This is a genomic window from Steroidobacteraceae bacterium, assembly GCA_041395505.1.
In the GTDB taxonomy this organism is placed as follows: domain Bacteria; phylum Pseudomonadota; class Gammaproteobacteria; order Steroidobacterales; family Steroidobacteraceae; genus JAWLAG01.
On record JAWLAG010000001.1, the window covers coordinates 634388 to 749437 of the forward strand.

The window sequence follows — 115050 nt, forward strand, 5'->3', positions numbered from 1 at the left end:
TCGCTGATGCGCGCAAGGCCGACCAGGTCGGCTGCGGTAAAGGCGCGGCCCGCGGCGCCGGCGGCTGACACGCCCGCGGCCGCGCTCAGCACCATCAGGACATGGCTCGGCTGGATACGCATGGTCAATCTCCCGGATTCGTATTGCCGATAGTTTACGCTAGCGTATGCGCGGCGAGTTACGGGCCATCTGTTTCGATCTCGACAACACCTTCTGGGACGCCTGGCCGGTGCTCGAGCGGGCCGAGCAATGCCTGCAGGACTGGCTGCTCGCGAATATGCCGCGCCTGGCCGCGCGTTATCCACTCGCCGCGCAGCGCGATCAGCGTCTGCAGCTCGCGCGGGCAAATCCGCGACATGCGCATGATGTGACCTGGTTGCGCAGCGAATCCTTGCGCCGGCTGGCTGTCGAATGCGGCTATGGCGCCGATCTCGCCGCGGCCGCTTTCGCCGTCTTCCTCGCCGAACGCCAACGTGTGGAGATCTACACCGATGTCCACCTCGCCCTGCCGCGACTGCATGGCCGGATGCGCCTTGCGACATTGACCAACGGTAATGCCGACCTCGAAGCGATCGGACTCGCCGGGTACTTCGAGCAGGTCCTGACGGCGCGCGATGTGGGCGCCGCGAAGCCCGATGCCGAAGCATTTCTCGCGGCAGCGAACCGGCTTGGCATTGAACCCGCGCGTATCGCCTATGTTGGCGATGAGCCGATGGTCGATGTGGTAGGCGCCCGCGCGGCCGGCATGCGCGCGGTATGGATCAATCGACTGGACAAGCGCTGGCCGGAGGAGCTGGTTCCGCCCGATCTGCAGGTCCGCGACCTCGATGAACTCGCGGACCTGCTGTTGTGACAACGAGCGTCAGTCACGAATCGCGCTGAAGAGATAGTTCGTCTTGCTTTGTGCGGCATGGCAGCCAAAGCAGGCTTGTGCGGCATTGTCCGCGACGACGCGTCGATCACGCGCACCCTGCGCAAAACCCTCGAAACCCCAACCGCCGGTTGCGGCGTAGCGCGCGCGATTCCGGTGCATAACCCCCAGCACCTTACGGTCGCCCTCGACGATTGCGCCGCCTTGCTCGTGCGCGTCCAAAAGATCGAAAACGATAACCGCGCCATCGGCGAAGTGTCCGCTGCGATAGCCGGCCACGGCTTTTGTATTTGCGTACAGATGGTGAATACCGCCGAAACTCGAATAGAGCGGATGGCCTTCTTCGATAACCATGCTCTTGATATGGCGCCAACTGCGATAGTCGGCCGGGTAGGGCACCTCGGTGCCGCTGCCGGCGAGGCTGGCCGTCGCAACGAGCAATGCCGCTGTCCACAGGTATTTGTTCATGGGCTTGTACCTCGATGATGCTAGGATGGAACGGCAAGCGTAGTCGCGCCCCTGCAACCGCAATAGTCCGCGCGCAACGGTGCGGTACGTACTTTCCGGTGCAACTTGATGTCGTCCCAGAAAAAAATTAAGGCAACCGATCCTTCCCCTGTGGCTCGCATGGTGGAAGATGTGGTCGGTTGCAAGTGGTCGTTATGCGTGCTCGACCTGGTCAGCCGCGGTATCAATCGTCCTGGCGCAATGCAGCGCAGTGTTGTTGGCCTCAGCACGAAGGTCCTGAACGAAAGACTCCGCAAATTGGTGCGCTTCGGTGTTCTCGAGCGTCAGGCATTCGCCGAAGTACCGCCGCGCGTCGAGTACCACCTGACAGATCTGGGCGTCCGCTTTCGCGGACTCCTGGATGCGATCGAGGAACTCGAGCGTGACTTTCCGCGCCGCGCATTGGCGGCGAAACCGCTGCGCAGGCGCGGCTGAAATCAACGGCTATCAGTCCGGCAAGGCCCGGCCGCGCGTTTCGATCACGATGAAGGGCGAGAGCAGGAGCATTGCGAGCGGAATCAGCGCGACCCATTGCAGGGTGTCGAGCAGCACAGCGCTCGCGCCACCGGCACGCGCTGCCACTGCGCCAACGACCAACGGACCTGCGGCCGCAACAACCCGCCCGACGTTATAGACAAAGCCACTGCCGATGCCGCGCAACCGCGTAGGAAACAACTCCGGCAGGTAGAACACATAGGTGCTGAATATTCCGTAGACTCCGGCGCCGACACCGAAGAGCAGCTTCATCCGCACCGGCGCTGAAATATCAAGGCCGAAGGCAGCGAGCAGAGCAAGCGCCGAGAAACCGAAATAAAGCATGTACATCGGCCGCCGGCCGAAGAGCTTGGCGAGCGGAATGGCGGCGAACGTGCCGATCAGGCCGCCGAAATTGAACGCATTGGATGCGCTCGCCTTCCAGCTCTCGGCGAGCAGGCGGGCCGCGGTCGCATCCAGTTGATGGGCCGCCGCGTATTCGCCGGCGAGCGTCGCGCCGAGCAGCGGCAGGAACGCATTGCAGGCCCACCAGGTCAGCAGGCCGGAAATCGACAGCGCGAATCCACACAGTGTCGCCCGGCGCATGCCCGGGGCGAACAGCTGGGCGAAGGAGGCTCGCGGCGCGCTCCGTTGACGCCGCCAGTGCTCGCTTTCGCGCACGAAGCTGCGGATCAGCAGCACCAGGAGCACGGGCGCGAGTCCGCAGAGGAAAACGTAGCGCCATGATTGCTGCGGTTGGTCGGCAAACCACACGCCCGCGACCTGGTAGTTGACGACGCTCGCGAGCACGATGCCAAGTGGCGATGCGGTCTGCAGCAGTGTGCCGGCCTCGACCCTGCGCGACTCCGGTACGGTCTCCGCGACCAGGATGGCGCCGACAGCCCACTCGCCACCGATGCCGAGGCTCGCCAGCGCGCGGAAGACCACCAGCTGTGTGATATCGGTCGCGGCGGCGCACAAGGTGGTCCCCAGGGCATAAAGAGCGATGGTGATCAGCAGCGCGCGCTGCCGGCCATGACGATCGGCAACCCAGCCGAACAGTACGCCACCGCCCGCCCATCCGACCAACAGCAGTGCCGAGAGCAAACCAGTCCAGAAAACCGTTGCTTCACGGGCCGCTGGCGATCCGGCGGGCAGTTGCAGCAGCGCCGGTATGCAGTTCGGTGCCACGAAGTTGAAAAGCAGCGCGTCGAAAACGTCGAAGCCCCAGCCGGCCCAGGCAGCAATCAGCACCAGCCACTGGTAGGAAGTGAGATCGAGCCAGCGTCGTGTGGGAGCGTCACTCATGCGCCATCGCCCGGCACTCGCATGCCGGCACTGCCAATCGTTTTTGTTGAACCAGGCCGCAATCTTCACACATGGCGCCGCTTTCATGGCCGGAAATTGCTGCCCGGGTCACAGACCGGGTGCAGACGACGCGCTCAACTGCCGATGACTTCATTGCAGGAGGCGTCGACCCTATGACCGTCAAGAGGGTTCCAAATCTGCAGGAATACTTTCGCGATGCCGTGCATTCGGCACTGCAGAATCAGCATGTCGATGTGCAGGACCACACCGAGTACTACCTGGTCAATCTGCTGACGCTGTTCGCACGTAGCGAAGCACTGTTTGTCGAAGGATCGGACGGACCACGAATTCCGCCGCTGGTGGTGATGTTGACCCAGGCGCTCGAGGCGCAGACGCGACAGGAAAAATTTCGCGGCCTACAGCGCCTCGGCGATGTGTCACTGTTCATGGCCGGCTTCTTCGCGCACGGCTTTGCCCGCAAGCTCGTCGATATCGACTATCACATTTCCATGGGCGGTCATGCGTATGCCACGCTCGCGCAGAATATCGATGGCCCAAGCGCCGCCGCGCTGCGCGATGTGTTCGCCGAACTGGCTGCCAAATTCCAGCGGCTCGTCGACGCTCTGAACGAAATCAGCGATAGCGCGCGCCAGTTTTCGGATCAGGACGTGTTGCGCCTCTACGAAGTGTGGCTCAAGACAGGCAGCACGCGAGCGCAAAGCCTGCTCGGCCGGCTCGGCGTCGTGCCGGCAGAGTCAGCTCGCAGCCGATTCGCCCACTGAGGTTGTGCCGTGGTCCTGCGCCAGATGCAGCAACTCCTGGCCGCGATCTACGATCTGCCGGCCGGCCGCAATATCTATGACTTCCTGATCACCGATCCGGCGCTGCTGCCCGAGGGAGCGCGAGTCGGGCCGGTCGATGAGCAGTTGATCCTGGACGATGACGGCGCACAGCTCGGCGTCGGCTTGTTTCTCGATGCAGCAGTGCTCGAGCGCCTTGGTCGTGACAATCCTATCGACATGCTCTGCTCGCGCAACGTGCAGGATTGTCTGACCGCGCTCGAAGGCGTCAGCCACTTTGCCTATATAGAATGGAGTGCGCGTCACGATCGGCCAGTGACTTTGCTCGAACTCGAACTGCAGGCAGAAGTCGACAAATACGTTGCCAGCCTGTGGCTGATGCGTGCCCAGCAGCCCGAGCGCTTCCCGCACGAATTGCACCGGCTACTCTTCCAGCAGGCGCGGGTCGATGAAGACATGGCGCTCGAGAGGACCGACCTCTACCGCCAGGCGAGCCGCTGGGCGGCGCGCTTCTGCCAGCACGTGGCGCGTCAGGCCGAGCGCCCGACCCGCTCTACCGCGGCTGCGCTCATCGCGCAGTTGCGCAGGTTCTACCGCCTGACCAACCAGCGCAAGCGGGAATTCATCCGGCGCGAGGTCGCTGTTGCCGCGGGTTAGAATCGACGGGACAGTGGGCCAGGTTCTACTCTTCGTCGGGTTGATTGGCGCGTTCCGCCATCTGCCGCTGCAACTTGATCCACTCGCCGAGCTTCTTGAGATCCCGCCGGCCTGGCCGGACCGTTTGGCCGGCATCGACGCGGCCAGCGGTGCCGACGCGCGCATAGGGATCGAAACCACTCTGGCTGGTGCTCGACAGGGACGGCGCCCAGCCACGATCGCCCTTGTCCGAGGCGATTTCGAGTTCGGCGTTGTCGAGGGCGGACCCGGGTTTTTTACTCATTCTTGGTCAGACCTGCGTTGCACGCAGTTGCGGGCTATAGACAGTCTAGCCGAGCGGAACGCGGCAAAGCGTGACGGCGCTCACGTAAGCAGATAACGCAGCCAGGCAACGCAGGTTTTGCTGTCGTTGATCTCGCCTCTGACAATCATCGCCTGCAGGCGCGAGCGAGCGAGCCAATGTACCTCGAAGACTTCATTCGGCTCGGGTGCGATGTCGGCGGGCGCCAGGTCGCAGGCGTGATAGAGATGGACAACCTCGGTGAAAACGCCGGGTGAACTCAATACCGTGCCGAGTTCGCGCCAGCTGCGTGCCTTGACTCCGCCTTCCTCGATCAACTCACGCCTGGCGGTCTCCTGCGGCGGTTCGTCGATTTCGAGTTTGCCGGCCGGCAATTCCCAGATCCAACCGCCCGCTGCATGGCGGAATTGACGCAGCATGCAAAACCGCTGGTGTTCATCTTCGGCCAGAACGGCTGCACCGCCCGGGTGATGCACGATCTCGAGGTCGCACTGGCTGCCATTCGGCAGGCGCACGGTCTCGACATTGACCGAAATTACAGAACCCCTGAAACGGTTGTGCGACTCTATTAGCATGGTTGCCTGCCCGCTGTACCAGCGTGCAACAATGCCGCAACAGGGGAGGCGCTGTCATGCAATATCGACTGCTCGGAAGAACGGGCATCAAGGTATCGGAACTCTCGCTGGGTACGATGACCTTCGGAACGGAGTTCGGGTTTGGCGCAGAAGAGGCGGCCAGCCGCTCGATGTTCGACTACTACCTCGAGCAGGGCGGAAACTTCATCGATACCGCCAACCTCCACAACGCGGGCAGCAGCGAGACCTACCTTGGCCGGTTCATCGGGGCGTCGCGGTCGCGCATCGTCCTCGCCACCAAGTTCACCATGAGCGGCGATGCCGGCAACATCAACGCCGGCGGCAGCTCGCGCAAGAGCCTGCACCTGTCGCTGCACAACAGCCTGCGGCGGTTGCAGACGGATTACATCGACCTGCTGTGGGTGCACATGTGGGATTCACTGACCGGAATCGAGGAATTGCTGCGCGCGCTCGACGATGTCGTGCGCCAGGGCAAGGTGCTCAGCATCGGGTTTTCGAACTACCCCGCCTGGGTGGTGGCTCGAGCGAGCGAGCAGGCCTTGCTGCGCAATCTGAGCGTCCCGGTCGCACTGCAGGTCCAGTACAGCCTCGTCGAACGCAATGTCGAGCACGAGCTGCTGCCCTGTGCGGCCCAATATGGCATGACGATCACGGCCTGGAGTCCGCTCGCCGGCGGCTTCCTGTCCGGCAAGTACAGCGCCGATCCGGCCGTGCGTGCCAAGCAGTCCGGGCGGCTGCAGACCGCGAGCTGGGGCAGTCTCTACAGCGATCGCAATTTCGCGATAGCCGCAGCCGTTGCCCAGGTCGCGCGCGAGTGCGGTCGCAGCAGTGCGCAGGTTGCATTGCGCTGGCTCATGCAGCGGCCCGGCAATGTCTTGCCGATCATCGGGGCGCGCACGCTCGAGCAGCTGCGCGACATCATGCAGTCCGCCGAGTTCACCTTGAGCAGTGAGCAGCTTGCTGCGCTCGATGGCTCCAGCGCGCCAGCACCGCACTATCCGCAATCACTGCTGGCTTCGCCACGCCTGCGCGGCATGATGCACGGCAGCGAAATCGACCGACTCAGGTGACCCTGGCTGCGCCCCGCTGGCGCGAGCGTCCGTGGTACTCGGGGTTCGGCATCATTTCGGTCGCTGTCGCCAGGCGGTTGGTCATGTTGAAAAACGACGCCACGGCGGCAATGTCCCAGATGTCGCGCTTGCGAAATCCCGCTCGCAGTAATTTGCGGCGCTCGCTGGCATCGCATTCGGCAGGCTGGCGAGTCAGCCGGTCGGCGAAGTCGAGCATCGTCCGCTGGCGCGGCGTCAGGTTGGCGGCGCGGTAGTTCATCACCAGCAGCTCGCCGAGCTCGGGGTCGCCCGAGAGCTCGCGCACTGCCTGGCCGTGCGCCACCAGGCAGTAGTAGCAATGGTTTGCCGACGACACCACCACCGCGATCATCTCCCTTTCGAGCTCGCTCAGGCCTGATTTCGCGAACATCAAGTCGTTGTACATGTCGATGAAGGCGCGCAATTTCACGGTGTCGAAACTGTATGCGGCCAGCACATTCGGCAGGAAGCCAATCTTCTCCTCGCAGATACGGAAATACTTGGCCAGATCCGCAGGCAGTGCGCGCCTTGATTTCGGCCGCAACCCGAGCGCTGTAAGTCGACGCGGTTGATAGCGGCGTCCGGTGGTCATGATCGCCTCGCAACATGGACAGGCCGGTGATCATTGCGCAATCGCCGGGCAGCGGCAACCGGCGCGACTCGATCGCCAGATCTCGGTATCATCGCCGCTCATGTCGGTCTCCGCCCATCTGACACAACTGAATGGCCCGCAACGCCAGGCGGTCACACACGGCGAAGCCGTAAGCGACAGGGAGTTCAGTGCCGGCCCGCTGCTGATCATCGCCGGCGCCGGTACCGGCAAGACCAACACGCTGGCCTTCCGCGTGGCACACCTGGTGCTGCACGGCGTGGATCCGGCGCGAATCCTGATGTTGACCTTCACCCGCCGCGCCGCGCTCGAGATGCGCCGACGTGCGCATGACATCGTCAAGACCGCGTTGAACGATACCCTGGGGGACAAGGCGAAGGCCATTGCGCAGCGCCTGGGCTGGGCCGGGACATTTCATTCAGTCGGCAACCGCCTGTTGCGTCATTACGCGCAGCATATCGGCCTCGATCCGCAATTCAGCGTGGCCGATCGCGGCGATGCGGCCGACCTGCTCGATGACGTGCGCCAACAGCTGGGCCTTGCCACCAAAGAGCAACGATTTCCGCGCAAGGACAGCTGCCTTGCCATTTATTCGTATCGGGTGAATACCCAGCGACCGCTGCAGGAGGTTCTGGAGCGGCAGTTTCCCTGGTGCCTGCAATGGCAGGACGACCTCACGCGCCTGTTTCGCGCCTATGTCGAGCGCAAGCAGAAGTACGCGCTTCTCGATTACGACGACCTGCTGTTGTACTGGCACGTGCTCATGAGCGAACCGCGCCTGGCGCAGCATGTCGGCTCGCATTTCGATCACATACTCGTCGACGAATACCAGGATACCAATCGCCTGCAGGCGGACATCCTGCGCGCGCTGCGCCCAAACGGTCAGGGCGTGACGGTGGTTGGCGATGACGCGCAGTCGATCTACTCATTCCGCGCTGCCGAGGTCGAGAACATACTCGGCTTCCCGGATCAGTACGAGCCGAAAGCCACGATCGTTACGCTGGCGCAGAACTATCGCTCGACGCAGCAGGTGCTCGACGCGGCCAATGCGCTGATGTCCGATGCACCGCGACAATTTCGCAAGCACCTGCTGTCGATACGCGGCGATGGGGCGAAGCCGCGCTATGTCACGGTCGATGACCTGGCCGCCCAGGCCGAATACGTCTGCACGCAGATTCTCAAGCAGCGCGAAGCGAATGTGGCGCTGCGCCGCCAGGCCGTGTTGTTTCGAAGCGCGAGCCATAGCGATCTGCTCGAGGTTGAGCTGACCAAACGAAAGATCCCCTTCGTGAAGTACGGCGGACTCAAGTTTCTCGAAGCGAGCCACGTCAAGGATTTCCTGGCGGTCCTGCGCTGGGCCGACAATCTGCGAAATTCGCTGGCGGCCTTGCGTACCATGCAGCTGTTGCCGGGCGTCGGTCCGGTCAATGCGCGCAAGGCGGTCGACCTGCTCGAAGCGGCGAATGGCAGCCTGCACTCGCTCAAGGCCTACGAGGCGCCGCCCGAGGCGCGCATGCTCTGGCCGAAGCTCCTCGCGCTGATGGAAATGCTCGCGACCCCCAAGAGCCCCTGGCCGGCGCAGCTACGTGCCGTGCGGGAGTGGTACCAGCCACACCTCGAGCGACTGTACGAGCAATACCACACGCGCATTGGCGATCTCGATCAGCTCGAAGTCCTGGCCGGGCAATACCCCTCGCGCGAGCGCTTCGTAACCGAACTCACGCTCGATCCGCCGAACGCCACCAGCGATCTGTCCGGCAAGCCGCACCTCGACGACGACTACCTGGTGCTCTCGACGATCCACTCCGCCAAGGGCATGGAGTGGGAGAGCGTGTTCGTGCTGAACGTCGTCGACGGCAGTTTCCCGTCGGAGTTCGCGACCGGCTCGCCCGATCAGATCGAGGAGGAGCGGCGCTTGCTGTATGTCGGCATGACCAGGGCGCGCCGTGACCTGCACCTGATCGCGCCGCTGCGTTTTCCGCTCACCAATCAGCCGCGCAACGCCGATGGCCACGTCTATGGCGGACGCAGTCGATTCGTCAACGAAAAATTCCTGAAAACGTTCGACGAAGTGGCCTTCCACGGCTCGCACCTGTCGGAGGTCGGCCTGCAAGGCGCGGCGGCGGCGGTGCAGGTCGATGCGGCCAGACGCATCAAGGACATGTGGTGAGCTGCGGGTCTATTTCTCCGGCTTGACGAATCGCAGTGTGAAGCGATCGCTCTCGCCGATCTTCAACATGCGTTCGCGATCGGCCTGGCCCATGCGCAGCGTCGGCGGCAGTGCCCAGACGCCGGCTTCATAGTCCTTGGTATCGGCTCCGTTGGCGTTGATGGCCGATTTCGCGACCAGGCGGAAGCCGCCGGCTTCGATCCGTTCGACGGCGAATGTTTCATTGACATAGCCGCTGCGGGCCTTCGGGTCCTGTGGCTGGCCGTCGTTGCCGCGGTGTTCGACCACGCCGAAGATTCCACCGGGCTTCAGCGCCCGGAATGCGGCGGCGACCACGGCGTCGAGCTCACCGCGTCCCATCCAACTGTGCAGGTTGCGAAACGTGAGCACCATGTCGGCGCTCCCGGCCGGCGCAATCTCGTTGACCGAATCACCGAGGGTCGTGATGATGACGCGGTCATAGCTCCCGGGGTCGCTTGCGAGCTTGTCGCGAAATCGCGCAAGCCCGGTCGTGATGTAGCTGCTGTCAGGGGAGGGCGGCCACTGCGCCGCATAGAATCGGCCGTGTTCGCGCAACAGCGGTGCAAGGATCTCGGTGTACCAGCCGTCGGCACCTGGCCACAGCTCGACCACGGTCATCTCGGGTCGCAAGCCAAAGAAAAGCAGGGTTTCCTTCGGATGGCGGTAACGATCGCGTGCGCGGTGCTCTTCGCTGCGCTGCGCGCCGGCAAGCACCTGCGAGATGGCAAGTGCGGCATCCTGCCGGTCGGCAACGGGCGCACTTGCGCAGGCGCAAAGAAGCCCAGTCAGCAGCGCGGCTGCCAGCCTCGTGCAACCAGGGAGCGGGCTCGAGTTCAACGGTCGCGAGTTCAATGGTCGCGAGGCGGGCCGCCGCCACCGCCGCGTGGGCGGGGCGGGCGTTGCTGGGCCTCATTGACCCGCAAGGCCCGGCCATTGAGCTCATGCCCGTTGAGCGCATCGATGGCTGCCTGGGCATCGGCTTGCGGCATATCCACGAATCCGAAGCCGCGCGGCCGGCCGGTTTCGCGGTCGTTGATGAGTTTCACCGATTCGACCTTGCCATAGCGTTCGAACAGAACCTTGACGTCGGCATCGGTGGCCGAGAACGGCAGATTGCCTACATAAATCGTCGTCATTCGATCGTCTCTCTCGCAGCTGGCCGCCGAACCCGCGGTGGCTGCGGTCCGGCACGACCCGTCAACACGAAAACCCTCGTGCCAACGATGCTACTCCCGAGCAGGGACCCAGGCAAACCCGCCGCTGGCGGCGCCGTCAATGGCGCGCTGGTGGCGCCTCCGGCGCGACCTGCTTGCGGAAATATGTCCAGCTGGTTTCGTTGGGCCGCTTGTCATCGAGCGGCGGCGGCGACTTCCAGAGCGGATAGTCACGCTCAATCAAACTGCGAAACGCCTCGGGCAGTTCGTCCCAGCTGCCGAGCTTGCGCCCGGCGCTGTGAAAATAGAGCAGGCCGCTGCGATCACCCATTTCCATCCACGGCAGCCATCCGGATATCCTCACCCAGCCAACCTGCACCGGTGCCGATGTGACGCTTTGGTCCGTCAGGGCGGCGATCGGCCCGAAGAAATTGAACATCTCGGTGGCGTGATAGGTGCCGCCAATGTATTTCTGATAGTCGCCGCCGAGCGGGTTGCGATAGAAAAGCGGCACGGTGAGGGTCTGCCACCACTGGTCGCCGCTGACCGTGCCGCGCCAACTGACCGGCTTGCCATCGCGGCCGAGCGGGAAGAGCGGCGGCTGATTCACAGGGTCGTTCGCGGTCTGCACGACCTTGACCGCGGCGCCGGTCCAGGGATTGTTCCATTCCGTCAATGGTTCGCCAGTGGCCGGGTCGACATAGATGAGCAGTTCGCGGCTCACCAGGCGCCAGCCCTTGCCGCGCTGCGGGTCGTTGATGGTCGCGCAGGCGCGGATATTCATGCCGATCACGTCGAACAGCTTGCGGTCCGCTTCGCCTGGTACCCGGCTGTAGGTCTCGCCATGCCAGTAGTAGGTAACTGCTTCACCATCGACCATCGAGCATTGGACCTTACGCATCGCAGCAAGTGCGCCATCGGCGGTGTAGATGTCGAGTGGTTCGGCCTGCGTCGCGACAGCGACCAAAGCGGTGAATGCGATCAGTGCCGATGCTGGGAGCTTGTTGGCCATGTTGGCGGATCCTTACTTGCCGGTCTTGTTGTCAGTGAGCCAGTTGCGAACCCGCGGGTCAACCGGCGCGACCGGCGTGCGATCGCGCGCGAGTTCCGACAGGACACGGGAGGTGAACTCGCCGAGCGATCGATTGCGCTCAAGCGCTTCGTCGACGTCTGGCTGGTAGCGCTCGAGCGCAGTGCGGCTCACTGTGCCCTGGCCGGCAAGCACAGCTTCGAGCGTCTGCAAACGCTCGCGCAGGATGTGCACTTCCGCGGTCAGGGCGACGATCGCGCCTACCGCGTTGTCCATGGGCACATCGTGCAGGAGGAGCGGTTCATGATCGGTGACCGGGCCGGACAGCGCTGCCTTGGGTACGGTTTTCTTCGCGCTCATCGCGTGAACTCGTAGTAGTACCAGAAACTGCTCGAGGCGCGGCGGCGCTCGGGGCGGATGACCGAGTCGATGAGTGCCTCGAAGGGCTCGATGCGCACTCCTGAAAATCCGGCGGCGCGCGCCAGTTCCGCAATCGGCACATCGTACCAGGGCACGGCATAGGTCTCGTTGTTGAGCCAGCCATGGGCATGCTGCAACGCATTCTGGAACGCATCGCCCGGCCGCAGATGAAACTCGTGACCCGCGAACAGGCCGCCGGGCTTCAGTACGCGGCGTGCCTCGGCGAGCAAGGCCGGCAGGCTGCGCGGTGGCAGCTCATGCAGCATGAAATTGAAGAAGACGAGATCGAAGTGCTCGTCCGGATAATCGAGGTGCTCGAGGTCCTGCTGCGAAAACCTGAGCGACATGCCGTTCTCGAGTGCGCGCCGGTGCGCAAGCTTCAGGCAGGGCGCTGACAGGTCAACGCCATGACACTCGGATTGCGGATGCAGTCGTTGCCAGTCGATCAGGGCCGCGCCATGACCCGTGCCCCAGTCGAGCACGCGTGCGTATTCGCGCTGCGGAAACATGCGAAACAGCAGGCGGTAGATGTTGTTTGCATCCGCGTGCTGGGCCACGGTAGTGCGCCGACCCAGCTCGTAAGCGAGGCCATCGAGCGCGTCGTGCGTGACGCCGCCCGTGTGCTGATGAAACGGCACGAAACGGAAATAGTCGGGTATGGCAAGGTCCGGGTCGAGCCGCAACCGCTCGCCTGCCAGGCCCACGGCTGCCTCGAGCCCTGATTGCAGTCGTTGCCTCTGGCTGTCGAGCGCCGCGAAGATGCCGAGGGACGCCCGGTGATATTTGAAGCGCTGCAGGTGGCGGAAGTACCAGCTGTAGAGCTGGAACTGCGGCAGGTCATCGAGCAGCCGGGTCGCTGCCGCAGCGTCGGTCGGTGGCTTCGGCGCGTTCGCGGCGGCCTGCTGGTACTTCGCGTGCATGGCAACGACCAGCTCGCCGTCCATGTACTGGCGCGCCGCGCGCAGAAACTCATGGTAGGCGCGGAATTCCCGCGACTCTTCGAGTTGCAGCCGCGGCAGGTCGGCAGGCTCGGCCGTTGCTGTGCGGGCGGGCAATGCACTCATGGCATTCAGCCTGCCACATTTGCCGGTGCGCCTCCAGAGTCGCGCGATCCTGCGCTACGCTACGGTCATGAGGAATCCCTTGCGCTATCACCTGGTCAACGTCTTCTGCGTTGCGGGGCAGTCCATCAGCGGCAATGCGCTGGCTGTCTTCGAGCCTTCCGAGCCGTTGGGCACGGACCTGCAGCAGGCGCTCGCGCTGCAGATGAATCTGTCGGAAACGACATTCATCAGCGGCGTCACGGCAGGTCGTGCCCATGTGCGCATTTTCACGCCGAGCTACGAAATGCCGTTCGCCGGGCATCCGTCCCTGGGAACGGCCGAGGTATTGCGTCGTCTCGGACATTGTGCGAGCGACATCGTGCTGCAGGTACCGGCGGGCGCCGTGCCGCTGCGGCGCGACCAGGATATCTGGACGCTGCAACGGCCGTTTGGCAGCGTACGGCCTGCCGGGCTCGACGCAGCGGTACTCGCCGCGGCGCTCGGCCTCGGGGCACCCGACCTCGCGGGCGAGGCTGTCTGGGTCGATACCGGCGCCTGCCAGTTGCTGCTGCCGCTCGCCACGGCGGGCGCCCTTGATCGCCTCGCGCCGCAATACGCGCAGTTGCTTGGCTTGATGCCACCCGGCCAGGCGCTGCAGATCTATTTGTTTCACGATGACGGGCAGAAGGTGAGCGCGCGCTTCCTGTTCGACGACGGCTTTGCGCTTCGGGAAGATCCCGCGACCGGCTCGGCCTGTGCCAACCTCGGCGCCTGGCTCCATGCACAAGCGCCTCGCGGCGCGCAACGGCGAATCTCGCAGGGCGCGCAGGTGCGACGACCGAGCGAGCTGCATCTTGGCATCGTGCCGGGCAGAGGAATCGAAGTCGGCGGCCGGGTGACCTATCTCGGCAGCGGCGAAATTGCGCTGCCCTGACCCGCTCCTATCCGCTGATCCGGTGCGGGGGCATGAAACAGGCTTTACTCGAGGTAGGCGTAGCCCGCCAGTTCGCTCTCGTAGAAGCGCTTCAGGGCCTGGCTTTCCTCGACACTCATCCGGCCATCGCGTATCGCACGCTCGCAGTCGCGGCTGAGTGCGGGCGAGAGTTCGGCGACGTCATATTCCATGTATTCCAGTACCTGGCTTGCCGTGTCACCCTTGACCACTTCCTCGATCCACCAACCGCCTTCATCGTGCAACCGGATGTGCACGACGTGGGTATCGCCGAAAAGATTGTGCAGGTCTCCCAGCGTTTCCTGGTAGGCGCCCACCAGGAATGCGGCAAGGTAGTACTCCTCGCCCTGTTCGACCGGATGCAGTTCGAGTGTTCGTTTGACATCGCGGCGTGACACGAAGCGATCGATCTTGCCGTCGGAATCGCAGGTGATGTCCGCAAGGATTCCCCGTCGCGATGGCCGTTCATCGAGCCGGTGGATCGGCATGATGGGAAACAGCTGATCGATCGCCCAGCTGTCCGGGAGCGACTGGAAGACAGAGAAGTTGCAGAAGTAGATATCCGAGAGCATCGACTCGAGGCCGTCGAGTTCCTCGGGTCGGCGGTCGAGGCGGGCCGCGACATCGCGTACGCGCGCACAGATCGCCCAGAAGATGCGCTCGGCGAAACCGCGGTCCTTGAGGCTCAACAGGCCGAGGTTGAACATCTGCAGCGCCTGTTCCCGGCCAGTGAGCGCGTCGTGATAACACTCGATCAGCCGACGTTCACTGATATCGGCGTAGGCCTCGATCAGGTCCTGGATGGGTTGTGGCAGGTCCTCCGGCTGCGGCAGGTCGCGGATTTCGTCCACCCGGTAATGATCGAAGGTCGATGACCCGAGGGTGTTGAACACCAGCACGCTGTGATGCGCGGCGATCGCGCGACCCGACTCGCTGACGATCATCGGGTGCGGGATGCCGCGGGCGTTGCAGACACTGGCGATGCGGTAGACGACGTCGTTCGCATACTCGTGCAGAGTGTAGTTGATGGACGAACTGAAATTCGTGCCGCTGCCGTCGTAATCGACACCCAGTCCGCCGCCCACGTCGATGTAGCGCAGCCCGGCGCCAAGCTGTTGCAATTCCGCGTACACGTGGGCCAATTCGTTGATGGCTTCCTTCACGCGCCGGATGTCCTGCAACTGGCTGCCGGGGTGACAGTGCACGAGTTCGAAACACTCGAGCATGCCTTCCGCACGCAATGTCTCGACCGCCTCGAGGATTTCCGAGACGAACAGGCCGAACTTGGATTTGTCGCCTGCCGAGTCGCGCCAGCGGCCGGAGCCTTCGCTGGCCAGTTTGACGCGTATGCCAATGTGCGGGCGCACGTCGTACTTGCGCGCGTATTTGAGGATCAGGCCGAGCTCGGCATAGTTCTCGACCACCGGGATGATGCGCCGCCCGAGTTTGGTCGCGAGGATGCAGGCCTCGATATAGCTGTCATCCTTGAAGCCGTTGCAGACGATCATGCGCTCGCCGCAGTTCTCGCTCATCGCGAGCACGGCGAGCAGCTCGGGTTTTGAGCCTGCTTCGAGGCCGAAACCGAATTGCTCGCCGTAGCGATAGACTTCCTGGACGACCAGCCGTTGCTGGTTGACCTTGATGGGAAATACCGCTGCATAGGAGCCGCGGTACTCGTTCTCGGCAATCGCCTGCGCAAATGCATTGTGCAGGTGGCGCAGCCGGTGATTGAGCACGTCGGAGAACCGCAGCACGACCGGTGTCGTCAGGTCGCGCTGCTTGAGACCTTCGACGACTTCGTAAAGATCGATCTCGGCATCATCGTTGCCGCGCGGCCGCACGACCACGTGCCCGGCGGCATTGATCGCAAAGTAGCCCTTGCCCCAGGCACCGATCTCGTAGACGTCGGCCGAGTCCTCGACGCTCCAGCCGTTCGCCGCGCGGCGTCGCGCGCTGGCGGCGCTGTCTGTAGCCGTGGTTTTATCGTTGCTCATGTCTCGCTGCGACTGTCGCTGTTCATGGGCCCGTCGCGATGGCGCGGCGGGAGTCGGTGATCCATTCGCTCCAGGAGCCGGCGTAGAGCCTGCCGCCGCCGAGGCCGGCGTGCTCCAGTGCCAGCAGATTATGGCAGGCGGTTACGCCTGAGCCACACATACTGATGATCTCGCGGCCCGTGGCGCCGAGGCGCGTATCGAATCCCTCGCGAAGGTGCTGCGGCGAGTGGAACTTGCCGCTCGCCGTGAGATTGGTTGCGAACGGCAGGTTGATCGCGCCCGGTATGTGACCGGCCACCGGATCGATGGTTTCATTCTCGCCGCGAAAGCGATCGGCGGCCCGTGCATCGATCAGCATGGCGCGGCCGGTCACCAGCGCCGCCTCGACGTCGCGCGTGCTCACGGCCTGCACGAGCGCGGCAGCAGCCGAGAATTCGGCGGCAATGGATCGGGGCGGATGGTTGTCAATTGGCCGGCCGCCCGCGCACCAGGCCGCAAACCCGCCGTCGAGCACCGCAACCGCGCGATGCCCGAGCCACCGCGCAAGCCACCACAGCCGCGCCGCGAACATGCCATTGCCCTGATCGTAGGCAACGATCTGCGTATCGGACGTGATGCCCCAACGACCGAACTGCGCGGCGAGGCGCGTTCGGTCTGGCAGGGGATGGCGGCCGCTCGTGCGCTGGCGCGGCGCGGACAGGTCGCGGTCGAGGTGGGCGTACAGCGCGCCGGGAATATGCGCCTCGCGCCATCTGGCCTCGCCCCAATCCGGGTTCAGCAGATCGAAGCGGCAGTCGATGATCGTCACGGCGCCGCCATGGCGGCGTGTCTCGAGCTCGCTGTCGCCGATCAGTGTAGTGTAGAGCATGCAGGGGAAGATTTCGGTGCGGGCGGCTAATCGCTACAATCCGCGCCAATTCTAACTGGATACCGACATGGCGATCGACGTCTATTGGGGCAGCGGCAGCCCGTATGGGTGGCGGGTGCTCCTCGCACTCGAGCACAAGAAGCTGCCCTACAACTCCCATCTGCTGCAATTCTCGCGGCAGGAGCACAAATCGCCGCACATGCTGCGCATGAATCCGCGCGGCAAGGTGCCGGTTCTGAAGGATGGGGACTACGTCGTATTCGAATCGCTCGCCATCCTCTATTACCTCGATCTGAAATATCCCGAACCTGCAATGTTCGGCCGCTCACCGGAGGAGGCTGCGGTGGTCATGCGGGTCATCTGCGAATACCAGGCATATATCGAAGAGCACGTCATGAAGATCACGCGCGCGATCTTCGATTCGGATTCGCATATCAGTCACCAGGAGCTCACCGCGAGCATGCATGCGGTGGCGAGCGAGGCGCGTACGATCGAGGATCGCATGTCGCGCTCGGACTGGATCGTTGGCGATTGCGTGTCGGCAGCCGATTTCGTGATCTATCCGGGCATCATGTTGTTGCGTCGTGCCCTCGAGCGCCCGGCTGCGCGCGAGCTGGCAACGCGTTTCCTGCCGGTTTCGGTCAACTACCCGGCGCTTGGCGGCTGGCTCAAGCGCATCGAAAAATTGCCGGGGTATGAGCGCACCTATCCGCCGCATTGGCGCATTTGAACGATACCGCAGGCATTGCTACCCTCGCTGTTACGCGTATCGCTGAGTTTCTGGTTGGGATCATGAGCAAACACAAGATTCATTTCGATTTCCCCGGGCGCATCATCATGGTGGGCTGCGGCAGTATTGGCCAGGGCGTGCTGCCACTGATCCTGCGGCACGTAGGCACAAGTGCCGACCGCATCAGCATCGTCACCAAGGACGATCGCGGCTCGGAAGCGGCGCGCGCGCTCGGCGTGAAGTTCGAAAAGCACTCTCTCACCCCGGAGAACTACCGACGCATACTCACGCCGATGCTTGGCCGGGGCGATTTTCTCGTCAACGTCTCGGTCGATGTCTCCTCGCTTGCGCTGATCCGGCTGTGCTGGGAGCGTGGCGCGATGTACCTCGATACCTGCATCGAGCCCTGGGCAGGTGGCTACACCGATCCCGCGACGCCGATCGCGAAGCGCACGAACTATGCACTGCGCGAGGAAGCGCTGGCGCTCAAGGCGGGCAATGAGCGTGCACCTACGGCCGTGATCACGCATGGTGCGAATCCCGGTCTCGTGTCGCATTTCGTCAAGCAGGCCATGTTGAACATCGCCAAGGACTGCGGTGTCGATGTCGCGGTGCCGGCGAATCGAGCCGACTGGGCGGCACTTGCGCGCAAGCTTGCGGTCAGTGTAGTGCACATCGCCGAGCGCGATACCCAGTTGTCGACCGTACGCAAGCAGCCGGGCGAGTTTGTCAATACGTGGTCGATCGACGGGTTCGTCAGCGAGGGGTCGCAACCCGCCGAGCTCGGCTGGGGTACGCACGAACGCCACTTCCCGCGCGATGCACGCCGACATGATTTCGGTCGTGGCTCGGCAATCTATCTGATGCAGCCGGGGGCCGCGACGCGCGTGCGCACCTGGACGCCGAAAGCGGGACACATCCACGGCTGGCTCATCACCCATGGCGAATCGATCTCGATTTCCGACTATTTCACGGTGCGTGATGGCGCGCAGGTCGTGTATCGGCCAACGGTCCACTACGCCTACCATCCCTGTGACGACGCGGTGCTCAGTCTGCACGAGTTCGCGGGCAACAACTGGCAGCTGCAGGCAAAGCAGCGTCTGCTGATGAGCGAAATTCCGCCGGGCGGCATCGATGAGCTCGGTGTGCTGCTTGCAGGCCATGCGCGCAATGCCTATTGGTACGGATCGCAATTGTCGATCGACGAAGCGCGGACGCTCGTACCCTACAACAATGCCACCAGCCTGCAGGTCACGGTTGCCGTGCTGTCGGGCATGATCTGTGCCATGGAAAGCCCCAACAGCGGCCTGCTCGAGCCGGACGAGCTCGATTACAAGCGCAATCTGGAGATCTGCAATCCTTACCTCGGCCCGGTCGTCGGCGCCTACACCGACTGGACGCCACTGACCGAGCGCGAACGACTGTTCCCCGAAGACATCGATACCTCCGACCCGTGGCAGTTCAAGAACGTAAGGGTTATCTAGAGCGCGTGAGCGGCACCCTGTCGGCCGCCTCATTGCGCAAATCACGCACATTGGGCTGGCGCTTTCCAGGAACGCCGTAAACCCATCCATGGGGCTTCGGGCGCGCCATCCCTGGCGCGCACGATCCTGGAAACAGACGTGACAACCTGCGCAACCCGCCTGCTGGCTGCACGCGAACGGCTCTTGGCTAAAGCGACGGCCGATCCTCGTAACCAATCGCGACTATCACGTAACTGCGCTCGCCTTCGGGCACTGCCACGGTAACTTCCTCGTCCACCTGCTTGCCCATGAGCGCGCGTGGCAAGGGGGCGTCCATGCTGACGTACTCGCCATCGTGCGCGAGTTCGTCCGGGCCGACGATACGCAGGCGGCGCCTGTCGCCGGCGTCGTTTTCGAGTATGACCCAAGCTCCGAAATAGATCCGCGACCTGTCCGTTGGCGGATCCGACACGATGACCATGCCCTCGAGGCGTTTGCGCAGGAAGCGTACGCGGGCATCGATTTCGCGCAGACGGCGCTTGCCATAGGTGTAGTCGGCATTTTCCGATCGATCGCCCTGGGCGGCGGCGGCGCTGACTGCGGCCGTGACCTGTGGCCGCTCGTGGCGCCAGAGCTGGTCGAGCTCGGCGCGCAGGCAACGTTCGCCCGCGGCCGTGATGAATCGCGAGCCCGGTTTGGTGGGAGGGCGATACCGGGACATTGTTAAATTCCAGTGTGCGAACGGTTTGAGTTTTTCCTCATGCCCGCGCCGGCCGATGACGATCTGTGCGACGCCTCACAGCCCCGGCCCGACGCCGCAAATAGGCTAGCTCCATGTCGGCGAAGTACTACACGCACTTTGTGACCGATGCCGGTGAGGTGCCTCAGTCTAACGAATGGAGTGGAGTCGTTGAACTGACGCGTCCGCTCAAGGAAGGCAAGAAGTCCACGCATGAACTGCGCAGTCTTCTCGCCGAGAGTTTCGACATCGATTCGGACGACATACGTATTTTGCATTGGGCGCGTCTGCACTGACCCGCCGCGAATCCCCTAGCGGACTTCCTTCCCTTCATTGAAAGTCCGCCCTTCCCGCCCCGGGCCAAAAGCCCGGGGTTTTTTTATCCCCGTGGCCTCGGCGGCTATACTGCCGCCATTGCGGTTTTGCTCGCCAGCTGCGAGCGGAGAATCAACATGAGAATCCATAGTTTGCTGCTTGCCGGCATCGCCGCCGCAGCCGGTTGCGCAACGGTCAGCGAGCCACCAGCGGGCCAGGCAGCCTCGGCGCCGCCCCTCAAGTCCGGCCTCGACCTCGCGGGTTTCGACCGCAGTGTCCGACCACAGGATGACCTTTACCGGTTCACCAATGGCCAGTGGCTGGCGGACACCAATATTCCAGCCGACAAGTCAAATTACGGCATCTTCGGCATCCTTGATGACGATGCGCAGCAAAAGGTGTTCGCGCTCGTCAAGGAAGCGGCTGGCAATGAGGCGGCCACGCCCGGCTCATCGCAGCGCAAGATCGGCGATTTTTTCGCGAGCTTCATGGATACATCGACTGTCGAAGCCGCAGGCCTCAGACCGCTCGCCCCGGAGCTCGCCGCAATCTCCGCGCTGGAGCATCCGGACGATGTATTCGCCTATTTCGGTCGCGCCCAGAGGCTGGGCGGTGCGGCACCGATCGTTTTCTTCGTCTCGCCGGACGGCGGCGATGCGACACGCTACGTGGGCTCCCTGTATCAGGCGGGCCTGACGATGCCCGATCGTGACTATTACCTGGTGGATGATGACAAGAACCGCGGTTATCGGCAGGCGTTCGTCCACTACGCAAGCGCCATGCTCGCTGCCGCCGACGTGCCGGATGCCGACGGGGCGGCGGCGCGAATACTCGCCCTCGAGACCGATATTGCCCGCGCGCAGTGGAGCCGCGTGCAAAATCGCGATCCGGTCGCAACCTACAACAAGCTGTCGCGTTCCGAAGCCGCGGCCGCTGCGCCGCAATTTGGCTGGCAGCCATTTCTGGCTGCCATCGGCACCGATACCGGGGCGATTGACGTCAATCAGCCGACCTATGTGGCGTCCCTGGGCGTCCTCGTCCGCGAGCGCCCGATTGCCACCTGGCGGGAATACCTCGCGTTTCAGCTGATCGACAGCTATGCACCCTACCTCGCGTCGAAGTTCGACGAGCTGCATTTCGACTTCCATAGCCGCAGTCTTCGCGGCGTGCAGGAGCAGCAGGAGCGCTGGAAGCGCGGTGTCGACATGCTGGGCAACAACGTCGGGGAAATGGTCGGGCAGATGTATGTCGAGCGCCATTTCAGCCCCGCATCCAAAGCGCGCATGCAGGCCCTGGTTGGCAATCTCTTGCAGGCGTTCGCGCAGTCCATCGACGGCCTGCAATGGATGGGGAGCGATACCCGCACGGCTGCGCACGAGAAACTCGGCAAGTTCACGGTCAAGATCGGTTACCCCGACAAATGGCGGGATTACTCGTCGCTTACGATTTCGCGCGATGACCTGGTTGGCAACATAGAGCGCGCGACGGCATTTGAATTCGACCGCCAGCTGAAGAGGGTCGGCGGTCCGGTCGATCGCAGCGAGTGGCTGATGACACCCTACACGGTCAATGCCTATTACTATCCGCCGGCGAACGAAATCGTGTTCCCCGCCGCCATACTGCAGCCGCCATTTTTCGATCCGCAGGCCGACGATGCGGTCAACTACGGGGCGATCGGCGCGGTCATCGGCCATGAGATCAGCCACGGTTTCGATGATTCCGGTCGACAGTTCGATGGCGACGGCAACCTGCGTGACTGGTGGACCGCCGCCGATGCCGATGCCTTCAAGCAGCGCGCCGCTCGATTGGTCACGCAATATGGCGATTTCACCGTGCTCGATGACGAGAAAGTCAACGGCGAGCTGACGCTCGGTGAGAATATCGGCGACCTGTCGGGGCTTGCTGTCGCCTACAAGGCCTATTTGCTCTCCCTGGCCGGGACGGATCCGCCGGTCATCGACGGGTTCACCGGTCCGCAGCGCTTTTTCCTGGGTTGGTCCCAGGCCTGGCGGCGAAAATACCGGGACGACGAGCTGCGCCGGCGCCTGAAGATCGACCCGCACAGCCCGAGCGAATACCGCGCCAACGGTACGGTGAGCAATATCCAGGCCTTCTATGACGCCTTTGGTCTGCGCAGTGGCGACCGCCTGTTCCGACCGGAATCGGAGCGTGTCACAATCTGGTAGTACCTTGCCGAGGAGCCTAACCGGGAGCCCAAATGCGCATTGCAAAGATCGCCATGCTTCTACTGTCAGCCTTGCCGCTGGCAGGTTGCGGTTACAACACCATCCAGGATCAGGACGAAACCGTGAAGGGCGCATGGGGCGAGGTCGTGAACCAGTACCAGCGTCGCGCGGACCTCATCCCGAACCTGGTTGCAACCGTGAAGGGATTTGCCGCACAGGAACAGGCCGTGCTGATCGGCGTAACCGAGGCGCGCGCCCGCGCGACCGGCTTGCAGGTCTCGCCCGACGTCCTGAACGATCCTGCGGCCGTGGCGAAGTTCCAGGCGGTGCAGGGCGAATTGACGCAGGCGCTCAGCCGCTTGATGGTCGTGGTCGAGCGCTATCCTGAATTGAAGTCAAACGAAAACTTTCGCGATCTGCAAGCACAGCTCGAGGGGACGGAGAATCGCATCGCCGTCGCACGCAATCGCTATATCGACGCGGTCCGCGCCTACAACGTCACGGTGCGAAGATTTCCGAGCAACCTGACTGCGATGATTTTCGGCTACAAGGTCAAGCCGAGTTTCACGGTCGAGAACGAGGCTGCCATTTCGCGGCCGCCGAGTGTCGATTTCGGCGCGCCGCAGGCGCCCGCCGCCGCGGCGCCGGCCACTGCACCCGCACCTGAAACGCCTTAGCGCCGCGGGAATTGCAGTGTCGCAACTGCATGTCGCGGCCAGACTCGGGTGGCTGCTGTGTGCTGCGGCGCTTGCCAATGCGGCCGAAGTTGCCGTCCCTGCGCTCGAGGCGCGGGTTACCGACCTTACCGGCACGCTGACCGCGGCCGAACAGGCATCGCTCGAGAGCAAGCTGGCCGATTTCGAAGCGCGCAAGGGCGCGCAGATCGCGGTACTCGTCGTACCGACGACGGAGCCCGAAGCCATCGAACAATACTCGATACGGGTCGTCGACCAATGGCAGCTGGGGCGAAAGGCGAGCGATGACGGCCTGCTGCTGCTGATCGCCAAGGACGACAAGCGCATGCGCATCGAAGTCGGGCAGGGACTCGAGGGCGCCGTAACCGACCTGTATTCGCGTCGAATCATCGCCGACACCATCGCGCCGCTATTCAAGCAAGGCGATTTCTATGGCGGCATCAACGCCGGCCTCGATCAGCTCATTCGCCTCATCGATGGTGAAGCGTTGCCTGCACCCGACAATGAATGGCACCCGCAGTCATCGATTCTGGATCACCTGCCGTTCCTGCTGGTCGCGGTATTCGTCGGCTCGATGATCCTGCGCACGATATTTGGCCGCGCGTTCGGCTCGCTCCTGACGGGCGGTGCAACCGGCGGGCTGGTCTTTTTCGTGAGCCAGCTGCTTGGACTCAGCGTTGGCGCGGGCATTGCCGCATTCCTGTTCTCGCTGCTGCTCGGCTTCTCCGGCGCAGGCCGATGGTCGAGCCTGCCGCGTCATGGCGGCTGGGGCGGCGGTGGCTGGGGTGGGGGCGGCTGGGGCGGCGGTGGCTCGGCCGGCGGCGGATTCAGTGGCGGCGGCGGCGGCTTCAGCGGCGGCGGTGCGTCGGGGAGCTGGTGAGACTGATGCGGTTCCTCAAGCACGCTTTTGCGCTGCACTGGCTGACACGGCGGCGCTTCTCGCGACGCGTGCTCGATGCCATCGAGCAGGCCATCAGGCAGGTCGAATCGCGCCACGATGGCGAATTGCGTTTCGCCGTGGAAACCGCGCTCGAGTTGCCCGATCTGTGGCATACACGCAGTGCCAAGGAGCGCGCGCTACAGGTGTTCGGGCAGCTCGGCGTGTGGGACACCGCGGGCAACAACGGCGTACTTATATACGTGCTGATGGCCGACCACGCGGTCGAGATCGTCGCCGATCGCGCGATTGCGGCGCGGGTCGATACGCAGGAGTGGCGTCGCATTTGTGCGACGATGCGCGACAGCTTCCGCGAAGGAGCATACGAGAAAGGCTCGGTCGCGGGCGTTCTCGCTGTCGGGGAGCTCCTGGCGCGGCATTTTCCGGGCGGCCGGAGCAAGCCCGGGAGCGATGAATTGCCCAATCAGCCGGTCTTGCTCTAGCGCACCTGTCCGCAAACCGGTTCAGGTTGGCCGTGTCGCATCGCCTTGCGTTATCCTTGGGTGGACCATGAACATCGCGAAGCGCCTCAAGATCGTCCTCCCGCTCCTGGCCACGATGCTGGCAGTGGCCAGCTGCTCGTTGCTCGAGCAGCCGTTGTTCGGCAAGCGCCGCGTTGCGAAACCGGAGCCCGCGCCCGTTGTCCAGGCGCTGCCCGATCCGGTCACGACACATCACTTCGAGCTGAGTGATGCCGACACCGATGTCGTTGGCTACGTGCAGGTCATCAAGGCGAGCAAGGAAGATACGCTGACCGACATCGCCCGTCGCTTCAATGTCGGATTCGAGGACCTGGCACGCGCTAACCCCAAGGTCGATCCTTGGCTACCCGGCGAAGGTCGCGAAATCGTGATTCCGAGCCAGTACGTGCTGCCCGATGCGCCGCGCGAGGGCATCATCATCAATGCGGCGGCCATGCGCCTTTACTATTTCCCGAAGGCGCAAAGCGGCAAACCTCAGGAGGTCTATACCTATCCCATCGGTATCGGCCGCGTCGGCTGGAAGACTCCGGAAGGGGTGACCCGCATCGTGCGTCGCAAGAAAGACCCGACCTGGACCGTACCGAGCTCGGTACGCAAGGAGCATGCCGAGAATGGTGATCCGTTGCCGGCGGTCGTCGGGGCGGGCCCGGACAACCCCCTCGGTCGCCATGCCCTCTATCTTGGCTGGCCGAGTTACCTCGTGCACGGCACCAACAAACCGGCCGGCGTCGGACTGCGCTCAAGCCACGGCTGTGTCCGCCTGTATCCGGAAGACATCGCACAACTGTTCGACATGGCACCCGACGGCACCAAGGTGCGCGTGGTCAACCAGCCGTTCCTGTTCGGCTGGCACGACAACCAGCTGTACTTGCAGGCCTACGATATCCTCGAGGACGACCCTCGCGACTGGAGCAATGCCGAGCGCAAGCTCCTGTCGAAATCTCTCGCCAAACGCATCCAGAAACAATTGAAGGCGCGCAACGAGGAAGTCGACTGGGACGAAGTGTCGGCGCTGGCGCACGAGCCGCGCGGCATCCCCGTGGCGATTTCGCAGACCGGAAGCGATGTCGACAAAGTCATTGCCGGGGCCATACGTGTCGCCAATCGACTGCCCAAAGGTGCGAACTGGGATGGCCAATCCGACGCGCCCATGGATGAAAAAGCCTTCAAGGAAATGTTCGCCGATACCGAGGAAGCGAGCGATCAGACTGCCGCACCAGCGGCCGGTGGCGCAACCCACTGACCCGGTCGAGCGGGATCATGGGGTTGGTTCGAGTCGCCTGATCCCGGTTCCGAAAGCCCCTCGCGTGAGCACCGGCGGCGCATGGTAATTCCACTGCACGATGACAACCCCGCGCGCATACGACCATTCGTCACCTATGCGCTGCTCGCGCTATGCGTGCTGGCTTTCTTGCTGCAACTTTTCTCCGGCGGCAACGGCGAACGGATCGTCTACGCGCTCGGTGTGATTCCCGCTGTATTGCTCGGCCATATGCAGCTGCCGACGGAGCTCAGCTGGGTCGCGCCGCAATTGACTATCGTGACTTCGATGTTCCTGCACGGCAGTCTGCTGCACCTCGCGGGCAACATGCTCTACCTGTGGATCTTCGGCAACAATGTCGAGGATGCGATGGGGCATGCGCGCTTCGTATTTTTCTATCTGATCTGCGGTTGCGCCGCCGTGTTTGCCCAAGCGCTGCCGGATCCCGCGTCCCGGGTGCCAATGATAGGCGCGAGCGGCGCCATATCAGGCGTGCTCGGCGCCTATATGCTGCTCTATCCGCGCGCGCGCATATTGCTCGGCTTGCCGCTGGGCTTCGTGATCATCCGACTCGGTCGTGCGCCCGCACTCGTCGTACTTGCAGTTTGGTTCATGATGCAACTCGCCATGCAGCTTATGTCAGGTGAGGCGGAGGGCGGCGTTGCATTTCGCGCGCACATCGGTGGCTTCATCGCCGGCGTCCTGCTCGTGCCCGTCTTCAAGGATCGCGACGTTCCGCTCTGGCGAGCGCACTGAGTCGCTGCGCGTCGTTCATCGCGCAGCCGACTGAGCGATGTGCTACATTGCGCCGCGTTGATCGCAGGGTGGGCTGTGGCAGAACGCGTCAGCGCGGGAATACAAGTCGTCGAACAAAATGGCCCGGAGCACGCCATCGCGCGTGTGCAGACCGGTGTCACAGCGTTCATCGGCCGCACTCTGAAAGGACCGGTTAACACACCGGTCGATATCGACGACTTCGCCGAGTTCCAGCATGTCTTTGGCGGCCTTTGGCAGCCCTCCACACTCGGCTATGCCGTCGAGCAATATTTCGAAAACGGCGGCCGCAAGGCAATCGTCGTCCGGGTGTGCAATGGCGGACGGCCGCCGACCATTGCACTGCCGGCAGGCAGTGCCCGTCTCAAACTGCGTGGTCTGTCGCCGGGTACGCGCGAGTATCTTCGTGCGTCGGTGGACTACGACGGACTCGCCCGAGAGGACAGCGCACGGTTCAATCTGGTCGTGCAGCGTGTGCGCAGCCCCGGTTCCGAGGCGATAGAAGACCAGGAAATATTTCGCAACCTCTCCGTGCAGGCGGACGATGAACGCTTCGTCGTCGCCGTGCTCGCGGAATCGCGCCTTGTGCGCGTTGATGGCGACGTGCCAGCCCAGCGACCCGATCGTTCGCCGGCCGCGCCGTCCGGCGCGGTCGTGGGTTACGTCCTCAGTGGCAATGACGGTGACGATGGCGGTCCCATCAGCGATTACGACATCATCGGCTCGGCGCAGCAGCACACCGGGCTGTTTGCGCTCGCGGCCGCAACGCACTTCGACCTGTTGTGCATACCGCCGCTGACCCGGGACCGTGATGTCGGCCTGTCGACCTGGCTGGTGGCGGCGAGATTCTGCCGCGACCAGCATGCGATGCTTCTGATCGATCCTCCCATCGCCTGGAACAGCGCGCGGGCCGCGCTCGATGGGCTGCGCGGCTGGCCGTTTCGCGCCGACAATGCCGCACTGTATTTCCCGCGCGTACTGGCGTTCGATCGGCTACGCGGCCGTTGGGAGCAATTCGGGTCGGCCGCAGCCGCGGCCGGCATGCTGGCCCGCACGGATGTGCACTGTCCGGTATGGTCGGCAGTCGACACCGACGAGCCGCCGCTGCGTCCAAGCCTGAAGCCCGCTGTCGCGATCAACGATGCCGAACGCGTTCGCATGGAACATCTGGGAATCAACACCCTGCTCGGGGTTCGCGCATCGGGTGTTCACGCTGGCAACGCGCGCACCCTGGCGGATGGCAACGCCGGCGCTACCGACTGGCGTTACCTCGCCGCGCGGCGACTGTCGTTGTTCATCACCGCGAGCGTCGAGAACGGCACACGCTGGACCATATTCGAGCGCAATGGTCCGGCCACCTGGATGCGCGCACGTGCTCAGGTGTCGGCATTCCTGGAAGCGCTGGCGCAGGAGGGTGCGCTCGTCGGCGCAACGCCCGAGGACAGCTATTTCGTCATCTGCGATGCGCGGCTCAACAGTGCGCAGGTGCGCGCCCAGGGGAAGCTCTGCATCCTGTTCGGATTCGCGCCGTCCCGACCAGGGGTGTTCCAGGCGTTTCTGGTGACTCACCGTGCCAACGGTAGCCAGGTGCGGCAGGTGTGGGTCAATCGCATGGCAACTTCCGGACGCCACGTGACCGAGGAAATCGAAACCCAGCTCCTGCGTGGCCTGGTCCTGCAGGACTAGCCGGCACTGCCGGCGCGCGCCGCAACGTACATGGTGATCACCGCGCGCACGACCTCCCGCTGGTAGTTGTCGGTGACGGTGACCGGCACGCCGACATTCTCGGCATCAGACCACTCGCCGCGATCGATTTTCGCGGTGGCACGCAGGCCAGTCGTCGCCTTGTTCAGGTACTCGATGGTCATGCCCCGGGGAATCCACCTCAGCCGCGGCGGCAAGCTGACTTCGATCGCGAGCCCCGCGGCGAGTTCGCATAGATTGCCTGCGGCGAGGGCGTGTACGGTGCCGATATGATTCTCTACCGCACGCCGCTTCGGCATGGTCACGACGCACAGGCCCGGCTGCAGCGTCAGGATGCGCGGTGAAATCGTCGCAAAGTAGGGTGCCTTGAAACACACTGCGCGGGTAAATAGCCAGCGACCCATGGCGTTCCCCGACAACAGGTTCCAGCGTGCGAGCGTGCGTGGGATGTCGCTAGCCGTCATGACCCGGAATTCTATGCCTATTTGCGCCGCGCGCCCGCCTCGTCCTGCCGGCCAAAACCGCCACCGCCGGGGGTCTCGATTTCCAGCGCATCACCTGCCCGCACCGCAAATTGCGCGGCACCCGGCAGGATCTCGCAGCCGCCATCCCTGCGCCACAGCCGGTTGCGCCCGATTGCACCGGGTTCGCCGCCTTCGAGTCCGAACGGTGCGACCCGCCGATGATTCGACAGGATCGCGCCCTGCAGTTCGCTGCAGAACTCCAGGCGCCTTGTCAGGCCATCGCCGCCGTGCCACCGTCCCGCGCCGCCGCTGCCGCGGCGCAATGCGAAACGCCGCACCAGCACCGGGAATTGCCCTTCGAGGATTTCCGGATCGGTGAGACGTGAGTTGGTCATGTGCGTTTGTACACCACTCGCGCCATCGAAACCGGGTCCGGCACCCGCGCCGCCGGCGATCGTCTCGTAGTACTGCAGCCGGGCATTGCCGAAAGTGAGATTGTTCATGGTGCCCTGCGAGGCCGCCAGGCAGCCGAGTGCGCCGAAAATTGCGTCGACGATGCACTGCGAGGTCTCGACGTTGCCGCCTACGACCGCCGCACCCGGGGGCGGATCCAGCATCGAGCCGGATGGAATGACGATGTCCACCGGTCGCAGGCAGCCATCGTTGAGCGGGATGCTGTGTGTCATCATCGTCCGCAATACATACAGTACGGCGGCGATGGTTACGGCCCGGGGCGCGTTGAGATTATGCGCACCGGCGCTGGAAGTGCCGGTGAAATCGATGACTGCGCGCGCGGCCTCGTGGTCGATCCTGACGGCCACGGCGATCAGCTGGCCATCGTCCATGCAGTATTGGAATCGACCGTCGCGCAGTTGCAGCAGGGTCTGGGCCACCGCTTCGGCGGCGTTCTCCTGCACAGCTTCCATCTGGGTCAAGAGCTGTGTCGCTCCGTAACGAGCCGCAGCGCGCTCGAGTTCCCTGATTCCGCAGGCATTGGCGGCAAGCTGCGCGCGCAGGTCGGCGAGATTCTGCGCTGGGTTGCGCGCCGCGTGCGGCGCGGACGCGAGGCGCCCCAGCACCTCCTCCTCGCGTAGCTCTGCTTTTGCGACCAGTCGCATGCCGGTGAACAACACGCCTTCTTCCTCGATGCGACAGCTGAAGGCAGGCATCGAGCCGGGCGTCACGCCGCCAACGTCCGCGTGATGTGCGCGTGATGCGACGAATGCCTCCGGCCGCGGATTGCCGGTGAGGAATACCGGCGTCACGACGGTGATGTCCGGAAGGTGGGTGCCGCCGCCGGCAGGGTCGTTGAGAAGGTAAGCGTCCCCGACGCTCATGTCGGCAGCGAATTGCCGGATGATCGCCCGTACCGAAAGGCCCATCGAGCCCAGGTGCACCGGCATGTGGGGCGCATTGGCAATCAGCGCGCCCGAGGCGTCGAATACGGCGCAGGAAAAGTCGAGTCGCTCCTTGATATTGACCGAATGCGCCGTCTTGGCGAGCACGGCGCCCATCTGCTGCGCGACGTGCATGAACAGGTTGTGAAATATTTCCAGTTGCGCCGCCGCCGAGCGCGCTGGCCGCGCATCCACGGCAGGCAGCTGCTCGAGCCTCGCCAGGGCGATGGCGCCGTCGCGCCGCTCGACGCGCCAGGTGGGCTCAACGATCAGCGTCGTGTGCGCATCGACCAGCATCGCTGGACCCACGATGCCATCCGGTGCATCTGCAAGACCATACACCGGCACATCCTGCCAGCCGTCGAGCCACAAGCGCGCCCGGCTGCCCGCGCGTGGGGGCTCGCCCGTCGTGACCGCGGCCATGCGTGGCAGTGCGCGGCGCACGCGAACTTCGACCGAAGCGGCATCGACCTGGATGCCCTGGCCAGCGGGTGCGAATCCGTAGCGCTCGCGGTGCAGGCGCATGAAGTCATCGCGCATGCGTTCGGGCGTGTCGTAGTCGACGGCAATGGCCGTATCGCTTGCTCCCGAGCGCAATTCGAGGGATCGCCTGCACTCGATGCTGCCCGAACCGACCGATGGGTCATCGAGCGCCGCGCGCGCATCCTGCTCGAGTTCGGCGAGGCGTCGGGCGAGCCCAGCCTGTCCCTGTAGAGTCAATGGCTGGCCAATGCTTGCCCGCCGCAATGCGACTTCGTCTGCAATGCCTATGCCGAGCGCGGACATTACGCTCGCGAGAGGATGCACCAGCACGCGCTCCATGCCACAGGCGGCTGCCACGCGACATACGTGTTGGCCCGCGGCGCCGCCGAAGGCGAACAGCGTGAAGTGTGCCGGGTCCCGCCCGAGTCGGGCGGCGACCGTGCGAATTGCGTTGGCCATCGCTGCCACCGCAACTTCGAAACAATCGGCCGCGAATCGCTCCAGCGCATCTTTGCCGCGCGCGGCGACCGGCAACTGCTGAAGGATTTGCGAGAGAGCCGTGTGCGCCGCCTCGATGTCGACGGGCGCATCGGCCGCGGCTCCGAAAACTGACGGCAGATATGCGCTCTGCAGTCGACCGAGCACGAGCTGCACGTCGGTCAGCGTGGCTGGACCGCCGCGACCGTAGCAGGCAGGCCCGGGGTCGGCGCCGGCGGATTCAGGGCCGACGCTGATTCGCCCGTCGCGCAATGCGATACATGATCCGCCGCCCGCAGCAATGGTATGAATGTCGAGCGCAGTGCTCGCCATCTCGACGCCATTGACCACGGTCGTATGTCGGCGCAACAGCTCGCCGTCCCACAGCGATACATCGGTGGAAGTGCCGCCCATGTCGAAGCCGATCAGCGCGCCGTAGCCCAGCGCTTCGCCGAGACGTGCCATTGCCGTGACACCGCCTGCGGGTCCCGACAACAGGCTATCGCCTGCGCGCAGCTGCGCCGCTGCCGCCAGGCCGCCATTCGATTGCATGAAGTACAGGCGACATGCCGGATCGATTTCCTGCGCCGCCGCCGCAATCTGCCCGATGAATTGTCGAAGCACGGGAGCCGCGCCGGCATCGAGCACCGTCGCCATGGCCCGCGGCACGTAGCGCACCAGCGGTGCGACTTCATGCGACACGGAAACCTGCTCGAAGCCGGCATCGCGCGCCGCCGATGCTACAGCCGCTTCGTGCCGGCTGTGCCGCCAGCCATGCAACAGGACGATGGCGATGGCCGTGGCGCCGCGTTCGCGCGCGACCGTCAGCGCCGCGGATACGCTGGCCGCCGACAGCGGCTGCAGCACCTCACCGCGGGCGTTGACGCGTTCGTCGATTTCGCCGCAGCAAAGGTAAAGCGGATCGGGGCGGACGATGTGGCGCGCAAATATGTCCGGGCGGTGCTGCTGTCCGATCAGCAGCGCATCGCCGAGGCCCGCAGTGGTCAGGAGCGCCACCGGCGCCAATTTGCCCTCCAGCATCGCATTGGTCGTGATCGTCGTGCCGATACGCAGCGAGGCGATGCCCGCCGTCGCTTTTGCCTCGCGCATGATCTGCCGGACCCCGGTGAGCAACGCGCGCGCTGAATCGGTCGACGGTTGTTTTCCCACATGCACCCCGCCATCCGGCGCCAGACCGATGATGTCGGTGAATGTGCCGCCCCGATCGATCCAGAATTGCCATTGGCCTGTCATCGGCCAATCATAATGGCTGCCCGCGTAGGCGGCTGCTGATAGCGTGGCGGGCCATGCGGCTGTAATCTTGCTGCAGGTCCGCGCCGACCATGCGCGGGAATCGTGGAGCTGTTGCAAATGAAAAGAACTCTTTGGCTGGCAGGACTGCTGCTGGCGCTGGCTGCCTGTGGCACGAACCCGGTGACCGGCAAGCGCGAATTGCAGATCGTCTCGCAATCCCAGGAAATCCAGGTTGGCGCAGAGAACTTCGCGCCATCGCGGCAGATGCAGGGCGGTGACCTCACGATCGACCCGGAACTGACCGCCTATGTCAGCGAGGTCGGGCAGCGCGTGGCGAGCGCAGCCGGAGCGTTGCTGCCCGAAACACGACAACTGCCGTATGAGTTCAAGGTGCTCAACAATTCTGTGCCGAACGCCTGGGCCCTGCCCGGCGGAAAGATTGCGGTGAATCGGGGACTGCTGACGCAATTGCACGACGAGGCGGAACTTGCGGCCGTGCTGGGCCACGAGATCACCCATGCCGCGGCGCGACATGGCGCGAAGTCGATGGAGCGTGGCATGTTGCTGCAGGCTGCGATGGTGGGACTGCAGGTCGGTGTGCGCGACAACCAGTATGCCAACCTGATCGTTGGCGGTGCGATGCTAGGCGCGAATCTCATCACCCAGAAGTATGGCCGCGATGCCGAGAACGAGTCCGATCTCTACGGCATGCGCTACATGAAGGCGGCCGGCTATGATCCGGCGGCGGCGATCGACCTGCAGAAGACTTTCGTCAAGCTCTCCGCGGGGAGGCAAACGAGTTGGCTCGACGGCCTGTTCGCATCACACCCGCCGTCCGAGGAACGTGTCGCGCACAACACCGAAACCGCGGCGCAACTTGGCGCCGGCGGCGAGCGCGGCGCTGAGCGCTACACGCAGAAGCTTGCGTTGCAGGCCAGGCTTGCCCCGGCCTACGCAAAATACGACGCCGGCGTCGAAGCACTCGCCAAGGGCGATCTCGCCGGTGCCGAACAAAATGCCAAAGCGGCACTCGGCCTGGAGTCGCGCGAAGGGAAATTCCATGAGCTGCTGGGGGACGTCGAGCTCAAACGCAAGAATTACGCTGCCGCGAAATCGCGCTACGAGCGCGCGCTCGCGCTCAACCCCGAGTACTTCAAGCCGCTGCTTGCGAGCGGCATAGCCAGTTTCGAGCTTGGCCAGAGGCAACAGGCGCAGGATTTGTTCACTCGCAGCATGCAGTTGCTGCCAACCGCAACGGGCTCGTTCTACCTCGGTAAACTCGCCAAACAGGCCGGGAACGTCGATGAGGCCGTCAAGTATTTCAGCCAGGCGGCTGGCTCGCAATCCGATGTCGGTGCGGAATCGGCGCGCGAAGCGGCCCTGCTCGATCTGCCGCGCAATCCTTCCCGCTACGTGCGTATCGAGCCGCGGCTCGACAACAGCGGAGTCGTATGGCTGCTGGTTGAGAATCGCGCGCCGGTCGCGGTGCGCAATGTCGAAATGCTGGCGGGCGTGGCGGCGGCCGATGGCCGCATCGCGCAAGGGCCAGTGCGCGTCAGTACCGGCAACGCAGTGCTCAAGCCCGGGCAGGTCGCGCAGCTGAAGACCTCCCTCGGCCCGCTCGCCAGTGCGGATCTCCTGCGCGCCGTGCGTTTCGAAGTGCAGGGCGCCGCGATAGCCGAATGAATCGATGGCTCGACCGCAGCTAGAATTCGTTCACGCCCAGCAGCTGCCATGGCAGGATCAGCTGCTTGGGCGCGATGTGCTGGTATCGCATCGCGGCAAGCGCCTGAGCGAAGACGCCGCAAGCGGTGCCATGTCGGCGCTCCTGCAGTTCCCGGACGCGACGCAGCTCGCCTCGCAGTTTGCGCTTGGCTGCGATTTCGAGGCGCTCGTGCTCGAAGGTGGCCTGCAGGTCGCAGGCCATAGCCTCGGCCTCGATGACTACACTTACCTCCCGGCAGGGTGTGCCTGGCAGGGCGCGCAGCTCCTGGCGGGCACCGTGCTGCTTGTTTTCAGCAGTGCCAGCGCGCGACAGGCGCAAGCCCTGGCGAATCTGCGCCCGGCCATCTGCCATACCCATGAAATGCCCTGGACCTCGGCGGAAATCGACCCGGACGTGCAGTTCCTGCAACTGTCGCACAAGATCCTGCGCGACGATCCCGAGCGCGGCGAGAAGACCCTGCTGCTGGCGACAGGCGCGCAGACCCATCCAAAGGGCTGGAGCGAGGCACAGCTTCGGCACGACTGTGTCGAGGAAATGTACCTGCTCGGCGGCGACATCATCGGTGAGCGCGGTATCATGCGCGAAGGCGCTTATTTCTGGCGTCCCGCAGGCCTTTGGCATGGTCCTTTTGGTTCGCGGCGCGGCAGTCTGTCCTTGATTCGCATGCTCGGGGGACGTCATCGCAATGAATGGTCGGCGACCAAACGGCGATTTTGGCTCTCGCCCGCGTATGATCCAGTGCTACCGCCAGAGCTTGCGCATTTGGCGGGCGCGCCTTGGACACCGCATCCTTATTGAACCGACCTAGGCAATCTCAGCTTCATGTTTGAAGACCTGGACAACGCCGACGAACTTCCGGAGCCGATTGCCGACCGCTACGTCGTGTTCTCGCATGGTTCCGAGGGCGAACCCTGGGGCAAGAAGATCACCGCACTCGCGCACATTGCGCGCGCCGAGGGCTTCGAGGTGAAATCAGTCGACTACCGCGGTGTCAGCGACCCGCGCAAACGCGTGACCATGCTCACCGATTTCTGCGCCAACCTGCAGGGCGATCTGGTACTGGTTGGCTCGAGTCTCGGCGCTTATGTCGCGGCGGCGGCCGCGCCCCTGCTGCACTGCTATGGCCTGTTCCTGATTGCGCCGGCGTTTTATGTGCCCGGTATTCCCGAGTTGCGCAAGGGATCGATCGATTGCCCGATATCCGTCGTGCATGGCTGGCGGGATGAAGTCGTGCCGCTGCAGAATGCGTTGCGCTTTGCAAGCGAGTACCGGGCACGGCTGCACATCGTCGACGGGGACCATCAATTGCACGAACAAATGCGTTTCATTCGCAGCTTCTTCGAGTACTTCCTTCTCGAGCTTGATTTGCCGCGGCTGACCGAGCGGTGACCATTCCGCGATGAACGTCATCCTGCGGCGCATCCTCGCCCTGTGGGTGCGCGCCGAGTTGCGCCCGGCCGATGCCGCTGCCGCGATCAACGACTGCGATGCGCCGGTGTGCTACCTGCTCGAGCGACGCAGCGCAGCGGATCTCGCGGTACTGCAGAACCTGGCAGCACGCAACGGCTTGCCGCGGCCCGGCAAACGCCTGCTCCGCCCCGGCGAACATGCCGAGGTGCGTTCGGTCATCACGCTGCTGCGGCCGCGCGGCTTCTTTGGCCGGCGTTACGACAGGCGGCCGCCCCCGGAGCTGCTGATCCTGATCGACGCATTGCGCTCGCACGAGGGTTCGGATGTTGCCCTGGTGCCGGTCGCCGTTTACTGGGGCCGGGCGCCGCACAAGGAAGGGTCGTTGTGGCGCCTGCTGTTTGCCGAGAACTGGGCATTGACGGGGCGCCTGCGCAAGCTCCTCACCGTCGTGTTCAACGGGCGCGCGACGCTCGTCGAGGTCGGCAAGGCAATCTCCCTGCGTAGCCTGATCAACGGCGAACGATCAACGGCCGCGCTCGCCCGCGGCGCCACCAGGAGCCTGCGCAACCAGTTTCGCGCGCAGCGTGCCGCAAGGATCGGGCCGGATCTTTCGCATCGGCGCAACATACGAGGCGAGATCCTGCGCACGGCGGCGGTGCGCAACGCGGTGCGCCAGGAGATGCGCGAGCGCAAGGTTGATCGGCGCAGCGCATTGCGCACTGCGCAACAATATGTGGACGAGATTGCGGCGAACTACTCGCACAACTTCGTGCGCATCATGGAGCGGGTGTTGCGGCGTCTGTGGAATCGCCTGTACGACGGTGTCGATTTTGCGCATGCATCGACATTGACGTCGGTCGCCACCGGTAGCGAGATCGTCTACGTTCCCTGCCATCGCAGCCATATGGACTACCTGCTGCTCTCCTACGCCATCTACCGCGAGGGTTTTGCGATCCCGCATATCGCGGCGGGCATCAACCTCAATCTACCCGTTATCGGGCGGTTTCTGCGCAAAGGCGGCGGTTTCTTCCTGCGGCGCAGCTTCGCCGGCAACACGCTTTATACGGTTGTGTTCATGAAATACCTCGCGGCCATCATGGCGCGGGGTCATTCCATCGAGTATTTCATCGAGGGCGGGCGCTCGCGAACCGGCCGGCTGCTACAACCGAAGACCGGATTGCTGGCCATGACGCTGCGCAGCTTCCTGCGCGAGCGCAAGCGACCAGTGGTTTTTCTGCCTGTCTATTTCGGCTACGAGCGCATCGTCGAGGTTGGTACCTATGTCGGCGAGCTGTCCGGCAAGCAGAAGCAGAAGGAAACGACACTGGGTTTCCTGCGCTCGCTGCGCATCCTGCGCGAACACTTCGGTCGCGTGCATGTCAATGTCGGCGAACCGATAGCGCTCGAGACCGTGCTCGACCAACACGAGCCGAAGTGGCGCGATCACGACTACGACGATGGCAATCGCCCGGCCTGGGTAGGTCCGGCGACCGACGCGCTGGGGCAGCAGATCATGCGCAACATCAACGCGGCCGCGGCCATGACGCCGGTCAACCTGCTGGCACTGGTCATGCTCGCGACGCCCCGGCAGGTCATGCTCGAGACCGACCTTGCCAATCAGATCGACGGCTATCTTGGTCTCATGCGCCAATGCCCTTACAGCGAGCGGGTTACGGTGACCTCGCTCGTAGGGCGGGAGGTCATCGACTACTGCTACCGACTCGGCATGATCGAACGTCAACAGCAGAAATTCGGTGTGCTGGTCAGCATGACGGATGCCAATGCGACGCTGGCTGCCTATTACCGCAACAATTGCCAGCACCTGCTCGCCCTGCCGTCACTGCTCGCCTGCGCGTTCGCGGGCAACCCCGTGATGCGCACCGAGGACCTGCAGCGCCTTGCCTGGCGCATCTACCCCTATGTGCAGGCCGAGCTTTTCCTGCGCTGGGACGAGAACGAATTGCCCGAGGTCGTCGACAGGACGCTCGCCAGCATGGCAATGCTCGGCCTGATCGAGGCACAAAGCGATGGCACCGGATGGCGGCGACCGCCGCCCACCACCGGTGCCGCGATGCAGCTCTCACTCCTCGCCCAGGGGATGTTGCAGACGATCGAACGCTACTATCTGGCCATTGCCCAGCTGCTGCGCGCCGGCAGAGGACAGCTCACCGCCCGTGAACTGGTCGAGCTCTGTCACCTCACCGCCCAGCGAATTTCCATGACCTATGGCCTGAACTCGCCGGAATTCTTCGACCGCAGCCTGTTCGTCAATTTCATCGACCTGCTGAAGGCGAGAGCCGTCGTCACGCTCGATGACCAGGGCAAGCTGCAATTCGACGAAGTCCTGATACGCGTCGCCGCGGACGCCCAGGTGGTACTGTCCGACGAGATACGCCACAGCATTTTGCAGGTCACCCACAGTTGATTGTTGCATTGCAGCAACAGTTTGTTGAGGTTACCAGCCTCGCGCGCGGGTCGATGGATCGCACTGATATACTGCAACAATAAACAGGGACGGACGCTGAACCTGCAGCCCGAAATTGCAAACCTCGGAGCCGCAGTCAATGCAGGGCAATCCATTGTCCGCCCGCGACTGGGGATGAAACCAATGAAAAAACTATTCCGTCGATGGGTCACCGCCGGGCTGAGGCTTGCGCTTGCCACGGCACTTGCCGTGCTGGCCGCACCGCTCGCGCAGGCGGTCGATATCAGCAACCAGGCCGGCACCTTGACCGGCAGCTGGGACACTACGGTCTCCTATGGCCAGGCGTGGCGGGTCGAGTCGCGTGACTGCAATCTGATTGCAACCGCCGATGGCGGCTGCGGCCGATCGCCGAATATCGATGATGGCAACATCAACTACGACAAAGGCGCTTTCAGCAGTGCGTTCAAACTGTCGACCGAACTGTCGCTGAAGTTCAAGGAGATCGGCGCATTCGTGCGTGCCTCGGGCCTTTATGACATCGACGTCGAAGACGGCAATACCGACCGCACGCCGCTTGGCAAGCGGGCCAAGGAGCTGGTCGGCAGCTATACGCGCCTGCTGGATGCCTTCGGCTACTGGCGCTTCGGCGGTTCGATGCCGGGCGAGCTGCGACTGGGCCGCCAGGTTGTGAGCTGGGGCGAGAGCACCTTCATACAAAACGGCATAAGTGTCATCAATCATTTCGACGTATCGGCACTGCGCGTTCCCGGCTCGGAATTGAAGGAAGGCTTCCTGCCGCAGGAGATGGTCAATCTCTCGTTGCAGTTCTCGGAAAACGTCAGCGGCCAATTCATCTATATCACGGACTGGAACGCCACCATTCCGGAGCCCGTCGGCAGCTATTTCAGCACCAACGACTTCGCGACGCCGGCCGGCGAGAAGGTCATACTCGGATTCGGCGCGTTTTCCGACCAGGGTGTCGATTTCCGCCCCCTGGGCGGCAGCCTGATAGAAGATTTTCAGGCGGTGGGCCGCCGGCCGGACCGTACGCCGAGCAACAGCGGTCAGTATGGTTTCAACGTCAAGTTCTACTTGCCGAATTTCAACAACGGCACGGAGCTCGGACTTTACTTCCTCAATTACCACAGCCGCTTGCCGGTCATCTCGGGCGTGACCGGGTCTCAGGCCGGCCTTGGCAATGCCTGGGGCGCTTTGAATGCCGTAGGCGGGGCCGCGCAGGCGCTGGCCGCGGGGTTGCCCATCGACTCGGCGATTGCCACTGCGGCGGCTCTTGGTGCGCAACGCTCAGCGCAGCAGGGTGGCAATCTCACGCTGGCCCAGGCGCTGGAGTACGCCACAATTGGTGCCAATACGGCCATCGCCCGCGGCGATGTGACGGCGCAGGCGACCAACATCGCGACCCACGAGTATGCGAAGACGGCCGGCTATTTCAACGAATACCCGGAGGACATCAAACTCATCGGTCTGTCGTTCAACACGCAGATCCAGACGGGTGGCATCGCGCTGCAAGGCGACCTGACCTACCGCCAGGACGTACCCCTGCAGTATGACGATGTCGAGTTGCTCTTTGCCGCGCTCACGCCATTCGAAGGCGGACTCGCGGCGCTGCGGGGAACGCCGCTGCCACCTACCTGCCTCGCTGCGGCGCCGACGATTTCGCGTTGCAACCAGTTGGGCGCATTCGGGCTCGACCAGGAAATTCGCGGCTGGGGACTACACGACACCTGGCAATTCCAGACCACTGCGACGAAGACGTTCGCGAACGTGCTGAAAGCCTCTCAGGCGGTACTGGTGTTTGAAGCGGCTGTCACCCATATCCCTGATCTCGAAGACAAGCTCACGGGTGGTCCGGTCGGGCGCGGTCTGCGCTACAACGGGCCTGGAACGTCGGTCAGTGGCAATGCGGAACTCGCCAGCCGGCATTTCAATGAAGTCGAGCCGCAGAATCGCTTTGCGGACGCCACCTCCTGGGGTTATCGGCTCGCGGGCCGGCTCGAATATCCGAACCTGGTGGGTGCCTGGAACGTGCTGCCGCGCTTTTCGTGGCAGCACGACGTTTCCGGCACGACGCCGGGGCCGGGCGGCAATTTCGTGGAAGGCCGACATGCGCTGACGCTGGGCGTGTCCGCGAACCTGCAGGCCACCTGGGACGTCGACGTTTCCTACACGACCTTCGGCGGTGCGGGCCGCTGGAACGACTTGAACGACCGCGACTTCATTGCCGCGGCGATCAAGTACTCATTCTGAGCACCAACGCGGAGGGAAGCTCTCATGAACAAGACTCAAATCGCAATTGCGGGTGTGGCAATGGCGTTTACGATCGCGGCGCATGCGGCGATCAGCGCCCAGGAAGCGGCGAAACTCGGCGCCGAGCTCACGCCGCTCGGCGCGCAGCAGGCGGGCAATGGTGGCGCGATACCGGCCTGGGATGGTGGCTTGACCTCGGCCGCAAAAGCGGGCTTTCCGAATTTCAAGGCCGGCGGGCATCACCCTGATCCCTACGAAAAGGACAAGCCGGCGCTGACCATTACGCAGGCGAACTACAAGCAGTACGCGGACAAGCTCACCGAAGGCCACAAGAAGCTGTTCGCGACCTATGCCGATTACAAGATGCTCATTTACCCGACCCGCCGCAGTGCCGCGGTGCCGCAGCGCATCTACGATGCGACCAAGCGCATCGCCACCACGGCAGCGCTCGCACCGGGCGGCAATGGCGTACTGAACGCTGGCGAAGGCATCCCGTTTCCGATCCCGAAGGAGGGCGTCGAAGTTTTCTGGAACCATGTGTTGCGCTACCGGGCTGACGCTGCGCAACGGACCATCGGCCAGGCACCGGTCACTGCGAGCGGCAGCTATACGATGGTCAAATTCCGCGACGAGTTCCTGTTCCCGTACTCGGAAGCGGGCGCGCGCTCGGAGAATCTCAACAACATCATTGCCTACTTCATCCAGGAGACGATTGCGCCAGCGCGGCTCGCCGGCGAGATCCTTTTGGTGCACGAGACGCTCGATCAGTCCAAGGAAAACCGCAAGGCCTGGGTCTACAACCCGGGCCAGCGGCGCGTGCGGCGCGCGCCCAATGTCGCTTTCGACAATCCCGGCACGAATTCCGACAACCTGCGCACGTCGGACCAGTTCGACATGTACAACGGCAGCCCGGAACGCTACGACTGGAAGTTGGTCGGCAAGCGCGAAATGTACGTGCCCTACAACTCCTACAAGCTGCACAGCAATACCGTCAAGGATCGGGACATCCTTGCCAAGAACCACATCAACCAGGATCTCGCCCGCTACGAATTGCATCGCGTGTGGGTCGTCGACTCGACCCTGAAGGCGGGCGTGAGCCATCTGTACAAGCGACGCACGCTTTACGTCGATGAGGATTCCTGGCAGATCCTCGCGGTCGATTGCTACGACCGACGCGATCAGCTGTACCGCGTGCAGGAAGGCCACGTCATCAATTACTACGACCGTCCCACGCTCTGGACCACGTTGGAGCTTGTCATGGACCTGTCGAACGGCCGCTACCTGGCGCTCGGTCTGGATAACGAAGAGCCGCGAACCTACGACTTCACGATCAAGCGCACGCCGGCCGATTATCAGCCGAGCGCACTGGCAAGACGCGGAATTCGTTAACCCGCCGACGCGCTGCGAATATAACCGGCGCGGTCGCAGCCTGCGGGCGACGACCGCGCCCGACAACAAGACCACAAAGGGGGCCGCAGTGAGTTTGCGCGAACTGCTGACGCTGCTAGCTGCTTGCAGTATCTGCGCCGTACCATCCGCGCTATTCGCCGAGGTCAAACCGACGCCCGCCGAGAGCGCGCGGCTTGCGGCCGAGACCCTGTTGCAGGATGTCGCCCGCGCCGGCGAGCGGCTGGTCGCCGTGGGCGATCATGGGATCATTGTCCTGTCGGATGACGAGGGTCGCAGCTGGCGCCAGGTCGCGTCGCCCGTCGACATCATGCTCACGGCGGTCGCATTCGCTGACGCCAGTCATGGCGCGGCGGTCGGCCACGACGAAACCATCCTGGCCACCCAGGATGGTGGCGAGACCTGGCAACTGCGCCAGTTCCGGCCGGAGGCAGAGCAGCCCCTGCTCGACCTGTGGCTGTCGAGCGATGGCAGTGGCATCGCCATCGGTGCCTATAGCTCGGTCTATGTCACGAGCGATGGCGGAGCGAACTGGACCGCGCGGCCGCTCGATATGCACGCCTCGGCGACCGCCGACGGGGCGAAACTTGCGGTCGCGGCCGAAGAAGAGGACCTTCCGCCCGATTATCACTACAATGCGATCGCTGCGAATTCCGCGTACCTCTACATTGCGGCGGAGGCGGGGCAGGTCTATCGCTCCGACGATCGCGGCCTGACCTGGCATTCATTGCCAAGTCCCTACAACGGGTCGTTCTTCGGTGTCCTGCCACTCGCCGGCGATTCGGTCCTGGTGTTCGGACTGCGTGGCAATCTGTTTCGTTCGGATGACGCGGGCGCGAGCTGGCGGGCAATCGAAACCGGCACCGTGGCCATGATCACCGATGGCGTCGCAATTGGCGATGACGTCGTGCTGACGGGATTGTCGGGGGTGCTCCTGCACAGCGCCGATGGCGGGCGTACCTTTGCTCGAGTGCAGAGGGATGACCGCCAGGGTATCGCCGCCATCGTCACCATCGGGGATCGCGTGGTGACGGTTGGCGAGGCAGGCGCACGGAGCGATCCGCGTGAGCGTGTCCCGACAGCACAGGTGCCGCGATGAGTGAGAGCAGCTTTACGGGTCGCCTGGAGCGCTTGATCTTCGGGCATCGTCTGGCGGTGCTGCTGGTATTTGCCCTGCTGACGGCGTTCATGGCGTTCATCACGCTGCGCGGCCTGCGTATCGATGCATCCTTCCAGAAGCAGTTGCCGCTGCAGCACGAGTACATGCAGACCTATCTCGCGCACCAGGCCGAATTCGGCGGCGCCAATCGGGTGCTGATCGCGCTGGTCGCACGCAATGGCGACATGTTCACCCCCGAATTTTTTGCTGCGCTCAAGATGGCGACCGACGAAGTGATCGTCATGGACGGTATCGACCGTGGTCGCGTGCAATCGTTGTTCACGCCCAATGTGCGCTATCTCGAGGTTGTCGAAGACGGCATCGAGGCGGGCAATGTCGTTCCCGCCAACTTTACGCCGACGCCTGAGGCACTGGCGGAGGTTCGCGAGAACATTCTCAAGGCCGGCATCGTCGGTCGGCTGGTGGCGAACGACTTCTCGGGCGCACTGGTCAGCGCCATCGTGCTCGAGCAGGATGCTACCGGCAAGGCCGTGGATCCGATAACGATCGCGCGCGAACTGGAAACGAGGGTCCGCGATCAGATACAGGGCGAGCACGTGGCGGTTGCGGCCGCCGGATCGGGCAACGGCGTCGAAGTACACATGATCGGCTTCGCGAAAGTCATGAGCGCCATCGCCGACGGCGCGACTTCGGTTGCGATTTTTGCCATCGTCACCATTTTTCTCACCTTGCTTGCCGTGTGGATCTACTGCCAGTCGTTCCGGGTCGCGCTGGTGCCGGTCATTTGCTCGGTCATTGCCGTGATCTGGCAGCTCGGCATGCTGGTATTGCTGGGTTTCGGCGTCGACCCGCTCGGCATCCTGGTGCCTTTCCTCATTTTCGCCATCGGCGTGAGTCACGGCGTGCAGAAGATCAGCGCCGTGGCGGATGCCGCGCGCGAGGGACTCGGCAGCATGGACGCAGCGCGCCGGACCTTTCGCCAGTTGTTCTGGCCGGCTGTCATTGCGCTGCTTGCCGATCTCGTCGGATTCGTGACCATACTCATGATCCCCGTGCAGGTCATCCGCGAAATGGCCATCACCGCCAGCATCGGCGTGGCGATCGTGATCCTGACGGACCTGGTGCTGCTGCCGGTGCTGGTGTCCTTCGTGTCCTTCGGTGATGCGTTCCGGCGCCGGGTGGAGCGCAGGCAGGAGCAGCTCGCACGCTTCTGGCACCGGCTGGCGCGCATTACCCGGCCGGTACCGTCGCTGGTCATCATCGGTATCGCGGGCCTGCTGGCGATGGCGGGATTCTGGAAGGGCCGGGAGACGCCCATTGGTGACACCCAGGCCGGCGTGCCCGAATTGCGGCCGGATTCGCAGTACAACCTCGACACCGACGTCATCACGCGCAAGTTCTCGATCGGCGTCGATGTGCTTACGACCATCGTCGAGACGGACCAGCCCGCCTGCGTCAGCTACGAGCTCATGACCGGAATCGACCGCTACGCCTGGCACATGCGCAATGTCCCCGGCGTGCAGCAGGTCGTGGCCTTGCCCGGCGTCGCCAAGATCGCGATTGCCGGCTGGAACGAAGGCGCATTGAAATGGCGCGCCATTCCGCGCAATGAATCGCAGCTGGCGCAAAGTACCCGCTACATCGAGACCAGTACCGGACTGCTCAATGCCGACTGCGATGTCGTACCCGTCATGCTGTTCCTTGACGACCACAAGGCCGGAACGATCGAGACCGTGGTCAAGGCAGCCAAGGCCTGGCGCGCCGAGCATGCGCCCGAAGGTGCACGCTTCCGGCTCGCGACCGGCAATGTCGGCGTGATGGCCGCGACCAATGAAGAGGTCAAGGCCAAGGAGTTCTGGATCCTGGGTGGCGTTTTTGCGGCGGTATTCGTCATGTGCCTGGTGACTTTCCGCTCCTTGACCGGGGCGCTGCTCGTCGTCGTGCCGCTCGCGCTGGTGTCGGTGCTTGTCTATGCGGTCATGGCACTCGTGGGCATCGGCCTCAAGGTCTCGACGCTGCCCATGGTTGCGCTTGGTGCCGGCATCGGCGTGGACTACGGCATCTATCTCTTCAGTCGCATGCAGGAGTACCTGCACGCCGGCGATGACGTTCCGACGGCCTACGAGAAAACCCTGCGCGTGACGGGTGCCGCCATCATCTTCACCGGTATCACACTCGCGATCGGCGTGGTGACCTGGGTATTCTCGCCGCTGAAGTTCCAGGCCGATATCGGCATCATGCTCACCTTCATGTTCCTCGTGAACATGCTGGCCGCCATGATCCTGTTGCCGGCGCTCGCACGCTGGTTCATCCGGCCCGCGCGGGTTCGCACCGCGACGACATGACGCCGGAGGAGTTTCGCCGCTTCGGTCATCAGTTGATCGATCTGATTGGCGATTATCGCGAAAGCTGCGCAGCAGGTGATCGGCCCGTCCTCGCCGCACAGCAGCCAGGCGCATTGTTGCAGGCACTGCCCGATGAGCCGCCCGAGTCCGCCGAACCCTTCGCTGCGGTGCTTGCAGACCTCGAGCGGTTGATACTGCCCGGTTGCACGGGTTGGCAGGACCCGCGCTTCTTTGCTTTCTTCCCAAGCAACAGCCTGCCTGCCGCGGTGCTCGGTGATCTCGCCAGTACGGGCCTCGCGCAGCTCGGTCTCAACTGGGAGGCAAGCCCCGCACTGACCGAACTCGAGCAACGCATGTGCGAGTGGATGCGCCAGGCGCTCGCACTGCCGGCCAGTTTCGGCGGTACCATCACCGATGCGGCCTCGAGCGCTACCCTTGTCGCTGCCATTTGCGCACGCGAGCATGCGCTCGGGTTCCCGGCGAGCGGCAGTGGTTCGCAGCAACTCGCCCATCCGCTCATCGTCTATGCGAGCGCGCAAAGCCATAGCTCGGTTCAAAAAGCGGTGCTGCTCGCGGGCTACGGCCAGGAAAACCTGCGCATCATTGCCGTGGACGGGAAATTCGCAATGCAACCCGATGCGCTCGCGCAGCAGGTCCGCGCTGATCTCGCGGCGGGCCTCAAGCCCTGCGCCGTGATCGCCAGCTGCGGCACCACGGCCACCACGGCGCTCGATCCCATCGATTCGATCGCCGCCGTGTGCGCCGAGCACGGACTGTGGTTGCATGTCGATGCGGCAATGGCGGGCTCGGCGATGATCGTGCCCGAGTATCGCTGGATGTGGCGTGGTATCGAACGGGCCGATTCACTGGTGATCAATCCGCACAAATGGCTGGGCGCGAGTTTCGACTGTTCGCTCTACTTTGTCCGCGACCCCCGGTTACTGATGCGGGTCATGTCGTCGAATCCGAGCTACCTGCAATCACCGCAGGATACGGCCACACGCAACTACCGCGATTGGGGCATACCACTCGGCCGGCGCTTTCGCGCGCTCAAGCTGTGGTTTCTCCTGCGCGAGCAGGGACTCGCAGGGCTGCGCGCGCGTATGCGCCGCGATGTCGCCAATGCGGCCTGGCTTGCCGGGCAGGTTGGCGCGAGCGAGCACTGGCGTGTACTGGCGCCGGTCCCTCTGCAAACGGTCTGTGTCCGGCACGAGCCGCCGCAATTGTCCGGCAGTGCGCTCGATGAACACACGCATGGCTGGGTGCGCGAGATCAACGCATCAGGAGAGGCCTATCTTACTCCCGCGAAACTCGGTGATCGCTGGATGGTCCGGGTTTCAATCGGTTCGGCTTCGACGGAGAGACGGCATGTCGAAGCTCTTTGGCAGAATATGCAACGCGTCGCGAATCGGAGGTTGACAAAATGACGATCAGGAAGAAATCCACCGCACTGCTGCTCGGCAGCAGCCTGGTTCTCGCAGCGCTCGCAATAGCGCAACAGACACCGGCTGATCTCAAGACCGAGAAGATCACCGATGGCGTCTACATGCTGGTCGGCTCCGGTGGCAACATCGGCGTGTCGGTTGGCGCAGATGGGGTATTGATCATCGACGATCAATTCGCCGAGAGCGCGCCGGCGATCAGGAAATCGCTCGCGGCGCTGAGCGGGAAACCGGTTCACTTTCTCGTCAATACGCATTGGCACGGCGATCACACTGGCAGTAATGCCGCATTTGGCTCGGACGGCGCGGTCATCGTGGCACACGACAATGTGCGGCGGCGACTCGGCATGCAGCAGATCAGCGGTTTCGACGGCAAACCCATACCGCCCGCGCCGGATGTTGCGCAGCCGACGGTCACCTATGCCAGTGGGGCGGCACTGCACTACAACGGCGAGGATTTCGAGCTCGAGCACGTTGCCAGCGCGCATACGGACGGGGATACGATCGTCCGCTTCATCAACGCGAACGTCGTGCACATGGGCGACACCTTCTTCAATACCATGTACCCGTTCATCGATACATCGAGCGGCGGTTCCATAGACGGCATGATCGCGGCCGCTGACCATGTCCTCGCCGCGATCAATGACGATACCCGCATCATGCCCGGCCATGGGCCACTGGCGGCCAAGGGCGACCTCGTCGCCTATCGGCAGATGTTGCAAGCGGTCCGCGACAATATCGCGGCCCTGATCCGGGCCGGCAAGTCGCAGGACGAGGTCATCGCAGCAAAGCCAACCGCCGATTACGATGCGGCCTGGGGGCAGGGCTTCATTAAGCCCGACGTTTTTGCCGCGCGGGTCTATGTCGATCTGCGCCGCAGCCTGCACGAGGGCTGAGGCGGGAGGAAAAAAACGGGCGTGCTGGAAGGCACGCCCGTCCCCATTTTACCGCTTCCGGCTCCAGGGTAGGTTTTCAATCATCTGCGCGGTAGCCGGCGCGGCCACGATTCTTCCAGCCGCGCACTTCCAGGATCACGCCGTGACCGGTGACATTGTGTTGCACGCTGAAGAAGTACCGGGTGCCATCGGCATTGAACACGCCACCGGTGCTCTCGGCGCTGAGGTCGTTCAACGTGGCGATCTTTGCGCAGGCATCGGCCTGCTGATCGGCGTCGGCGCCATCGTCGGTGCAGGCCCAGATGTCATTGTTGCGTCCAAATCCCGGACCTTCGCCGTCCTCGTGCAATAGCCAGTTGCCGGTGCCGGGTTGGTAGGCGATGTTGTCGGGCATGGCAAAGTCTTCGAAGTGCGCCACCAATGGCTGGTATTGCGGAGTCGAAGTGCCGGGTCCGTTGTTGATCGTGTACGAGATGCCACCGCTGACCTGAGTCGTGGTGGCGATGGCCGCGGCTTCATCGAGCAAACCGTCGCTGATGCAGAAAGTCTCGCCGTAGTTCAGTGTCTGCCCATCCTCGCCGGTATTGGTGCCGCAGATGCGCACCACCGATCCGGCCAGCGCACCCTTGTCGATGTCATTGTCCTCCGGGCGGTAGTAGGTCGTCAGTTTCAGCAGCGGCGCAGCGGCACGCAGATTGCTGCGACTGACAGTCGATGAGCCGATGACCTGGCCGTCGACGACCTCGACCCACACACCGTTGCCCGACTGGTTGCCCTGCCCGAAGTCCGTATTGCCGCTGCGTGCCCCGATGCGCAGACCGAATACACGGCCGCTGGCGAGCGGCGATTGATTGAGATTTGCGATGGGCGCACCACCCGCGTAGGCCAGATCCGGGATGAACTTGAAATAGGCTCCGCCTCCGTTGCCATTGCCCGGACGATTCTCGTCGCCATAGTAGGTGACGCCATTGGGGAAGACCGAGATGCCCTCGAAAGACAGACGGCCGATCGCACTGCGATGGACGATATTCTGCGGATTGCTGCCGCCGGAGACGCTGCCATCGGCGGCGACCACGACATCGGTCGTGTTGAGCGGATCGATGAGCTCGAATACGCGCCCGGATGAGCCGGCTTCCTCCCCGAAAACGATCGTGCCCCAGGCGGTTGCTTCGACCGGATCGCAGGAACTCAGCCCGCTCTTGACGATATTTTCGACTTGGCCGTCGCGCAGGCGTACCCGCTGCAGGCCCACTTGCGCAGTGCCTTGCTCGTTGCAGGCGATGAGGTGGGTGGGGTTGGCATCATTGGGCCACAACGCCATCATGTCGATATTGGCGCCAAGCGCCGCATCGGCGCTGACAACGCGCGCGCGCAGGCCGCGGGCCAGGGTCACAAGCGCTGTCGGATCGGCATCCGCTGCTGCGGCGCTGATGCTCGCCGTCGATGAGGCTTCCAGTACGCCCGAGGTACCGAAAAGCTTTTCCGATTTGTCGGCAATCAGGCGCTCGACCGATTGCCCGAAGTCCGGACCTGCGGCAAGCGCGCTTGCACTCGCCAGTGATCCGGCCAACAAGACTGCAAACTTCTTCATGTGTAACGACTCCCAATGCTCGTAAGGTTCGGGAACAAGTACCCGGATTCCAAGCTAAGTCGCTGTCATGACAATCCGGCGAACCGGACATGAAAGTTTCGTGTCGGTCAGGGTCGATCGGCGTAAGATGATTTCGCCAACGACAAGGATGTTGGCGCGACCGGCAAGGGGGTTGCAGTCAATTCCCCAGTGCAGGAGGCGTGATGACGGCCATGAAGCAAAACAGTTCGGGCCCGGCGGGCCAGTGGCATGCGGTGAGCGTCGTGCCGCATCAGGGAAGTTGCGCGGCTGCGGTGCTCCTGCGTCATGAGCGATTTCTCAGCCGCGAGGCGCCGCCCTTGCCGCTGGCCAAGTGCAGCTGCCCGGGAACCTGTCCTTGCACCTACCGCCATTTCAGCGACCGTCGCCAGGGTCCGCGGCGCGGCGCGCTGATCACCGGCGCAAGGGACAGGCGCAGCGATACAGCCGAGCGGCGCAATTCGCGCGGCCGGCGCAAGGGCGATCAGCGCTGATTCACCTCAGGCTGCGTGGCCCGATTCAAGCGCATCGAGCTGTGCTTCCGTGCGTTTTTTCTTCTCGAGGAGGCGTTCGAGTTGGCTGCGCAGCTCCGTCGGGTTGGCCTGCGCTCCGTCTACGTCCGCGGCGCTCAGCTGCTGGCGCAGCCAGCTGATCTTCTCCCGCAGCGCCGCGTAGCGCAGCTCGAGTTCGCTCAATCGACGCTCGATGACGCTTTCACTGATATCCGCCATGGCATTCTCCCAATCGCAGGATCGGTCGACTGCCACCATGCGCTCAGGTGCCGGCTGGCACAAAGTGCCCGTTCCTGTATTTGCGGAACAATTCGCGGCCCGGCGGGTCCGCAATCCCAAAACGCGCGCCCGCGCACGCGGGCGATTTGACGTAACGCGTGTCGCGGTCAGGCCTTGGGCTTGACCCGTGGCGTACCCAGGTAGTCGCGCTTGCCGAGGTTCACACCTTGCCAACGCAGGATGTCGTAGGCGGTGGTCACGTGAAAGTAGAAATTGGGCTGGGAGAACGACAGCAGGAAATTCTCCGCCGTGAATTCCAGCCGGTAGTCGCCGATTTCGAATCGCATGTCCCGGCCCATGAAGCCATCGAGTTCGGCGGGCTTGATCTGTGCGAGCGCCTCGCTCGCCGCGCTGACCTTGGCACGCAGGCCATCGAAATCCACCGGTGGTGTGGTGCGGTCCGGGGAAAAGACGCCCTTGCGCAGTCCTTCGATGGCGCCGATGGAATGCACCGCCGTGGATTTGATCTGATAGGCAAAGGGCAACATGTCGGGCGCAAGTTTCGCCTGGATGAGCGCGGCGGGATCCTGTCCCTTTTCCTTACAATGTGCCTCGGCTTTGTCGAGGAGGCCACGGACTGCACCCAGCATCTGCTGGTAGCCGGGCACGGTGGCCAGATACAACGAAAACGACATGGGTTACCTCAGCTTGAAAGTGATTCGATCGCGACCGCCAGGCTGTTGATGCCATCACGGTCCGCGGCGCCTCAAACGGCGTAAATTATGCCCGATCGAAGTAGCATACACGCGAGGCGCGGGTGAATCGCGAAGAATTTACGGCCCTGGTCGAGCGGATGGAGGTGTTCGCCTCCGCCAATCCTGCGGCCTATCGGTGGCGGGTGCTCGCCTGGGCAGGCCTGGGCTATGGTTACCTGTTGCTGCTGATTGCCGGCTTGCTTGCGATCTGCGCGCTGCTGGTGCTCAGCCTGACCAAGCTGCGCTATCTCGGCATCAAGCTGCTGTATGTCCTGCTGCCCACGCTGTACATCGTAGCGCGATCACTTTGGGTGAGATTCGAGCCGCCCCAGGGTCCGCGCCTGCAACGTGAGGACGCGCCCGAACTATTCCAGGTCCTCGATGAGTTCCGCACCCGCCTGCGTACACCCAAGGTGCACGAGGTCGTAATCACACCGGAGCTCAATGCCGCCGTCGTGCAGATCCCGCGCCTCGGACCGATCGGCTGGTACCGCAACTACCTGCTGCTAGGGCTGCCATTGCTGAAAGGTCTCACCGTGCAGCAATTCCAGGCGGTGCTGGCGCACGAGCTCGGCCACCTCTCCGGCGGCCATGGGCGGGTTGGCAACTGGATCTATCGCCTGCGACGCATCTGGGAGCAGCTGGATGACCAATTGCAGGCGCATGCCGCCGCCGGCGCCGGCCTCATCCGACGGTTCTTCCATTGGTATTCGCCAAGGTTCAACGCCATTTCGTTCCCGCTCGCGCGCGCCAACGAATACGAAGCGGATGCAGCCTCGGTCCAGCTTACGTCGGCCAAGGCCGCCGCGCAGGCCTTGACCGGTGTCAATGTGTTGGCAAGCTACCTCGATCAGAAATACTGGCCGACGATACATGCTGCGGCCAAGGACCAGGCGGAGCCGAGTTTCTCTCCGTACACGCAATTCCTTGCCAGCGACCTGCGCACGGTGCCGCAGGGGGAGTGCGAACAGTGGCAGGCGCGCGCGTTGGCGCGCGCGACGACCCATGCCGATACCCATCCGTCGCTATCCGACCGACTTCGCGCGATCGGTGCGCCCGCGGAATTTGCGCCGCCGGGACCAGGTGCAGGTGCGGATCGGTTGCTGTCGGCCGCCATGCCGCGGCTCGAGGCGCAGTTCGATCAGGAGTGGCGCGAGCGCATCGCCGAGTCCTGGCAGCGCTTCCATGACGATACGCGCAAGGCGCGCGAACGTCTCGCGGAGCTTCGGCCACAGGCCGGGCAGGATCTTCCGATAGATCAAATGCTCGAACTGGCCGACCTGGAAGAGCGTGTGGGCGATGGCGAGTCGCGGGCCCTGGCGTTGCGCCAGGCGGCGGTGGAACGTCATCCGGACTCGATCGATGCGCGTTTCGTTCTGGCACGGCAGCAGCTGCAGGCGCAGGATGCGGCGGGCATTACGCCGCTCGAACAGATCTGCGCCGGCCACCTTGCCTATGGTGCGGCTGCCGCGGAAGTGCTGCGCGACTATTACTGGCAACGTGGCGAGAGCAACAAGGCGCATGCATGGCACGATCGCCATGTCGAGCTTGCTGCAAGCCTGAACGCCGCGCGTCGCGAGCGGGATGTCCTGTTGACCAGCGACAGCTATCTGCCGCATGGCCTCGATGAAGCAACGGTTGCCAGGCTGGTGGCGCAGCTTGCCGGACTCGCACATCTGCGCCGCGTCTACCTGGTGCGCAAGCAGACACGCTATTTTGTCGAGCACCCGTTTTATGTACTTGGTTTCTCCTGTTCTCGTTGGCCGGGATTCGTCGATGAGGGCAAGGTGGCCGAGACGCAGCACAACATCCGGGAGCAGCTCGAGTTTCCCGGCGAGACGATGATCGTCAGCACCGACCGCCCCAATCGTGAGTGGGCACGGCTTCTGCGCCGTGTCAGCGGCGCACGCATACTCTAAACAGCGCGGGATTGGCCCAAGATGCCGGCACCGCTCGTATTGAGCATCGATTAATTGTCTGCGATGATCAGCCGATGGGGCGTCGTAACCAGCACTCGCGTGCAGAACTCAAGGACATGGCGTTGCGCGCGGCGGCGGAGATCGTGGAGGCACAGGGTAGTGCTGCGCTTGGCATGCGCGAAGTCGCGCGCCGCATCGGCTACACCGTCGGCAGCATGTACATGATATTCACCAATCTCGATGACCTGATCGTGCACCTCAACGAACAGACCGTTACCGAACTGCAGCGATCGCTCGAGCAGGTTGCGAACAAGTCGCACGATCCCGCGCACCGGCTGCGATTGATGTCGGCGGCCTACCTGGGATTTGCGCTGCTGCATACGCACCGCTGGCGGCTCGTCTTCGAACACCGGCTGCCAGTCGGCCAGAAGGCACCGGCGAGTTATCGCGGCCACACCGAAGCCATTTTTGCGCTGGTACGCGACGCGCTGGAGCAACTGCAGGCATCGAACCCGCCCGGTGCGACCGAGACGCTGGCGACGGCGTTATGGAGCGGCGTACATGGTATTTGCATGCTGGCTGTCACCGGGAAGCTCCAGGTGGGTGGTCGTGCATCGGTGCAGGCGCTGATCGACGTGCTGTTGGATCGCTTGTTGCACGCGGATGGCGCAACGCCATCGCGGCAATGAATTACGTCCCGGCAATCGTCGCGAGCAGTGAATAGGAACGCAACCGCGCATCCGTGTCGTAGATATTGCTGACGATGAGCAGCTCGTCGGCCTGCGTTGCCGCGACGAGGGCTTCGATGCCCTTGCGCACCGTGGCCGGCGACCCGACCACGGCGCTGCGCAGCATGCGGTTTGCCATGGCCTTCTCGGCCGGACTCCAGAATTGTTCGATGTCATCGATGGGCGGGCGCTGCCGGCCCCGCTGGCCGCGATGCAGAAGCGCGAAACCCTGCTGCACGGTGGTGAACAACCGCGCGGCCTCGTTGTCCGTGTCCGCGACCACGATGTTGACCCCGAGCATCACATGCGGTCGCTGCAATTTGCCCTGCGCTACGAACTGCTCACGGTAAAGCTGCAGTGCCTCATGGAGCGCATCGGGCGCGAAATGTGCAGCGAATGCGTAGGGCAGCCCCAGTGCGGCGGCAACCTGCGCGCCATAGAGGCTCGAGCCCAGGATCCACAACGGCACCTGGGTGCCGCCACCGGGCACGGCCTGGATCAACTGACCGGGCTCGACAGGTCCGAGCAAGGATTGCAGTTCCTTGACGTCGTAAACGAAGTGTTCCGCGCTGCGCGGATCGCGGCGCATTGCCCGCAGCGTCGTCTGATCGGTGCCAGGCGCGCGCCCGAGACCCAGGTCGATGCGCCCGGGGTAGAGCGACTCCAGGGTGCCGAATTGCTCGGCGATGAGCAGCGGCGCGTGGTTCGGCAGCATGATGCCGCCCGCGCCGATGCGAATGCGCTCGGTGCCGCCGGCAAGGTAGCCCATGACGACGCTGGTGGCGGCGCTCGCTATTCCCGGCATGTTGTGATGTTCCGCCACCCAGAAGCGCTGGTAACCGAGTTTCTCGGTATGTCGCGCAAGTGCGAGGCTGCGCGGCAGGGCATCCCGCGGTGTCTCGCCTTCACGCACGGGCACCAGATCGAGGACACCTAGAGGAAGCATGCGGTGGACCCATGAAAACGGTTATCTGCTACTTTATCGTCATTACCAATGGTGATGCCCATGTACGTCGAGCGAATCTGTATTGCGCGCGCGCCGGGTGGCGACCTCGTCGAGCTCGAATCGGTCGAGCTGGTCGCGGGTCAGGGAATCGTGGGCGATCGCTATTTCGGCAGGCGCGTGGAGCCGGGCCAGAATCTGACCCTGGTGGCCGCGGAGCAGATCCTGGCCATCAATGCCGAGTACGGCACGACCTACGACCTGCTCGCGACACGGCGCAATCTGGTCACGCGCGGGGTGGACCTTAACACATTGATAGGAAAAGAATTTTCTGTTGGCGCGGCGCGCCTCATCGGTGTCGAGCTCTGCGAGCCCTGCGCCACGCTTGGCAAACGCCTCGCGGGCTCCGGGCGCCCGCCTGCACGCGTCGTGAAACAATTCCTGCACCGGGCAGGGCTGCGCGCGGACATTGTGGCCGGCGGCGCCATTCGCCGCGGCGATCCATTGTCCATCCCGGTCAGTCCGAGCTGACGTCGCGGCGCATCGACTTGACGCGGCTGCGCCGCGTCTTCTGTTGCAGCCGCCGTTCCACCGATGCACGTGTAGGTCGCGTTGCGCGGCGAAGCTTCGGTTCGACGAGCGCCGTTGCCACCAGGCGCGCGAGCCTGGTGATGGCAGCCCTGCGGTTGGCATCCTGGCTGCGATGGCTGTGCGAGTCGATGACAATCCATCCCGAAGTGTTGAGTCGCCGTCCCGCAAGCCGGCCGAGGCGCGCTTTGACTGGCGCGGTGAGCACGGTGCTGCCTGCGAGGTCGAACCGCAGCTGCACGGCCGTGGCGACCTTGTTGACGTTCTGGCCGCCAGGCCCGCTCGCACGTACGAAACTCAATTGGTATTCGTTGTCGGGAATGACGACAGATCCGGCAACGATGGGCATGGGCGGCTCAGGTGGGGCTTGCGGTGGACTCTAGCCGAGTGGCGACTTCGACTCGCCGTGTGGCGGCAGGATTCGCAATTCGCGCTGCGCGACCGGGATGCGTATGCCATTGTCGCGGAACAGTCGCCAGATGCTGCGATTGACGTCCGAGCGAACGTTGTTGACGCCATTCATCGGATCGCGGATCCAGAACCTGACCTCGACGCGCATGCCATAGTCTTCGAACGCCATCAGGCGCGAAACCGGTGCGGGTTCGAGCAGTATGCGCGGATGATTGCGCGCCGCCTCGAGCAGCACCTTGAGTGCAAGCTCCGGGTCGTCGTCGTAGCTGATCATCACCGGCAGTCGCAGGCGCACGCGCTGATCGGAGTAGCTCCAGTTGATGACCGAATTGGTGATGAGGTTCTGATTCGGCACCAGCGTCTCGACACCATCGCGGTCACGCACGACGACGTAGCGGCCGCGCAGCTCCTCGACCCAGCCGAAATTCTCGGTGCTGGTGCCGGTGGTCCCGGTGAAACTGATGACATCGCCTGGTTTGATCGACTTGTCCATCAGCAATACGAAGCCGCTGACAAAATTGCTGGCAATTGCCTGCAGGCCGAAACCGAGGCCAAGTCCGACAGCGCCCGTGAGCACCGTGAGTGTCGAGAGGTTGACGCCGGCGGCGTTTATGCCGAGCAGGATGCCCAGGCTGACGAGCGAAAAGAACAGGAACTTCGAGATGCCGATGCGGGTCGATATCGCGATGCCATCGAGCCGCATGATGCGTTGCTCGGCGAATCTCGCGATCAGGCTCGTGACGACGCCGAAGGCCGTTACGACCACCATGCCCTTCAGCAATGCCCAGACAGTGAACTTCGCGCCCGGCAGCAGGTTGATGCCATTGAGAAAGCGCTCGATGCCATCGAACCAGCCGAGCAGCTCGAAGCCGAGCAGCAGCCACAGCACTACGGTGACGGCTGTCTCCCAGCCAATCAGCCAGGATTTGGGCCCAAGTCCCATGCGCAGAAGGAAGACCCCGACCCGCACCAGCGCGAGGGCGCCGATCAGCTGCAAGCTGGCATCGATGATCGTTGCCGGCATGCCAGCCCGGCCCGCGACCGACTTCAGGATGGCAACGATTGCGAGCGCAATCACCAGCGGCGCAAGTATCGCCACGAGCTCCGCGATACGTGTCTGCCAGCGCGGCTGGTGCTTGATCGCGCGCAGGCGCGCATACCAGATGCGCGCGAAATGCGCGCTCACGAAAGCGACCGCGAGCGCGACCGCGATGGCGATGACCTGCGCGATGAATTCCGGCTGTGTCAGGCCGCGAACGAGGTTTTGCAGGCTGCTGAGGGATTTTTCCATTGCAGTGGCTGGGCGGGCTCCGGAACGTTAGGCGTTGAGGTCAGGTATGAGCTCGCTCTCCAGGCGGGCAATCTGGTCCTTCAGCACCAGTTTGCGCTTCTTGAGGCGCGAGAGCTGCAATTCGTCGATCCGCGAATCGAGTGCAAGACGCGAAATCACGTCGTCCAGATCGCGATGTTCGATGCGCAGCTGGCGCAGCTTCTCGAAGTTGCGAAACAACTCTCGATCGACATTGTCCTTTGGGTCTTTGGTTTCGGTCATGCTGGAGTGGTTCAGCAGCGCGCGATCTGGCGCGCCAGGGAGCGCGTTCCGGGCGCTAGCTTATCGAAGCGGCCGAGACGGTTCCATTTGATTTGTGGATCGTGGAAATCCGACCCCAGGCTGAGCGCGAGCCCGGCGTCCCCTGCCAGCCGAGCGCAGCGCTCGGCATCGCTGTTGTCGCTCTCGATGGCCGCGCCTCCTGCCTTGGCGAACTCTCCGAGCAATGAACGCAATGCGCCGGCGCTCAGCCGGTAACGCGATGGATGCGCGATGACAGCGTTGCCTCCCGCGTCGCGCAGCAGCGCCATCGTCGTCTCGATGGCGGGCCAGTCATCGGCGATGTGACCGGCGCTGCCGGGCCCGAGCAGTCGTGCGAAGGCATCGCTGATCGAGCGCGCATGCCCCTGCGCGACGAGCGCGCGCGCGAGATGAGCGCGGGTCGGCAGCGGATTCTCCTCCAGCACCGTGCGCGCGAGCTCACGCCCGGGCAGCCGCGCGCGCCGCGTCAGGCGCTCGCCGATCGCCTCGGTCCGCGCAATTCGCTGTGCGCACAGGGCCTGGCAATGTGCGCGCAATGCGCTCGCGCCGGGATCGATGCCGATACCGAGGATGTGAATGGTACGGCCGCGCCACAGGGTCGAAAGCTCGATGCCGGCGAGCAGCTCCAGGGGCGTGTCGCGTGCAGCGGCGGCCGCGCTCTCGCAACCGGCCATGGTGTCGTGGTCGGTGAGTGCCATCAGTTCGACGCCGGCGGCGAGTGCCTGCGCCACCAGCTCCGCGGGCGTCAACACGCCGTCCGAGGCCGTGCTATGTGTGTGAAGGTCGACGATCAATGTCGCCTATCATAGCGCCATGATTCGCTGGTCCGACATCGATCTGGTATTCCTCGACCTCGACGGTACGCTCCTCGATCTGGCATATGACAACTACATCTGGCTCGCGCGTGTCCCCGAGATCTATGCCGAGCGGGAAGGACTGTCGATCGCCGAGGCTGGCGCGCGCCTCGCGCCGCGTTTTCGCGCGCACATGGGCACGCTCAATTGGTATTCGCTCGAGTTCTGGAGCGACGAACTCGGCATCGACTTGGTGGCGTTGCATCGCGCTGAAAGCCATCGGATTGCCTGGTTACCCGGTGCGCGCCGATTTCTCGAACAAATGAGGGAGCGCGGCAAGGCGCTGGTGCTGCTTACCAATTCGCATCCGATCACCCTCGAGATCAAGGATGCGGCGGCGGGCATCGCCGGGTTCTTCGACGCCATGTACAGCTCGGCACGACTGGGCGCACCGAAGGAAAGCGACCTCTTCTGGCCGAACTTGCAACAGCAATGGCCGTACAGGCCCGAGCGCTGCTTCTTCGCCGATGACAGCCTGCCGGTGCTGGAGGCTGCGCGGCGCGCGGGCATTGCTCAGACGGTGCAGATCTCCCGCCCCGATTCCTCGCGAGCGAGCAATCCCGCGGCGCATTTCAAGGCTTCCGAACGGCTCGTCGATCTGCTCGATTGAATCAGCGCCGATTGCCGGCGGAACGCGACTGGCCGCGACGGCCACGCTGGCCGCGGCCAGCGCGCGTATCGTTGCCCCGACCCTGGCCTGGCCGGCCAGCGCGCGGCGGGCGTCGTTGCGCAGAATGCGCAGGTACGGTGATATCGGCGAGGAGCTCCGGGCTGATGCTGCTGACCGGAATCTTGTGGCCGATGTAGTCCTCGATGTCGGGCAAGGCAACGGCAAACTCTTCGCAGCCGAAACTGATGGCATCGCCCACCGCGCCAGCGCGTGCCGTCCGGCCGATGCGGTGCACATAGTCGGCGCTGTCCTGCGGCAGGTCGAAATTGACGACGTGACTGACATCCGGGATATGCAGCCCCCGCGATGCGACGTCCGTTGCGATCAGCACGGCGAGCTCGCCGCTGTGGAAATTCTGCAGCAGTCGCAGCCTCTTGCGTTGCGGCACATCGCCGGACAGCGCCATCGCCGACAGTCCATTGGCCTGCAACACGGATTCCAGGCGCTCGGCCATGCGTCGGGTATTGACGAACACCATGGTGCGCGTGGCGCCGGTCTGGCGCAGGAGCCCCACCAGCAGCGGGATCTTCTCTTCCATTGACGGAAAGTAGATGCACTGGCGCACCCGATCGACGGTGACCCGATCGGGTTCGATACGCACCAGCTCGGGATTGTTCATGTGCTCGTATGCGAGTTCCATGACGCGATGCGAGAGCGTCGCCGAGAACAGCATCGATTGGCGTCGATCGGGGCGCGGCAGCCGCCGCAGGATGTAACGGATGTCGGCAATGAAGCCGAGATCGAACATGCGATCCGCTTCATCGAGGGTCATGATCTCGACCTGGCGCAGGTCGAACACGTGTTGTTTGAAATAGTCGATGAGCCGGCCCGGCGTGCCGATGAGGATGTCGCGGCCGGAACCCAGTTCGGCACGCTGCTTCTCGTAGTCGGTGCCGCCGAAGACCACTGCCGTACTGAGCCCGGTGTGTTTGCCGAGCACCAGTGCGTCATTGTGAATCTGGACGGCGAGCTCGCGAGTTGGCGCGATGACGAGCGCGCGTATGCTGGAGGAGCCTGGCGAGCGCGTACGGCCCGAGCGCAGGAGGTTCTGGTAGATGGCAAGCAGGAACGCCGCCGTCTTGCCGGTGCCGGTCTGGGCCTGGCCCGCGACATCACGGCCGGCAAGCGCGATCGGCAGCGTCTGCGCCTGGATCGGCGTGCAGTAGCGAAAGCCCGCGTCGGCGACGCCTTGCTCCAATCGCGAGTCGAGACCCAGGCTTGCAAATGCAAGTTCGGACAAATGCTCGGATGACATGGGTTAACCAATAGCTGGCTGTGCGGGCCGGGGCAAACCACCCGGAGCAAGCCGTGAAGGGGGCACTTGCAAAACGGCCCGAGACCCGTTAAAAATGACTACATTACCTGGCCGCTCTGGCCGTGCCTGTGGGTCAACCCAGGCATTCTGTAAATCAAACACGGTACAAATTCCGCAATTCGTCGAGTCGCAAGTTCAGGCCGTTTCAATTTTCGCAAACCGCGAGTCTAACCGTTAAGTCGTGCCACGTGGCACTGTCGAACCCCAAATCAACCATCTTTTTTCTCTTTTCTTCCTCTCCTGGGAGGTAAATTTACGTGACTAGTCAGCACATTGTGCACACCACCGATGCCACCTTCGCCACGGACGTGCTGCAGGCGAACAAGCCTGTCCTGCTCGATTTCTGGGCCGAGTGGTGCGGACCCTGCAAGATGATTGCCGGAATCCTCGATGAGATCGCGACGGAATACAAAGACCGCGTGACCATCGCCAAACTCAATATCGACGAGAATCCGGCGACACCTCCGAAGTTCGGCATCCGCGGTATTCCAACGCTGATCCTGTTCAAGAACGGCAGCGTCGAGGCACAAAAGGTCGGCGCGCTGTCGAAGTCGCAGCTGGCCGCATTCCTGGACAGCAACCTGTGAGAGGCTATTTGGGTAACCAGGGCCGCAGCGGCGGCGGGGGCGGCGGCCAGAAGAGTCGCCGGCATCGTGGTGATCGCGACCCGAATCGCGGCAACCGGCACAACGGCAATGTCGGCGGTTTTCGCGACGAGCCGATGGAGCCGATGGAAGTCGACGAGTCGGAAATTATCAGCCCCGCAGAGTTGGCGCAGTCGCGCAACTCGATGAACCTGACGGATCTCAAGTCGCGGCCGATCAGTGATCTGGTGTCGATGGCCGAGTCCATGGGCCTCGAGAACATGGCCCGGTCGCGCAAACAGGACATCATTTTCTCCATCCTCAAGGCCCATGCGCGCAAGGGCGAGGACATCTACGGCGACGGCGTGCTCGAGATCCTGCAGGATGGCTTCGGCTTCCTGCGCTCTGCCGACAGTTCCTATCTGGCAGGCCCCGACGACATCTATGTATCGCCGTCTCAGATCCGAAGATTCAATCTGCGCACCGGCGATACCATTTCCGGCCTGATCCGGCCGCCGAAGGACGGGGAGCGGTATTTTGCGCTGCTCAAGGTCGGCGAAATCAATTTCGACTCACCGGACAGCTCGCGCAACAAGGTCCTGTTCGAGAACCTGACGCCACTGCATCCGACCAAGCGGCTGAAGCTCGAGCGCGGCAACGGTTCGACCGAGGACCTCACCGCCCGCACCATCGACCTGGTCGCGCCCATCGGCAAGGGTCAGCGCGGACTGATCGTCTCGCCGCCCAAGGCCGGCAAGACGATGCTGTTGCAGAACATCGCAACCTCCATCACCGCCAACCAGCCCGAGGTCTATTTGATCGTACTGCTGATCGACGAGCGGCCCGAAGAGGTCACGGAGATGCAGCGCACGGTCAAGGGCGAGGTCGTGTCCTCCACGTTCGACGAACCCGCGGCCCGGCACGTGCAGGTCGCCGAGATGGTCATCGAAAAGGCGAAACGCCTGGTCGAGCACAAGAAGGACGTGGTGATTCTGCTCGATTCGATCACGCGCCTCGCCCGTGCCTACAACACGGTCGTGCCATCGTCCGGCAAGGTGCTGACGGGCGGCGTCGATGCGAATGCCCTGCAGCGGCCGAAGCGATTCTTCGGCGCCGCACGCAATATCGAAGAGGGCGGCAGCCTCACGATCCTTGCGACCGCGCTGATCGATACCGGCTCGAAGATGGACGACGTCATCTACGAGGAGTTCAAGGGCACGGGCAACAGCGAAATCCACCTCGACCGGCGTATCGCCGAGAAGCGCGTGTTCCCGGCAGTCAACATCAATCGTTCCGGCACCCGCAAGGAAGAGTTGATCACCGACGCCGGCGAGCTCGCCAAGATCTGGATCCTGCGCAAACTCCTGCATCCGATGGACGAGCTCGCGGCAATCGAGTTCCTGCTCGACAAGATGAAAGACACCAAGACCAACGCCGAGTTCTTCGATGCCATGAAGCGCTGAGCGCCGCCAACTGCATCACAGTATTGGCGGTTCGCGCGACCGACTTGGCGTCGCAGCACAGCGACTGCTGGCATCCTTGCCAGGCTTGGTGGATCATGGCCGGGCGCTCGCGCTTTGTTGACTGAGGAGATTTCGATGCGTGCCATGGCCGCAGCCGCTTCGTTGTGGCTGGCATTGTTGTCTTTGCCTGGCATGGCACAGCAGCGGCCTGCACCGCCGCCAGTGCCGAGTCCGATTACGGACCATTTCTACATGCGCGGCGGCTATTACGGCCCTTCGCTGTCGACCGAGCTGCGGCTCGATCCCCAGGGCGGCCTGCAAGGCACAGAGCTATCAGCGGAAAACGATCTGGCGCTCGATAACAAAGCGGACCAGGGTCGCATCGAGATGATGTTCCGCATGCGCGAGCGCAACAAGCTGCGGGTCGATTATTTCAAACTTGACCGTTTTGGCGACACGACACTCGATCGCAGCATCGTCTTCGGTGACCAGACCTTCAATGTAACCGACCGGGTACAGACCGATTTCAACTGGCGCATGCTGGGCTTCACCTACAGTTACTCCCTGCTCAAGCGCGAACGCATGGAAATGGGACTTGGCCTCGGGCTGCATCTCCTCGAAGCGCAGACCCGGGGCGAGGTCAGGGCACGTAACATCGAAGAAGAAGCCTCCGGTGTCGGAGCCTTTCCGACGGTCGCCGTCGATGCGGCGTATCGCATCACCCGACGCTTCGCACTCACGGCGCGCGGCCAGTACTTCAGCGCCAGCATCAACGATTTCGACGGCTCGCTCGGCGACTATCACGCCGATGTGCAATTTCGCTGGCGGCCAAACCTCGCCTTTGGCCTTGGCTACACGGCCATACGCGCCAAACTGGTCGTGACCGGCCAGAACAATCCTGGCCGGTTCGTGCTCGACAGCAAGGGCCCGGAAGCCTTCTTCCGTGTCAGTTTCTAGCGCCTGATTCCAGCTTCACCCGCCACGGCTCTCGAGCGCCCGTCCTTCACGGTGCCTGGCGGTGAGTGGTTGGCGATTGACCGTCGCAACCGCGGCGTCGGTTGCCTCGTCGACACAACGCTGCAAAGCGGCGCGCTCATCCAGACGTCGTGCATCACCCTTGTCGCAGACGAGTTTCGCGGCGGCGCGGATCCGTTGGTAGAGCGTTTCGATGCCCGCGCTATGCTCGAGGTTGAGGTCGGCATAGTGCACGATGCGGGTCGGCTCCGGCTGGCTCGCCTGCAATAGCGGCGCTGCGAGGAGCGCGGCTGCGAACAAGCCTGTCGCAAGAGCGCGATGGTGGGCGGCGGACAGATTACGTGAATTCATGACAGTCGTTCTCCTCGTGTGAAGGGCGAGATGGAGGGGAGACGCCTGGGGACACGCGTTCCTTGCATTTGATTAGATGCAACCGCGAGCGAATCGGTTGCGGCGCCGGGCACGGCTGGCCGGGCGTTGGTCCCGCCGTCATCCCGTGTATGGGCGGTTGGTCAACGCTCGTTGCGAGCGATCAGGAACTCTGGGACAACCTCGTCCGCCAGGTCATCGTCATTGGCGACGGCCGGATCGACGACCAGGCGCATCACGCGCTCGTCGTCGACATCATCGAGCGGCGCTGGCGTCGCGGTGGCGAATCCCTGCTGGAAATCGACGCCGAGTGCCGCGAGCAGGGTTTCCTCTGCGGCATCGTCGATACGTTTGGCGACACTGTGTACGCCCGATACCCGCGCCATCTGCGCGATGCCGGCGATCCGCGCCTGCGCCGCCTTCACCTCGGCGAGGGCCAGCGTCAATGTGCGATCCACCTTGACGAGGCGCAGGCCAGGAAGCGACAGCAGGTCGGCACTGCGCTCGTGCAGCGAGAAATTGTCGATCACGAGGCCCGCCCCAGCGCGCTCCACAGCCGCAGCGAAATGTTCGGTGCGCTGCATGTGTTCAAGCGCATGCGCCTGATCGATTTCGAAGGCGATCAGGCCGTGCGGCAGCCCCGACTTCTCGATACAAAGCGCTGCAAACTTCAGGAAATGTTGATCGCGCAGGGACGTGTTGGAAAGATTCATCGAGAACTGTGCGGGCTCCTGGTTCCAGATTTCGCTCCGGGTTCGCAACCACAACACGAGCTCGCGAAGGACGCGCCGATCGAGCACAGAGCCAAGGCCCCGCGCGTCGGCATCGCGAAGGAGCGCCGCAGGCGCGCTGGCATCGGCTTCGGCGTCGGCTGCCCGCAGCAGGACTTCGTAGCGACGGATGCGAATGCCGCTTTGCATGGGCGTGAGGCGCTGGGCGAACAGCGCCAGCGGGAATTCGCGCAGTTGTGCGAAATACCGGTCGATGTCGGCATCGGCGACGGTCGGGCCGCTGTCGAGAAGTTGATCGGCGCCTTGTTCATCGATGGCAACGGGCTCGGCGCCGAAGGCCGCGCATAGTTGAACCTTTTCGCCCCACTCGCGCACGGCGCGCGTCACCGGGACAGGCAGGTCGGCCGCGGCGCGCCCCTTGCCGCGCAGCCGGCGGTTATCCACCATCAGCATGGCGAATCCGGTGAAGTCGAAATTCTCGTTGGTCGCGCGCAGCAGCACGGCGGTGCGCTCTCCCTGCACCGAATGATCGATGCGGGCAGGCGCACCCTGACCGGTGAAACCTTCGAGTGCCGTGCGTATTCCTTCGCGCTCGCTCGGTCCCAGCACTTCGCCATTGTGCCAATGCACATGACCGCGGGCGTCGTGCAGGGAAATGCCGCGCGCAAACATCATCGGCAGGGACGCGACGATGCGCTGCCCGTAGGTAGCGGCAAGGACTTCCGCCTCGGATCGAGTGGCGACCGGGCCCGCGGTGACCGATGACATAAGCGGGCACCTTACCGCGCCCCTGTGACGGTCGTATGTGACCCTGGTCTAGGCTTGGCGATTTGGTGCTGCGGCGGGGCCGGGGCGTGGTCCCGATCGTGGGCTCACAGGCGGGCGAGGGCCCTGTGCCCGATGTCGCGCCGAAACTGCATGCCCGGCCAGTGGATTTCCTCGACAAGGCGGTAGGCTGCCTGTTGCGCCGCGCGGATGTCGACGCCCGATCCGACGGCGCATAACACCCGCCCACCGTCGGTGACGACCTCGTCGCCGACAAGGCGCGTCGCGGCGTGAAAGACCTTGCCCGGCAACCGCGCGGCTGCGGCGAGGCCTTCGACGACATCACCCTTGCGCACCGTGGCCGGATAGCCTGCGGCGGCCAGTACCACGCCGAGCGTCGCCTCGGGTCGCCATTCGGCTTTCATTCCGGCGAGCCGGGAGTCGAGCGCTGCATCGCACAGCTCGGTCAGATCCGACTGCATGCGATACATGATCGGCTGCGTTTCCGGATCTCCGAACCGGCAGTTGAACTCGAGCACGTTGGGCGTGCCGTCGGCGGCGATCATGATGCCGGCATAAAGGAACCCGAGATAGGGCGTGCCGTCGCTCGCAAGAGCGCGGATCGTCGGTTCGATGACCTCGCGCATGATGCGCTCGTGCATGCCCTGGTCGACGACCGGCGCCGGCGAATAGGCGCCCATGCCGCCGGTGTTCGGGCCCTGATCGCCGTCGTCGCGTCGCTTGTGATCCTGTGACGTTGCCAGTGGCACGATGGACTCGCCATCGGTCATGACGATGAAGCTCGCTTCCTCGCCCTCCAGAAACTCCTCGATGACGATTTCATTGCCGGCCTCGCCGAAACCACCGCTGAACATGTCATCGACGGCCGCGACGGCCTCGACCGCCGTTTGGGCGATAATGACGCCCTTGCCAGCAGCCAGCCCGCTCGCCTTGACGACGATGGGCAGGCGCTGCCGCAGCAGCCACTGTCGATCGAAATCGTTCCGCGTGAACCGTCGATAGGCGGCCGTCGGTATGCCGTGGCGCTGCAGGAAGGATTTGGTGTAGGCCTTCGATCCTTCGAGCTGGGCCGCAGCGGCGTCGGGGCCAAAGCAGCGCAGGCCCGCTGCCTTGAAGGTATCGACCACGCCCGCAACGAGCGGTGCTTCGGGCCCGACGATGGTCAGCGCGATCTGCTCCCGCTTTGCAAGCGCCACCAGTCCGGGCAGATCCTCGGCCGAGACAGCGACATTGCGCATGCGCGGCTCGCCTGCCGTGCCGGCGTTGCCCGGCGCGACCAATACCTCGCTGACGCGACTCGATTGGGCGCATTTCCAGGCGAGGGCATGTTCGCGGCCGCCACCACCAATGACCAGCACTTTCATCTTGGACATGGGCGGTTCATTGGGGCTATGAGACAGGTGCTAGTGCCTGAAATGGCGCACGCCGGTGAATAGCATCGCCATGCCATGCTCGTTCGCCGCGGCGATGACTTCGTCATCCCGCTTCGAGCCACCTGGCTGTATGACTGCGCGGATACCAAACCCGGCCGCCGTGTCGATGCCATCGCGGAATGGGAAGAAGGCATCGGAAGCCATGACCGCGCCGGCCACGGCAATGTTCTCATCGGTCGCCTTGATGGCGGCAATTCGCGTCGAGTACACACGGCTCATCTGTCCGGCGCCGACGCCGACCGTGGCGCGATCCCTTGCAAAGACGATGGCATTGGATTTGACGAACTGGCAAACCTGCCAGGCGAATTCGAGATCGCCGAGTTCCTCCTTACCGGGCACCCGTTGCGAGACGATTTTGAAATCCCCTGGGCGCAGCGTCAGTTCGTCACTCGTCTGCGCCAATAGACCGCCGTTGACGCTGCGATATTCGAGGCGCGCAATGCCGGGCCCGAGCTCGCCGGTCGCAAGGACGCGCAGATTCGGCTTGCCAGCGAGCAGCGTCAGTGCCGCGGTCGAGAATGACGGCGCTGCCAGCACCTCGATGAACTGGCGTTCGATCATCAGGCGCGCCGTCACCTCGTCGATCTCGCGGTTGCAGGCAATGATGCCGCCGAAAGCGGAGGTCGGATCCGTCCGGTACGCCGCCTCGTAGGCAGCGGCGAGATCGTTGCGGACGGCGACGCCGCAGGGATTCGCATGCTTGACGATCACGCAGGCGGGCGCCGCAAAGCGTCGTGCACACTCGATCGCGGTGTCGGCATCGGCGATGTTGTTGTACGAAAGCTCCTTGCCCTGCAGGAGCCTCGCGCTACCCACGCCATTTCCAGCCGGGTCGCGATAGAACGCCGCCTGCTGGTGCGGGTTTTCGCCGTAGCGCAACGGCAGCAACCGTTTGAATGCCAGGGTGAGGGTTTCGGGCAGCTCGACGGCAGGGGCAGCGCCGCCTTGCGTATTCAGATAGGCGGCGACCATGGTGTCGTAGGCTGCGGTATGCGCATAGGCCTTGGCGGCAAGGCGCCGCCGCAGGCTGGCATCAGTTTCGCCGCTGGCGCGCAGGGCGGCGAGTACCGCCGCGTAATCCGTCGGATCGACCAGGACGGTCACCGCGTCGTGATTTTTCGCGGCCGCTCGCACCATGGCAGGGCCGCCGATATCGATGTTCTCGATGGCTTCGGCCACGCTGCAGTCGGCGCGTGCGACCGTCTGCGCGAACGGGTAGAGGTTCACGGCCAGCAGATCGATCGCCGCAATCCCGTGGTCGGCCATCACCTGCTCGTCGATACCGCGCCGGCCGAGCAGGCCGCCGTGGATCAGCGGGTGCAGTGTCTTGACGCGCCCGCCCATGATTTCCGGAAAACCCGTGTGGCTTGCCACGTCCTTGACTGCGATGCCTGCTGCGGTGAGCGCAGCGGCAGTGCCGCCGGTGGAGATGATTTCGATGCCGAGCGCTGCAAGGCCCTGCGCGAACTCGACGATGCCGCTTTTGTCGGAAACCGACAGTAATGCCCGTCGCACCTGCATCACCGCCGCCGGCTCAGTGCGTGAGGCCGAACTGGCGCATTTTCTTGCGCAATGTGCCGCGATTGATGCCAAGGATGTCCGCGGCACGGCTCTGGTTGCCGTCGACGTGGCGCAGTACGGCGCGAAAGAGCGGTTCCTCGACTTCGCGGATGACGAGGTTGTACAGGTCCGCAGGACGATGACCGTTCAACGTTTCGAAGTAGCTCGACAAGGCCTTTTCCGTATGCCGGCGCAGCGGCACCGAGACATGACCATTGGCCGTCGTCTTCTTGGCAATCATTCGCGCATCGTCCCCAACCGTTATCGCCCGACATTCTTCTTATGCGGCTTCGCTGTCCTGCCCGGAGCGGGTGTCCAGCAGCCGTTGCGCACATTTGAATTGTTCTGCAGTCGTCGCGCAAGCGAGTAATGCACTTCGCAAGAGCGATGCCGCCTGCAACGACTGACAATACCAATTCAGGTGTTTGCGCGCGATCCGGAGTCCGCCTGCTTCGCCATGAAATGCGTAGATGGATTCCAGGTGCCGCAAAATAATATCATGCTTGTACTTGCGCGAAAGCGAATGCGCCGTTGAATTGGTCGCGAGATGACTATTGACATCGCGGAAAATCCACGGCTGGCCGTGCGCCGCGCGCCCGATCATGACAGCGTTTGCGCCACTGCGCGCAATTACATCTTGCGCGACCGCGCCATTGGTGATATCGCCGTTGGCAATCACCGGAATATCGAGGGATGCACGCAGTCGCGCCGCCGTGTCGTGCTCGGCGTTGCCCTGGTAGAAATCACAACGCGTCCGGCCGTGAACGGCAATCATCGCGATGCCCGCCTGCGCCGCGCGGGTGGCGACCTCGACGGCATTGCGCGATGCCACATCCCAACCGGTGCGCATTTTGAGCGTTACCGGGACGTCGACCGCCCCCACGACCGCTGCGATGATCCGCAGCGCGAGCTCCGGCTCGCGCAGCAAAGCGGACCCGCAGGCGCGATTGCAGACCTTCTTGGCCGGACAACCCATGTTGATGTCGATGACTTCCGCCCCGAGATCCACATTGGCACGGGCGGCGAGCGCCATTTGGGTGGGGTCGGCGCCAGCCAACTGCACGATGCGCGGCGAGGGTTCGCCGGCATGATCCATCCGCAGTTGCGACTTGCGCGATCGCCACAGGCGCTGGTCCGAGCTCAGCATTTCGGCCACCGCGGCGGCGGCACCGAGCGAGCGGCACAGGATCCGAAATGGCCGGTCGGTCACTCCCGCCATGGGCGCGAGCCAGACATGACCATCGATGCGATGCTTGCCGAGGCGCAGCTCGCCGCTGGCGCCCTGGCGCGTGTTGAGCCGCGTCATTGCGCTGCTTGCAGGCCGTTGGCGCAGCGCAAGCCGTCGCGTAACGTGAGGCAGGCATCGACCTCGAAGCCGACGGCGTCGGTTCCCGGATCGGCCAGGACGATTTCAGCATCGATGCGCTCGCCGGGCGTCAACAGGCTCGCTGCCGCCGCCGGGCGCTGCAGATACTCCTTCGGCTCGAGATTGCGTGCCGCGATCGATTTGCCGAAGCGATCCTGAACCGTCAGGCGCAGCACCGGATAGGGCTGAGCCTGTGCGGCCGCATTGGCGACGCTCGCCCTGACCACCAACGCCTTTCGCACCGGGTCGGTATCCGCGCCGAGCTGCCGCACGTCGTACTTTGCGACATCGAAGGTCGAGCGCAGGGGGTGGCCGACGGCGCTGTAGAATGCGCGCACGCCGTTGCCGAAGGCGGCCGTGCCCGCGAGTGCATCGCGGCTGGCATGAAACAACTGCGCCGTGAGCAGCACGCCGAGCAAGGCGGCGCCGCTGCGCTGCAGCAACCGTCGCCGCCTTGCGGTCGTTTCCTCGATCTGCTCTGCGGCGAAGTCCTCGCCATCCCCGGGTTCGGCGGGCACGGCATGAGTAGCGCTCGCCTTGACGTACTCGTCGTTGGCGGCTGGCAGATCATCGACGTCGATTTCGGACGCGGAGTCGTTGGCCCCGCCGGATTCGAGCACCCAGACGTCTTCGGCCTCGACGGCCGGCGCGTCAGCAACATCGAACTCGTCCTCGATCAGGTAGAAACCCGAACTCGAAGTGCCTTCGCCCTGCTGCGATTCGCCGTCCGGCTCGTCGACTTCCGCCTCGTTGGCTTCCGCTTCGAGCACGATGTTCTCGAATGTTCCGGTCGCGTGATCATCGGCCTGCGCTTCTGGCTCGATGAACACCTGTCGCACATCGCTCATCTCGGGATGGAATTCGAGATCTTCATCGTCGGGCTCTGCGACGGCCAGCGGTCCTGCCGGCTCCGGGGCAGTCTCCTGCACCGGTTGCGCAGCGGCCAGCTGCGCCGGCACCGTGGGCGACAGCGGCGTCGGTGCCGAGCCGACCTCGTCGTGCAATGAGGGCAGGGCGTTGAACACGCTGACGCAGCGGCCGCAGCGCACATAGCCTCGACCGGCCCGCAGATCGGCAGCGGTCAGCGCCAGGGTGAGGGCGCACTTGGGACAAATCGTATACATGCGACCGATCAGCGACGGATTCCGGCGAGACAGATCCACTCGTTCTGCCTGTCCGAAAGACGCATATCAAACCACGGGCGGTAGGCCTCTGTCACGGCGGCCTGCTGCTCGGCCAGTATCCCGGCAAGCACGATCCGCCCGCCCGATCGCAGGCGCGTGGACAGGTATGCGGCGAGTTCCACCAGCGTGTTTGCGAGTATGTTGGCCAGCAGGAGATCGCAATCGTCTGGCAAGCCGCGTGCAGCATCGTGTATCCGAAGTCGCTCGAGACAGTCGTTCGCGATGGCATTGCAGCGCGTGGCCGCGAGCGCCTGCGGATCGATGTCGTAGGCGTCGGCACGGGCTGCGCCAAGGCGCAGGGCTGCGATCGCGAGTATCCCGGAGCCGCAGCCGTAGTCGAGCACGCGATCGCCCGGGTGGAGCTGCCCGTCCAGCCATTCGAGGCACATGCGCGTGCTCTCGTGCGTGCCGGTGCCGAATGCGAGTCCCGGGTCGAGATTGACCACGCAGGCGCCGGGCTCGCGCACGGGATCGTGGGTCGGCGCGATCCAGAGTCGCCGCCCGAAGCGCATGGCGCGAAAATCGCGCAACCACTCCCGCTCCCAGGCGCGATTGGCGACGCTGCGTGCGAGCAGCTCCGAGACCTCACAACCGCAATCCCGCGCCAGACGCGGCAGCAGCGTCACATCGACGGCCTCCGCCGCGAACAGGGCTTCGATGCGCGCGTCGGACCATAACGGCTGCGTACCCGGGGCAGGTTCGAGTATTGGTTCATCGGCGGCATCGAAGTAGCTGACGGCGAGCGCGCCGGCCGCGAAGAAGTGCTGTTCGCATATGCTGGCATCGCGCCCGCGCAGGCGCAGCCCTATCGACAGAAAGGCATCGTTCACTTCAGGCCGAGGCGACGTGCTTCAGGTCTGGTATGGATCTCTGGCCGCCGTTCTGGAATGCCGCATGACTGAAGATTTCTGGTGCAGGGCGATATTCGTCTTGATACCCTCGACGACCATTTCCCGCGAGCGCATTGCATCGCACGATCGCGGTCGCGCGCGAATCTCCGTACGCGATGATCTTCGCAACCAGCGAGATCAATAGTAGGACGCTTGCTGTGATCCATATGGCTATCGACCCGCTGCGGGACCTTGGCAGGTGCCACCTCTTCTGGTCGAGGCGCAGTTCTTGGCGTCGCCTCAGCGTGGTCAGCATTCGGTCGCCAGCGCCGCAGCTGGATCGGACTGGCTGGAACATGGTTAAGCGCCACCACGATCCCCAGTTACGGCTACAAGGTCAGTCCGGTGCGGCTTCATCCACCGGGATACTCGACTGGATGCAGATATTATTCGATCAGCGAACCATTATCCTGGTAGAGGAATTCAGGCGTACCCAACGCCACCGATAGCCGACCTGTGCCCAGAACCACGACGACCTCATCACCATCAGCGCGGTCTCGGCGCCGACACCGGCTGGTGCTACCTCGACACGCTGGTGGCGGCGCATCGAGCAGTCCATCCACCCGATGCGGCACGTACCGCAATTGTCGGCGATGACGCAGACTCGATGTACTCGGCCGCTCGAGAACTTTCCATGCCAGACCTATTCGTGCCGAAGAGCGCTTGAGCGCTTGCTACGTCAGGGTGATCATTCTGGCATCGCGTCGCTAGCACGGCACGCTACCCGCAGCCACCGCCACCGCCAGTACCAGTAATCGGACTTCGCCGATCATTGCGATAAAATGTTTTTATATCATCTTTCGTGATCCACCGAGCTGGCACAAGTACCATGCTCAGTCATGATCCTGATAGCAAGACCCATCGCCGGATGCGTGGTGTTGAAGACGAAACCGCTGTTCTCGACACGCTCGGCAAAATCCGCGTTCTCCGACGAACCCGTAGCCCGGATGGATCGCGACGGCGTCGGTGACTTCCGCTGGCGCTGATGATGGCGGGCATGTTGGGGGTAGCTCTGCGTCGATTAGGGCGGACCAATGCAGACCGATTCGTCCGCCAACTTTATGCTTCAGGTTGTAATCGGCCGTCAGGTCACGGCCACGGTCTTGATGCCGAGTTCCCGGCAGGCACGCGGATCCCAGCGCAATTTCGCCGCGGTTGGCGATGACGATCTTATCGAGCGGCTCGGCCGCTCGATCACGAACAGCGGCGACGATACCGGGTCGCCATTGTTGGCGAGGATCGACGTGGGCGGCCGGCACTTCTCTCCGCCTCGATCTGGTTCATCATCTTCATTGCTTCGATGATGCAAAGCACCTGGCCGACCTTCACTTCATCGCCAATCGAGACGAAGGACTTGGCGCCGGGTGTGGGAGCCGCATAGAAGGTCCCGACCATCGGTGCGGTCACGACGAGGTCATTGTCGTTGCCGCCGGCGGGCGCCGCGCTTGCAGCACCGGCCGCCGGCTCTGCGGCGGCGCCTGGCGGATGCGCCGCGGGCACGGCGATATTGGGCAGCGCATATTGCGTGGTCACGGCACCGGTCGGCATGCGGCTGATGCGCACCGCCTCCTCGCCCTCCTTGATTTCTATCTCGGCGATCCCGGATTCCTCCAAAAGCTCGATGAGCTTCTTGACCTTGCGGATATCCATTTTGACTGATCCCCTTTTTTTCTAATGCTGGTTGCCGGGCGCTTGAGCGAGCCGCAACGCTATGGCACGCAGGGCGAGCTCATAGCCTTGCGGGCCGAGGCCGCAAATGACGCCGATCGCGACGTCCGAGAAATACGACTTGTGACGAAAGGACTCGCGCGCGTGGATATTCGACAGATGCACTTCGATGAACGGAACGCCCGTGGCGAGCAGCGCATCGCGCAGCGACACGCTGCTATGTGTGAGGCCGCCCGGATTGATCACGATGCAGGCCACGCCATCGCGCTTTGCCTGGTGGATCGCGTCGATCAACTCGTGCTCGGCATTGCTCTGCAGGGCGTCGAGCTCGAGTCCAAGCTCGCGCGCGAGCGACCGGCAGCGCCGGGTGATGTCCTCGAGCGTCGCCCGGCCATAAATGTCGACTTCGCGCTGGCCCAGAAGATTGAGGTTCGGGCCATTCACCAGCAGCACCCGGGGGCTCATGGCGCGCGGCAGCCCGAGGGCGCCCTGTCGTTATGAGGCAACATATTCAAGATCGTGGAATCTACACGATCGGTGCAAATTTGCACGTTTTCGCCGCAAGATAGGTGCAGTAAGCGCTATTTGGCTGAATTTTCCGCCGTGTTCCGGCTGCGTTCCAGAGCCAACCGGGTCAGTTCGAGACTGATGGCTGTGCGGGCTTGCATCAGGTCGAGGCGCCCGTCGTCAACCTTATCTATCTGATTGATAATAAATTTTGCCTCATCGGCATGCAATTCCCCGATCTTGGTTGCAACGATTCGTGAGCTGCGATCGGCGAATACCGTGAATGGAAAGACCGGCTGGACGCCAAAGGCATCGACAGCCGCCAGGCCGTCGTCCTCGCCGACCAGCACCGGGTAGCGGATCCCGACTTCATCGGCGAACCGGCGTACCTCGTCCATGAAGTCGACGGCAATCCCAACCACCCGCAGGTCGGAGCGCTCGTTTGCGAGCGTCATCAACAGGGGGATTTCGCGGCGGCAGGGCGCGCACCAGGTCGCCCAGAAATTGACCAGGAGGGGGCCGTTTCCCGCAAACTCGGCGAGACTGTGCTTCTGTCCATCGAGGCCGGCGAGCGCGATGGCCGGAAGTGTCTCCGGAACGCCGCGGCCGCTGCTGGCAGGCGCCGAATCGTCCGTCTGTTGCATCGAAGCTGGCTCATTCGCTGTGATTTGTATCTTGGGTGAAACAAAAGTGCGGGCGAACCAGAATCCCAAGGCGGCCATGCAGACGACCAGCAGCACGGCGGGCAGGTGCCTGGCCCCTGGACGAGGCGGCATGGGCGGCTTGGAAGGAGAGTCGGACTCGCGCAAGCGCCCAGTATAACCAAGGGCGGGCGTCGCGCCGCCGGCTGCGCCAATTCGGGAGCGGCGGTTCAGTCGCTGGTCGCGCGCCTTGCGAGCGGTGCGAACTCGGCGGCGGGCATGAAGCCGACCACACGGAAATTCTTGCGCTCGACCCCGTCCCGGCCATAGAACGCGATCGTCGGCGGCCCGAAGATCCCGAAGTGCTTGAGGAGTGCCTGGTCTTCGGGGTCATTCTTTGTAACGTCAGCCTGCAAAAGGCGAACTCGCCCAAGCCCTTGCTGCACCGCAGCGTCGGTGAACGTGTACTTTTCCATTTCCTTGCAGGACACACACCAGTCCGCATAGAAATCCAGCATGACACCCTGGCCCGCGGCACTCGCCCCCCGCACGGCTGCATCGAGATCCGCGACGGTCTTGATGCGCTCGAACGCGAGGCCCTGTGCATGCGTCCTGGCGACCCAGGGCGCGAGCGGATCCGTCGCGCCGCGTACGGCACCGCCGACGAGCAGCAGCCCATAGGCAGCCGCAGCGAGCGCGACCGTTCGCGCCACAAGTCGCGTCGACGACTTGCGGGTCGTCGCGCGCAGCAGGATCACGGCCAGGGCAAAGGCGGGCACCGCCCACAGCAATAACTGCCAGCGCTCGGGAAGGATGCGCGCGAACATCCAGGCAGCGACGGCGAGCATCAGCACGCCGAAGAGCTGCTTGACGGTCTCCATCCAGGCGCCAGCGCGCGGCAACAGATGGCCGGCCGATGCGCCGACCACCAACAATGGCGCGCCCATGCCGATACTCATGGCAAACAGGGCGCTGCCGCCGCGCACGACATCGCCGCCCTGGCCGATGACTGCGAGCGTGGCAACGAGCGGCGGCGCGACACAGGCCGTGACGATCAGCGCCGACAACGCGCCCATGATGGCTGTGCCAATGAATGTGCCGCCGGCCTGGGCATTGCTGGCTGCCGTGAGCCGCGACTGGATCGCCGCCGGCATCTGCAAGGTGTAGCCGCCGAACATGGCGACAGCGAGCGCAACGAACAGGAGCCCGAAGAGCACGATGATCCAGGTCTGCTGGAAAATAGCCTGCACCTGTTGGCCGGCGGCGGCTGCGGCGATGCCGGCGAGGGTATTGGTGAAGGCCATGCCGAGAACGTAGGTGAGCGAGAGCGCGAACGAGCGACCTGCCGTGACCCGCTCGCCCTGGCCGGCGATGATGCCGGAGAGGATAGGAATCATCGGTAGCACGCAAGGCGTGAAGGCGAGCAAGAGCCCCAGGCCCAGAAACGTGGCCAGCATCAGGGCGAAATTGCCGTTTTGCACGAGCGCCGCGAGTCGATCCTGTTCGGAGACGAACGCATCGCTACCCCCATTGCCGCCGGATGCACCGACCGCCTGGTCCGTCGCTGGAAGCTCGACGGTGAAATCGCGGGTCGTCGGCGGATAGCACAGGCCCGCTTCGGCGCATCCCTGAAACCCGACGCTGAGCACCACCTTCACGGCGGGCCCGGCGCGGCGGGAGACCGGCAGCTTGATGCTGAGGTGGTCGTGGTAGACCTCCTGGACGCCGAAGTATTCGTCTTCCTTGGTTTCGCCTTTGGGTAGCACCATCGCACCCAGGTGAATCGCCGGCGAATCGCTCTTCACGCTGAGCCTTTCGCGATAGAGGTAATACCCGGGCGCAATCAGGACTTCGATGGCCACGCGGTCGGCGCTGTCGGCGCTCGCCAGAATCCGGAAGGCATCGTCGACGGGGAGGAATTCGTCCGCGCCACCGCCGCCGCTCATGATGCGCGACAGGCCGTCGCTTGCTGCCACTGCACCGGCAGCCGGCGCCTGTGTGAGCGCGACCGTGGTGCGCCAGGTCTGCGGCGGATAGCACAGTCCGGCATCGGCACAACCCTGCAGTTTCAGCAGCAGTGGCAAGGAAGCCGGTGCATCGCCGTCATGCAGCACTCTCGCGGTCACGGTGAATTGGCCGCGGAAGATGGTCTGCTTGCCGAAATATTCATCCTCGTGAATTTCCCCTGCGGGGAATTCGGCCGTATCGAGGCGCACGGCGGGATCTTCGCTCGCGACGGACATGCGATCCCGGTAGAGGTAGTACCCGGGCGCGACCTGCCACTTGACCGCAACATTCCCGCCATCACTCGACACGCTGTAGCGGAACGCATCCTCTACCGGAATGAAGTCATCCTCCGCGGCAGTGCCCACCGCGGCCACCAGGAGCAAAAGAACAGCGAGGAGCGAAGAATTCCGCTTGAACATAATCACCTGACCCGTTTCGAGTGGGCGAAATTGCGCTTCGAGGCCGCCCAAGCAATGACCGATCCACTCATGATGGCAGCTATAGACCGCTGCGGCCGCGCCTTGTTGCGCAATTCATCATGCGGGGGGCTTGAAATCCAACGCGCTGCCCCTATCATTAGCAGCCAACGTCCAGGAGTGCTAACAACTCCGGACTTGTGAAAAATCGTTAATTATCAACAGCTTCTGAAGGAGCAACTAACATGAAGATTCGTCCTCTTCATGATCGCGTCATTGTGAAGCGCCTGGAGGAGGAGCGTACTTCCCCGGGTGGCATCGTGATCCCGGATACGGCCGCTGAAAAGCCGATCCAGGGCAAGGTGGTCGCGGTCGGCAAAGGCAAGATCCTGGAAGACGGCAATGTCCGTCCGCTGGATGTGAAAGTCGGCGACAAGATCCTTTTCGGCAAGTACAGCGGAACGGAAGTCAAAGTCGACGGTGATGAACTACTGGTCATGCGTGAAGAAGACGTCATGGCCATTATCGAGGGCAAATAACATGGCAGCTAAAGACGTACGTTTCAGCGACGATGCGCGCCAGCGCATGTTCCGCGGCGTCAACATCCTGGCCAATGCGGTCAAGGCGACGCTCGGCCCGAAGGGCCGCAATGCGGTGCTCGAGAAGAGCTTCGGCGCCCCCACCGTCACCAAGGACGGCGTGTCGGTCGCCAAGGAAATCGAGCTCAAGGACAAGTTCGAGAACATGGGCGCGCAGATGGTCAAGGAAGTCGCGTCCAATACTTCTGACGAAGCAGGCGATGGCACCACCACCGCCACTGTGCTCGCCCAAGCGATCATTCGCGAGGGTCTGAAGGCGGTCGCCTCGGGTCGCAACCCGATGGACGTCAAGCGCGGCATCGACAAGGGCGTCGGCGTCATCGTCGATGAACTGAAGAAGCTGTCGAAGCCCTGCAAGGACTCCAAGGCGATTGCCCAGGTCGGCACGATCTCCGCCAACTCCGACGAGTCGATCGGCAAGACCATAGCCGAGGCCATGGAGAAGGTCGGCAAGGAAGGCGTGATCACGGTCGAAGAGGGCTCGGGACTCGAGAACGAACTCGAAGTCGTCGAGGGCATGCAGTTCGACCGCGGCTACCTCTCGCCGTATTTCATCAACAACCAGCAGAACCAGACGACGGAGCTCGACAAGCCCTACATCCTGCTCTGCGACAAGAAGGTGTCTAACATCCGCGAAATGCTGCCGCTGCTCGAGGGCGTGGCCAAGGCGGGCCGGCCGTTGCTGGTCATCGCCGAGGACGTCGAGGGCGAGGCGCTTGCGACGCTGGTGGTCAACAACATCCGTGGCATCCTCAAGGTCGCCGCCGTCAAGGCGCCGGGCTTTGGCGATCGTCGCAAGGCCATGCTGCAGGACATCGCCATCCTCACGGGTGGCACGGTGATCTCCGACGAAGTGGGCCTGTCGCTCGAGAAGGCGACGCTCAATGACCTCGGCGAAGCGAAGAAGATCCTGGTGGAGAAAGAGAACACCACGATCATCGACGGCGCCGGCAAGGCGAGCGAGATCAAGGGCCGGATCGAGTCGATCCGCCAGCAGGTCGAGGAAGCCACTTCCGACTACGACAAGGAAAAACTGCAGGAGCGCGTCGCCAAGCTCTCCGGCGGTGTTGCCCTGATCAAGGTCGGTGCGGCCACCGAGATCGAAATGAAAGAAAAGAAGGCCCGCGTCGAAGACGCCCTGCACGCAACCCGTGCGGCCGTCGAGGAAGGCGTGGTCCCGGGTGGTGGCACGGCGCTGCTGCGCACGCAGAAGGCGCTCGACAAGCTCGAAGGCAAGAACGAAGACCAGACGGTTGGAATTCGCATCCTGTCCCGTTCGATCGAAGAGCCGCTGCGCCAGATCGTGGAAAACGCCGGCGAAGATGCCGCAGTCGTCCTCAACCAGGTCAAGTCTGGCAAAGGCGCCTACGGCTACAACGCTGCGACGGGTGAGTTCGGCGACCTCCTGGACGAGGGCATCCTCGACCCGACCAAGGTCACTCGGCTCGCGTTGCAGAACGCCGCGTCGGTGGCGGGCCTGCTGCTCACCACCGAGGTGATGATTGCCGAGGCTCCGAAGGATGAGGAGCACAGCCACGCCCCGATGCCTGGCGGCATGGGCGGCATGGGCGACATGGGCATGTAACGCCCGGCGTTACTTCACCTATTGGTCGATAGACAAAGGGCCGGCAGTGATGTCGGCCCTTTTGTTTTAAGATCGATGACTGTTGTCCCACGGCAAATTGCCTGAGTCAGGACCATGGCCATCATCCCGTTCGAAACCAAGATCGATTTTGCGCGACCGCGCTGGAACCGCGATGCCTGGGCGCGCATCCAGGCCGACATGGATAGCGACAAGGAACGGGTCTGTTATTGCACGGGCACCATCCTGGCAGTGCGCCCGGGGGAGGCTGTAAAGCCCATCCTCGGTTTTCAGACCTTTCTCGTAACGCGGCTCGTACCGCTGCCGGATGGCAACATCCGCCGTCTCAACAAGGAGGTCATCTTCTACACCGGCCTGACGCGAGGCGGCCAGCCGGGCGAGATCATCGACCGCTGGCAAAACCCGTTCACGCAGGAGGAAGTCAAGGTCGTCCAGGTCATCAACGATCCATTCAACTACACGATCAGCGAGACGCTGATACTCGCGCCCGAGGATTTCCGTGGTGATCGCGCCTCGTTACCGAAGCTCCCCCTGCTCTTTCCCTGGCAGGAGCTCGACACCGAGACGCTGGTGCTCTCGACGGACATGCATTTGAATTACTCGAACCCACTGCAGCCGGACAAGTGGCCGCGCGAATCAGCCGGGCCGCGCGCACAGGTCACGGAGATGATGCGCTTCTTCGTCAAACGCCGTGATCTCGAGAACCCGGCGCTGTCGGCCGTGCCCTACCACGGGACCTGGCACAGAATTTCGCCTTGGTTGCCCTGGATGCTGATGGGGCAGGCGCCGGGCCACGTGATGTACGCGTCCACGATGATCGGCTTCGACAGCATTTCGAAGTTGCCGCAACAGGTGCGCGAGTACGCCGAGAAGAATTGTCCGCACATGCTGCATGCGCCAACCGAGGATTATGGCCCGAGCCATGCGAGCCTCGAGCTCTACTCCAGGCAACAGACACCCGCGCCGACACGAAGCTAGGGAGGCGGACCGTGCGGAACCCTTCGTCACGAACCGCGGCGGGTTCAGCTCACGAGCTTGTAGCGTCAGGCGCAGGTTTCAGCCTTGCCTTGCTCTTTCTCGTGTCCTTCTTCAATTACATGGACCGCTACATGCTGGCCGTGCTGCTGCCATCGATCAAGAAGGATCTCGCGCTTTCGGATACCGGGATCGGCATCATCACCGGTTTTGCGTTCACGATTTTCTATGTAACGCTTGGCATACCGATCGCCCGGCTCGCTGATCGCTATAGTCGCAAGGCGATCATCAGCGTATCGCTCGCGATCTGGAGCCTGATGACGGGGCTTTGCGGTCTCGCGCAGAACTTCGTGCAACTCGCGCTGGCGCGGGTCATGGTGGGCATAGGCGAGGCAGGCGCGAGTCCGCCGGCGCACTCGTTGATCAGCGATTATTTCCCGCCGGCGCAGCGCACGCGGGCGATGGCGGTATTCACGATCGGATCGCCGGTGGGCATTACGGTCGGTTTCCTGTTGGGCGGCTGGCTGGCCGAAGCCTATTCCTGGCGGCATGCGCTCTGGGCGGTTGCCGTGCCTGGCCTGCTGCTTGCGATCACCGCGGCGCGCAAACTCCATGAGCCGCCGCGCCAGTGCGAGCGCGGCGATCTCACGGCGGTGCCATTCCTGGCCGTGGTGAGACGGTTGATCACCTCGCCGGCCTTCCGCCACATCTGTCTCGGCAACGGCTTCTACGCTGCCGTCTGGCTCGGCGTCGTGCAGTGGTTGCCGTCGTTCTATTCCCGCTCGTTCGAGCTCGGTGTCGCGCGGGTCGGCTTCCTGTTGGCCATGGTGCTCGGATTTTCGCAGCTGCTCGGCATGCTGGCGAGCGGGCTCGTGACCGACGTCGCGACGCGGCGCAATGCGCGCTGGTATGCGCTCGTGTCGGCCTATGGCGTGCTGATCTCGACTCCGGCCTTCCTGCTGGTGTTTCTCGCAAGTGCGCAGTGGGTATCGCTCGCCGCGGCCTTTTTCGCTTTCATGCTTGGGGTCATGCAGGGGCCCGCCTGTTTTGCAGCCGTACAGGCACTGGCGCCGCCGGCCATGCGAGCAACCGCTGCGGCCATACTGTTGTTGATGACCAATCTCATTGGCGGCATTGCCGGCACGCCAGCCGCCGGCATCGTGAGCGACCTGCTGCGCCCGGTCTATGGCGTCGATTCGCTGCGCTACGCGCTGCTCTCGGTTGCGCTCCTGTTCGGTGCCTGGGCGGCCTTACATTATTTTCTGGCTTCGCGCACGCTCGGGCAGGAACTTGCCGAGGCGAGAGTCGAGGCCTGAATCATCACGCCGGCTGCTGGGTTCTACCCCGATGGGTCGAGCTAAGCACCAAATAGGTGCGCGTTTTTGGGTAATTCTATGCAATAAATGGCCGTCGCCGCTGCCAAAGCGAGCGGCTAATGCCGGCGCGTAGCGATTATTTTGATTTCGGCGGCCGGCCAGACCAGGGGGAGTCGATGAATACAACGCACAGGTCCCGCATCGTTGCCATAGACCTGCTTCGCGGCTTGGTCATGTTGCTGATGCTCGTCGATCACGTTCGCGAGACCATCTATCTTCACCTGCAGGTGAGCGATCCGATGGCCGTGGACAGCACGGCGCCCGAACTGTTCTTCACCCGCATGTGCGCGCACCTGTGTGCACCCACTTTCGTCTTCCTCACAGGACTGTCCGCCTGGCTCTATGCGCACCCGCCTGGTCGCCCCGAGCGCTCGGCCAGTGGGTTTCTCTTCAAGCGCGGTTTGCTGCTCGTCGTGCTCGAGTGGACGCTGGTGAGTTTTGCCTGGACCGGCACGTTGTCACCGACGCGGATTTATCTGCAGGTGATCTGGGTGATTGGACTGTCGATGATGGTGCTGGCGTTGTTCGTCCGCTTGCCACGCATCGCGATCGCGGTCACCGGCTTCGTGATTGTCTTCGGGCATAACCTTCTCACGGGCATTCACTTCCAGCCTGGTGACCCGGGCTACATGCCGTGGACGATACTTTACGAGAAAGGCTATCTGATCGCCCCGGGTGGCCCGTTCATGATCAAGGTGAGCTATCCGCTGCTGCCCTGGATCGGCGTGATCCTCCTCGGATACTTCGCCGGACCGCTATACGGCACGGCGGTGAGTTCAGCGCAACGTGTCCGATGGCTGATTCAACTCGGAATCGCAAGTCTTGCCGTGCTGCTCGTGCTGCGCGGCTTCAATATCTATGGCGAGACATTGCCATGGGTTGCCGGGCAGGATCCGGTTCATACCCTGATGTCATTCGTCAACTATACGAAGTATCCGCCGTCGCTCGACTTTCTGCTGTTGACCCTGGGTCTCGCATTCCTGTTATTGGCCGCCTTCGAGCACGCGAACAACGCACTCGCCCGGGTCGTAACACTGTACGGTGGCGCGCCGATGTTCTTCTATTTGCTGCATCTGTATACGCTCCTGATCCTGCAGAATCTCGCCGTTGCAATATTTGGTGCCAATCATGGCGAGCGATTTGGCGTCGAACGCGTCCTTTGGATCTGGGTTGTCGCGGCTGTGCTCGCGATCGTGTTGTATTTCCCGGTGAGCGCCTTCGCCCGTTACAAGCAGCGCTCGACCCAGGCCTGGGTGCGGTACTTCTGAATGAGCGAATTACGCATTCGCCCCATGCAGGCGGGCGATCTGCCCGCGGGTCTCGCGCTGACCCAGGCGGTCGGGTGGTCGCACCGCCTGGCCGACTGGCAGCTTGCATTCTCGCTCGGCAAAGGTTGGGTCGCCGGCGATTCCAGCGGCCGGGTCGTCGGTACGATCATTGTCTGGAACTGGAGCGAGCGTGCGGCAACACTGGGTTTCGTGATCGTCGATCCGGCACTGCAGGGCAAGGGACTCGGACGGCGATTGATGGACAAGGCACTGCAATACACGGGCGGGCGGGCAGTGCAGCTGGCGGCGACCGACGCGGGACTCAAGCTCTATCGTGACTGCGGCTTTGCCGCGCGCGGATCGATCGAGCAGTGGCAGGCAGCGGATCTGTCTGTCAAGACGCCACCGCCGCTGCCGAATCTACAGCTGCGCACCGGGCAGGCCGAGGATTTGGGACTGCTGGTGGAACTCGACGCCGATGCATTCGGCGCGAAGCGTCCTGCGCTCATCGAGTCGGTGCTGGCGAGCGGCAATGCAGTGATCGCAGTGCAGGATGGCCGGCCCAGAGGCTTCGCCATGCGCCGTCCCTCGGGGCGGGGTCTGGTAATCGGGCCGCTCGTCGCAGTGGACCAGGACATGGCGATCGTGCTCGCCGCCGAGCAGATGCGAGGCGTCAACGGCCTGGTCCGCATCGATGTGCCGGGCGACGCCGACCAACTGCGGCGCTGGTTGGCCACTGCCGGCCTTGGCTGTGTCGATCGCGTGACCATCATGGTTCGCGGCGCGTGGCCGCCGATGGCCCAGCGCGGCATGCGGCGCCTGGCACTGGCAGCGCAGGCCTTGGGTTAGCACATCATTGAGCGTGCTCTACAAAGCCGATGTCGCGCGCGGTAGCGCCTGGGCCAGGTATTTTTCCGAAAACGCTCCCGACCTCGACTTTCATGTCTGGCCTGATTGCGGAGCGCTCGAGCAGGTCGAGTATCTCATCGCCTGGGCTCCGGGCCGCGAGCTGCTGGCGCAAATGCCGCGACTTCGCGTGATCTTCTCTACCGGTGCCGGGGTCGACCAGATCGATTTTTCGGCCGTGCCTGCCGCTGTTCCCATCGTGCGCATGGTCGAACCGGGCATCATCAACGGCATGGTCGAGTATGTAACCTGGGCCGTTCTGTCGATTCATCGCCGTATCCGCGCCTACGCAGACTTGCAGGCACAGCAGCGCTGGCAGGAACTGGCTGGGCCGACTGCGGACAAGGTCTGCGTCGGCGTAATGGGCCTGGGATCGTTGGGCAGCGCCGTACTCAACCGCCTTGCGACTTTCGGCTACCAGCTGGCTGGCTGGAGCCGCAGCCGCAAGTCGATCGCGGGCGTTCGCTGTTTCGCGGGCAAGGACGAGCTCCCGGGCTTCCTCGCGCGCTGTCATGTTCTGGTTTGCCTGCTGCCGTTGACGGGCGAGACGCTCGGCATTTTGAATGCGCGACTGTTCGCGGCGCTGCCGCAAGGCGCGGCACTCGTCAATGTCGGCCGCGGCGCGCAGCTCGAGGAGCAGGCGTTGCTCACGGCGCTTGGCAGCGGCCAGCTTTCCGAGGCCATCCTGGACGTTGCGAGCCCCGAGCCATTGCCGGCCGGTCATCCCTTCTGGCGCCACCCGCAAATCACCGTGACGCCGCATATATCCAGCATCACCCAACCGCTGACGGCCGCAGCCGTGGTACTCGAGAACCTGCGGCGTCATCAGCGCGGCGAACCATTGCGCGACGTGGTCGACCGCGAGCGCGGCTATTAGGTAGAGTGCACGGCGGGAGGCCGCATGGCAAAAAGACCAATCAAACTCGACCGCACCGATATCAACATCCTCGCGCAGCTGCAGCAAAATGGCCGCATCACCAACATCGATCTGGCCCATGCCGTGGCGTTGTCGCCGAGCCCATGCCTGCTGCGCGTCAAGAGGCTGGAAGAAGCCGGTTATATCACCAGTTACAACGCGCGTATCGACCTCGCCAAGCTCGGCGAGACGGTAACGGTATTCACCGAAGTGACGTTGAGCGACCATCATCGTGAGGATTTCATGAAGTTCGAGGGCGCCATTCGTCTTATCGACGAAGTCATCGAGTGCCATCTGGTCAGCGGCGGCTACGACTATCTGCTCAAGTTCCTGACGCGCGGCGTGTCCCACTACCAACAGGTGATCGAGGGCATACTGGGGCTCAACATCGGTGTCGCGAAGTATTTCAGCTACATCGTGATCAAATCGCCCATTCAGAAGCTCCACTACCCGCTAGCCAAGCTTTTCAACGTCGGGCAATGAACATCGGGCAATGAAAAAGGGCGTGGCCTCGCGGCCACGCCCTTCCTGGTCCAATCGACGCTGGGCCTAGAACTTGAATTCGACGGCCGCGGTGTAGGACACCGGGGCGCCGGGCGCGACCCAGAAGCGCGAGTAGGAACTCGGGTAATACACCTTGTCGAGGGCGTTATTGAGGTGCAGTGAAAACTTGAGATTCTCACTCGGCGCATAGGCAGCCATGAGGTTCAGCAGCACGTAGCCGGGCAGCCGAAACTCGGGTTGGAAGCCTGTTTCGCCCAGCCTGTCACCGACATAGCCGACATCGCCGCCAAGGCTCAGCACGCCACCATTGGCGAGGTGTGCATCATGCCTCACGAGTAGGTGGGCGCTGTGCTCCGGAATGTTGATCAGATCGGAGCCGGCCGGGATCGAGAAACCGAAGTTCACATCGAGGATGGCCTTGGTCGTGCGCGCATCGAGATAGGCGTAGGAGAAGATCGCGGTGGTGTTCTCCGCAAGCTTCGCCGTCAGATCGAGTTCAATGCCGTCGCTCTTGGCGTCGCCACCGGCGATGGAGAAACCAGCATTTACGGGGTCTGAGGTGAGGAAGTTCGATTTCTTGCCCTGGAAGATGGCAATCGTCGAACTCAGCCTGCCATCCGCGGTCTGCAGTTTTGCGCCCACTTCCGTAGACTCGCTGACTTCGGCCGGGAAGGGCGTGCCGCCGAAACCGGTGCCGCTATTCGGGCGATAGCCGCGCGAAAAACTCGCATAGAGCGTTGCCCGATCATTGACTTCGAACACGAGTCCGACCCGCGGGCTGGTCTTGGAGCCGGTCTGTTTGGTCTTTGTGCCGCCGGCCAGCACATTGGTGAATTCCTGCGTGAAACTGTCGTAGCGCACGCCGAGCAGCACTTTGAACTGCTCGGTGAGATCCATCTGGTCCTGCACATAGGCACCCCAGGCGGTCTGTTTCTCACGCTGGTCGGTCAGTGGGTTGAGCGTGCCGGGCGTTGCGCCGTAGACGGGGTTGAAGATGTTGATCGCATATTGCGGTGCCGTCGCCAGGGTGGGGCGATAGCGCGTCTGCATGGTGTCGAGCTTGTACTCGTAGGTGTCTGCGCCGAACAGCATGTGATGGTCGAGGGCGCCGGTACTCGCTTTACCGCTCAGCTCGAAGCGCGCGGAACTGTCCTTGGCATCGTAGTCGCGGAAGCGGCGCTGCCGGGTGAGATCTCCCGCCGCCGGATTCACGAACAACAACTGCCGGCCGTTGACCAGCTCGGGGTCGCTGCTGAATCCCGTGAACGATGATTCGCGGTAGTTGAGCCCCGCCAGCATGGCCCAGTTGCTGTTGAAACGATGATCCACGGTCAGTTGATGTCCGGTGCCATCGATCTTCGTCGGGCCGTCGGCCGGCTCGCCGAGGAAGCGCGAATTCGGAATCAATCCGAGCTGGTTATTGACCGCCACGACGCCACGATCGAAGGGTGCCTTCTGGTTTACCAACTCGAGTTCGTAGTTGATACCGGTCGCATCGCCAAGGCGGAAAAAAACCGAGGGTGTAATACTGTACTTGCGCGACTCCACGGTATCGCGAAACGACTGCGCGTCCTCGAACGAGCCGTTGACTCGATAGGCCGCGTTGTCGCTGATCGGGCCGGTACTGTCGATGGCAACGCGATAAGCGCTGAAGCGGCTGATCGACAATTCGACGGCATTCGATCGATCGAATTCGGGTTTCTTGGTGACGATGTTGATCGTGCCGCCAGGTTCACCGCGCCCGTACAGCGCCGATCCCGGGCCCTTGAGGACTTCGATGCTGGCGATGTTGGAGGTGTCGCGCCGGCCGCTGAAGCCGCGCCCGCCGCTGAATCCATTGACCAGGTAGCCGGACGGTGTGTTCTCATCACCCGCGAAACCGCGGATGGCGAAGCTGTCCCAAAGGCCGCCGAAGGTATTCTGCCGGGCTACCCCGCTTGCGAGGTCGAGCACCGTGTCGAGCTGCGTCGCATTGACGTCCTTGAGGATCTCCTCTGGAATGACCGAAATGTTCTGCGGCAAATCCTTCATTGCGACATCGCCGCGGTAGGCCTGGCGCACGCTGGTGATGACCACGGTTTCGAGGCCGTCCGCAGAGTCACTGTCCTGGGCCGACGCCTGCCAGCCGCTGGTTGCGGTCAGTACGCCGACAATGAGCGCGGTGGCGCGAGGCATAGTTATGCGAGTATTCACGTCTGGCTTCTCCCCTGGGATGCTCAAATTTGTCTGCCGTCTCTACTGCGATCGGGCGTAAGCGTCACCCTTGGCCGCATGGCATTGAATGTATCCGGCTGCCACGGCAAATGCTGCCGATTCGGGCCAACGAAAACATAGTTTGTTTCATTTCGTAGCGCAAAACCGCCAGTCATGATGTCGCAGGGATACAACACGATGATCCGCTGGCTGGTCCGGCTGCACCGCTGGCTCGGCATCGCGTTATGCCTGCTGGTGGCCACCTGGTTCGCGACGGGTTCGGTGTTGAGTTTCGTGCCATTCCCGAGTTTGCCGGCCGCCGAGCGCATTGCCGCAGGCGCTCCAATCGACGCCAGCCAACTGCGTGTGGACCCGGTGAGCGCGGCACTGGCGGCGGGTGGTGATGCCGTGCTGCGCCTGCGGTTGGTCAGCCCGGACGGCTCTGCGCGTTATGTCGCGGATCTTGCCGACGGCACACCGGTGGCAATCGATGCAGTAACCGGCCGCAGGCTCGCCATGCAGGACGCGGCGGTTGCCCGGCGTGTTGCGACGACATTCACCGGCTCGTCCGTGCAATACATCGACGGACCGTTGTTGCTCGACCAGTGGACTGTTCACGACGGCTACCGCGCCGCAAGTCCTTACTATCGCATTGCGCTCGACGATGCGGCGGGCACCGAAGTCTACGTATCGGCGCGTACTGCCGAAGTGGCGCAACGCACCGTGCGTCGCGAACGCGCGTGGAACTACGCCGGCGCCGTCGTGCACTGGATCAATCTGGTGGCCCTGCGCCAGAACCACGAACTGTGGCGCCGCGTCGTCTGGGTCCTGGCGGCGGGCGGCATCGTGCTCGCCCTGGCCGGCCTTGCGCTCGGCTGGCAGCGATTTGCGACTTGGCGGCGCATGGGTCGTGGCGGAATGTCGCCATTCCGTGGCTGGCAACGCAGGCATCATTTGCTCGGTCTGTTCGCCGGCCTGCTGATGCTGAGCTGGGTTGGCAGTGGCTGGTTGTCGCTCGACGACGGCCGCTTCTTTTCATCGGACCGGCCCGATGCCGCGACGCTCGCGACCTACCACGGACTCGGCGTCGTTGAGGCGGCGCGGGCTTTTCCGCTCGCGAAGTTGCAGTCACTCACGAATTTTCGCGAACTGGAGATCACGGCGGTTGGCGGCCGCGCCGTCCTGATCCTGCGCGGCGCCTCGCCAGCCGAAAACCAATTGTTCCAGGTGGGCCCAGGCGGCGAGCTACGCTCCGCTACCAACCTCGAAACGAAGTTGTTAAGCAACGCAGTAGCCACTGGCTGGGCGCCGGCGCATATCCGCAGTTCCGCCCGGATCGGCTACGATGACGCCTACAATCTCAGGATCAATCCGCTACCGCCGGATGCGATCCGCTTCATCCTCGACGACGCCGACTCGACCTGGGTGCAAGTCGATGCGGCGAGCGGCGAGATCATTGCCGTGCTCGACAGAAGTCGTCGTGTGCATCGCTGGCTGGTCGATGGATTGCACAACTTCGACTTTCCGTGGCTCAATCGGGCGGCGCCCTTGTGGCATATCCTGTTGCTCGTCGGTACGACGAGTGGCTTCCTGCTCGCCGCGAGCGGCGTGGTGCTTGGATTCAGGCGTCTGCGGGGCAGGCGCAGCTGAGGCGCGGAATCGACTGGACCGTGCAAGTACCCGCTGGCCGTCAGCCAGCGATGGCCTCGGCAATCGCCTGTCCCATTTGTGTCGTGCTTGCATTGCCGCCGAGGTCCGGCGTGTGCGGGCCGTTCAGCAGCACCGTACGGATCGCGGCGACGATCGCATCATGTGCGGCTCGTCCCGCGCCTTTTCCCGCGTGGAGAAAATCGAGCATCAGCGCCCCCGACCAGATCATTGCCACAGGGTTGGCGATTCCTTTGCCGGCAATGTCCGGCGCCGAGCCATGTACTGGCTCGAACAACGATGGGAACCGTCGTTCGGGGTTGAGATTCGCCGACGGTGCAAGGCCGATGGTCCCTGTGCATGCCGGGCCGAGGTCGGAGAGGATGTCGCCGAACAGATTGGTCGCGACCACGACGTCGAATCGCTGTGGCTGCAGCACGAAGCGTGCGCAAAGGATGTCGATATGCTGCTTGTCCCAGCTGACGTCCGGGAACTGCGCGGCGATCGCTGCTGCACGCTCGTCCCACCAGGGCATGCTGATGGCAATGCCGTTGCTCTTGGTGGCGACGGTCACATGCCGGCGTGGCCGGCGCATCGCTTCGTTGAAGGCATAGCGCAGTACGCGGTCGGAACCGTGGCGCGTGAAAATGGCCTGCTGCATCACCATCTCGCGATCGGTGCCCTCGAACATCCGGCCGCCGACCGAGGAATATTCGCCTTCGGTATTTTCGCGCACGATCAGCATGTCGATGTCGCCCGGACCCACACCGGCCAGCGGGCATCGCACGCCCGGAAACGTGATGGCCGGACGCAGGTTGACGTACTGGTCGAACTCGCGGCGGAACTTCAGTACCGATCCCCATAGCGAAACATGGTCAGGCACCGTCGCCGGCCAGCCGACAGCGCCGAAATAAAGCGCATCGACGCCCGCGAGCTGGTCTTTCCAGTCATCGGGCATCATCTGTCCCGTGCGCGTGAAATACGCACAGCTCGCCCAGTCGATATGCCGGTATCGAAGCGCGATGCCGAATTTCTCCGCCGCCGTATCGAGTGCCCGCAGGCCTTCGGGCATCACTTCGGTGCCGATGCCATCACCGGCGATGACGGCAATGTGGAATTTCGAGTCCATCGTATCTAAGCAGCAGCGGCGCGGACGTCGGCCTCGTCGAGGACTTCATCGAGTGTCTGTTCGAGCCGAGAGAACAGGCAGTCGAACTCGCTGGCCGAATAGCACAGGGCCGGCGCGAAACCAAGGATGTTATCGGCGAACGCACGCATGATGAGGCCATTGCGCCACGCGCTTGCAGCGATTCGCTCGCTGAGGCGCAGCGATGCTTCGAAAGGTCTGCGGGTTGCCTTGTCGGCGACCAGTTCGAGCGCGCCGAGCAGGCCGCGCTGACGCGCGTCGCCGACGAGCGGATGGCGGCGCAGCGCTTGCAGGCCTTGCGCAAAACGTGGCGCCTGCGCCTGGCCATTGGCGAGGAGTCCCCCCTCGTGATAAAGCCTGATGACTTCCAGTGCGATGGCTGCACTCACCGGGTGCGCAGAGTAGGTATAGCCGTGGCCGACGATGCCGGCCCGGGCATCGGCGATGCCGCCGTAGATGCGTTCCGACATCAAGAGCGCACCCATAGGCGCATAGCCGGCCGTGAGGCCCTTGGCGATCGTCATGAGATCGGGTTCGACGCCTTCGGCCTCGCAGGCGAACAACGGCCCGGTTCGCCCGAATCCGGTGATGACTTCGTCCACCAGCAACAGGATACCGAGCTCACGGCAGGCCGTTTGCATCGCCTTGAGCCAGCCGGGCGGCGGCACGATGACGCCGCCTGATCCCATGACGGGTTCGCAGAAGAAAGCCGCGACGTTTTCGGCGCCGAGCTCGCGCACCTTGTCATGCAAGGAGGCGACCGATGCCGCGATGAGGGCTTTCGCATCCTCCCCTGCCGGATGACGGTAAGGGTAGGGGCAGGGTATGTGGTGCTGGGTTCGAAGGGGTACGTTGAAGAAATGATGGAACGCGGGCAGCGCCGTCAGGCCGGAACCGAGCGAGGATGAGCCGTGGTAGCCGCGCTCGAGCGCAATGAAGTGCCTGCGCTCGGGTTGACCAATCGCGTTGTAATAGTAGGTGATGTAGCGAATGGCCGAGTCGATCGCATCGGAGCCGCCCTGCGTGAAGTACACGTGCCGAAGAGATGGCGGTGCGAGTTCGACGAGTCGCGCCGCGAGCCTGACCGCAACGGGCGAAGCAAAACCGAAATATGTCGTGGCATAGGGCAGCTCGCGCATCTGCGCCATGGCGGCGTCTACCACCGACTGTTGGCCGTAGCCGATGTTCACGCACCACAGGCCGGAGAAGGCGTCCAGCAATTCGCGTCCATCGCCGTCGCGAAGCCACGCGCCCCGTCCGCCGGTCAGGAGTCGTACGCCTTCTTGTTCATGGGCGCGAAAATTGACGACCGGGTGGATCAGGTGGGCGCGATCGAGTTCGGGGAGGCTGGATTTTCGCATCGCCTGACATTAGCTCAGGGCTGCGCTATGCGCGCCTGCTTTCGGCGAGGCGACACCAAACAGATTCTATTTTTTGCCTGGCCTTGGCATATTCTGCCAGACGAACCATGGTCAGATACCGTGCATGAGCAACTTCCACCCGCGCTACATTTCGTTCGATTGTTACGGCACACTGATCCGGTTTCGCATGTCCGAGCTGGCGCGCACGATTTTTGCCGATCGTATCCCCGCCGATGCCATGGAGCTGTTCTGCCGCAATTTCGCTGCCTACCGCCTGGATGAAGTACTCGGCGCCTGGAAACCGTATTCCGAGGTCATCCACAATGCTGTGCGGCGCACTTGCAAGCTCTGGAAGATCGAATTCCGCGCCGCCGAAGCACGGCAATTCTATGACGCCGTGCCCGGCTGGGGGCCACATCCGGATGTTCCGGCAGGGCTGGCGCGCGTCGCCGCGCACATACCGCTCGTGATTCTCTCGAACGCAGCGAACGAACAGATCATGCAGAACGTCAGCCAGCTGGGCGCGCCATTTCACCGCGTGTATACCGCCGAGCAGGCGCAGGCCTACAAGCCGCGTCTGCAGGCGTTCGAATACATGTTCGACCAGCTGGGCTGCTCGCCCTCGCAGATGATGCATGTGTCATCGAGCATGCGCTACGACCAGATGTCGGCCCATGACCTGGGTTTTGGTGCGCGCGTTTTTGTCGCACGCGGCCACGAGCCTGCGGTCCCGGAGTATGGGATTCAGCAGATCCGCGACATCAGCGAGCTGCCAGGAGTGCTCGGTCTCTGACCGCAGGGGCGATGAGGTTCGCCGCGTACACACTGGTTACCGCGTGCCGGACTGGCTGACATGAGCCCGCGGTGCATCACCCGCCGTGCAGCCCTGGCGCAATCGCTCGGTCTCACGGTTGCCGCGGGACTTGGCACGTTGCCGCAGGCCATCGCGGCTGTGCCGCGCCGTGGCGGGAAGGTGCGCGTTGCCAGCCTGTCAAGTTCGACGGCCGACACACTCGATCCGGCGCGCGGGGCGTTGTCGACCGACTACGCGCGGCTGTACACGATCTACAGCGGTTTGCTGGAGTACGACACGAAACTTGCGCCGCGGCCGGCGCTCGCCGAAGAGATACTGGACGAAGAGCGCACGCTTTGGACATTCAAGCTGCGCCGCGGCGTCGAATTTCACGATGGCAAGCCGTTGACGGCCGCGGATGTCGTCTATTCGTTGCTGCGGCACAAGGATCCGGCGACGGCATCGAAGATGAAAGTCGTGGCCGAGCAGTTTGCCGAGGTGCGTGCCAGCGGTCCGCTGGAAGTGCAGATACGGCTCACGGGCCCCAATGCCGATCTGCCCACGATGCTTTGTGATTCGCATTTTCTGATCATTGCCGATGGCACCACGGATTTTCGTACCGCGAATGGCACCGGGCCTTTCCGTATCAAGGAGTTCACCCCCGGCGTTCGCACGGTTGCCACGCGCAACGAGCGTTACTGGAAAAGCGGCCGGCCTTATCTGGATGAGGTGGAGATCATCGGCATTCCGGACGAGTCGGCACGCGTCAATGCCTTGCTGTCGGGGGACGTGCATATCGTCAATGCGGTCAATCCGCGTTCCACGCGCCGGATCCGCGACTCCGGCAGCCATGCCATATTGCCGACACCCTCGGGCCTTTACACCGATCTGGTGATGCGCCAGGACGCGGTGCCGACCAACAACCCCGCATTCGTGCGCGCAATGCAGTTGTTGTTCGACCGCGAACTGATACGCAAGGCGCTTTTTCGCGGATTCGGCACGATTGCCAACGATCATCCCATTCCGCCCTGGCACCCTTACTTCAACCCCGAGCTCCCGCAGCGTGGGCACGACCCCGACCGCGCCCGATGGCTCCTCGAGCGCGCCGGCCTGCTCGGCGTACGATTGCCGGTCTACGCTTCGCCGGCCGCGGAAGGTTCGGTGGATATGGCATCGGTCCTGCAGGATGCCGCCGGCAGGATTGGGCTGCGGCTTGCAGTCAATCGCGTGCCGGCAGACGGCTATTGGTCGCGCCATTGGATGAAGCACCCGATGTCCTTCGGCAATACCAATCCCAGGCCAACCGCGGACATGCTCTTCACGCAGCTGTTTCGCTCCGATGCCGAATGGAACGAGTCCGGCTGGCGCAATCGACGCTTCGATGAACTGCTGCTGTTGGCGCGCTCGGCCACCGATGAGGGGCGGCGCAAGATGCTCTACGGTGAAATGCAGCAACTCGTGCACGAACATTGCGGATTGGCTATTCCGCTTTTCATCAACCTGATCGATGCCTACGATGTTCGCGTGCAGGGTTTTGGCTCCATTGCCACTGGCGGTCTCATGGGCTATCAGTTCGCCGATCACGTATGGCTCGCGCGCTAGCCGCATGCTGCGCCTGATCGCCAGACGCATTGCGCTCGCGGCACTGACCTTGCTGGTCGTGTCCATCGTGGTGTTCTCGCTTGCCTCGCTGCTGCCGGGTGATGCCGCGGAGGAGGCGCTGGGGCAGGGGGCAACTGCCGAAACGGTCGCAGCACTGCGTCGCACGCTCGGGCTCGACCAGCCGGCGCCGCTGCGCTACGCCAACTGGTTGCGCGGCATGTTGAGCGGCAATCCAGGCCAGTCGCTTGCGAACCAGATGCCTGTTGCGGAGCTGGTCAGGGAGCGACTGCCGAATTCGCTGTTGCTGGCAGGGCTCACCGCCTTGATCGCCGTTCCGTTTGCACTGCTCATCGGCATCCTCTCGGCGATGTACCGCGGTTCCGGCCTCGATCGCGCACTCAATCTGCTGACCTTGTCGATGGTTGCGGTGCCGGAATTCCTGGTTGCCACGCTCGCTGTGCTCTTGTTCGCGGTCAACCTGCACTGGCTGCCGGCATTGTCATCGCCACCCGCGCAATTCACTGCACCGGCATTGCTTCGGGCTTTTGCATTGCCGGTAATGACGCTCTGTTTCGTGGTCGTAGCGCAGATGGCGCGCATGACGCGCGCAGCGCTCATCGATCAGCTCGACACGCCCTACGCGCAGATGGCGCGCCTCAAGGGCGCGGGCCCGGTCCGGATCGTTTTGTACCACGCTCTGCCGAACGCGCTGGGACCCATGGCCAATGCGATCGCGCTCAGCCTGTCCTACCTGATGGGCGGCGCCATCATAGTCGAAACCATTTTCAACTATCCCGGACTTGCGAGCCTCATGGTCGATGCCGTAACCAGCCGTGACATGCCACTGCTGCAAGCCTGCGCGATGATTTTCTGCGCGGGCTACCTGGCATTGGTGCTCATCGCCGATATCTGCGCGATCCTTGCCAACCCGAGGCTGCGGCGAGGATGAAGACCATTGCCCGATTGCCGTGGGCCGGCCGGATCGGCCTTGCCTCGCTCGTGTTCTGGTTGCTGGTCGCCTTGCTTGGCCCGCTGTTCGCGCCGCATCCGACCGGCGCCATCGTGGCACCCGACGTATTCCTGGGATTCACGCGGGAGTTTCCGCTCGGGAGCGACTATCTCGGGCGCGACATGCTGAGCCGCATGTTGCTGGGTGCCCGCTATACCGTGGGTCTGGCGCTTGCTGCCGCACTTTTTGCAAGCTTCGCCGGTACGACGCTCGGTGTCGTTGCGAGCGTGAGCGGGCGCAGGCTGGACGAGTGGTTGAGCCGGCTGCTGGACGCCTTGATTTCGATCCCCAGCAAGATTTTCGCGCTCGTCCTTGTGGCAGGTTTCGGCGCCTCGATTCCACTGCTGATGCTGGCCGCAGGTATCACCTACCTGCCGGGTGCGTTTCGCATTTCGCGTTCGCTGGCGGTCAATCTTAACGCCATGGAATTCGTGGCCGCGGCCCGGGCGCGGGGCGAGAACCGTTTCTACATTGCTGGTGTCGAGATCCTGCCGAACATGTGGCGGCCAATGCTGGCGGACTTCGGCCTGCGTTTCGTCTTCGTCGTGCTATTGCTGAGCGGCTTGAGTTTCCTGGGACTCGGCGTACAGCCGCCCGATGCCGATCTCGGTTCTTTGGTTCGCGAGAATATTTCCGGACTCGCGGAAGGCGCGCCGGCGATCGTCATGCCGGCCGTGGCGATCGCCAGCCTCACCATCGGCGTCAATCTCCTCATCGACTGCCTGCCCGGTCGGCTCGAGGGCGATGAACGGAGCGGCGCTTGAGCGATTTTGTCCGCGTACACGGCCTTTGTATCGACGTGCTCGCTGGTGCGCAGTCGACGCGTATCGTCAGTGATGTCGGTTTCTCGATCGCGCGGGGCGAGGTCCTCGCATTGATCGGCGAGTCGGGTTCCGGGAAAACCAGCGTCGCCCTCGCGCTGATGGGATACGCGCGCGGTAATTGCCGGATTACCTCCGGTCGGGTGCAGATCGGCGAACTCGACGTCCTTGCGCTGACTCGACGCGAATTGCAGGTGCTGCGGGGCGCCCAGGTCAGTTACGTTGCCCAGAGCGCCGCCGCGGCTTTCAATCCCTCGCGAACCATCATCGAACAGGTCATGGAACCGGCGCTATTACGCCATGCTGGCAGTCGCGTGGAGCTGCGCAAGAAGGCGATCGAGCTTTTCCGGGCGCTGGCGCTGCCGGACCCGCAGGCCATCGGTGACCGCTACCCGCACGAAGTCTCCGGCGGGCAGCTTCAGCGTGCGATGGCCGCGATGGCCCTCATCACAGATCCCTGGCTGGTCATATTCGATGAACCGACCACGGCACTCGATGTTACGACACAGGTTGAGGTCCTGCGCGCATTCAAGCGTACCATTCGCGAGAGCGGCATCACGGCGCTCTACGTGTCGCACGATCTCGCCGTCGTTGCGCAAATGGCCGATCACATCGTCGTCCTCAAGCAAGGCACCGTGCGCGAGGCGAGTCGAACCGCGCAAATACTTGCGAACCCGACCGACGACTACACCCGCGAGCTCCTGGCGGCTGCGGATCCGGCCCGGATCGAAGCGCGCATACACGGAGTTGCGTCGCGCCCGGAGCCAGCAATGCCAACGCCCCTGTTGCGTTGCCGGGGTCTCGGCGCCGGCTATCGGGACCGTCCCGTGCTCCGCGATGTCACATTCGACCTGGGCGTCCGCCAGACCGTTGGTGTCGTCGGTGAATCAGGCTCGGGAAAGTCCACGTTGGCTCGAGTCATAGCGGGTTTGTTGCCACAACAGTCAGGTTCGGTCGAGTTCGAAGGCGAAACTCTGCCTGCCGACGTCGGCGCGCGCAGTCCCGAACAGCTGCGCCGCATCCAGCTGGTGTTCCAGAACGCGGATACGTCACTGAACCCGGCACATAGCGTGCGCCGGATTCTCCTGCGGCCGCTGTTGAAATATGGCCAGCAGTCCCGCTCAGCGGCGGATGCGCAACTGCATCGGTTGCTCGATCTCGTGCGACTGCCGTCGACCGTCATCAATCGCACGACAGCCGGTTTGTCAGGTGGGCAGAAGCAGCGCGTAAGTCTCGCGCGCGCTTTGGCCGCCGAGCCGCGTCTCATACTCTGTGACGAGGTGACCGCGTCGCTCGATACGATAGTCGCCGCAGCCATGCTCGAATTGTTTGCGACGCTTCAGAAGGAGCTGCAGCTGTCCTACCTGTTCATCAGCCACGACATCTCGACGGTGCGCGCCATTTGCGATCAGGTATTGGTACTGCGCGCGGGAGCTATCGTCGAACGCGGCGCTGCGCAATCCCTGCTCGGCGCGCCGGCGCATGAATACACGCAGCTTCTTTGCGCCTCAGTGCCGCCATTGCGTCCTGGCTGGCTGGAGACCGTGCCGCTGGGCGCCGCACCTGCGGGAATTGCGTAGAGACGCTGGCCGAGGCCTGCACTAGCATTGGCGGAAGCGGTGCGGCCCAAAGCATGTTGCGCCGCCAAGCGCGGATTAACGACCCCCGTTTCCGTGGCTTCAATTGGCCCCGCCATCGGCGGGGCCTTTTTTTTTGCCGCCGCGGCGGCGCCGTCCCTGGCGCAGGCGTATCGAGCGATCCCGGGTCTAGCGCGCGGTGGCCGGACTGATGACCGTGGCAACTTCGGCAATGGAATCGACCGGAAACCCGCCGTCCTTTGCATGCACGCGAATCAGGTTCTCGTCGGGCGAGTCGTAGACGCAGTAGATCTTGTCTGCGGTTACGAAGCTTTCTATCCAGTTGATCCTGGGGCCAAGGCGCTGCAGCACCGTGCAGGATTTCTGCGCTATGGCTTGCAGCTCGGCTGCCGTCAGAGATCCTGCACCGGGCAGACTGCGTTCTATGATGTACTTTGGCATGGTGACGGTCCCTCGAAATGGGCTGGTTGAAACGCCTTGATCATGGCAATCGCGGATTGAATGCGGCGAAGACGCCGTCCGGATTGCGTTTCCACACCCAGGCGTGCAGCGTCCAGAGACCGAACTGGTTGTTGATCGCCCATTCGTCGGCATCTCCAAAGAAGCCCTCCGGCGCATCGGCCGAGAGTTCCAGTGGCACGGCGTATTCGACGGCGACCAGCTGTCGCGAGCCATCCGGGCGGTCTGCGTAGACCAGCAATTCCGGCGACTGCGGGTCGAATTCACCGTCGAGCAAATCGCTGCGCAGGTAATGGTGCCCCATCATGGGTACAAACAATCCAATATCGACATAACCGTCATGGACGGCGTTGTCGAGGTTCCGATAGCGAGCCGTGGCCTGCCGGACCGCGACCAGCTGGCCGATGGTGAGCGGATCCAGTTGGGGACAACTGCGATGCGAGGGCAGTTGATCGGATTCATGTGCGATCGATGCTGTGCATGCGAGGAGGCCCGCTGCCACCAGCCCGAGGCGAGACGAAAACAGATTCATGACGCTACTCCTGTGTTGCGGCCGATCAGGACTGATGCCGGCCTGGAGTAACGTTAGCGATCGCCATGCGGGCGATCTTCGGGACCACGTCCTATTTTTTGCCCACCGGGCTCCCGGTTTTTGGCAGCGCGATGCCCATATTGCGAGCCTGCTGGACGGCTTCACGTCGTGAGTGGGCATCGAGTTTGCCAAGGATCGAAGTCACATGATGAGTCACCGTCTTGGTCGTCAGGTACAAACGCCTGGCAATTGCAGCGTTGGTGAGGTCCTCGGCCACCAGGGCCAGGACCTGAAGTTCGCGACGCGTCAGCCGGGCGGCGTTGGCGCGGGTTGACGCTCGCGAGCCGCGGGGTACGCGCTTGGCGCCAATAGCGCGCAATCGGTGGCGGACGCGGTGAACCATCGGCTGCGCTTCCATCTCGGTGAATGTCGTGAGCGCAGCACGCAGGCTCGCCTCGTCGCCCGCATCGTAAAGGGCCATTGCCGCTTCGTACGGACAGCCGAACCCGGTCCACAGACCGTATGCCGCCAGGTGTTCACCGGCGATCTGGCGGGCATATGGGTCCGCCAGGACATCACCTTCTCCGCGCCAGGCGCCGGCGCGCCAGAGCCAGTAACTCAGTTCGCTGCGCGGCCAGGGGTTGCGGGTACGTATCGCGGCGCCGAGCCCGCGCCTGGCCTCCGCCGCAACCAATCGCAGGTTGTCATCGAGCCACGCCAATTCGGCACTCGCGATGGCTGCCGGGCAGATACGCTGTGGTTCGCGGGTCGTACCCGCGAGCGCCAGTGCTTCGCCGAGCAATACGGCCGCATCCGGCGAACCCCGGCGGGCAAGGATGCGCGCCCGGACGATGAGTGCCGGGATGCGATTGATCGAGATGTAGTCCTTGCGAGCCAATACGGTACTGGCGTCCTGCTCGGCACTTTCCCAGTCCCCGGTTTCAAATCGCGCCCGCGCCCGCCAGGCCAGCATGTAGAAGTACCAGGAATCAAGGTCCCGTTCCTCGCAGTAGCGCAGGCCTTCATCAAGCATTTTCCACGCCGCAGGATAATTGCGCACTGATACGGCATTGGTGGCGATGTTCGTATAGGCGCGCGCGGCATGCTCGTGCAAGGACCCCGCCACAGCCTCCCTGAGACTCTGATGCAACTCCTTGTCGCCTGCGTCGCTGACGCCGTCAAACTTCGCGGAACCGATGTTGTTGAGAGCGTGAATGCGTATTTCGTCGGCGCCAATTGCTTCAGCCAGATGAACCGCTCGTTCGCCCCAGCTGATTGCGGCAGCGTTCTCGTTGCAAAGCATGTGGTACTGCGACAGGTTGCTGTACGCCATGGCCAGTTCCGGACCCTTCTCGTCGAGCGCTTCCAGCATCGTCACCGCCTCGAGCCCAAACTGTTCGACCTTGGCCGAATTGCCGAGAAACCACTGCAGCCGGGACAGCCAGCGCAGTTCGTCTCCTTCGCGCAGGCGATTGTCGGCGGCGCGCCAGATTACCAACGCGGCCATGCGTGCCTCGATCGCTTCATCAATGGCGCCGATCAGGTAGCACTCGTAGGCAAGTTTGTCCTGCAGCTGTGCACGTTCGACCGATGCGAGGCTATGCGCGCTGCGCAATGCACTGCGGTAATGCGCCGCAGCCTCGCGGTGCGACGCCAGATGCGCAGCGTGTTCGGCGGCGAGCGGCGCCAGTTCGACAACAGCTGCGTCATCGCCGGCGCGTTCCGCGTGGTGCACGAGGCGCGCATGCGCGACATTTTGAAGTCGCGAGGATCTCAGTGCGCGCAGCGCCAGGGCATGCAGGCTGCGCCTGCGCTGCATCCCGAGGCTCGATTCGATGGCCTGTCGCGCCAGTTCGTGGCGAAAACTCAGTGACCCGTCGGGCAGTCGCAGCATACCGAGTTGCTGGCATTCGGTGACCGACGTTTCATCGTCGATGTCGAGCTGGCGCAACAACCAGGGTTCGGCGCGACCCGGTATGACAGAACATAGTTCTGCAACGCGCCGTGCCGTTGCCGTCAGCGGCGCAAGCCGGGCGAGAACTGCAGCGCGGATCGATGCTGGAATTTCGCCCTCGGGCGCAGCCAGGACTTCGGTCACGTAGAAGGGATTGCCACCGGTGATGCTGTGCAGTGTGTCGGCCGATCGCCCGGCTCCTTCGGCAAGAGCTGCTACCGCCGCCACGGACAGTGGCGCAAGTCGAACTCTGTGAGTCGTCGACGAGGGCAGGTCGCCAAGTACGAAATTCAGGGGATGCCGCGCGTCTACGGCATCTTCCCGGTAACTGCCGATCAGCAGGCAACGGGTGCGCTCGATTCGCCGGGCCAGGAACTTGAACACATCGAGTGACGCCTCGTCCGCCCAGTGCAGGTCCTCGACGACCAGGATCCGTACGGTCCCGTCCCGCTCGAGATCGCCCAGAATTGCATTGAGCAATGTGTCGCGCGCGGCGCCGAGCGCGAGCTCGGCAAGCATCGATCCGCCGCGCTGCCTGGCGATATCCCGCCACGGTGCCAGGGGGTGGGGCGTGAAGAGCGCATCGCAGGCGCCAATATGTGCAGGGACGCCCGCGCGGTGGATGAATTCGCGAATGAGCGATGTCTTGCCGAGGCCCGCTTCGCCGGTGATCAGCACATTTCGGCCACTTCCGGCGTGCACCTGCGCCAACCAGTCCGCCAGGCGAGCAAGCTCCGTGTCACGCTCGAGCAGCTCCTCACCACGTGCTTTCATAGACTGGAAGACCATCAGCGGCGATTGCACCCGCTCAACACTAGCAGAGGCACCGATCGGCGCAAGCTGCCATGGGCGTGGATATTGCACCTTGCCCCTGTTTGGCGTAGTAACGTTGCCAGCCAATTCGGTAAAGGGGGCGTGTCATGTACGTTCGTTGTCGCCATGGCTTGATCCTTGTCCTGGCATGTGTCGCGGTGCCCGCAATCGCGCTTGCACAGTCCGTCGCGCTCGAAGAAGTCACGGTCACCGCGGAGCGTCGTAGCTCGGATCTGCAGACCACCCCCATCGCCGTGAGCGCAATAGGCGCGACCGATCTCGAGCGCCTGCAGATAACGACCATCGACGATCTCGATGCCACCGTGCCCTCGATGACGGTCGAGAACAACGTCGCGAGCAACGCTGCCGTGACGGTCTCGCTGCGCGGCAATGCGGAGCAGAATGCCGCATTCATGTTCTCCGAGCCGGGCGTAGGGCTGTACATGGATGGTGTCTACCGCAGGCTGTCAGGTTCGAATATCGAATTGGCCGAGGTCGATCGCATAGAAGTGCTGCGCGGACCCCAGGGTACGTTGTTCGGCCGCAACACTTTGGCCGGTGCCATCAATATCGTCACGCGAGCGCCCGCCGACGAGTTCACCGGTTCAGTGCAGCTGGCCTATGGTGAATTCGACACCAGCCGCGCGCGGCTCGCTTTGAGCGGCCCTCTTGGCGAACGCCTGAGCGGAGCCCTGTCGGTGCTGCACAAGAAGCGCAGCGACGGCTGGATGACCAATCGCGTTGATGACAGCAAAGTCGGTAAAACCGATTTTCTAGGCGCTCTGGGTACTTTGCATTACCGGGGCGAGGGATACGACGCAACTTTTTCCGCCTACGGATCCAACAGTGAGTCCGATGGAGCCTACGGCTCGCCGGTCAATGTGACGACCGGTCAGCGGGTGTTCTCCGACAAGAGCGATGTCGCCGGCGCTGCCGTGTTGACTCCCGGCGGTCTGCTGAATCCATTCAACGATACCGATCAGCACGGCGCCGATCTCGTCATCACCGTTCCTCTCGGTGCGGTGACTTTCAAATCGATCACGGCCTACAGCAAGATGCAGGATGACTGGGCGGTCGACTTCACGGCCGGACAACTGGCTGCGCCGCCACCGGTCGGGCCGTTCGACGCCGTGCCCGGCACCAGCGGCTTCTTCCGCCTGGCACTTTCCGAGCAGGACCAGATTTCGCAGGAATTCAATTTCACGCAGGGCAATGAGCGCGTGTCGAGCATATTTGGCCTGTACTACTACCGCGAGAAGAGCCGGCAGACGATTCAGGACTATTTTGCCGGTGGGTTCTTCGCGGCCGTGCCCGCCGATCATCGCCTGGTGTCGAAATCCGTCGCGGCCTATGGTCAGGTCAACGTCCACATGAACAAACGCTGGACTGCCGTGATGGGCGCGCGCTACACCAGCGACAAGAAGGACTTCTCGGGTCGCAAGGCCAATTCACTGGGCGCGCCGGCCGATTTCGCGTCGGACGACAGCTTCAGTCGTTTTACCGCCAAGGCAGGCCTCGAATTCGCCATCAGTGATCGCCTGTTTTCCTACCTGACATTCAGCCAGGGCTACAAGGCCGGTTCCTACGACCCGTTCGCCAACGCCGATTTCATCGGCCAGGCGCAAAAGGCGGAGCTGGTCGATTCTCTGGAGGTCGGACTGAAGGCCGAGTTGCTCGAGCGACGCCTGCGGCTGAACACTGCCGCCTATCTGACGCGTTACAAGGATCTCGTCATTGGCATCATCACGCCGACGGGCCTGTCGAACCAGAATGCCGGCGAAAGTGAAGTGAAGGGGCTCGAGTCCGAGCTCACCTGGCTCGCGAGCGAGCGCGTACAGATCTACGGCAGCGTAACCCTGATGGACGCGAAGTGGAAGTCGCTGGCGCCGGGCGCCTTGCTCACCGGGGTTACGCTGGGTGACGCACCGCCTTTCACCTTCGACACACAGGCCACCATCGGCCTCGCCTACGATGCGCCACTCACGGCGGGAACTCTGCGTTTTGCAGCGTCCGGGCGTTACATCGATCATTATTTCCAGCAGGTCGCGCATCTGAACAATCCGCTCGATCGCGTCGATTCACGTTCCTGGCTGGACGCAAGCGTTACCTTCGCCAGCACCGATGGGCATCACAAAGTGGTGCTGAATGGCAAGAACCTGACCGACGAGCAGGGTCAGTATTCGACCCTGAACTTTTCCACCTTCCTGTTCAACAATACGGCTTCGTGGTTGCCGGGCGAACCGCGTACCTGGGAGCTGAGCTATACCTACTCATTTTAAGGAAGGGCACGCAGGTAACGAATGCGTCTGCTGAAAGTCATCGCCGTCGCGCTTGGCGTCATTGTCGCGGCACTTGCGGTGCTCGTGCTCGCGGTCTGGTTGCTGTTCGATCCGAACGATTACAAGGCGCGCATTGTTGCCGAGGTGCAGGCCGCGACGGGACGCGAACTTCGCTTGGATGGCGATGTCAGGCTTGCGGTCCTGCCGATGCTGGCGGTCGACATCGGACCTGCGAGTCTTGGCAACCCGAGGGGATTTTCCGAAAGACCATTCCTGACGCTGAAACGAGCATCATTGCATGCACGGTTGCTGCCGCTGTTGCGGGGCCAGGTGCGAGTCGGTCGAGTGGTGATCGATGGCCTCGACCTGCAACTGGAACAGGACAGGAACGGCAAAGGCAACTGGGAGGACTGGGGCGATCAGCGCGAACCTCAGCGCGCGGTTGAAGGGCAAAGCGATCACGCGGCGTCACTCGACCTCGCCGGTGTCGCGATCACAAATGGGAGAGTCAGTTTCGAGGACAAGGAGGCGAGCGAACTCAAGGCGACGATCGGCCGCGTACGTGCCGGCGCGAGCATCCCGGTGCGGCTCGAATTCATGCTGCAAAGTGGCGCGCCTGCGAAACCCGTTCCAATCCGGATGCAATTCGGGGTGACTGTCGATCTCGATCGCCAGCTGTATGCACTTGAGAGCCTTGATTTGGAGGGCAAACTACCGAATTCGGCGGCCACTCCCTGGCGGTTCACGACCGCGAAACTGGCCATGAACCTCGCGCAACAGACCCTCGATCAAGCCGAGTACGAACTGGAACTCGGGCCTGCGCAGCTCTTTGGCAATATCCAGGGCGCAAGTATCGTGGATGCACCGTTACTCGCGGGCGATTTTGAACTGCGTGCACTGGCACCCCGCAAGCTGCTGCCGGCACTTGGCCTCGCAACCCCTCTCACCCGGGACAACTCGCGACTTGCGAACCTTGCCGCCAAAGGGCGTTATCGCTGGCAGGCCGGCATCGTCGAAGGCAATGAGCTCGACCTCAAGCTCGATGACTCGACGCTTGGCGGTCGAATGTCGTTCAACACCGGGACTCATGACCTGGATTTCGCATTGACGCTCGATCGTATCGACCTCGATCTCTACCAGCCCCCGCCAACGGCGGGTGGGCAGGGGACTCCGGAGTCGGCGATCGAATTGCCGGTCGATACGCTCAAACCATTGCGCGCACGCGGCCAGTTCGACATCGGCGAGATCCGCACTGCCGGCGTGCAATTGCAGCAACTTAGCGTCGCCCTGCGCGCCACCGGCGGGCAGTTGCGGATGGCGCCCCTCAAGGCGCAACTCTATGGCGGGCGATTTGCCGGCGATATCAACTGGGACCTGCGCGGGGAGGTTCCGAAGCTCGATCTGCAGGCGAATCTGACCGGTATCGACGTTGCGAGGTTCGGCAAGGACTTTGCAAAAAGTGAACGCATCACCGGCGAGGGCGATCTGTCCGCCAGGCTCGACGCACGGGGTCGCAGCGGCGATGCGATGCTTCAAAGTCTGAACGGCACGCTGCGCGCCGACCTTCGAAACGGCGCTGTCGACGGCATCGACATCTGGTACGCGCTCGCCGAAGCCCAGTCGTTGGCCTCGAAACGTAGTCTCTCGGGAGCAAGCAACAGTCGTCGTACCGAGTTCGAACGGTTTTCCGCCTCGGCCGACCTGCGCAACGGCGTCGCCACCACCAGGGACCTGGTCGCCGATTCGAAGGAACTGCATGTAACAGGCGAGGGTGAGAGCAATCTCCTCACGAGTGCAATCGACTATCGCATCAAGGCAAGGATCTTGGCTGCGCCTGCTGGCGCGGGTGACGGCATGGGTCAGCTTGCGGGTGCGACCATTCCGGTACGGATTTCGGGCACCATGGCAGAGCCCAGGATTCGGCCCGATCTGTCAGGTATGGTGCGCGAGCGCGTGCAGGAAAAGGTCGACGAGCAGAAGCAGAAACTGCAAGAGAAAGTCAAAGAGAAATTGCAGGACAAACTGAAGAACCTGTTCGGCAATTGACGAGTCTGAACGAGCGAAATTTCAATGATTGAGGAAGGCTGATGGCATTCAAGGATCTACGGGAGTATCTGGCGTTGCTTGAGCAACGCGGACAATTGAAGCGTGTCAGCGCGCCCGTGAGTGTTTCGCGTGGGCGTTCCGAGCTCGATGCAGTCATGCGTCTGCTGCACGAACAGAATGGTCCGGCGCTCATTCTCGAGCAGCCTGCTGGGTCCAATGCGCCCGAGGTGCCACTGGTTTTCAATCCATTTGGCACACGTGAGCGCACGGCCTGGATCGTAGGTGAGTCCAGCTGGCTCGATGCCAAACGCAAGGTTGCGGATGTGCTGAACGATCCGGCTCGCTGGAAGAAGCCTGTGCTCGTCGATCGCGCGAAAGCCTCCTGCAAGGAATGGATGGTAAAAGGCGATGATATTTCGCTCGACCGTGATTTGCCGGCAGTGTGGTATGGCAAAGAAGGTCCGTCCTATGTCTGCAATGCCGTGTCGGTCTCACGCGATCCGGATTCCGGCGAGCGCAATGTTGGCTGCTACCGCTACACGCAGTTCTGGAATGCGACGCATCCGCTCGGCCAGGGCTACACGGACGAACAGATCAAGCGCCGGCTTGCGGGATTCGTCTGGTGGAATCCGCCGATGAACCATATCGGCCTGCACTTCAGCAAGGCGGCACGCAAGGGAAAACCGCTGCCCGTGGCGTTGGCCTCGATGGCCGATCCCGTCGTGCACCTGGCCGGAGCGACAGGACTTGCCTACGGGGTGGACGAATTCGAGTTTGCCGGCGGCTTGCGCGGATCGCCGGTCGAACTCGTCAAGTGCGAGACTGTCGACCTCGAAGTGCCTGCGCATGCCGAGTGGGTAATCGAGGGCGAACTCGTACCGGGTGAGCCCGCCGTGATCGGTCCGCATGGCAATCCCGGTGGCTACTATGACAAGGCGCTGTGGTTGCCGGAAATGCGCGTCAATTGCATCACGCGCCGCAAGGATCCAATGTGGTACACGACCCAGGAGATGGTGCCGCCATTCGACCACGTCTACATGGCGTTGCTGCCGGTCGAAGCAGAGGTCTTCTCGGATCTCAAGAAGAAGATTCCGGAGGTAAAGGACGTCGCGGCCTCGCCCAACCTGAGTTTCGTCGTGCAGCTATCGGTCGATGGCGCCAACAAGCCACATGCGGAGTTCGGCAAGTATGTCCTTCATGCCGTCTGGGGTTCTGCCGGCCGCTGGGGACGAACCGCGAAGATGGTCGTGGTCGTTGGACCCGATGTTGATCCTTACGACTGGAATGCCATCGAATGGGCGCTGATGACGCGCGTGCAGCCTTATTCCGACACCATCATCAATCGCTCGGCGCAAGCTTACCTGCTCGATCCCTCAGCGCCGAAATCCGAGCAGGGTGTGCCATCCATGGGCGAGCAGATAGGCATCGACGCGACCATCAAGGTGCCGGAGCGCTTCAAGGACTATCCCGAGACCGCGAACGCTGATCCGAAGCTTGTCGCCGAGCTGCGCGAGCGATTGGCGCCCTTCCTCGCCTGAGCGCAGCGTGACACCGCCGGTTGGGCCGCGTCAGAGCAGGTCGCGGCTCTTGTCCTTGCTCGAATAGGCCGGGAGCTTGCCGAGGTGCAGGCCGTCATCGACGTTCAGCGTCGTACCGGTCACTTCCGTATGATCGATCAGAAAGGCCAGGACGCTGCGTGCGATCCCGTCCGCCGTGGCAACGCGCTGCAGCGGCAGCTGGGCCGCGAGGCCAGTGATCATCGCTTCATATTGCGCGTCACCGAGCCCGGACTTGAGCCAGCGGGTCTGGATCGCTCCCGGGCAGATCGCATTCACGCGCACCTCGGGCGCCAGCGTCAAGGCGAGTGAGCGCGTCAAAAGATTGAGCGCTGCCTTGCTGGCTGCATAGGCCATTGACGACGCTATACCCGTGACGCCGCCGATCGAGGATGTGATGACTATCGCGCCTTTGGCTTGGCGCAGATGCGGCGCTGCTGCACGGATCATCTGGAAGGTGCCGACCACGTTCACGGTGTAGATGTCGAGGAAGACCTCCTTGGTGAGCGCCTCCATGTCCTCAAACGGGATGAACTTCGTCTTGCCGGCATTGTTGACAAGATAGTCGATTCGCTGCCATCTGCCGATGGCCGCTTCGACAATGCGACGGCAGTCGGCATCCTCGGCGATGTCGCCTTGTTCGATCAGCACCTCGACACCGCAGGCGCGGCAGGCACCCGCGGTCGCCTCCGCCTCCGCCCGGCTTCTCGTGTAGTTGATGACGACATTGCAACCGCGCTCGGCGAGCAGGAGTGCCGCCGCTGCGCCGACGCCGGTCGCCGAGCCCGTGACGATGGCGACTTTACCCGCTTCGGTTCGTCGGTCACTCATTTGCCCACCTCGCGCAAGACTGGTACCACCCGCTCACCGATGATTTTGAGCGCATCCATCGGATTGTCGTGCAGCCTGAGCGCCACCTCCGTCAGACCGGCCTGGCCGAACATCCGGAAGCGCTCGATCTCGCGGTCGAGGTCTGCCAGGCCGCCGGTCGATGTGAAATATTCGCACAACCGCGCGGAGATGCTCTCCGGCACGCCCTTGATTCGACCCGAGCGATCGAACCACGCCGCGACGCAATTTTCGTAGTTGGCGCGTACCAGCGCCACTTCCTCGGCATCGAGTACATGTGCGAGGAGTTCGGGATCGAGCTTGCGCGCGCGCCAGGCGAGTTCACGACGTGACTCGCGAAATGCTTCGTCGCGATCGTGTTTCAGGTGCCAGGCCCAGAAAGTATTGACTCGCAGCGACGCCATGCCGGCTTCGCGCTTCGCCGCGCCCTCGCGCACGGCTGCCATGGCTTGCGCCATTTCCTCGGGCGTCGTGCAGCCGACATATACACCGTCTGCCACCCGCGCCAGCATGCGCATCATCTGCGCCCGGTAGGCCGTGCCATAGACCAGCGGCGGATGGGCCCTGATCCAGTCAAAGGCGCAGGGAAAATTGACGACGAAGTCCTCTCCCCTGTAACCCTGCTGCAGGCTGCCCCGGCCTGCGCCACGCACGATCTCGATGGATTCGCGAACGGCACGGATGATTTTCGGAGGGCGCGTCAGCCCCATGGCGTCGATGTTGCCTTCGCCCGCGCCCATGGCGACGACGGCCCGGCCATCCGTCATTTCGTTCAGCGTGAGGAGCGCGTTCGCGATCTTGAGCGGATGCATTTCGAAGGGGCTCACAGCGAGCGGACCCATCAGCAGCCTCTCCGTTGCCGCGGCGAGTGGCGCGAGCGACAGGAAGCCGTCCCAATGCGCGAAATAATTGGAGGACCAGAGCGCGCGGATGCCGTATCGCTCCGCGACCTGGCCCAGTTCCAGCATCTGCCTCGGGGTCAGATTGGGTTCAAGGATGATGTCGATGTCCATGCGTCATCTACTCACGTCTGCAGGAAGGCGCCACAGCGCCCACGGGCATCATTGTCGGACACCCTCGGCGCGTTGCAAACCTGCTCGGCGGCCGTGTCCGAAAACGACAACGCCGGATGCACTGCGATCAGTGCACCCGGCGTTCCGGGCCTGGTTGGTGCGAGGCGGGCTGCAGCCGGTGGTGCCCGCCTCAGCCCGTTACAGGGGCGTCAGAACTTGTAGCCGATCTTCACGCCATAGGTGCGCAGTTCCGGCAGCGCCAGGTTCACATAGCCCGCACCACCCGCGGTCAGCGAGAAGTCCGGTGTCAGGAGTGAATTGCTGAATGCCGAAACATAGCCGTCGTCGTCGAACAGGTTCTGCACGTAGGCGTCGACCGACAGCGGTCCGCGCTTGATCCCCGCACGCAGATTGACCTGGGTGCGCGGCCGGATCCAGGTGATGTTGCTGGCGTCGATGAACTGCTTGTCCTTGTACGAAACGTCGGCACGCGCGAACCAGCTGCCGTCGCTCCATGCGGCAACGTCGCTGTCATACTGCACGCCCACATTGGCCGAGATTTTCGGGGCGAGCGGCATCTTGTGGCCTTCGAAGTCCGCACCTACCTGTCCGGTCAGGCCGGAAACCAGCGGGTCCTCGAAGGACTGGATGTCGCTGTTGTTCATTGCGGCCGCAAACTGTACCGTCACGTGGTCGCTCGCTTTCGCGAGCATGTCGAGCTCGATGCCATCGGCGATGACCTCGCCAGTATTGGCGACGCCCGAGACAATCTGCGGAACTCCATTGCCGTCGACGACGAAACCCGTACGTGAATTCTGCTGATCGGCCCACTTCGCGCGATATATAGCAAGCGCCGCGCTGATACGGCCGTCGGCGAACTTGCCCTTGAGGCCGAGTTCCACGTTGGTGATCTTCTCGGGTTCCATGTAGACGCTGAGGCCAAGCCTCGCCGCCTCGGCAAGAACCTCAGGCGAACCGAGCACCAGGAAGTTCGTGTTGAAAGAAAGCAAGGGTACGTTGACGCCTTTCGACCAGGAGACATAGCCCATCAGGTCGTCATGGAACTGGTAGTCGACGATGAACCGTGGCAGGAAATTGTCGAAGGTGCGCGATACCAGCGGTGAGAAAGGCGCGTAGGAGCCGGCAGGCACGCCATATTGCGCTTCGGCAGCCGCCGATACGTTGAGGGTGGTGGCACCTGTGTAGCTCTCGACCTCGTCGCGCTGCTGGCGCCCCTCGAAACTCAGCGTCAGCTTGTCGCTCACGTCGAAGCTTGCGCCGAAGAAGACGCTGTTGGTCTTTGCCTTGGGAGGCGCGGTGACGCTGGTCGCGCCGCGCGCCGCGATCGGCACGCCAACTGTAATCTCATTGAAGAGGTTGACGAGATCGCTCCAGGCCGAGGTCTTGAGATAGCTGTAACCGATGAGGCCACTGAACGGGCCATCGCGGTCGAAGGACAGACGCAGTTCCTGCGAGAAGTCGCGTTCCTCGCGCTCGACCAGGAAGGGGAAGCTCCAGAACGTCGTCGTGCCATTCGGGAATGGATTGTTGATTCCGCTGCCGTCCCAGTTGTCGAGGTCATCGACTTCGCTGACGAAATACTCGTTGAGACCCGTGAGCGAGGAGAGCGTGAATCCGCTGTCGCCGATCTGCCAGTCTACGGTCAGGTGAGCGTGCCTGAATTCACCGACCAGCCCGTAGCCCTTGACGCCATCGGAGGCGGAAATGATCCGGCGGCCGCCGCTCGCGAGACTCGCCGACAGGGCCGCGGTATTCGCCGAGTTCTGGCCGGGACCGAATCCCGCGGGTAGCAGAGGCACCGCGCCACAGATCCACGGACGGCTGCCGTTTGGCGTGCAATTGGCGAGGCTCGGCACGATGACCGTACCGGCTGTCGAACCCGTGTTGAACGGAATGTTGAGCGCGCCATTGTTGTTGCGCAGCTCGAAAGCCGAGGCCATGGCCTCGGGGCTCGGGCCGTCATCGTCCTTCGACAACATGCCGAAGAGCTTGATGTTGAGTTTTTCCGTCGGTTTGGCCGTCAAGGTCAGGCTGAAGACATCCGAGGACTGGTCGCCGAGCGTCTGGCCGGGCACCGCCAGATTGTCATAGGAACCGTCCTTCTCCCAGCTGCGTGCCGTCAGCCGAAAACCGAACATGTCGGAGAACAACGGCCCCTCGATGGAGCCTTCGAAATCGTGGCTGCTGCGTGAACCGGCGCTGATGCTGACGTCGCCGCCGAACTCGCTGCCCGGTTCCTTGGTGACGACATTGATCGCGCCGGCAAATGCGTTGCGGCCGAAATACGCGCTTTGAGGTCCCTTCAGGATCTCGACACGGGCCGGGCTGTTTACGCTGTTGACGGCGTTTGCGGACGAGACTGGCACGCCGTCGATAAAGGTCGCGGTGAGCGTGGACGTGGTGCGCGAGGGTGTCATACCGCGCAAACTGATCTGCTGGAAGGATCTGTCGTTGCGACCGGAATTCACGCTCGTGATCTGGAATCCTGGCGTATTGTTGGCGAGATCGGTCAGCGACACGATGCCGCGCACGTCGATGTCCTCGCCGCTCATCACCGACACGGCCAGTGGCGTCTGCAGGAGATCTTCCGATTTCTTGCGCGCCGTGACGACGACCTCTTCGAGGCCCTCGTTCTGGGCCAACACAACCAAAGGCTGTGTGGCGAGCGATACAAGAGCCAGAGTGAGCAGACGAATATTCATTTGTGATGCCATGAGGCCAACCCCCCTTGAAAGTTCCCCGGGTCGTTATAGAAGAATGGTGGAGCGACGATAGCAAAGTGGCCGCAGGTGACCATTCCAATAATGAAACGAACCGGGTCGGGGCCCAGCGCAGCTGTTGCTCAAAAAATACGCCTGCCCCGGATATCGATGCCTCAATCCGGCAGGTGGGCGCGGCTCATGGTCGGGTAAGCCAGCGCGCCAGGCTCTCGACCTGGGATGGCGTCAGTCCGTTGGCATGGCTTTGCATCGTTCCGGTGGTGAGCTTGGCAATGATTTCATCGGCCGAGTGCCGAGCGAGCCGGGCACGCGGCGGAACGTCGGGCCGCTCCTGGTCGTGGCAGGCCGCGCAATGGGTTACGTACAGGCCCGCGGCATCGTCGCGCGTTCCGGGGGCGGCCGGCTGATACGAGCTGCCCCGCGTCGTCGTCCCCTCGCCCTCGGATCGGGGTCGGTGCGCGTTCGCCGCGCTCCGCCCTGCGCCCAGGCCAAACACCTGTATACGATCGGTGCCGACGAAAACCATGCCGTTTGCGACCACGGGTTCGTTGTACTTGCCGCCGGGTGAGAGCAGACCGGCGGGGCTGCGCCACAGAAGTTCAAGCTTGTCCGCATCGATCGCATACAAAACGGGTTGCGGCGCGTCTTCGCCGTAAAGCGACGCCGAGCGCGGCTTGTTGACATCCAGCACCCAGACGATGCCGTCGTGTCCATGGTGACTGCTGATGACCGCCGAGCCCGGGTTTTGAAACACGAGCTCCGGCTGCACGGCATCGATTCGCAGGTAGGCGGGCTGCATCGCATGCGCGACGATTTCGAGGCGCGCAAGCGAAGGTGGCACGCTGATTCCCGAGTCCTCTGCGGCCTTGGTAGTGCCGGTCATGTAGACGAAATGCCTGCCATTTGCAGCGCGGAAATAGGCCGCGGTGGAGCGGCTCTTGGCGAGATCGCCCATGCCAAAACGATCGCTGTAGGGACCGAATACATTGAGTGGTCCTCGCACGCCATGGCTTGGCTGCACATCGGGCGCGAGCAGCGAGCCGTCCTGGTCGGCAGCGTGTCGCAGATCCGCCGCGCAGGGCTGGCGTTTGACCAGGTTGCCTGGCATGTGGCGGCGGTCGAGCAGATAGGCATTGCCCTGCTTGCTGCCACCCAGCACCAGGAGGTGCGGCGTTTGCGATTCGCTCCCCGCCAGGTCCACCACGATCGGAGTGCCGCTGCCGAGATCGAGGTCCTGGCCGCCGGCCTGGCAATAGTTGAACGGCGTGTATGTGCCTGCAAGACGCAGCCGGCCCGCGCTGTCGACGCCGAGCCGCAGGATCGACTGCCCCCAGTTTCCGGCGCTGTCCGGGTACACACCCGAGTGACCCATGCCCGCAAGCGCGTTCAGTACGCTGCTGCCGCTCGCCACATGCACGTATCCGTCGGAGTCGATCGCAACGCCACCCGATGCCCACAGCCCGCCTACGCCTTCCTCGGTGCGCGCGGTAACCGAAAACGCAGCCGCGATGCGCGCGCCGCGCGTATCGATCGATAACAACCAGCCACTGACCGGTTCGCCGCCGAAGGGTATGAACAGCCAGCGGCCATCCGCGCTCAGGTTCAATGCTCCGCGCTGGAGCATGGCGACGCCGGATGGAAACCGATTCGCGCCATTGGCGTTGACGCCTTCGACATTGACCTGTTCGGCGGACAATGCGAGCGGCCAGCCCGGTAACGGTTCGCCGGTCGCGAGATCGAGTGCATGGGCAACCCAGGCGCGGGTCTGGTCACAACCAACGACATAGATAATGCGACGATTGCGATCGATCACGGGCGTCGAGAGGATGCCGCGTGTGCCGTTGCCGCAGGGTGCATCCACGATACGTCGTTGCCAGAGGGTCGTACCCCGCGCATGCCCAGGGGTAGCCGACGCGTTGATGGCGGCAACGTAACCTGTCGTGCTCGCCGCATACACCACGTCGTGGCGGCCACGCTGGTGACGAGAGCCATCCAGTTCGAGGCCCGTCACATAAAGCGGCGATGCAAACAGGCGAGGCGGCATGCCGAGCGCGCCCGCGAGCGGATCGGACTCGAAGATGAGGCCGAAGTCACCGGAGCGGATGCGCTCGGGAGTGAGCCTGCGCTCGGCGTCGTACCAGCCGCTGCGCTGCGCATTGCCATGATAAGTGAGATTTTGTGCATCGCCTCGAGCATTGTCTGCCGGCAATGTGCCTGTTGCGACCAGAGACAGCATCGCCGCGAGGCAGCGCATGATGCTCGCGGGGCGCGTCAAACGTCGCCGCTCGCGCCATGGGCCGCCTGGTCACGCAGATACTCGGCCATCAGTCGGCTGGCCAGATCCAGAATGCGATCTTCATCGCGGCGCAGCGCAGCGACGGGTGCGCCGAGCGCCAGCGCCCCTATGCGCAGCGGCGAGGTGGTCACCGGGATGGGCCAGGCGAGCATCCCCCAGCCGTCGGCCCGCAGATTGTATCCAGCGACGAATCCGCGGCTGCGGACATCGCGCAGCGCCTGCTCGACCTCGGCTATTCCATTGAATCGTCGGCCGAGTCCGACCCGGCGTCGCCGGCATTGGGTGACGAGCGCACGCACCTGATCGCGCTTGTATTGCGAGGCGATCGCAAGGCCCGGTGTCGAGAACGGCATGGCGATTTCGCCGGGAGCGACCGAGGTCAGGCCGCGGATCTCGCCGAGCAACAGTGCGGCGAGCCTTACATGCACGCCGCTGCGTACCCACACCGAAACCGTATCACCGGTCTCGGAACGCAGTGAGCTCATCAGCCTGCGCAGCGGCGGTGACCGACAGCCCGCGTCAGCAAGGCGCTCGCCGAGTTCTGCAAGCCGTGCCCCGACGCCATAGCTTGCGTGGGACTGCGAGTACTCGACGTAGCCCAGACCGGCGAGCTTCTGCAGCAGGCGATACATGCTCGCCGCCGGTACACCCAGGCGCACGGCGAGGTCATTGTTCGACAGCGGTCCGGCTGCAACACTGAGTTCCTCGAGCACGGCCAGCACACGCCCGACAGCACGCGATCGCTCGCTCGCTGCGGACTCGAAACCTGCGCCGCGCTGGACGCTTCTGTCAGGGGCCATGTAATCCGTTCAGTTCGCTTGACGAGGCTCGGGCATCATCCGCTATGTGGCCGCGGGTGGTAAAGTCGCGCCACGCTCGCCCATTCGGTTCAACAGTGAAATTCTCGCGTCTTCGCCGTCTGGCGGATCATTACCATGGCGGTGAAGCCAGCAATCGAGGCCTGCAGCTATGCGCGTACTGGATGTCGATACACACGTCGTCGAATCGGAAAGGGTATGGGACCTGCTTGCCCGGAGCGAGGAGGAGTTTCGGCCCGCCATCCTGCGCAAGGAGCGCGGCGCCGCCGTCAACGCCCATTTCGCAGGCCCCAAGGCCAAAGAGTTCTGGGTCATCGACAACCGGCTCTACGGCAAGCACGACATCGAACTGATCAGCGGGGCAGGGCGGGGCGAGATTTCTGCAGGTGCCATCACTTTGCAGGATGTCCCTGCGCGACTCGCCGAGATGGATCGCCAGCAGGTCGATGTGCAGGTCGTTTTCTCGAGCCTATTCCTCAATATCCGCTGCGATCGGGCGAATGCGGAACTCGCATTGACGCGCGCCTACAATCGCTGGATTGCGGCAGCCTGCGCCCAGAGCGGCGGGCGCTTGCGCTGGATCTTCGTGCCATCGCTCAAGAACATCGATGCGACCCTGCGTGACATGCGGCAAGCCGCCACGGACGGCGCCGTCGGCGTGTTGTTTCGCGGCTTCGAAGGTGATCGCTACATCGATCATCCAGATTTCGAACCCGTGTTCGCAACGGCCGTGGACCTTAACTGGCCAATATGTGTGCACATCGGTCATGGTAGTCCTGCCATAGAGTCGCTGGCGCAGCGCGATGGCGCACGCTTCAATCGTTTCATCTCCGACAGCCCGAACTACTTTGCTTTCTCGACGCTGCTCAACAGTACCTTGCCAGCCAAATATCCCGCGCTCAGGTTCGGTTTTTTCGAATCGGGGTGCAGCTGGGTACCGGCGGCGGTGCAGACCGCGATGCACGTGCGCCTGCCCCCTTCCGAGTTGATGGCGCTCGTCAAAGAGAAGCTCACCGCCCACAACTTCTGGCTGACCTGCGAATTGCACGAGGATCTGCCCCATCTCATGCGCTATATGGGCGATGATCGGCTGATGCTTGCGAGCGATTACGGACATCCGGGCGACGTCGCCGACACCATCTACTTCCGGCAGAAGTTGGCCGACCGCGGTGACATCGACCCGGCGCTGCAGGAACGTCTGGTCACGGACAACGGTCACGGCCTGTTCAGGATCTGAGTTGCGCGAGCACCTGCCTGATCGCTGCGGGCATTGACCATGCTGCGGGTCCTCGTCGCTTTCGGTTTGGTCATATTGCTTGCAGTCGCAGGTTTGATCGTGGCGGGGCGAACCGGCCGGCTTGCCGCTGACCCCGCCGAGGCGAGGTCGCTCTACGGCGCGCCTCCATCACAATTCATGG

The 115050-nt window shown here is 63.3% G+C and carries 104 protein-coding genes (2 of these 104 only partly in view); 56 read left to right on the forward strand and 48 right to left on the reverse strand.

Annotation, left to right across the window (positions count from 1 at the left end; all coding sequences use genetic code 11):
* Positions 1–122: the start of a S9 family peptidase gene (locus R3E77_02920; GenBank protein MEZ5498364.1), read on the reverse strand. 1927 nt of this gene lie to the left of the window's left edge; the window shows 122 of its 2049 coding nt (coding positions 1–122); it begins with the start codon at positions 120–122; its stop codon lies off the left edge, out of view.
* Between the two features lie 44 nt (positions 123–166).
* Here R3E77_02920 and R3E77_02925 point away from each other — a divergent pair, with 44 nt between their 5' ends.
* Entirely contained in the window at positions 167–853 is a 687-nt protein-coding gene (locus R3E77_02925; protein MEZ5498365.1) for an HAD family hydrolase, read from the forward strand.
* Between the two features lie 9 nt (positions 854–862).
* Here the strand turns inward: R3E77_02925 and R3E77_02930 are convergent, their stop codons facing one another.
* Positions 863–1339, reverse strand: coding sequence for a cytochrome P460 family protein (locus R3E77_02930; protein MEZ5498366.1), 477 nt, complete (start codon positions 1337–1339; stop codon positions 863–865).
* A gap of 159 nt (positions 1340–1498) precedes the next feature.
* Between R3E77_02930 and R3E77_02935 the strand changes: the two genes are divergently transcribed.
* Complete coding sequence (locus R3E77_02935; GenBank protein MEZ5498367.1) at positions 1499–1813, forward strand: helix-turn-helix domain-containing protein; 315 nt, start codon at positions 1499–1501, stop codon at positions 1811–1813.
* 12 nt (positions 1814–1825) lie between these two features.
* Here R3E77_02935 and R3E77_02940 read toward each other — a convergent pair whose 3' ends face one another.
* Positions 1826–3160 carry an MFS transporter gene (locus tag R3E77_02940; GenBank protein MEZ5498368.1) on the reverse strand — a complete coding sequence of 445 codons (1335 nt, stop codon included), beginning with the start codon at positions 3158–3160 and terminating at the stop codon, positions 1826–1828.
* Positions 3161–3333: 173 nt separating this feature from the next.
* Here R3E77_02940 and R3E77_02945 point away from each other — a divergent pair, with 173 nt between their 5' ends.
* Positions 3334–3942 carry a hypothetical protein gene (locus R3E77_02945; GenBank protein ID MEZ5498369.1) on the forward strand — a complete coding sequence of 203 codons (609 nt, stop codon included), beginning with the start codon at positions 3334–3336 and terminating at the stop codon, positions 3940–3942.
* Between the two features lie 9 nt (positions 3943–3951).
* Positions 3952–4617, forward strand: a complete 666-nt coding sequence (locus R3E77_02950) for a hypothetical protein (protein MEZ5498370.1) — start codon at positions 3952–3954, stop codon at positions 4615–4617.
* A 25-nt stretch (positions 4618–4642) separates the two neighbouring features.
* Here the strand turns inward: R3E77_02950 and R3E77_02955 are convergent, their stop codons facing one another.
* Together R3E77_02955 and R3E77_02960 are read right to left on the reverse strand one after the other, a co-directional pair.
* The gene (locus R3E77_02955) at positions 4643–4900 is read right to left on the reverse strand and encodes a hypothetical protein (protein MEZ5498371.1); all 258 of its coding nucleotides are present in this window, start codon (positions 4898–4900) and stop codon (positions 4643–4645) included.
* A gap of 80 nt (positions 4901–4980) precedes the next feature.
* Positions 4981–5493: an NUDIX hydrolase gene (locus R3E77_02960; protein MEZ5498372.1), complete on the reverse strand. Its 513-nt coding sequence runs from the start codon at positions 5491–5493 to the stop codon at positions 4981–4983.
* Between the two features lie 56 nt (positions 5494–5549).
* Between R3E77_02960 and R3E77_02965 the strand changes: the two genes are divergently transcribed.
* Entirely contained in the window at positions 5550–6584 is a 1035-nt protein-coding gene (locus R3E77_02965; GenBank protein ID MEZ5498373.1) for an aldo/keto reductase, read from the forward strand.
* Here the strand turns inward: R3E77_02965 and R3E77_02970 are convergent.
* Positions 6577–7194, reverse strand: coding sequence for a peroxidase-related enzyme (locus tag R3E77_02970; GenBank protein MEZ5498374.1), 618 nt, complete (start codon positions 7192–7194; stop codon positions 6577–6579). The genes R3E77_02965 and R3E77_02970 overlap by 8 nt on opposite strands.
* On the opposite strand from R3E77_02970, the gene R3E77_02975 reads away from it, so the two are divergent.
* Positions 7193–9382, forward strand: a complete 2190-nt coding sequence (locus R3E77_02975) for an ATP-dependent helicase (GenBank protein MEZ5498375.1) — start codon at positions 7193–7195, stop codon at positions 9380–9382. The genes R3E77_02970 and R3E77_02975 overlap by 2 nt on opposite strands.
* Positions 9383–9391: 9 nt before the next feature.
* Here the strand turns inward: R3E77_02975 and R3E77_02980 are convergent, their stop codons facing one another.
* From R3E77_02980 to R3E77_03000, 5 genes are all read right to left on the reverse strand, one after another.
* On the reverse strand, positions 9392–10240 hold the full coding sequence (locus tag R3E77_02980) for a methyltransferase (GenBank protein ID MEZ5498376.1): 849 nt from the start codon (positions 10238–10240) through the stop codon (positions 9392–9394).
* 11 nt (positions 10241–10251) lie between these two features.
* The gene (locus tag R3E77_02985; GenBank protein ID MEZ5498377.1) at positions 10252–10539 is read right to left on the reverse strand and encodes an RNA-binding protein; all 288 of its coding nucleotides are present in this window, start codon (positions 10537–10539) and stop codon (positions 10252–10254) included.
* A gap of 136 nt (positions 10540–10675) precedes the next feature.
* Positions 10676–11569 carry a DUF1838 family protein gene (locus R3E77_02990; protein ID MEZ5498378.1) on the reverse strand — a complete coding sequence of 298 codons (894 nt, stop codon included), beginning with the start codon at positions 11567–11569 and terminating at the stop codon, positions 10676–10678.
* Between the two features lie 12 nt (positions 11570–11581).
* Positions 11582–11947: a hypothetical protein gene (locus tag R3E77_02995; GenBank protein MEZ5498379.1), complete on the reverse strand. Its 366-nt coding sequence runs from the start codon at positions 11945–11947 to the stop codon at positions 11582–11584.
* On the reverse strand, positions 11944–13071 hold the full coding sequence (locus tag R3E77_03000; protein MEZ5498380.1) for a class I SAM-dependent methyltransferase: 1128 nt from the start codon (positions 13069–13071) through the stop codon (positions 11944–11946). Before R3E77_03000 ends, R3E77_02995 begins: the two co-directional genes overlap by 4 nt.
* On the opposite strand from R3E77_03000, the gene R3E77_03005 reads away from it, so the two are divergent.
* Positions 13070–13984 (forward strand): PhzF family phenazine biosynthesis protein, encoded by a 915-nt coding sequence (locus R3E77_03005; protein MEZ5498381.1) that lies wholly within the window; start codon positions 13070–13072, stop codon positions 13982–13984. The genes R3E77_03000 and R3E77_03005 overlap by 2 nt on opposite strands.
* Before the next feature lie 44 nt (positions 13985–14028).
* Here the strand turns inward: R3E77_03005 and speA are convergent, their stop codons facing one another.
* Both speA and R3E77_03015 read right to left on the reverse strand, forming a co-directional pair.
* Positions 14029–15996 carry a biosynthetic arginine decarboxylase gene (gene speA, locus R3E77_03010; protein MEZ5498382.1) on the reverse strand — a complete coding sequence of 656 codons (1968 nt, stop codon included), beginning with the start codon at positions 15994–15996 and terminating at the stop codon, positions 14029–14031.
* Between the two features lie 22 nt (positions 15997–16018).
* Entirely contained in the window at positions 16019–16864 is an 846-nt protein-coding gene (locus R3E77_03015) for a sulfurtransferase (protein ID MEZ5498383.1), read from the reverse strand.
* Positions 16865–16931: 67 nt separating this feature from the next.
* Here R3E77_03015 and R3E77_03020 point away from each other — a divergent pair, with 67 nt between their 5' ends.
* Complete coding sequence (locus tag R3E77_03020) at positions 16932–17594, forward strand: glutathione S-transferase family protein (GenBank protein MEZ5498384.1); 663 nt, start codon at positions 16932–16934, stop codon at positions 17592–17594.
* 62 nt (positions 17595–17656) lie between these two features.
* A complete protein-coding gene (locus tag R3E77_03025; protein ID MEZ5498385.1) occupies positions 17657–19078 on the forward strand; it encodes a saccharopine dehydrogenase C-terminal domain-containing protein in 1422 nt (473 codons plus the stop codon).
* A gap of 187 nt (positions 19079–19265) precedes the next feature.
* Here R3E77_03025 and greB read toward each other — a convergent pair whose 3' ends face one another.
* Positions 19266–19778, reverse strand: coding sequence for a transcription elongation factor GreB (gene greB / locus R3E77_03030; protein MEZ5498386.1), 513 nt, complete (start codon positions 19776–19778; stop codon positions 19266–19268).
* A 113-nt stretch (positions 19779–19891) separates the two neighbouring features.
* Here greB and R3E77_03035 point away from each other — a divergent pair, with 113 nt between their 5' ends.
* The 8 genes from R3E77_03035 (at position 19892) to R3E77_03070 (ending at position 28132) form a co-directional block, all read left to right on the forward strand.
* Entirely contained in the window at positions 19892–20092 is a 201-nt protein-coding gene (locus tag R3E77_03035; protein ID MEZ5498387.1) for a hypothetical protein, read from the forward strand.
* A gap of 156 nt (positions 20093–20248) precedes the next feature.
* Positions 20249–22297: a M13 family metallopeptidase gene (locus tag R3E77_03040; protein ID MEZ5498388.1), complete on the forward strand. Its 2049-nt coding sequence runs from the start codon at positions 20249–20251 to the stop codon at positions 22295–22297.
* A gap of 32 nt (positions 22298–22329) precedes the next feature.
* Entirely contained in the window at positions 22330–22974 is a 645-nt protein-coding gene (locus R3E77_03045) for a LemA family protein (GenBank protein ID MEZ5498389.1), read from the forward strand.
* A 16-nt stretch (positions 22975–22990) separates the two neighbouring features.
* Complete coding sequence (locus R3E77_03050; GenBank protein ID MEZ5498390.1) at positions 22991–23872, forward strand: YgcG family protein; 882 nt, start codon at positions 22991–22993, stop codon at positions 23870–23872.
* A 5-nt stretch (positions 23873–23877) separates the two neighbouring features.
* Positions 23878–24372 carry a TPM domain-containing protein gene (locus R3E77_03055; protein ID MEZ5498391.1) on the forward strand — a complete coding sequence of 165 codons (495 nt, stop codon included), beginning with the start codon at positions 23878–23880 and terminating at the stop codon, positions 24370–24372.
* Positions 24373–24439: 67 nt separating this feature from the next.
* Positions 24440–25654, forward strand: a complete 1215-nt coding sequence (locus tag R3E77_03060; GenBank protein ID MEZ5498392.1) for a L,D-transpeptidase family protein — start codon at positions 24440–24442, stop codon at positions 25652–25654.
* Between the two features lie 81 nt (positions 25655–25735).
* Positions 25736–26428, forward strand: coding sequence for a rhomboid family intramembrane serine protease (locus R3E77_03065; GenBank protein MEZ5498393.1), 693 nt, complete (start codon positions 25736–25738; stop codon positions 26426–26428).
* Positions 26429–26503: 75 nt separating this feature from the next.
* Entirely contained in the window at positions 26504–28132 is a 1629-nt protein-coding gene (locus R3E77_03070; GenBank protein ID MEZ5498394.1) for a hypothetical protein, read from the forward strand.
* Here the strand turns inward: R3E77_03070 and R3E77_03075 are convergent.
* Positions 28129–28614, reverse strand: coding sequence for a hotdog fold domain-containing protein (locus tag R3E77_03075; protein MEZ5498395.1), 486 nt, complete (start codon positions 28612–28614; stop codon positions 28129–28131). The genes R3E77_03070 and R3E77_03075 overlap by 4 nt on opposite strands.
* Before the next feature lie 17 nt (positions 28615–28631).
* Complete coding sequence (locus tag R3E77_03080; protein ID MEZ5498396.1) at positions 28632–32225, reverse strand: hydantoinase B/oxoprolinase family protein; 3594 nt, start codon at positions 32223–32225, stop codon at positions 28632–28634.
* 117 nt (positions 32226–32342) lie between these two features.
* On the opposite strand from R3E77_03080, the gene R3E77_03085 reads away from it, so the two are divergent.
* The 10 genes from R3E77_03085 (at position 32343) to R3E77_03130 (ending at position 47264) form a co-directional block, all read left to right on the forward strand.
* The gene (locus tag R3E77_03085) at positions 32343–33911 is read left to right on the forward strand and encodes a M48 family metalloprotease (protein ID MEZ5498397.1); all 1569 of its coding nucleotides are present in this window, start codon (positions 32343–32345) and stop codon (positions 33909–33911) included.
* A 4-nt stretch (positions 33912–33915) separates the two neighbouring features.
* The gene (locus R3E77_03090) at positions 33916–34749 is read left to right on the forward strand and encodes a DUF4437 domain-containing protein (GenBank protein ID MEZ5498398.1); all 834 of its coding nucleotides are present in this window, start codon (positions 33916–33918) and stop codon (positions 34747–34749) included.
* 24 nt (positions 34750–34773) lie between these two features.
* Complete coding sequence (locus R3E77_03095; GenBank protein ID MEZ5498399.1) at positions 34774–35340, forward strand: alpha/beta hydrolase; 567 nt, start codon at positions 34774–34776, stop codon at positions 35338–35340.
* A gap of 10 nt (positions 35341–35350) precedes the next feature.
* Complete coding sequence (gene plsB, locus R3E77_03100) at positions 35351–37786, forward strand: glycerol-3-phosphate 1-O-acyltransferase PlsB (protein ID MEZ5498400.1); 2436 nt, start codon at positions 35351–35353, stop codon at positions 37784–37786.
* A 183-nt stretch (positions 37787–37969) separates the two neighbouring features.
* Entirely contained in the window at positions 37970–40054 is a 2085-nt protein-coding gene (locus R3E77_03105; protein MEZ5498401.1) for a DUF1302 domain-containing protein, read from the forward strand.
* A gap of 24 nt (positions 40055–40078) precedes the next feature.
* On the forward strand, positions 40079–41443 hold the full coding sequence (locus R3E77_03110; GenBank protein MEZ5498402.1) for a DUF1329 domain-containing protein: 1365 nt from the start codon (positions 40079–40081) through the stop codon (positions 41441–41443).
* 88 nt (positions 41444–41531) lie between these two features.
* Positions 41532–42560: a YCF48-related protein gene (locus R3E77_03115; protein MEZ5498403.1), complete on the forward strand. Its 1029-nt coding sequence runs from the start codon at positions 41532–41534 to the stop codon at positions 42558–42560.
* Positions 42557–44926 carry an MMPL family transporter gene (locus R3E77_03120; protein ID MEZ5498404.1) on the forward strand — a complete coding sequence of 790 codons (2370 nt, stop codon included), beginning with the start codon at positions 42557–42559 and terminating at the stop codon, positions 44924–44926. The genes R3E77_03115 and R3E77_03120 overlap by 4 nt, the downstream gene beginning before the upstream one ends.
* Entirely contained in the window at positions 44923–46353 is a 1431-nt protein-coding gene (locus R3E77_03125; GenBank protein MEZ5498405.1) for a pyridoxal-dependent decarboxylase, read from the forward strand. The genes R3E77_03120 and R3E77_03125 overlap by 4 nt, the downstream gene beginning before the upstream one ends.
* Positions 46350–47264, forward strand: a complete 915-nt coding sequence (locus R3E77_03130) for an MBL fold metallo-hydrolase (GenBank protein ID MEZ5498406.1) — start codon at positions 46350–46352, stop codon at positions 47262–47264. Before R3E77_03125 ends, R3E77_03130 begins: the two co-directional genes overlap by 4 nt.
* Before the next feature lie 76 nt (positions 47265–47340).
* On the opposite strand, the gene R3E77_03135 is transcribed toward R3E77_03130, so the two are convergent.
* Positions 47341–48855: a DUF839 domain-containing protein gene (locus R3E77_03135; GenBank protein MEZ5498407.1), complete on the reverse strand. Its 1515-nt coding sequence runs from the start codon at positions 48853–48855 to the stop codon at positions 47341–47343.
* Positions 48856–49058: 203 nt separating this feature from the next.
* Between R3E77_03135 and R3E77_03140 the strand changes: the two genes are divergently transcribed.
* A complete protein-coding gene (locus tag R3E77_03140; protein ID MEZ5498408.1) occupies positions 49059–49367 on the forward strand; it encodes a hypothetical protein in 309 nt (102 codons plus the stop codon).
* 6 nt (positions 49368–49373) lie between these two features.
* Here the strand turns inward: R3E77_03140 and R3E77_03145 are convergent, their stop codons facing one another.
* Positions 49374–49604, reverse strand: coding sequence for a hypothetical protein (locus tag R3E77_03145; GenBank protein ID MEZ5498409.1), 231 nt, complete (start codon positions 49602–49604; stop codon positions 49374–49376).
* A gap of 167 nt (positions 49605–49771) precedes the next feature.
* Positions 49772–50299: a DUF1993 domain-containing protein gene (locus R3E77_03150; protein MEZ5498410.1), complete on the reverse strand. Its 528-nt coding sequence runs from the start codon at positions 50297–50299 to the stop codon at positions 49772–49774.
* Positions 50300–50421: 122 nt separating this feature from the next.
* Here R3E77_03150 and R3E77_03155 point away from each other — a divergent pair, with 122 nt between their 5' ends.
* Both R3E77_03155 and R3E77_03160 read left to right on the forward strand, forming a co-directional pair.
* Entirely contained in the window at positions 50422–52278 is a 1857-nt protein-coding gene (locus R3E77_03155; protein MEZ5498411.1) for a M48 family metalloprotease, read from the forward strand.
* Between the two features lie 74 nt (positions 52279–52352).
* Positions 52353–52967 (forward strand): TetR/AcrR family transcriptional regulator, encoded by a 615-nt coding sequence (locus R3E77_03160; protein ID MEZ5498412.1) that lies wholly within the window; start codon positions 52353–52355, stop codon positions 52965–52967.
* A 1-nt stretch (position 52968) separates the two neighbouring features.
* Here the strand turns inward: R3E77_03160 and R3E77_03165 are convergent, their stop codons facing one another.
* A complete protein-coding gene (locus tag R3E77_03165) occupies positions 52969–53952 on the reverse strand; it encodes an LLM class flavin-dependent oxidoreductase (GenBank protein MEZ5498413.1) in 984 nt (327 codons plus the stop codon).
* A 60-nt stretch (positions 53953–54012) separates the two neighbouring features.
* Between R3E77_03165 and R3E77_03170 the strand changes: the two genes are divergently transcribed.
* A complete protein-coding gene (locus R3E77_03170; protein ID MEZ5498414.1) occupies positions 54013–54480 on the forward strand; it encodes an MOSC domain-containing protein in 468 nt (155 codons plus the stop codon).
* On the opposite strand, the gene arfB is transcribed toward R3E77_03170, so the two are convergent.
* The 4 genes from arfB to R3E77_03190 are packed head-to-tail and all read right to left on the reverse strand — an operon-like array spanning position 54467 to position 57333.
* Positions 54467–54886, reverse strand: coding sequence for an alternative ribosome rescue aminoacyl-tRNA hydrolase ArfB (gene arfB, locus R3E77_03175; protein ID MEZ5498415.1), 420 nt, complete (start codon positions 54884–54886; stop codon positions 54467–54469). The genes R3E77_03170 and arfB overlap by 14 nt on opposite strands.
* Before the next feature lie 30 nt (positions 54887–54916).
* Positions 54917–56239, reverse strand: coding sequence for a mechanosensitive ion channel (locus R3E77_03180; GenBank protein ID MEZ5498416.1), 1323 nt, complete (start codon positions 56237–56239; stop codon positions 54917–54919).
* A gap of 27 nt (positions 56240–56266) precedes the next feature.
* The gene (locus tag R3E77_03185; GenBank protein MEZ5498417.1) at positions 56267–56500 is read right to left on the reverse strand and encodes a YdcH family protein; all 234 of its coding nucleotides are present in this window, start codon (positions 56498–56500) and stop codon (positions 56267–56269) included.
* An 11-nt stretch (positions 56501–56511) separates the two neighbouring features.
* Complete coding sequence (locus tag R3E77_03190) at positions 56512–57333, reverse strand: PHP domain-containing protein (GenBank protein ID MEZ5498418.1); 822 nt, start codon at positions 57331–57333, stop codon at positions 56512–56514.
* A 19-nt stretch (positions 57334–57352) separates the two neighbouring features.
* Here R3E77_03190 and R3E77_03195 point away from each other — a divergent pair, with 19 nt between their 5' ends.
* Positions 57353–58003: an HAD-IA family hydrolase gene (locus tag R3E77_03195; protein MEZ5498419.1), complete on the forward strand. Its 651-nt coding sequence runs from the start codon at positions 57353–57355 to the stop codon at positions 58001–58003.
* A gap of 1 nt (position 58004) precedes the next feature.
* Here the strand turns inward: R3E77_03195 and R3E77_03200 are convergent, their stop codons facing one another.
* A complete protein-coding gene (locus tag R3E77_03200; GenBank protein ID MEZ5498420.1) occupies positions 58005–59318 on the reverse strand; it encodes a DEAD/DEAH box helicase in 1314 nt (437 codons plus the stop codon).
* 317 nt (positions 59319–59635) lie between these two features.
* On the opposite strand from R3E77_03200, the gene trxA reads away from it, so the two are divergent.
* From trxA to R3E77_03215, 3 genes are all read left to right on the forward strand, one after another.
* Positions 59636–59965 carry a thioredoxin TrxA gene (trxA, locus tag R3E77_03205; GenBank protein ID MEZ5498421.1) on the forward strand — a complete coding sequence of 110 codons (330 nt, stop codon included), beginning with the start codon at positions 59636–59638 and terminating at the stop codon, positions 59963–59965.
* Positions 59966–60168: 203 nt separating this feature from the next.
* Positions 60169–61425 (forward strand): transcription termination factor Rho, encoded by a 1257-nt coding sequence (gene rho / locus R3E77_03210; protein MEZ5498422.1) that lies wholly within the window; start codon positions 60169–60171, stop codon positions 61423–61425.
* 135 nt (positions 61426–61560) lie between these two features.
* Positions 61561–62382, forward strand: coding sequence for a hypothetical protein (locus tag R3E77_03215; protein ID MEZ5498423.1), 822 nt, complete (start codon positions 61561–61563; stop codon positions 62380–62382).
* Between the two features lie 15 nt (positions 62383–62397).
* On the opposite strand, the gene R3E77_03220 is transcribed toward R3E77_03215, so the two are convergent.
* The 8 genes from R3E77_03220 to prmA form a co-directional block, all read right to left on the reverse strand.
* A complete protein-coding gene (locus tag R3E77_03220) occupies positions 62398–62751 on the reverse strand; it encodes a UrcA family protein (protein ID MEZ5498424.1) in 354 nt (117 codons plus the stop codon).
* Positions 62752–62912: 161 nt separating this feature from the next.
* A complete protein-coding gene (locus R3E77_03225; GenBank protein ID MEZ5498425.1) occupies positions 62913–64268 on the reverse strand; it encodes an EAL domain-containing protein in 1356 nt (451 codons plus the stop codon).
* Between the two features lie 104 nt (positions 64269–64372).
* Positions 64373–65659 (reverse strand): phosphoribosylamine--glycine ligase, encoded by a 1287-nt coding sequence (gene purD, locus R3E77_03230; GenBank protein MEZ5498426.1) that lies wholly within the window; start codon positions 65657–65659, stop codon positions 64373–64375.
* Between the two features lie 30 nt (positions 65660–65689).
* Positions 65690–67240, reverse strand: coding sequence for a bifunctional phosphoribosylaminoimidazolecarboxamide formyltransferase/IMP cyclohydrolase (gene purH / locus R3E77_03235; protein ID MEZ5498427.1), 1551 nt, complete (start codon positions 67238–67240; stop codon positions 65690–65692).
* A 13-nt stretch (positions 67241–67253) separates the two neighbouring features.
* Complete coding sequence (gene fis / locus R3E77_03240; protein ID MEZ5498428.1) at positions 67254–67520, reverse strand: DNA-binding transcriptional regulator Fis; 267 nt, start codon at positions 67518–67520, stop codon at positions 67254–67256.
* A gap of 39 nt (positions 67521–67559) precedes the next feature.
* Positions 67560–68585 (reverse strand): tRNA dihydrouridine synthase DusB, encoded by a 1026-nt coding sequence (dusB, locus tag R3E77_03245; protein ID MEZ5498429.1) that lies wholly within the window; start codon positions 68583–68585, stop codon positions 67560–67562.
* A complete protein-coding gene (locus tag R3E77_03250; protein ID MEZ5498430.1) occupies positions 68582–69769 on the reverse strand; it encodes a zinc-ribbon and DUF3426 domain-containing protein in 1188 nt (395 codons plus the stop codon). Before R3E77_03250 ends, dusB begins: the two co-directional genes overlap by 4 nt.
* Before the next feature lie 8 nt (positions 69770–69777).
* Positions 69778–70659, reverse strand: a complete 882-nt coding sequence (gene prmA / locus R3E77_03255; GenBank protein MEZ5498431.1) for a 50S ribosomal protein L11 methyltransferase — start codon at positions 70657–70659, stop codon at positions 69778–69780.
* A gap of 64 nt (positions 70660–70723) precedes the next feature.
* Between prmA and R3E77_03260 the strand changes: the two genes are divergently transcribed.
* Positions 70724–70864, forward strand: coding sequence for a hypothetical protein (locus R3E77_03260; GenBank protein MEZ5498432.1), 141 nt, complete (start codon positions 70724–70726; stop codon positions 70862–70864).
* A gap of 694 nt (positions 70865–71558) precedes the next feature.
* Complete coding sequence (locus R3E77_03265) at positions 71559–71705, forward strand: hypothetical protein (protein ID MEZ5498433.1); 147 nt, start codon at positions 71559–71561, stop codon at positions 71703–71705.
* 208 nt (positions 71706–71913) lie between these two features.
* Here R3E77_03265 and accB read toward each other — a convergent pair whose 3' ends face one another.
* From accB to dsbD, 4 genes are all read right to left on the reverse strand, one after another.
* On the reverse strand, positions 71914–72369 hold the full coding sequence (gene accB, locus R3E77_03270) for an acetyl-CoA carboxylase biotin carboxyl carrier protein (protein ID MEZ5498434.1): 456 nt from the start codon (positions 72367–72369) through the stop codon (positions 71914–71916).
* 21 nt (positions 72370–72390) lie between these two features.
* On the reverse strand, positions 72391–72852 hold the full coding sequence (gene aroQ, locus R3E77_03275; GenBank protein MEZ5498435.1) for a type II 3-dehydroquinate dehydratase: 462 nt from the start codon (positions 72850–72852) through the stop codon (positions 72391–72393).
* A gap of 116 nt (positions 72853–72968) precedes the next feature.
* On the reverse strand, positions 72969–73538 hold the full coding sequence (locus tag R3E77_03280) for a TlpA disulfide reductase family protein (GenBank protein ID MEZ5498436.1): 570 nt from the start codon (positions 73536–73538) through the stop codon (positions 72969–72971).
* Between the two features lie 227 nt (positions 73539–73765).
* Positions 73766–75961 (reverse strand): protein-disulfide reductase DsbD, encoded by a 2196-nt coding sequence (dsbD, locus tag R3E77_03285; protein MEZ5498437.1) that lies wholly within the window; start codon positions 75959–75961, stop codon positions 73766–73768.
* A gap of 242 nt (positions 75962–76203) precedes the next feature.
* Here dsbD and groES point away from each other — a divergent pair, with 242 nt between their 5' ends.
* From groES to R3E77_03325, 8 genes are all read left to right on the forward strand, one after another.
* The gene (gene groES, locus R3E77_03290) at positions 76204–76497 is read left to right on the forward strand and encodes a co-chaperone GroES (GenBank protein ID MEZ5498438.1); all 294 of its coding nucleotides are present in this window, start codon (positions 76204–76206) and stop codon (positions 76495–76497) included.
* Between the two features lies 1 nt (position 76498).
* Positions 76499–78142, forward strand: a complete 1644-nt coding sequence (gene groL / locus R3E77_03295; GenBank protein ID MEZ5498439.1) for a chaperonin GroEL — start codon at positions 76499–76501, stop codon at positions 78140–78142.
* 114 nt (positions 78143–78256) lie between these two features.
* Positions 78257–79138, forward strand: coding sequence for a DUF1838 family protein (locus R3E77_03300; protein MEZ5498440.1), 882 nt, complete (start codon positions 78257–78259; stop codon positions 79136–79138).
* A gap of 11 nt (positions 79139–79149) precedes the next feature.
* The gene (locus R3E77_03305) at positions 79150–80451 is read left to right on the forward strand and encodes an MFS transporter (protein MEZ5498441.1); all 1302 of its coding nucleotides are present in this window, start codon (positions 79150–79152) and stop codon (positions 80449–80451) included.
* 176 nt (positions 80452–80627) lie between these two features.
* Positions 80628–81779: a heparan-alpha-glucosaminide N-acetyltransferase domain-containing protein gene (locus tag R3E77_03310; GenBank protein MEZ5498442.1), complete on the forward strand. Its 1152-nt coding sequence runs from the start codon at positions 80628–80630 to the stop codon at positions 81777–81779.
* Positions 81780–82628, forward strand: coding sequence for a GNAT family N-acetyltransferase (locus tag R3E77_03315; GenBank protein ID MEZ5498443.1), 849 nt, complete (start codon positions 81780–81782; stop codon positions 82626–82628). It abuts the gene before it with no gap.
* Positions 82629–82641: 13 nt separating this feature from the next.
* Positions 82642–83562, forward strand: a complete 921-nt coding sequence (locus R3E77_03320) for a glyoxylate/hydroxypyruvate reductase A (protein ID MEZ5498444.1) — start codon at positions 82642–82644, stop codon at positions 83560–83562.
* 24 nt (positions 83563–83586) lie between these two features.
* Entirely contained in the window at positions 83587–84084 is a 498-nt protein-coding gene (locus tag R3E77_03325) for a winged helix-turn-helix transcriptional regulator (GenBank protein ID MEZ5498445.1), read from the forward strand.
* A gap of 66 nt (positions 84085–84150) precedes the next feature.
* On the opposite strand, the gene R3E77_03330 is transcribed toward R3E77_03325, so the two are convergent.
* The gene (locus R3E77_03330; protein ID MEZ5498446.1) at positions 84151–86280 is read right to left on the reverse strand and encodes a TonB-dependent siderophore receptor; all 2130 of its coding nucleotides are present in this window, start codon (positions 86278–86280) and stop codon (positions 84151–84153) included.
* A 216-nt stretch (positions 86281–86496) separates the two neighbouring features.
* Here R3E77_03330 and R3E77_03335 point away from each other — a divergent pair, with 216 nt between their 5' ends.
* Positions 86497–87948, forward strand: a complete 1452-nt coding sequence (locus R3E77_03335) for a PepSY domain-containing protein (GenBank protein ID MEZ5498447.1) — start codon at positions 86497–86499, stop codon at positions 87946–87948.
* Between the two features lie 40 nt (positions 87949–87988).
* Here the strand turns inward: R3E77_03335 and R3E77_03340 are convergent, their stop codons facing one another.
* Positions 87989–89074, reverse strand: a complete 1086-nt coding sequence (locus R3E77_03340) for a tartrate dehydrogenase (GenBank protein MEZ5498448.1) — start codon at positions 89072–89074, stop codon at positions 87989–87991.
* A 5-nt stretch (positions 89075–89079) separates the two neighbouring features.
* The gene (locus tag R3E77_03345; GenBank protein ID MEZ5498449.1) at positions 89080–90453 is read right to left on the reverse strand and encodes an aminotransferase class III-fold pyridoxal phosphate-dependent enzyme; all 1374 of its coding nucleotides are present in this window, start codon (positions 90451–90453) and stop codon (positions 89080–89082) included.
* Between the two features lie 124 nt (positions 90454–90577).
* Here R3E77_03345 and R3E77_03350 point away from each other — a divergent pair, with 124 nt between their 5' ends.
* The 5 genes from R3E77_03350 to R3E77_03370 are packed head-to-tail and all read left to right on the forward strand — an operon-like array spanning position 90578 to position 96258.
* A complete protein-coding gene (locus R3E77_03350) occupies positions 90578–91246 on the forward strand; it encodes a haloacid dehalogenase type II (protein MEZ5498450.1) in 669 nt (222 codons plus the stop codon).
* A gap of 60 nt (positions 91247–91306) precedes the next feature.
* A complete protein-coding gene (locus R3E77_03355; GenBank protein MEZ5498451.1) occupies positions 91307–92848 on the forward strand; it encodes an ABC transporter substrate-binding protein in 1542 nt (513 codons plus the stop codon).
* 4 nt (positions 92849–92852) lie between these two features.
* Positions 92853–93797: an ABC transporter permease gene (locus R3E77_03360; protein MEZ5498452.1), complete on the forward strand. Its 945-nt coding sequence runs from the start codon at positions 92853–92855 to the stop codon at positions 93795–93797.
* Positions 93794–94621: an ABC transporter permease gene (locus tag R3E77_03365; GenBank protein ID MEZ5498453.1), complete on the forward strand. Its 828-nt coding sequence runs from the start codon at positions 93794–93796 to the stop codon at positions 94619–94621. The genes R3E77_03360 and R3E77_03365 overlap by 4 nt, the downstream gene beginning before the upstream one ends.
* Positions 94618–96258: an ABC transporter ATP-binding protein gene (locus tag R3E77_03370; protein ID MEZ5498454.1), complete on the forward strand. Its 1641-nt coding sequence runs from the start codon at positions 94618–94620 to the stop codon at positions 96256–96258. The genes R3E77_03365 and R3E77_03370 overlap by 4 nt, the downstream gene beginning before the upstream one ends.
* Before the next feature lie 186 nt (positions 96259–96444).
* Here R3E77_03370 and R3E77_03375 read toward each other — a convergent pair whose 3' ends face one another.
* The 3 genes from R3E77_03375 to R3E77_03385 all read right to left on the reverse strand — a co-directional run bounded on the left by R3E77_03375 (position 96445) and on the right by R3E77_03385 (position 99995).
* Positions 96445–96717: a DUF4242 domain-containing protein gene (locus R3E77_03375; protein MEZ5498455.1), complete on the reverse strand. Its 273-nt coding sequence runs from the start codon at positions 96715–96717 to the stop codon at positions 96445–96447.
* Between the two features lie 40 nt (positions 96718–96757).
* The gene (locus R3E77_03380; protein ID MEZ5498456.1) at positions 96758–97267 is read right to left on the reverse strand and encodes a hypothetical protein; all 510 of its coding nucleotides are present in this window, start codon (positions 97265–97267) and stop codon (positions 96758–96760) included.
* 91 nt (positions 97268–97358) lie between these two features.
* The gene (locus R3E77_03385; GenBank protein ID MEZ5498457.1) at positions 97359–99995 is read right to left on the reverse strand and encodes an AAA family ATPase; all 2637 of its coding nucleotides are present in this window, start codon (positions 99993–99995) and stop codon (positions 97359–97361) included.
* Between the two features lie 146 nt (positions 99996–100141).
* On the opposite strand from R3E77_03385, the gene R3E77_03390 reads away from it, so the two are divergent.
* Genes R3E77_03390 through R3E77_03400 form a run of 3 tightly spaced genes read left to right on the forward strand, consistent with a single transcriptional unit; the run spans position 100142 to position 105897 of the window.
* Positions 100142–102313, forward strand: a complete 2172-nt coding sequence (locus R3E77_03390) for a TonB-dependent receptor (protein MEZ5498458.1) — start codon at positions 100142–100144, stop codon at positions 102311–102313.
* A 21-nt stretch (positions 102314–102334) separates the two neighbouring features.
* Positions 102335–104359, forward strand: a complete 2025-nt coding sequence (locus R3E77_03395) for an AsmA family protein (protein MEZ5498459.1) — start codon at positions 102335–102337, stop codon at positions 104357–104359.
* A gap of 41 nt (positions 104360–104400) precedes the next feature.
* Positions 104401–105897, forward strand: coding sequence for a UbiD family decarboxylase (locus tag R3E77_03400; GenBank protein MEZ5498460.1), 1497 nt, complete (start codon positions 104401–104403; stop codon positions 105895–105897).
* 30 nt (positions 105898–105927) lie between these two features.
* Here R3E77_03400 and R3E77_03405 read toward each other — a convergent pair whose 3' ends face one another.
* From R3E77_03405 to R3E77_03425, 5 genes are all read right to left on the reverse strand, one after another.
* Positions 105928–106746, reverse strand: a complete 819-nt coding sequence (locus R3E77_03405; protein ID MEZ5498461.1) for an SDR family oxidoreductase — start codon at positions 106744–106746, stop codon at positions 105928–105930.
* Complete coding sequence (locus tag R3E77_03410) at positions 106743–107777, reverse strand: LLM class flavin-dependent oxidoreductase (protein MEZ5498462.1); 1035 nt, start codon at positions 107775–107777, stop codon at positions 106743–106745. The genes R3E77_03405 and R3E77_03410 overlap by 4 nt, the downstream gene beginning before the upstream one ends.
* Positions 107778–107986: 209 nt before the next feature.
* On the reverse strand, positions 107987–110500 hold the full coding sequence (locus R3E77_03415) for a TonB-dependent receptor (protein ID MEZ5498463.1): 2514 nt from the start codon (positions 110498–110500) through the stop codon (positions 107987–107989).
* 196 nt (positions 110501–110696) lie between these two features.
* Positions 110697–112772 carry a cytochrome c gene (locus R3E77_03420; GenBank protein ID MEZ5498464.1) on the reverse strand — a complete coding sequence of 692 codons (2076 nt, stop codon included), beginning with the start codon at positions 112770–112772 and terminating at the stop codon, positions 110697–110699.
* Between the two features lie 17 nt (positions 112773–112789).
* Entirely contained in the window at positions 112790–113614 is an 825-nt protein-coding gene (locus R3E77_03425) for a helix-turn-helix domain-containing protein (GenBank protein MEZ5498465.1), read from the reverse strand.
* 169 nt (positions 113615–113783) lie between these two features.
* Between R3E77_03425 and R3E77_03430 the strand changes: the two genes are divergently transcribed.
* Entirely contained in the window at positions 113784–114869 is a 1086-nt protein-coding gene (locus R3E77_03430) for an amidohydrolase family protein (protein ID MEZ5498466.1), read from the forward strand.
* A gap of 39 nt (positions 114870–114908) precedes the next feature.
* Positions 114909–115050: the beginning of an alpha/beta hydrolase gene (locus tag R3E77_03435; GenBank protein MEZ5498467.1), read on the forward strand. The gene runs 908 nt beyond the window's last position; the window shows 142 of its 1050 coding nt (coding positions 1–142); the start codon lies at positions 114909–114911; its stop codon lies off the right edge, out of view.

What these genes read in the sequence shown, in the direction of transcription:
- R3E77_02940 (MEZ5498368.1), bottom strand. Translation starts at nt 3,160, where the DNA reads ATGAGTGACGCTCCCACACGACGCTGGCTCGATCTCACTTCCTACCAG.
- R3E77_03180 (MEZ5498416.1), bottom strand. Translation starts at nt 56,239, where the DNA reads ATGGAAAAATCCCTCAGCAGCCTGCAAAACCTCGTTCGCGGCCTGACA.
- rho (MEZ5498422.1), top strand. Translation starts at nt 60,169, where the DNA reads ATGAACCTGACGGATCTCAAGTCGCGGCCGATCAGTGATCTGGTGTCG.
- R3E77_03310 (MEZ5498442.1), top strand. Translation starts at nt 80,628, where the DNA reads ATGAATACAACGCACAGGTCCCGCATCGTTGCCATAGACCTGCTTCGC.
- R3E77_03335 (MEZ5498447.1), top strand. Translation starts at nt 86,497, where the DNA reads ATGATCCGCTGGCTGGTCCGGCTGCACCGCTGGCTCGGCATCGCGTTA.
- R3E77_03365 (MEZ5498453.1), top strand. Translation starts at nt 93,794, where the DNA reads ATGAAGACCATTGCCCGATTGCCGTGGGCCGGCCGGATCGGCCTTGCC.
- accB (MEZ5498434.1), bottom strand. Translation starts at nt 72,369, where the DNA reads ATGGATATCCGCAAGGTCAAGAAGCTCATCGAGCTTTTGGAGGAATCC.
- R3E77_03080 (MEZ5498396.1), bottom strand. Translation starts at nt 32,225, where the DNA reads ATGACAGGCCAATGGCAATTCTGGATCGATCGGGGCGGCACATTCACC.
- groES (MEZ5498438.1), top strand. Translation starts at nt 76,204, where the DNA reads ATGAAGATTCGTCCTCTTCATGATCGCGTCATTGTGAAGCGCCTGGAG.
- R3E77_03385 (MEZ5498457.1), bottom strand. Translation starts at nt 99,995, where the DNA reads ATGAAAGCACGTGGTGAGGAGCTGCTCGAGCGTGACACGGAGCTTGCT.
- R3E77_03120 (MEZ5498404.1), top strand. Translation starts at nt 42,557, where the DNA reads ATGAGTGAGAGCAGCTTTACGGGTCGCCTGGAGCGCTTGATCTTCGGG.
- purD (MEZ5498426.1), bottom strand. Translation starts at nt 65,659, where the DNA reads ATGTCCAAGATGAAAGTGCTGGTCATTGGTGGTGGCGGCCGCGAACAT.
- R3E77_03185 (MEZ5498417.1), bottom strand. Translation starts at nt 56,500, where the DNA reads ATGACCGAAACCAAAGACCCAAAGGACAATGTCGATCGAGAGTTGTTT.
- R3E77_02935 (MEZ5498367.1), top strand. Translation starts at nt 1,499, where the DNA reads ATGGTGGAAGATGTGGTCGGTTGCAAGTGGTCGTTATGCGTGCTCGAC.
- R3E77_03105 (MEZ5498401.1), top strand. Translation starts at nt 37,970, where the DNA reads ATGAAAAAACTATTCCGTCGATGGGTCACCGCCGGGCTGAGGCTTGCG.
- arfB (MEZ5498415.1), bottom strand. Translation starts at nt 54,886, where the DNA reads ATGCCCATCGTTGCCGGATCTGTCGTCATTCCCGACAACGAATACCAA.
- R3E77_03035 (MEZ5498387.1), top strand. Translation starts at nt 19,892, where the DNA reads ATGTCGGCGAAGTACTACACGCACTTTGTGACCGATGCCGGTGAGGTG.
- R3E77_03170 (MEZ5498414.1), top strand. Translation starts at nt 54,013, where the DNA reads ATGTACGTCGAGCGAATCTGTATTGCGCGCGCGCCGGGTGGCGACCTC.
- R3E77_03090 (MEZ5498398.1), top strand. Translation starts at nt 33,916, where the DNA reads ATGGCTCGACCGCAGCTAGAATTCGTTCACGCCCAGCAGCTGCCATGG.
- R3E77_03095 (MEZ5498399.1), top strand. Translation starts at nt 34,774, where the DNA reads ATGTTTGAAGACCTGGACAACGCCGACGAACTTCCGGAGCCGATTGCC.
- R3E77_02970 (MEZ5498374.1), bottom strand. Translation starts at nt 7,194, where the DNA reads ATGACCACCGGACGCCGCTATCAACCGCGTCGACTTACAGCGCTCGGG.
- R3E77_02930 (MEZ5498366.1), bottom strand. Translation starts at nt 1,339, where the DNA reads ATGAACAAATACCTGTGGACAGCGGCATTGCTCGTTGCGACGGCCAGC.
- R3E77_03005 (MEZ5498381.1), top strand. Translation starts at nt 13,070, where the DNA reads ATGGCATTCAGCCTGCCACATTTGCCGGTGCGCCTCCAGAGTCGCGCG.
- R3E77_03195 (MEZ5498419.1), top strand. Translation starts at nt 57,353, where the DNA reads ATGATTCGCTGGTCCGACATCGATCTGGTATTCCTCGACCTCGACGGT.
- speA (MEZ5498382.1), bottom strand. Translation starts at nt 15,996, where the DNA reads ATGAGCAACGATAAAACCACGGCTACAGACAGCGCCGCCAGCGCGCGA.
- groL (MEZ5498439.1), top strand. Translation starts at nt 76,499, where the DNA reads ATGGCAGCTAAAGACGTACGTTTCAGCGACGATGCGCGCCAGCGCATG.
- R3E77_03265 (MEZ5498433.1), top strand. Translation starts at nt 71,559, where the DNA reads ATGATCCTGATAGCAAGACCCATCGCCGGATGCGTGGTGTTGAAGACG.
- R3E77_03040 (MEZ5498388.1), top strand. Translation starts at nt 20,249, where the DNA reads ATGAGAATCCATAGTTTGCTGCTTGCCGGCATCGCCGCCGCAGCCGGT.
- R3E77_03075 (MEZ5498395.1), bottom strand. Translation starts at nt 28,614, where the DNA reads ATGACGGCTAGCGACATCCCACGCACGCTCGCACGCTGGAACCTGTTG.
- R3E77_03025 (MEZ5498385.1), top strand. Translation starts at nt 17,657, where the DNA reads ATGAGCAAACACAAGATTCATTTCGATTTCCCCGGGCGCATCATCATG.
- R3E77_03325 (MEZ5498445.1), top strand. Translation starts at nt 83,587, where the DNA reads ATGGCAAAAAGACCAATCAAACTCGACCGCACCGATATCAACATCCTC.
- R3E77_03220 (MEZ5498424.1), bottom strand. Translation starts at nt 62,751, where the DNA reads ATGAATTCACGTAATCTGTCCGCCGCCCACCATCGCGCTCTTGCGACA.
- R3E77_02955 (MEZ5498371.1), bottom strand. Translation starts at nt 4,900, where the DNA reads ATGAGTAAAAAACCCGGGTCCGCCCTCGACAACGCCGAACTCGAAATC.
- R3E77_03280 (MEZ5498436.1), bottom strand. Translation starts at nt 73,538, where the DNA reads ATGCAACAGACGGACGATTCGGCGCCTGCCAGCAGCGGCCGCGGCGTT.
- R3E77_03000 (MEZ5498380.1), bottom strand. Translation starts at nt 13,071, where the DNA reads ATGAGTGCATTGCCCGCCCGCACAGCAACGGCCGAGCCTGCCGACCTG.
- R3E77_03300 (MEZ5498440.1), top strand. Translation starts at nt 78,257, where the DNA reads ATGGCCATCATCCCGTTCGAAACCAAGATCGATTTTGCGCGACCGCGC.
- R3E77_03125 (MEZ5498405.1), top strand. Translation starts at nt 44,923, where the DNA reads ATGACGCCGGAGGAGTTTCGCCGCTTCGGTCATCAGTTGATCGATCTG.
- R3E77_03260 (MEZ5498432.1), top strand. Translation starts at nt 70,724, where the DNA reads ATGACTGAAGATTTCTGGTGCAGGGCGATATTCGTCTTGATACCCTCG.
- R3E77_03045 (MEZ5498389.1), top strand. Translation starts at nt 22,330, where the DNA reads ATGCGCATTGCAAAGATCGCCATGCTTCTACTGTCAGCCTTGCCGCTG.
- R3E77_03400 (MEZ5498460.1), top strand. Translation starts at nt 104,401, where the DNA reads ATGGCATTCAAGGATCTACGGGAGTATCTGGCGTTGCTTGAGCAACGC.
- R3E77_02960 (MEZ5498372.1), bottom strand. Translation starts at nt 5,493, where the DNA reads ATGCTAATAGAGTCGCACAACCGTTTCAGGGGTTCTGTAATTTCGGTC.
- R3E77_02965 (MEZ5498373.1), top strand. Translation starts at nt 5,550, where the DNA reads ATGCAATATCGACTGCTCGGAAGAACGGGCATCAAGGTATCGGAACTC.
- R3E77_03130 (MEZ5498406.1), top strand. Translation starts at nt 46,350, where the DNA reads ATGACGATCAGGAAGAAATCCACCGCACTGCTGCTCGGCAGCAGCCTG.
- R3E77_03165 (MEZ5498413.1), bottom strand. Translation starts at nt 53,952, where the DNA reads ATGCTTCCTCTAGGTGTCCTCGATCTGGTGCCCGTGCGTGAAGGCGAG.
- R3E77_03020 (MEZ5498384.1), top strand. Translation starts at nt 16,932, where the DNA reads ATGGCGATCGACGTCTATTGGGGCAGCGGCAGCCCGTATGGGTGGCGG.
- R3E77_03430 (MEZ5498466.1), top strand. Translation starts at nt 113,784, where the DNA reads ATGCGCGTACTGGATGTCGATACACACGTCGTCGAATCGGAAAGGGTA.
- R3E77_03425 (MEZ5498465.1), bottom strand. Translation starts at nt 113,614, where the DNA reads ATGGCCCCTGACAGAAGCGTCCAGCGCGGCGCAGGTTTCGAGTCCGCA.
- purH (MEZ5498427.1), bottom strand. Translation starts at nt 67,240, where the DNA reads ATGCAGGTGCGACGGGCATTACTGTCGGTTTCCGACAAAAGCGGCATC.
- R3E77_03085 (MEZ5498397.1), top strand. Translation starts at nt 32,343, where the DNA reads ATGAAAAGAACTCTTTGGCTGGCAGGACTGCTGCTGGCGCTGGCTGCC.
- dusB (MEZ5498429.1), bottom strand. Translation starts at nt 68,585, where the DNA reads ATGACGCGGCTCAACACGCGCCAGGGCGCCAGCGGCGAGCTGCGCCTC.
- plsB (MEZ5498400.1), top strand. Translation starts at nt 35,351, where the DNA reads ATGAACGTCATCCTGCGGCGCATCCTCGCCCTGTGGGTGCGCGCCGAG.
- R3E77_03015 (MEZ5498383.1), bottom strand. Translation starts at nt 16,864, where the DNA reads ATGCTCTACACTACACTGATCGGCGACAGCGAGCTCGAGACACGCCGC.
- R3E77_03160 (MEZ5498412.1), top strand. Translation starts at nt 52,353, where the DNA reads ATGGGGCGTCGTAACCAGCACTCGCGTGCAGAACTCAAGGACATGGCG.
- R3E77_03145 (MEZ5498409.1), bottom strand. Translation starts at nt 49,604, where the DNA reads ATGGCGGATATCAGTGAAAGCGTCATCGAGCGTCGATTGAGCGAACTC.
- R3E77_02945 (MEZ5498369.1), top strand. Translation starts at nt 3,334, where the DNA reads ATGACCGTCAAGAGGGTTCCAAATCTGCAGGAATACTTTCGCGATGCC.
- R3E77_03350 (MEZ5498450.1), top strand. Translation starts at nt 90,578, where the DNA reads ATGAGCAACTTCCACCCGCGCTACATTTCGTTCGATTGTTACGGCACA.
- R3E77_03110 (MEZ5498402.1), top strand. Translation starts at nt 40,079, where the DNA reads ATGAACAAGACTCAAATCGCAATTGCGGGTGTGGCAATGGCGTTTACG.
- fis (MEZ5498428.1), bottom strand. Translation starts at nt 67,520, where the DNA reads ATGATTGCCAAGAAGACGACGGCCAATGGTCATGTCTCGGTGCCGCTG.
- R3E77_02925 (MEZ5498365.1), top strand. Translation starts at nt 167, where the DNA reads ATGCGCGGCGAGTTACGGGCCATCTGTTTCGATCTCGACAACACCTTC.
- R3E77_03225 (MEZ5498425.1), bottom strand. Translation starts at nt 64,268, where the DNA reads ATGTCATCGGTCACCGCGGGCCCGGTCGCCACTCGATCCGAGGCGGAA.
- R3E77_03340 (MEZ5498448.1), bottom strand. Translation starts at nt 89,074, where the DNA reads ATGGACTCGAAATTCCACATTGCCGTCATCGCCGGTGATGGCATCGGC.
- R3E77_02995 (MEZ5498379.1), bottom strand. Translation starts at nt 11,947, where the DNA reads ATGAGCGCGAAGAAAACCGTACCCAAGGCAGCGCTGTCCGGCCCGGTC.
- R3E77_03360 (MEZ5498452.1), top strand. Translation starts at nt 92,853, where the DNA reads ATGCTGCGCCTGATCGCCAGACGCATTGCGCTCGCGGCACTGACCTTG.
- R3E77_03215 (MEZ5498423.1), top strand. Translation starts at nt 61,561, where the DNA reads ATGCGTGCCATGGCCGCAGCCGCTTCGTTGTGGCTGGCATTGTTGTCT.
- aroQ (MEZ5498435.1), bottom strand. Translation starts at nt 72,852, where the DNA reads ATGAGCCCCCGGGTGCTGCTGGTGAATGGCCCGAACCTCAATCTTCTG.
- R3E77_02990 (MEZ5498378.1), bottom strand. Translation starts at nt 11,569, where the DNA reads ATGGCCAACAAGCTCCCAGCATCGGCACTGATCGCATTCACCGCTTTG.
- R3E77_03415 (MEZ5498463.1), bottom strand. Translation starts at nt 110,500, where the DNA reads ATGAATATTCGTCTGCTCACTCTGGCTCTTGTATCGCTCGCCACACAG.
- R3E77_02975 (MEZ5498375.1), top strand. Translation starts at nt 7,193, where the DNA reads ATGATCGCCTCGCAACATGGACAGGCCGGTGATCATTGCGCAATCGCC.
- R3E77_03390 (MEZ5498458.1), top strand. Translation starts at nt 100,142, where the DNA reads ATGTACGTTCGTTGTCGCCATGGCTTGATCCTTGTCCTGGCATGTGTC.
- R3E77_03410 (MEZ5498462.1), bottom strand. Translation starts at nt 107,777, where the DNA reads ATGGACATCGACATCATCCTTGAACCCAATCTGACCCCGAGGCAGATG.
- R3E77_03405 (MEZ5498461.1), bottom strand. Translation starts at nt 106,746, where the DNA reads ATGAGTGACCGACGAACCGAAGCGGGTAAAGTCGCCATCGTCACGGGC.
- R3E77_03150 (MEZ5498410.1), bottom strand. Translation starts at nt 50,299, where the DNA reads ATGTCGTTTTCGTTGTATCTGGCCACCGTGCCCGGCTACCAGCAGATG.
- R3E77_03250 (MEZ5498430.1), bottom strand. Translation starts at nt 69,769, where the DNA reads ATGTATACGATTTGTCCCAAGTGCGCCCTCACCCTGGCGCTGACCGCT.
- R3E77_03065 (MEZ5498393.1), top strand. Translation starts at nt 25,736, where the DNA reads ATGGTAATTCCACTGCACGATGACAACCCCGCGCGCATACGACCATTC.
- R3E77_03345 (MEZ5498449.1), bottom strand. Translation starts at nt 90,453, where the DNA reads ATGCGAAAATCCAGCCTCCCCGAACTCGATCGCGCCCACCTGATCCAC.
- R3E77_03420 (MEZ5498464.1), bottom strand. Translation starts at nt 112,772, where the DNA reads ATGCGCTGCCTCGCGGCGATGCTGTCTCTGGTCGCAACAGGCACATTG.
- R3E77_03375 (MEZ5498455.1), bottom strand. Translation starts at nt 96,717, where the DNA reads ATGCCAAAGTACATCATAGAACGCAGTCTGCCCGGTGCAGGATCTCTG.
- R3E77_02985 (MEZ5498377.1), bottom strand. Translation starts at nt 10,539, where the DNA reads ATGACGACGATTTATGTAGGCAATCTGCCGTTCTCGGCCACCGATGCC.
- greB (MEZ5498386.1), bottom strand. Translation starts at nt 19,778, where the DNA reads ATGTCCCGGTATCGCCCTCCCACCAAACCGGGCTCGCGATTCATCACG.
- R3E77_03395 (MEZ5498459.1), top strand. Translation starts at nt 102,335, where the DNA reads ATGCGTCTGCTGAAAGTCATCGCCGTCGCGCTTGGCGTCATTGTCGCG.
- R3E77_03055 (MEZ5498391.1), top strand. Translation starts at nt 23,878, where the DNA reads ATGCGGTTCCTCAAGCACGCTTTTGCGCTGCACTGGCTGACACGGCGG.
- dsbD (MEZ5498437.1), bottom strand. Translation starts at nt 75,961, where the DNA reads ATGTTCAAGCGGAATTCTTCGCTCCTCGCTGTTCTTTTGCTCCTGGTG.
- R3E77_03135 (MEZ5498407.1), bottom strand. Translation starts at nt 48,855, where the DNA reads ATGAAGAAGTTTGCAGTCTTGTTGGCCGGATCACTGGCGAGTGCAAGC.
- R3E77_03140 (MEZ5498408.1), top strand. Translation starts at nt 49,059, where the DNA reads ATGACGGCCATGAAGCAAAACAGTTCGGGCCCGGCGGGCCAGTGGCAT.
- R3E77_03380 (MEZ5498456.1), bottom strand. Translation starts at nt 97,267, where the DNA reads ATGAATCTGTTTTCGTCTCGCCTCGGGCTGGTGGCAGCGGGCCTCCTC.
- R3E77_03330 (MEZ5498446.1), bottom strand. Translation starts at nt 86,280, where the DNA reads ATGCCTCGCGCCACCGCGCTCATTGTCGGCGTACTGACCGCAACCAGC.
- R3E77_03315 (MEZ5498443.1), top strand. Translation starts at nt 81,780, where the DNA reads ATGAGCGAATTACGCATTCGCCCCATGCAGGCGGGCGATCTGCCCGCG.
- R3E77_03200 (MEZ5498420.1), bottom strand. Translation starts at nt 59,318, where the DNA reads ATGTCATCCGAGCATTTGTCCGAACTTGCATTTGCAAGCCTGGGTCTC.
- R3E77_03355 (MEZ5498451.1), top strand. Translation starts at nt 91,307, where the DNA reads ATGAGCCCGCGGTGCATCACCCGCCGTGCAGCCCTGGCGCAATCGCTC.
- R3E77_03060 (MEZ5498392.1), top strand. Translation starts at nt 24,440, where the DNA reads ATGAACATCGCGAAGCGCCTCAAGATCGTCCTCCCGCTCCTGGCCACG.